Source organism: Blastococcus mobilis (genome assembly GCF_900188025.1).
GTDB lineage: Bacteria > Actinomycetota > Actinomycetes > Mycobacteriales > Geodermatophilaceae > Blastococcus_B > Blastococcus_B mobilis.
The window spans coordinates 113,034-211,094 of record NZ_FZNO01000004.1 but is presented as its reverse complement, the minus strand read 5'-3'; the positions used below and the strand labels follow the sequence as shown (position 1 = coordinate 211,094).

Sequence of the window (98,061 nt, the reverse complement as noted above, 5' to 3'; positions counted from 1 at the left end):
ACAAACGCGAGTTCGTCTTCCGAGGCACCATCGACGTCGCCTCGATCAAGATCTGGCTGCGGACCCCTGCCAGCCAAGATCCGCCAGACACGCCCTAGTGCGCGGGAGGGACACCCGGGGCAGGGCAGGTGCGCCGGCCGCGAAATCGCGTGCGTCCTGTCGTACCCGACGTCGATCATGGGGCCGACCACCACCGGAGGAGCCCCATGACCAGCCTGCCCAGGGCGCTGTCGCCCCTGCGGCATCCCCACTACCGCCTGCTGGCGGCGTCGATGGCGCTGTCACTGCTCGCGGCGGGGCTGTGGGCGGTCGCCCTCGTCTGGCAGGTGGTCGCGCTCCGCGGCGGTCCCGCGGCGCTGTCCATGGTGACCGCACTGGGGGCCGGCGGCATGCTCGCCACCACCCTCCTCGGCGGGGCCCTGGCCGACCGCATCCCGCAGCGGCGCATCCTGCTCGCGACCGAGCTGCTCCAGGGCGGCACGATGGCCGTGGTGGCCGCGCTGTCGCTCGCGTGCTCGAGCACTCTGTGGCAGCTGGCCGCGATGTCGCTCGTCAGCGGGCTGGCGATGGGTCTGTACTACCCGGCGTACTCAGCGCTGGTCCCCGCGCTCGTGCCCGACGGCGACCTCCTGGCGGCCAACGGTCTGGAGGGCATGGTCCGGCCGGTGCTGCAGAACGCGGCCGGCCCGGCCACCGCGGGTTTCCTGGTCGCCTCGTACTCGCCGGGGGCGGCCCTGGCCGCGACGGCGGTCGCCTCGCTGCTGGCCGCCTCGTGCCTCTGGGCGTTGCCGACGACACCGGTCCGCCGCGAGTTGCCGGTTGACGGCGAGAGCGCCGGTGGGCTGCTGGCCGACGTGCGCGAGGGCTTCGTCTACATGATCCGCACGCCGTGGCTGCTGGCCACGCTGGTGTTCGCGTCGCTGATGCTGCTGGTCTTCATCGGCCCGCTGGAGGTCCTGGTCCCGTTCGCCATCAAGGACGCGGGGGGCGGGCCCACCCAGCACGCCTACGTCCTGGCCGCGTTCGGGATCGGCGGGGCGATCGGCTCGTTCGTCGTCGCCTCGCTCCGGCTGCCCCGGCGCTACCTCACCGTCATGAACCTGCTGTGGGGCCTCGGGTGCGTCCCGTTGGTGGTGTTCGGCTTCGCCTCCGACCTGTGGGTCATGGTCGCCGCCGGCGCGGTCATGGGTGCGACCTTCCAGGCGGGGATGGTCATCTGGGGGACGCTGCTGCAGCGCCGGGTGCCCCCGGCCCTGCTCGGCCGCGTCGCCAGCCTCGACTTCTTCGTCTCGCTCAGCTTCATGCCGCTGTCGATGGCCCTGGCCGGGACGATCAGCCAGGTGATCGGCCTGACCACGACCTTCCTGGTCGCCGGGCTCGTGCCGCCACTGCTGGCCGTCGTGGCCATCGTGGCGGCGCGCCTGCCGGCCGACGAGATCGCCCATCCCCTCGACGTCGTCCCGCCCCCGGTCGCCCATCCTCGGGAGGAGGAGCTCGACCTCGTCTGAGCGGGCCCGGGCGGTCGCTGCTTGGATGGGTCCGACGCCGGGACAGCCCCGGCACGGAAGGGAGAACCGTGGCCGAGCTGAGCCGACCGGACGTCGAGCCCCCCACCGGGCCGGCACCGGAGGACCTCGTGATCGAGGACATCGTCGTCGGCGACGGACCCGAGGCCACCCCCGGCAGCCTGGTCAGCGCCCACTACGTCGGCGTCACCCACGACGGTGGCGAGCAGTTCGACGCCTCCTGGGACCGCGGCGACCCGCTGGAGTTCCGGCTGGGCGTCGGCATGGTCATCCAGGGCTGGGACGAGGGCATCGCCGGCATGAAGGTCGGCGGCCGCCGCCGGCTGACCATCCCCGCGCACAAGGCCTACGGCGAGCGCGGTGCCGGCGGGGTCATCAAGCCCGGCGAGACGCTCGTCTTCGTCGTCGACCTCGTCGGCGTGAGGTGAGGCTCTGACATTGCGGTCCTCCCGGACCGCGGTGACACCGCGTCCTCCGGACCGTACCGCGGCTTCCAGGAATGATTGAGGTCGCAACGACGTTGGTGCCCGATATGCAGGTAGAGGTCTGGTCCGACGTCGTGTGTCCCTGGTGCTACATCGGCAAGCGCCGCCTGGAGAGCGCCCTCGAGCAGTTCCCGCACCGGGATCAGGTCGAGGTCGTCTGGCGGTCCTTCCAGCTCGACCCCTCGGTCCCCGAGGGCGAGACGCACCCGACGCTCCCCGCACTGGCCGCCAAGTACGGCCGCCCCGTCGAGGAGATGCGCGGCATGATGGCGCACGTCGAGCAGGTCGCCGCCGACGAGGGTCTGGAGTACCACCTGGCCGACGCGACCAGCGGCAACACCCTGCTCGCGCACGAGCTGCTGCACCTGGCGGCCGAGCACGGCAAGCGCAACGAGCTCAAGGAGCTCCTGCTGCACGCCTACTTCGAGCAGGGGCGCTCCGTCTTCGACGTCGACTCGCTCGTGCCGTTCGCGGTCGAGGTCGGTCTGGACGAGGCCGAGGTCCGCGCTGCGCTGGCCGACCGGCGCTATCTGGCGGCCGTCCGCGAGGACGGCGCGACGGCGCAGGCGCTCGGCGCCACCGGCGTCCCGTTCTTCGTCGTCGACCGCAAGTACGGCGCCGCGGGTGCCCAGCCGGCCGAGCTGCTCCTGCAGATCCTGGAGCGGGCGTGGACCGAGTCCCACCCGCTGATCACGGTCCCGGCAGCCGACGGCTGCACCGACGACAGCTGCGTGGTCTAGGGGCAAGGGCAGGGATCAACCCAGTAGGCGCGGCACGGCGCGCAGCGCCTTCTCGGCCGCGGCGTCGATCTCCCGGATGACGTCGGCTGCCGATCGCTCCGCTGTCACCAGGCCCACGGCCTCCCCGGCATAGACCGGGGAGGCCTCCGGGTCCCAGGTGCGCCGTCCCTCGACCACACGCCGGCGTGCGGGGGCGTCGTCGAGCAGCTCGTCCTCCCGCCCGTGCCAGACGCGGGAGAACTCGTTGACCAGCGCGCGACCGGGCCAGCGCTCCGGCCAGGCGAGACCTTCCGCGACGTCGAACGCCCGGGTCAGCACGGTCTCCTCGCCCGAGGCGGCGCGCACGCGCTCCCGGGCGGCGGGGGAGTTGAGCCCTTCCGTGCACGCCAGCAGCGCCGTTCCGATCCAGACGCCGGCGGCACCCGCGACGAGGGCGGCGGCCATTCCCCGCCCCGTCGCGATGCCCCCGGCGGCGACCACCGGCCGGTCGGTGAGAGACAGGACCTCCTGCAGCAGCGGCAGGGTCGCGCGCTGCCCCGTGTGCCCACCGGCCTCGGTTCCCTGGGCGACGATCACGTCGACCCCCGCGTCCACGGCCCGGGAGACGTCCAGGACCGTGTTGACCTGCGCGGCGACGGCGATACCGCGGTCGTGCAGCGGACCGACGTAGGGCGCGGGATCCCCGAAGGACACCGAGACCAGAGCCGGCTGGGCGGCCATCGTCGCCTCGAGCAGATCCGGCCGGTCGGCGAGGGTCCAGGCCATCAGGCCGATCCCGAACGGCAGCTGGTCCGCGGCGGGGATGGCGGACTGCTCGGTGATGAACCCCGCGGGGTGCGCCCCGCTGACGCCGATCATCCCCAGGCCGCCGGCCTGCGAGACCGCACGCGCCAGCGCGCCCCCGCCCACGCCGGCCATCGGCGCACCGATGACCGGCGTCGTCAGGTCGAACCAGCGGGTCAGCGGCGTCTTGATCACGTGCCCATGGTGCCGCTGTCCCGCCGGTCCGGCCCAGTGGCCTGCCGCAGGGTCCCGCCGTGCCCGTCCCGGATCCCGCCCTGAGCGGGCGAGGGGTGGGGAGGACGGAGCCCTTTCACGGTGGGCGCAGGGGGTCCTCTTACTGCGTCGCCGGGCCTCCGTGATCGGTCCCCTGCAGCTTGCCGAGGAACTCGTGGCAGCGCTTCGCGCGGGCGGAGTCCTGGTCCATGACCTCGCGGAAGAAGCTCGCCACGTCGTCCAGGCCGGCGTTCTCGGCGTCCCGGACGTACTGGCCGTAGTCGTGCCCGGCCTTCAGCGAGTGGTACTGGACGGAGACGAGGTCGTAGAACACGTCGGCGAAGCCGGTCTCACCGGTGGCCATTGATCCTCCTCGGTCAGGAGCGGTTGGGGCCTGCGCCCTACCCGCCCCGGACCGATCCGTCACATGCAGGTCAGGACGGTGGAGCCTCGGAGAACGCGCCGCCGGTGACATCGCCACCGCCGGCCTCGTCGGGGAGGTTCTGGCTGGTCGCGAGCTCGTCCTCCCCAGCCGCCGCGGGGTCGTCCGCGGCCGAGGCGAGGTCGTCCCCCTGGCCGTAGGCGCCGGGATCGGCCTGCAGGGTGCGCGGGTCGTTGAGCGGATCGGGGACGTCGGGATCGGTGACGGTCATGCCCGCTCGCATGCCCCGGCCGTCCACGGGAGGAAACCTCTGGCGGAATGCGTAACGTTTGTGTTACGCATCCGCCGTGGACGCGCTCGCGGCCCTGGCCGATCCCGTGCGGCGCGAGCTGGTGGCCCTGCTGGCGCACGGCGAGGTGGCGGCGGGGGAGCTGGCCGACCGGTTCCCGGTCAGCCGGCCGGCGGTCAGCCGGCACCTGCGGGTGCTCCGTGAGGCCGGGCTGGTCACGGCCCGCGCCGAGGGCAAGCGGCGGCTCTACGCGCTGGACCCGCGACCCCTGCGGGAGCTCGACGACTGGCTGGAGCCCTACCGCGACCTGTGGGCCCGGCGGCTGGACGCACTGGACACCGAGATGGCCCGCGGCCGGCGGGAACGACGAACAGGAGACGGCGCATGACCGAGGACCTCGAGACCCGGCGGGGGATCGTCACCATCGAGGACGACGGCCGGCAGCGGCTGGAGTTCCGGTGCTCCTGGCCCGAGCCCATCGAGGACGTCTGGTCGGCGCTCACCGAGCCCGAACGGCTGGCCCGCTGGATCGGCGTCTACGACGGAGAGCGGGTGGTCGGTGGCCGGGGCACCTTCGCCATGACGCACGAGGAGGGAGAGCCGGTCGGCGAGCCGATGACCGTCGTCGAGTGCGACCCGCCCCGGCGGCTGGTGATCGAGTGGGTGCAGCAGGACACCGACGGCTGGCGGGTCGACCTGGACCTGTGGCGGGAGGGCGGCCGGACCGTGCTGCGTTTCGTCCAGTTCTTCGGGGCGGGCGCCGACGTCACCGACTTCGTGCTCGGCTGGCACTGGTACATGGACAGGGTCGACGCCGAGGTCGGGGGCCGGTCGGTGCCCGCGGACTGGGAGACCTTCCTCGCCGCGACCGGTCCCGCCCACGGTCGCTGAGGCGGGCCCGCCTGAGGCTCGCCGAGCTCCGGGGACGCAGGAAGAGGGCGCAGCGCCGCCTGGATCTCGGCGTCGCCGCCCCGGCGGGGACGCGGATCGCCTGTCACCAGGGTCTTCCGACCTGAGAACCAGACGTCCTAGACGTAACATCCCTCACGGTTACAGCGGGGCGAACCACCGGTAACCTCACCTGATCCGGTTCGTTGCACCAGCACCGACGCCGGGTCGACAGCACCAGCGCCGGTGCCGGACCTGCCCGGCTACCCAGAGGATGGAGACGCCGTGACTTCCGTGGCCACCCCCGGTCTCGACAATGCCCCCACCACGCATGCCCGACTGCTGGCATGGGTGCGGGAGATGGCCGAGCTGACGACGCCGGACCAGGTGGTCTGGGTGGACGGCAGCGACGAGGAGTGGGAGCGGCTCACGACCAAGCTGGTCGACGCCGGCACCTTCACCCGGCTCGAGGCCAAGCCCAACTCCTTCTGGTGCGCGTCGGACCCCAGCGACGTCGCCCGGGTCGAGGACCGCACCTACATCTGCTCGGTCGACGAGGCCGACGCCGGTCCCACCAACAACTGGATGGACCCCGGCGAGATGAAGTCGATCATGACCGAGCTGTACCGGGGGTGCATGCGCGGCCGGACGATGTACGTCATCCCCTTCTGCATGGGGCCGGTCGAGGCCGAGAACCCGATGTTCGGCGTCGAACTCACCGACTCCGAGTACGTCGTCGTCTCGATGCGGGTCATGGCGCGCATCGGCCAGTACGTCCTGGACGCGATGGGGGAGGACCGGCCCTTCGTGCCGGCCATGCACTCCCTGGGCGCCCCGCTCGACGAGGGCCAGCAGGACGTCCCGTGGCCCTGCAGCGACACCAAGTACATCGTGCACTTCCCCGAGGAGCGGGCCATCTGGTCCTACGGCTCGGGCTACGGCGGCAACGCCCTGCTGGGCAAGAAGTGCTACTCGCTGCGCATCGCCTCGGTGATGGCCCGCGACGAGGGCTGGCTCGCCGAGCACATGCTGATCCTCAAGCTGACCAGCCCGCAGCAGAAGACCTACTACATCGCCGCTGCCTTCCCCTCGGCCTGCGGGAAGACCAACCTGGCGATGCTGGAGCCGACCATCCCGGGGTGGAAGGTCGAGACCCTGGGCGACGACATCGCCTGGATGCGCTTCGGCGAGGACGGCCGGCTCTACGCCCTCAACCCCGAGTTCGGCCTGTTCGGCGTCGCCCCGGGCACCGGGTGGGACACCAACCCCAACGCCATGCGCACGATCGAGAAGGGCAACTCGGTCTTCACCAACGTCGCCCTGACCGACGACGGCGACATCTGGTGGGAGGGCATGACCGACGACGCTCCCGCCCACCTGACCGACTGGAAGGGCCGGGACTGGACGCCCGAGAGCACCGAGCCCTCCAGCCACCCGAACAGCCGCTTCTGCACGCCGATCGCCCAGTGCCCGATCCTCGCGCCGGAGTACGACGACCCCAAGGGCGTGCCGATCTCGGCGATCCTGTTCGGTGGTCGCCGCAAGACCACGATTCCCCTGGTCAGCGAGGCCCGGGACTGGAACCACGGCGTGTTCATGGGCGCGACGCTCTCCTCGGAGACCACCGCCGCCGCGACCGGTGCGGTCGGCGTCGTGCGCCGCGACCCGTTCGCCATGCTGCCGTTCATCGGCTACAACGCCGGTGACTACTTCCGCCACTGGGTCGAGACGGGCAAGGCCCACGACGCCTCGAAGCTGCCGCGGATCTTCTACGTGAACTGGTTCCGTCGCGACGAGGACGGCGGCTTCCTGTGGCCGGGCTTCGGCGAGAACAGCCGGGTCCTCAAGTGGGTCGTCGAGCGCCTCGAGGGGACGGCCGCCGCGGTCGAGACCCCCGTCGGCCACGTCCCGACGGTGGACTCGCTCGACGTCTCCGGCCTCGACCTGAGCCCGGAGCAGGTGGAGCAGGCCCTCGCCGTCAAGCCCGAGGAGTGGCGCGAGGAGATCCCGCAGATCACCGAGTGGTTCGAGAAGTTCGGCGACAAGCTGCCCAGCACGATGTGGGACGAGCTGGAGATCCTCAAGAGCCGGCTCGGCTGAAAGAGGACCCCCTGCCCCGCCCCCCCGAGCCAGGAGGCGGCCGGTCGAGGCCCGGGACCCCAGAGGGGGCCCGGGCCTCGGCCGTCCGCGGGGGAAGCCGGGCGCCACCGGGCCGAGGGAGTGCGCGGTGGGTAGCGTGGCGGTCACTGCACTGACGGCCGGCTCCAGGCCCCACCGCGAGCTTGCGACGGTGGGTGGGAGGCGGTCCTTCCTGGAGGCTCCCCGATCGTGGCCAATCCCTACCTGCAGGTGCTGCGGACCCCGCACGCCCTGCCGATGGTGCTCGCCGCGTTCGTCGGGCGGCTGCCGCTGTCGATGGTCGGTCTGGGCTGCGTGCTGCTGGTCGCTGCGGAGACCGGGTCGTACGGCCTGGGCGGCGCCGTCGCGGCGGCCGGTGCGGTCACCACGGCCCTCGCCGGGCCGGTGCTCGGCCGCTGGGCCGATTCCCACGGGCAGCGCCGGGTGCTGCTGCCCGTGCTGGCCGTCTTCGTCGTGTCCGGCGTCAGCTTCCTGTTCGCCGTGAAGCAGGACTGGGCGCTGTGGACCGTCTTCGTGTCGGCCGGGGCCGCCGGTGCCTGCATCCCGCCCGTGTCGTCGATGATCCGGGTGCGCTGGACCCACCTGCTGCGCGGCAGCCACCGCCTGCCGACGGCCCTGGCCATGGAGTCGGTGGTCGACGAGTTCGTCTTCATCGTCGGTCCGGTGCTGGTCACCTTCCTCTCCACCACCGGACATGCCACCAGCGGCGTGGTCACGGCCTTCACCCTGGCCGCCGTCGGCAGCCTGCTGTTCGCCGCGCAGGGGCGGACCGAGCCGCCGCCCGCGGCGCACGAACACCGCAACGGCCCGTCCGCCATGCGCACCCACGGCCTGCGGGTGCTGTTCGTTGTCGGTGCGGCGGTCGGCACGATCCTCGGTTGCCTGGAGATCGCCCTGGTCGCCTTCGCCGACGAGATGGGCGCCATGTCCCTGTCCGGCGTGCTCATCGCCGGGCTGGCGGTCGGCTCCATGGCCAGCGGCATCGGGTGGGGCGCGGTGCACTGGCGGTTGCCGCTGCGGCAACGGCTGACCGCGGTCCTGGTGCTGCTGACCGTGCTGAGCATCCCGCTCACGCTGGTGCGCGACGTCTGGCTCATGGTCCCGTTCGTGGTGGTCGCCGGGGTCGCCGTCTCGCCGTCGCTCATCAGCTCCTTCACCCTCGCCGAGGTCCTCGTGCCCCGGGCTGCCGTGACCGAGGCGTTCACCTGGATCGGCACCGCCCTCGGGCTGGGCGTGGCCATCGGGGCCTCCGTCGCGGGCAAGCTCGTCGACGTGCACGGCGCGAACACCGCCTTCCTCGTCGCCACCGTCGCCGCCGCGATCGCCGCGGTGGTCGTCGCACTGTTCCAGCGGCTGCTGCACATCCCGGCGGAACACGCCTCGACGCCGGCGCTGGTCCGCTGACCCGCGCCCGCCCCGCGGCCGGCGGCGGCCGCACGCTCGGGGTCGCCCCGGAGCGGCTCGGCCGATGGCTGGACGGCGTGGTCGAGCGGCACGGTGCCTTCCACGAGGTCGTCCTCGCCGACGACGGGGCCCTGCGCATCACCTGTGCCGACACCACGACGGTCGTCCTGAGGGCCCCCTTCCCGTGGGCGCCGGGGCCGGCGCTGCTGACCACGTTCACGGCCGCGGTGCGACAGCCGCACCGGGTGGCGGTGCTGCTGGTGCGCCGGGGGCGCTGGGCGGTCGGGGTGTTCGACGGGCCCGACCTGGTCGTGTCCAAGGTCGATGCCCGGCAGGTCCAGGGGCGGACGGCGGCCGGCGGCTGGTCGCAGCAGCGGTTCGCCCGTCGGCGCGGCCACCAGACCGACGCCGTCGTCGCGCACGCGGTGGAGACGGCGCTGCGGGTGCTGCTGCCGCACGCCGGGCCGGTCGACGCGCTCTTCACCGGCGGTGACCGCGGACTGGTCGACGACGTCCTGGCCGATCCCCGGCTCGCGCCGCTGGCCGGAAAGCGCCGTGAGCCCGCCCTGGACGTCGGCGAGCCGACCAGGGCCGTCCTGCTCGAGACGCCGAAGCAGTTCCGCGCCGTCCAGGTCCACATCGTGGAGCCGCCCGACCGCTCTCCGACCTGACCGTCGGACTTTCGGTACAGCAAGTCCCGGCCGCTCGTCGGACTTTCTGTGCCGAAAGTCCCGTGACGGGGCGCGGGGCGGCGAGTAACGTCCTCCGACCGTGTCTCACTCCGTTGACTCAGAGACCGCCGACCCCGTCCTGGTCGCCGAGCGCGCCCACCTCGCCCTCGCCGCCGAGCGCCTCACCGAGATGCGTACCGCCGCCGCCGCGGTCGTGGACGGCGGCGTCGACGCCTGGGCGTCCGAGCGACTGGGCGCCGCACGGGCCGAGCGGCTGCGGACGCTGGCCGCCGACCCCGGCGTCCCACCGTTCTTCGGCCGGACCGACACCCGGTCCGACGACCACGGAGCCGAGACCTTCCACATCGGCCGCCGCCACGTCCGGGACGCCGCCGGCGACCCGGTGGTCATCGACTGGCGGGCGCCGATGAGCCGGCCGTTCTACCAGGCCAGCGCGGCCGATCCGCAGGGCCTGGCGCGTCGTCGCCGCTTCGGCTTCTCGGGTGGGGAGCTCACCGGCTACGAGGACGAGGTCCTGGCGGTGTCGTCGCCCGCCCACCCGCAGGAACCGGGGAGCTTCCTCCGGGCGGAGATCGAGCGGCCGCGCAGCGGGCCGATGCGCGACATCGTCGCCACCATCCAGCCCGATCAGGACGACATCGTCCGGGCGCCGCTCGCCGAGTCGGTCTGCGTCCAGGGCGCCCCGGGCACGGGGAAGACGGCGGTCGGCCTGCACCGGGCGGCCTATCTGCTCTACACGCACGGCGGCCAGCTGTCCCGGACCGGCGTCCTCGTCGTCGGGCCCAACCGGGCGTTCCTGCGCTACATCGAGCAGGTGCTGCCGACCCTCGGCGAGGTCGACGTCGAGCAGACGACCGTCGCCGACCTCACCGCCCGGGTGCCGGTGCGCGCCGCGGACCGGCCGCAGGTCGCCGTCCTCAAGGGCGACGCCCGCATGGCCGAGGTCCTCCGCCGGGCGCTGTGGGGGGAGATCCGCAAGCCCGCGGACTCGGTGCAGGTGCCGCTGGCGGGACGGAAGTACCGCGTGCCGGTGGAGCGGCTGAAGCGGTACGTGGACGACCTGCGCCGGCGGTCGCGGGCCGACGACGACCAGCAGCTCCTGCACTACGCGGCCGGCCGAGAGCGCCTGATGATGCTCGTGGCCGAGGATGCCCGGCGGCAGAAGGAGGAGGCCGGCGGCAGCCCCAGCGACGCCGAGACCCGTCGGGCCGCCCGCAGCGCCGAGGTGCGCGCGCTGTGCGACGAGGTCTGGCCCGCGCGCGACGCGGCCGGGGTGCTCTGCCGGCTGTGGAGCGACCCCGAGCGGCTGGCCCGGGCGGCCCACGGCCTGCTGGACGACGACGAGCAGGCGCTGCTGGGGTGGCCGGTGCCGCCACGCTCGGTGCGCACCGCGCCGTGGACCGAGGCCGATGCCGTCCTCGTCGACGAGCTGGCCGGTCTCCTGGAACGTACGACCGGGTACGGCCACGTCGTCGTCGACGAGGCGCAGGACCTCTCGCCCATGCAGTGCCGTGCGGTGGCCCGCCGGCTGGCGGCGGGAACGCTCACGGTGCTCGGTGACCTCGCGCAGGCCACCAGCCCCTGGTCGCCGTCGGACTGGCGGGAGACGCTGGCCGGCCTGGGACGCCCCGGCACCGTCGTCCGCCCGCTGACCAGCGGCTACCGGGTGCCCGGTGAGGTGCTGGACTTCGCCAACCGGCTGCTGCCGCTGATCGCCCCGGACCTGCCGGCCGCGACGGCGGTCCGCGCGGAGCCCGGTGCGCTCCGGCTGCGTCCCGTGACCGCGTTCGCCGTTCCGCTCGTCCGCGTGGTCGAGGACCTGAGCTCCGCGCCGGGCTCGATCGGGATCGTGTGCCCGGACGCGGCGGTGGCCGAGGTGGCCGCACTCCTGACCGGAGCGGGGCTGCCCGCCAGGGTGCTGACCGACGACGCCGACGCCGCGCGGGTGGCCGTCGTCCCGGCCACGCTGGCGAAGGGGCTGGAGTTCGACGCCGTCGTGGTGGTGGACCCGGCGGCGATCGTCGCGGCCGAGCCGCGGGGGCTGCACCGGCTCTACGTCGTCCTCACGCGGGCGGTCAGCACCCTCGTCGTCCTCCACCGCGACGACCTCCCGGCGCCCCTGGCAGACCATCCGGCGCTCTGACCTCGCGATTCTCACCTGCCAGTCGCGTCGCGTCACGGCTCCGCCCCGGACGGCGCGGAGTGTTGTGGGACGCGGCGTTCTCTGTTGGGGTGATGCCCGCATCGACAGGGAGGAGGGGCCATGGACCAGCGCGCGGGGACGTTCCGCACGTTGTGCGCCATGGCCCTCGGCGCCGTCCTGGCCGGTGTGCTCCTTGCCGGGCTGCTCATGCCGTGGATCGGCGGCCCGGCCCTGGTCGCGCAACAGTCGACCAGCCTCCTCGGTGATCCGCCGGAGGAGCTGACCGACCAGCCCCCTGCCGGCAACACGACCATGCTGGCCGCCAACGGCGAGCTGATCACGTCCTTCTACCGGGAGAACCGGGCCCCCGTCCACGGCGAGCAGATCGCCGAGGTCATGCGGCAGGCGATGGTCGCCGTCGAGGACGCCCGCTTCTTCGAGCACGCTGGGCTCGACGTCCAGGGAACCCTGCGGGCGCTGCTGAAGAACATCGCGGCCGGCGAGGTCATGGAGGGCGGCTCGACGCTGACCCAGCAGCTGGTCAAGCAGACCCTGCTGCAGTCGACCGACGATCCGGCCGAGCGGGAAGCGGCCATCGAGGAGAGCGTGGGCCGCAAGCTCCGCGAGGCGCGCCTGGCCCTCGATCTGGAGGACCGGTACAGCAAGGACGAGCTGCTCACCCGCTACCTCAACATCGTGTACTTCGGGCAGAACGCCTACGGTGTCCAGCCCGCTGCCCGGGCGTTCTTCGGGGTGGACGCGGCCGCCCTGACCCTTCCCCAGGCCGCGCTCCTCGCCGGCCTCGTGCAGAGCCCGTCCGACGACGATCCCTTCGTCGACCCCGAGGGCGCCACCATCCGGCGCAACCAGGTGCTGGACCGGATGGCCGAGCAGGGGTACATCACCCCCGCCCAGGAGGCCGAGGCCGTACTCGCGCCCCTGAGCCTGTCGCCGGCCCCCGCCCCGCGCCGCGGTTGCGTCGAGGCCACCGTCGGGCCCTACGTCTGCGACTTCGTCCAGACCTACCTGACACAGATGCTCGGGATCAGCCAGCGCGAGCTGGAGCGCGGCGGCTACACCATCCAGACCACCCTGGACCCCGAGCTGCAGCGCTCCGGCGACGCCGCCGTCCTGCACACGATGCCGCTGGAGGACGAGCGGGTCGCGACGTTCAGCGCGGTGGAACCCGGCACCGGGCACCTGCTGGCGCTCAGCATGAACCGGACCTTCGGGTACGACCTCGACGACCCCACGCAGGAGTCCTACAACCTCACCGTGACTCCCAGCCCCGGGGCGGGATCCACCTACAAGGTCTTCGTGGCCGCCGCCGCGCTGGCCCGCGGCTATTCGAACCAGTACACGCTGACGGCGCCGAGCCCGTACAGGTCCCGCGTCTACACGGAGGACGGCGGGCCCTACACCGTCGAGAACGCCGGTACCTACCGGGCGACGCTGGACATGACGACGGCGCTCTACCAGTCGTCGAACACCTACTTCGTCGCTCTGGAGGACGCCCTCGGCAGCGTCGAGGAGCCGGTGCGGATGGCCGAGCGGATGGGGCTCTACCAGTTCGGTCCCGACGACCTCGCCCAGACGGTGATCGACGAGAACCGCGGGTCGTTCACCCTGGGGCCCGATGCGACGAGCCCGCTCGGCCTGGCCAGCGCCTACTCCACCCTGGCGGCCAGCGGCACCCAGTGCGACGTCGTGCCCGTCACCGGGATCCTCGACCGCGACGGTCAGCCGGTGCTCGACGACGACGGTGCGCCGCTGGTGCGCGGGGACAACTGCACACCCGAGGCCATCCCGCCCGGCGTCGCCACCACGCTCAACCAGATGCTGCGGAAGGACGTCGAGCCGGGCAACCGTGGGCAGACGGCGCCGCGTGCCCACGTGCCCGGTCACCAGATCGCGGGGAAGACGGGTACCACCCAGAACAACCACTCCGTCACCTTCGTGGGCTACACCCCGGAGATCGCCGCCAGCGTCATGGTGTTCAACCCCAAGAAGAACCAGGACGTCGGGGGCTTCGGCGGCGGCAAGGGCGCCGCCATCTGGCACGACGCGATGGCGCCGATCCTCCAGACGCGCGGCAGCAGCGACTTCCCGCCCGCCGACCCGACCGTCGCCAACGGCAACACCCGCCCGGTGCCCACCTGCACCGCGGCCCGCGAGTGCGCCAGGGCGCTGGCCGCCGCCGGCTTCCAGAGCAGCACCGTGAAAGTCGACAGCGCCAAGCGGGCGGGCGTCCTCGTGGGCACCAGCCCGGCGCAGGGCGGTCGCGCGGTACCGGGTCAGGTCGTGTCCATCCTGATCATCAACGGTGCCGATCACGTGGAGCCGGCACCGGCACCGCCTCCGACGCCGGCACCAGCACCGACACCGCCGCCGCCTCCGACGCCGGTGGCGCCACCCCCGGAGGACCCGGAGGACCCGGAGGACCCGGAGGACCCGGAGGACCCGGAGGACCCGGAGGACGAGGAGGATCCGGAGGATCCGGTGGCTGCGGCGGGGCCGATCCTCGCCGGACCGCGTGCCCGAGCCGCGTCACCGGGCGGCTGAGCGCCCCTGCAACAACTCGTCCAGCGACTGGGTCGCCAGCCAGCCGCAGATCACGACCAGGTGCAGCAGGAACAGCCACAGGCCCAGAGCGACGACGCCGCCGACCACATCGAGGCCGCCGAACGGCGCGCCGAGATCCAGCGGAAGGGCGAGGAAGAGCACGAAACCCTGCAGGAACCCCGACAGGCAGGCCGCGGTGAACAGGGCGCCGGCAGCGAGGGCCGACCAGCGCACCCGGCCGGCACCGACGACGCGGAACCCCCAGGCCAGCGGAACGGTGAGAGCCGCCAGGACGGCGTAGAAGCCGATGGCGATGCGACCGACCGTCGGACCGAACCCGCCGGTCTCGGCGAGGTCTGCCATCACCGGAACGGTGAGCAGCAACGGATAGAGCAGCAGCGGGGCGAGGAGCAGCACCGGGAGCGCCGCCAGCCGCCCCTTCCAGCCGGTCAGGCCCTCCCGCCGGCTGCTGAACCGCAGCAGTGCCCGGCGCAGGCCCTCCCCGTAGAGCGACATGGGCAGCAGGGCGAGCACGCCGTCGAGCAAGGACAGGCCCACGCCTGCCGCCACGAGCCGTTCGACGGCGTCAGGGGCGCCCACGGCGGCCGGCAGCAGTTCGGCCAGCCGGCTGCCGAGCTCCGAGACCCGGTCCGGCGAGGACAGCCGGGCCGTCATGGCGAAGGCCAGCACGAGCACCGGGACGACGGCGATGCCCGCGTAGAAGGTGAGCCCCGCGGCGATCAGCGCCAGGTCGCGGCCCACCAGCCGACGGCGGACGCCGGCCACGAGATCGGTGACGTGGCCCCGCGGGCCCGGGGACCGCTCGTCCACGGGCCGCGACGTCAGCGCGGGTCCAGCAGGTGGCGGGCCGCCGCGTAACCACCGAGGCCGCTGACCGCGCCGCCGCGGACGGTGCCGCCGGAGGAGGCGGCCACGATCCGCGGGTGCGAGGTCGCCACACCCCACGTGCCGACCTCGTCCGGGGCCGCGGCGACCGGCCAGGCGAGGTCACCGTGGAAGATGTGCCCGCCGGGCATGGCGAGGGACTCCTCGACGTCCAGCGGCGAGGCGGCCTGCAGGCAGGGCTCACCGGTGGCGTCGCGGGCCAGGCAGTCCAGCAGCGGTTCCTCGAGGTGCGCGTCGAGCTGGACGACGACCCGGCGGACCGCTTCTCGCCGGGTGCCCACCGGGTCCTCGCGGAACAGCTCGGCCGGCGTGTGGAGGCCGAACAGGGTGAGGGTGTGGAACCCGGTCGCCCGCTCGACCGGCCCGAGGATCGAGGGGTCGCTCAGCGAGTGGCAGTACACCTCGAACGGGATGACCTCGGGCAACCGGCCGGCGGCGGCCTGGGCATAGGCCGCGTCGATCTGACCGGCCGCCTCGTCGACGTGGAACGTGCCGGCGAAGGCGGCCGACGCGTCCGCGCCCGAGCGCAGCCGGGGGAGACGGGCCAGCACCATGTTGATCTTCACCTGCGACCCCGACGGACGAGGCCCGGGATCACTGCCGGTCAGCTCGGCCAGCACGGTCGGGGCAGCACCGCAGACGACGTGACCGGCCTCGACCGCAGCCGTCGAGCCCTCGTCGTCGGTCCAGTGCACGGTGACGCCGTCCGCCGTGGGCTCCAGCGCCGTGACGGTGGCCCGGGTGACGAGCTCCGCGCCCCCACGGCGCGCCGCGGTGGCCATGGCGCCGGTGACCGCCCCCATGCCGCCGACCGGTACCCGCCAGCGGCCGGTGCCGTTGCCGACCAGGTGGTAGAGGAAGCACCGGCCGGCGAGTCCGTCGTCGGCGTGCACGTCGGCGAAGGTGCCGATCAGCCCGTCGGTCAGGGCGATGCCACGGACGACGTCGTCGGTGAGATGGTCGGCCACGACGTCGGCGAGCGGCCGCTCCCGGAGGTCGTGCCAGAGCTCGGGATCCCGCAGCCGCCCGGCCAGCTCGTCGGGGGAGAGCAGCGGCTCGGTCAGGGTGGGGGCGAGGTCCTCGGCGAGCGTCGTCAGCCGGCCGTAGAACCGCTGCCACCCGGCGAACTCACGGTCGGAACCGGTCAGCTGTCGGAACGAGCTCGCGGTCGCGGGCCCCTCGTCCCGCTCGACGAGCAGTCCGGTCGGCCGGCCGTTCCGCGTGGTCGCCGTGTAGGACGCGACCGCGCGATCGGCCAGCCGGACCTCCAGACCGAGGTCGTCCACGATCCGGTCGGGGAGCAGGCTGACCAGGTAGGAGTAGGCGGACAGCCGGACGTCGACGCCCTCGAACACCTGCCGGCTGATCGCGGCGCCCCCCACCTGGGCGAGCCGTTCCAGCACGAGCACCGACCGGCCGGCACGGGCCAGGTAGGCAGCGGCCACCAGGCCGTTGTGGCCGCCGCCCACGACCACGACGTCGTACCTGCTGCGCGTCACCCGCGGACGGTATCGCCGGAGGCGGCCCGTCCGCGGGGTGGGTCAGTCGTCACCCTCGTCGTCGCCGTCGGGCGTACCGGTCTCCTGGCAGCTGGCGTCCTGCGGGTTCGACGCCTCCTCGCCCGCGGCGTCGCAGTTGGTCTCGCCCCGCTGGAAGTTGGTGTTGTCCCCGCCGCAGGCGACCAGGGAGCCGGCGAGGGCGAGCACGAGCAGGGGTCGCTTCAGATCCATGCCCTCCGTACTGACCGCGCGGCGTCGTCCGAAACCGAGCACCGGTCGGGTTCCGGGGCGGAACCGCGCGTTCCGGGCTGTGGCCACCGTGGTTGATGTGGCGGCTGGGACCAGGCGGACGGCCTTCCATGCCCCTGAACTGCAAGTTCAAACGAAATACATCTTTGTCATTGTCACGGCCACGTAACAGCGCTTACGGTCAGTGTGTTCGCCGGGGCGCTCAGTCACCTCCCGCACGCACCGCGGACGCCGTCGCGCCGGGCCAGTGTCGGCCCGAAGTCGCACGACCCGACGGATCGACCGCAGGACACGATGAAACGGAGCGCCGCCGCATCATGGCGACCCCCCTCAGCACTGCCCCCCACACGTCGGCCCGCCGTCCGGCCCTGGTCCGCCGCGGCACGCTCGCCCTCCTAGCCGTCGTCGGCACACTCTTCGTGGCGGCGCCCGCGCAGGCTGCTCCGACGACCTCGGGCGAGGCCGCCGAACTCGTCGCGGCCCGCGGGCACGAGCTCGAGATCATCACCGAGCGGTTCAACGAGGCGCGGGTGACCCTCGCGGCGCAGCAGGATGCGACCCGGGCGGCCGTCGCGACGATGGAGCAGGCCACGGCCGAGCTCGCCGCCGCCCAGCAGAACGTCCGGGGCCTGGCGCGGACCGCCTACACGGGTGAGGGTCTCTCGTCCTTCCAGGCGCTGCTGACCAGCGACTCCGCCGACGCGTTCGTCGACCGCATGGCGACGCTGCAGCTGGTCGCCGGTCACCAGAGCGGCATCCTCGAACGCGCCGCCTCGGCCAACGTCACCGCCGAACAGGCGCAGGCCGCCGCCCAGCAGGCTGCCGCGGAGGCGCAGGCCCAGTACGACGCCGTCGCCGCCCAGCAGGCAGCACTGCAGGCAGAGGTCGACCAGTACCAAGCCGCCTTCCGGCAGCTCAGCGCCGAAGAGCAGCAGGCCGCCATCGCCGGTCACCACGGCGAGGAGCGGCCCGCCGTCGACGGTCACGACGGCGAGGAGCGCGCCAGCCGTTCCCAGGAGCGCGCGGCCGTGCCCGCGGCCGCGCCCGTCGTGGCCGACAGCGAGGCCGCGCAGACCGCCATCGAGGTCGCGATGGCCCAGCGCGGGAAGCCCTACGTCTGGGCCGCGGGCGGTCCGAACTCGTACGACTGCTCGGGCCTGACGGCCTACGCCTTCCGCGCCGCCGGCATCAACCTGCCGCACTCCAGCCTCATGCAGTCGCGGATGGGCCAGCCGGTCTCCCGCGACGAGCTGCAGCCCGGTGACCTCGTCTTCTTCTACAGCCCGGTGAGCCACGTGGGCATCTACATCGGCAACGGGCAGATGGTCCACGCGCCGACGTCCGGCGACGTGGTCAAGGTGGCCCCGCTGATGAGCGGCTTCAGCGGCGCCCGCCGCATCGCGGCCTGAGAAAGGACCCCGTCCTCCCCACCCATCACACGTTCGGGGCGGTGCCCTGAACGGGGCCGTCGACCCGCTGGAGCAGCCCCCGCGCGAACGTGGCCCGCACGCCAGCGGGTGTGCGCCGCATGGGCCCCCCCCCGCGTCGCACCAGTACGGCAACACGTGGGGGGAAATGTGACACTTCGTCGCCGCTGTGTGATTTGATCTTGACGCTCGGTTAGGGCCACTCGTGCCCTCCGCGTTGGAGGTGCACGCAGTGGTCGCTCGCCGGTCTGTGCCTGCGCCCGCGTGCCCGGAGGGTCACGTGGGGGCGCAGATCCATGCTCGTCAGGCCCGGCAGTCCAAGCGGGGAGCGACACGGGTGTTCCGTTGCCGGTACGAGCAGGACGGCGAGGCGGGCGTCCACTACTTCACCGTGGTCACGCGACCGAAGGCCGACGCGCGCCTGCTCATCGACCAGGCGGTGGCCGCGCCGCCGTGTCCCCGGCCCGAGCACACCGGACGGCACGTGTGGCCGAACGGCACGTACAAGACCGCCGCCGGCGAGCGGCAGCGGTACCGCTGCGTGAACCGGGAGGACGACAGCGACTACCACAGCTTCTCCGCCGAGCTGCCGCGCGCGGTCGTGGAGGAGGAGACGTGCTGCCCGGACTGCGAGGTGCTCACCCCGCGGCACGCGGGCACCGAGGCGGCCAGCCGGCGGCTGAACGTGCCGACGCCGGTGGTCGTGTCGGTGCTGCGGGACCTCGCTGACGGCCACGCCTACACCGCGGTGTCGAAGCGAGCGTTGGAGCAGATGAAGCGCCCGACCGGTCGGGTGCGCACGGTGGGGGGCAAGACCCCCGACGAGCTGCACGAGGCCGGCCAGTTCGGGCCGCGCCGGGAGCTGAAGGCGCACTGGCACCTGTCGGCCGACATCCTCGAGCGGTTCGCGCCGTTCGTCACCGAGCCGGCGTTCGAGGCGATGCGGGTCGAGGAGGCGGCCTACCGGGCCGAGGGGCTGCCGGTGGTGTACTTCGCCGACGAGGTGTCGGTGAAGCGGGACTACGCCCGGTCGGCCACGCTGACCAGCGCCCCGGTCGTGTGGACGGCTCTGGTGGTCAGCCGCACCCGCTGGGAGCGCGATAAGGACGGCAGGGTCACCGGCCGGTCCAGCCGGTTGGTGCGGGTCCGCGCGCTGCCCAACGCCTCGGCCGAGGCGTGGCGGCTGGTCCTGGCCGAGCTCGACGCGCCGAACTTCCTCGTCGCCGACGGCGCGGCGGCGATCGAGAAGGCCGCGACCGCGGTGTGGGGGAAGAAGACGACGGTCGTGCCGTGCATGTTCCACGCGACCCGCAACATCGAGGCGAACCTGACGCCCACCCGGGGAGGGCTGGCCGACAAGGTGCGGGACCACATGTACGCCCTCAGCCGGGACCTGATGCGCGACGGCGGCCCGAAGGCGGTGAGCAGCTGGTTCGACGACCTCGAAGACGTCACGGCGGCCGCCGACCTGCCGGCGGACCTGGTGGCCGCGCAGCGCCGCCGCTACGAGCCGCTGCTGCGGCGCACCGCGCTGGTGGCGCAGCGGCACAACGACCCCGAGGTGCAAGTCAGCAACGCCGCGGTCGAGGCCCAGATCCGGCTGTGGGTGAAGCGGATGACCACCCGCCGCGGGGCGATGTTCTCCAACCTGGCGCGCACCAACTTGCTCGGGGACCTCATCGTCACGGGCGCGAATGGCGCGCTGCTTGACCAGCACGAGGTCGCCCGCGCCATCCGGCACGCATCCAAGACGCACCGAGGTTGGGCGCCGCCGCCGCGGGCTCTGACCGAGCCAGCCGGCGTGCTGGGTCTGCGTGACGCGTTCTCCGTCACCGAGCTGCTCGAACGGCACTCCTCATGAGCGCCCAGGAGAAGGGCGCGGCCTACCGGGAGCTGGTCGCCGGCCGCGAGTTCGTCGTGCTCGACATCGAGACCACCCGCACGAAGGCGACCAGGACCGCCGACGCCGCCTACCACCCGATCTCGGTCGGGGCGGTCGTGCTGCTCAACGGCACCCGCCGGGCGACCTTCCACCGGCTGGCCAACCCCGGCGTGCCGGTGGACAAGGACAGCAGCGCCTACAACGGCATCCGCACCGCCGACCTCACCGGCCAGCCCGAGGTCGCCACCGTGCTCGCCGAGCTGGACGCGTTCCTCGCCCGCTACCCGGACGCGTCGCTGGTCTGCCACAACGCCCTGTTCGACGTCGGGCACCTGGCCTCGGCCTACGCCCGCGCCGGGATGGCCCCGTTCGACCGGCTCGTGTTCGACACCGAGTTCCTCGGCGTGCGGCTGAAGCTGCCCGGCGTCGCCAACTTCGCCAAGCTCACCGACCTCGCCACCCGCTACGGCATCGACACCGCCCTCGCCGTCCCGCGCGCCCAGGCGCGGCTGCACAAGGCGCTCAAGGACGCCCAGGACACCGCCGAGGTCCTCGACTGCCTGCTGGCCGAGGCCGCGCTGGCGGGCATCACCAGCTGGGAGGAGTTCTGCCGCGTCGCCAAGCCCAAGCGCAGCGGCGACATCGCGGCCACCGTCCGCCGCCGGCGGCGGATGCGGGCGCCGCAGATCCCCGCCGGACACGTCCGCTCCTGCCACGGCCGAGGCCGGCTTCCGGCCCGCCCGAGCGAGGACGCCCTCGACGCCTGGACCGCGAAGGTCGCCGCCTGCGTGCGGCTGCACTGCCCGACCATCGCCGCGAAGGTGCTCTACGACGAGCGCCAGGCGCCCCGGCTGCTCGACCGGCTCACCGGGCTGCTGGCCACCTCCCGCGACCCCGGTGACATGGGCACTCTGCTTGTCGGGCTGGAACCCCTGCTCGAACGGCTCGACAGGCCCGCGGCACGGGCCTGGTACAAGGCCAACCACCGGCACATCCGCGACGCCAAGCCGTGCGAGCCGCACGCCGCCTGCCCGGCCTGCGTCGCCGGCGGGCCCTGTCCGCGCGACGTCATCTACCAGCTGCTCACCCGCCGCGCCCTCGACTACGGCACCACCGCCGCCGGCGTCCCGGTCAGTCTGCTGTCCAAGCAGGTGAAGAAGGACCTGTACTACGGCAAGAGCGCCCGCAAGATCGACACCTGGCCGGCGCAGGGCCTGTCCGACGTGGCCGCGCACATGCTGTGGGTCGTCGTCCAGGAGGCCCGCGCCAAGCACCAGCACACCACGGTCAGCAAGCTGCTCGCCTCGGCCGTCGAACGCGACCTGCAGCTGGCCGACCCGCACCTCGCCCTGGAAGTTGCCCGGCACTGGGCGCGCAGCCCCGACCGCGACGGCGACGTGGAGCAGCTCGTCACGGCTGTTCTCGCCGGGGCAACCTCCAACCCCGGATACGGCGACCTCGAGGCGTGGTTCCACGGCTCATTCCGCCGCGCCGCCGAGGCCCGCCACGCTGCGGCCCGGGTGCCGCGGCCGCGCAAGGCCGACCCGCGTCGCACGCCGGCCGACATCGAGCTCCGCCCGCCGGAGAGCAGCCACACCTACCGGTACCAGCTCCACCGTTTACCGCCCGCCGGCTGACGCCCGGTCACCGGCTCCTGCGGGAACGAGCCGAGGCCCTTCTCAAGCCGGCTCGACGTCGCCAACGGAGATGACGAAGATCGGGAAGTCGCTGACCACACCGTTCTCCGCGAGCGCCGCCTCGGCGCTCCCGGCCGCTTGGACAGCCTGGGACGACACGGTCACATCCACCCCGTCGCCAGCCGGCCGCGGCCCTGCCCCCTGGATGACCGGCGCGTGCTCACGGAGCAGCCGGTCCGCCTCGGCTCGCAGATCGCCGGGCAGGAACTCGGTGCCCTCGATGACGATCTCGAAGGGCACCTGCGGGGCGTAGTCGTCGATCACCTGCCGCAGCGCGTCGGGCACCTCGCCGTGCCACCGGATGGTCAAGCGGGTGTGGTCAGGGTTGACCGCGGTGCCCCCGTACTGCGGGAAGTCGCGGAACTCGGCGAGCGCCCGCTCCCTGAACCCGACCGTGGTGTCAGCTGGTGGGAGGTGCATCTGGCCGTCGTCGGAAGGAGCGTTGACGAAGCTGGGCGGCGCCTGCGGCGTGGCGGTCGCAGCACCGCCGCAGCCCGCCAGTACGCCGACAGCAACCAGCAGGGACGCCGCCAGCAGACGGCGCGACGCGCTCGGTCGTGGGGCCCTCATGGTCCGGATAGTGCCGGGCGGCCGCAGCTTGGGCCAGCAGCGATACCGGAACGTCACTCGACGGCGTCACCCCGCGCGCGCCTTCGTCGGCGGAGCCACTTACGACACCAGCGCGCCGCACCTCACGCCACAGCGACGACCTGGCGGCCAGCAGCGCCGTCATCGCAAGGCAGCAGCCGCACCCCGGCCGGGACCCGTTCACAGCGTGTCGCTACGACACCCGGCGGTCCCACGCGGCCAGGCTCAGAGGACCACCGCTGTCGTTGGTCGCATCTCGTCCCCGGGCCCGTCGGCTGACACTTCGACGGACGTCGAGGATCGTCCACCTCGCGCTCCCGAAGCCGGCGAGACGATGCGGCGTCTTCGTCACGTCAGGCCGTGGGCTGTTGCTGACGGCGGCGCCAGCCGACGACCACGATCCACGCGAGGCCCGACACGAAGCTCACTCCAGCCAGGACCGTGGGCCCCCATGCCGGTTCCTGGCGGACGACGTTGCCGTTGGTCGGGTTCGACCACGTGCAGGTGACCCCCAGCGGAAGCCAGGACTGATGGGCCTCCACCTGCCATGACTCGTAAGGCGGGGCGTAGGGCGCTCCGCGGTCGCGGCACACCTGACTGCGGTTATCCCCGAGCGCCGGCGCCCACGCGACCGCCAGGGTGCCGACGGCCATCACGACCGCCAACAGCAGGAGCACTACGCCGGGACCAGGCGGCAGACGGAGCCGACCCGGGTGGGGTTCCTTCATCTCGAGAAGCCGATGAGCCAGAGACGGTTTGCCGTCGTCATGCCAGGAGGATGCCGGGCGCCCGCGCCGCAGCACTGCACGGACGCGCCGGCCGCCGATCTGCCGTAGCGCCGGCTCACCTCTCCCGCGGATACGTGCGGCCGCGTGTCGCTGCGGCGCCCGGCGGCTGCACAGCGCCAGCCTCAGAACTCACCGCGCCGGGCGGCCTCCATCCGACGCTCGCGATTCCGCCGGTCAAGGCGGCGACGAAGTGTCACATTTCCCCCCACGTGTTGCCGTACTGGCGTCGCACCCAGGCGGGGGACCGCGTCTGCGACGAGATCGGGGCGGACGTCGGCCATCCGGCGCAGCAGCACCAGGCAGAACTCCCGCCGAGCCAGTCCCGCACGCGCCCGACCCTGTCACCCTCGCGCTCGTGCCGATCGGTCCGGCCACCGCCGCAGGGAGGGTGGACGGGTCCGTCACGCTCGGCTTCCGTCGCCGGGACCGACCGCGCATGCGCCCTCGAGGCCCTCGGGCCGACCCACGGCCTGCCCGCCGGGTAGGGAATGTCACCCCCGCAGGCGGGCCGACCGGGGGGAGGGCTCGGGGAGGATCGGGACGTGACCCGCCGCACCGCCGCCACCACGTTCCGCATCGTCGCCGTCGCCGAGGCCCTCTCCTGGATCGGCCTCCTGATCGGCATGTACGTCAAGTACGTCCCGGAGACCACGGAGCTCGGCGTGAAGATCTTCGGGCCGATCCACGGTGGGATCTTCATCGCCTACGTCGTCGTCGCGCTGGTGGCCGCCCGGGTGCTGCGCTGGTCGATCGGGACGACGATGCTCGCTCTCGTCGCCTCCATCCCACCCCTCACCAGCATCCTGTTCGAGCGGTGGGCGACGCGGTCCGGGCGGCTGCCGCAGGACGCGGCCGTCGCCGCCTGACCTGCGGTCCCCGGCCGCGGCTCGCTACGGTCGCCGACATGCCCGAACCCGTGCTGCCGACGACCGCCCGTCTCCTCCTGGCGCGGACGGCCCGTGCGCAGCGGGAGGGCCGGTCGCCCAGCCTGGTGGCCGGGGTGGTCCGCGACGGGGACCTGGCCTGGTCGGCCGGCCGGGGCGACGTGGCCGAGCCGCACAGCGACGTCCAGTACCGGCTCGGCTCGATCAGCAAAACCGTCACCGCGGTGGCCGTGATGCGGCTGCGTGACGAGGGCCGGCTGCACCTCGACGACCACCTCGACGGGCACCTGCCCGGCACGCCGTTCGGGAACCGCACGGTCGGGCAGCTCCTGTCGCACCTCGCCGGCGCCTCCGCGGAGAGCCCCGGTGGCTGGTGGGAGCGGACGCCGGGCGGCTCGCTGGAGGACCTCGGCCTGGCCCCCGAGGACGTCGTCCTCGGCGCGGCCCGCCGCTTCCACTACTCCAACCTGGGCTTCGGCCTGCTCGGCGAGCTGGTGGCACGCCTACGCGGCGCCTCGTGGGAGGACGCCGTCACCGCGGAGGTCCTGGCGCCCCTGGGCATGGACCGGACGACGCCCCGCCCCGTCGCCCCGGCCGCCCAGGGCACCGCCGTCCACCCGTGGGCCGACGTCGTCCTGCCCGAGCCGGAACACCACGCGGGCGTGATGGCCGCCGCCGGGCAGCTCTGGGCGACCCTCGAGGACCTCGCCCGCTTCGCCGCGTTCCTGATCGGCGACACCGGCGACGTCCTGGACCCGGCGACGCTCGAGGAGATGACCGTGCCGGCCGGCGTGGACTCCTCGGCGCCGGGCTGGTCGGCCTACGGGCTCGGCGTCCAGGTGGTCCGGATGGACGGGCGGACGCTGGTCGGCCACGGCGGGTCGATGCCGGGTTTCCTCGCCGGCGTCTTCGTCGACCGGGAGGAGGCGACCGGCGCGGTGTCTCTGGCCAACACGACCGCCGGCCTCGACGCGGTGGTGTTCGGCCTGCTGAGCGACCTGCGGGCAGCCGAGCCGCGGGTCGTGGAGCCGTGGCGCCCCTCGCCGTCGCCGGTCCCCCTGGAGCTGCTGGGCGTCTGGTTCTGGGGGCCCTCGCCGTACGTCCTGCGCGCGGTGGGCGCAGGGATGCTGCACCTCATGCCGCTGCCCGGCCGCAGCGGTCGCGCCAGCCGGTTCACCGCCCAGGACGACGGCATGTGGGTCGGGCTGGACGGCTACTTCGCCGGCGAGACGCTGCGCATCGCCGAGGACCACCTGGACCTGGACACGTTCGTCTTCACCCGGACGCCGTACGACACCGATGCCCCGGTGCCCGGCGGGGTCGACGAGGCCGGCTGGCGCTGATCCGCGGCGTGATCCGCACAGCCCACCAGGCGCTGACGGGGCCGAGATCGCCGATGTCGTGCACCACTCAGCCGGCCGTCGGATAGAGCCCGGCCGAGTACTGCTCGCCGTAGTAGCGCTCCAGGTCGGCCAGCGACTCCTCCGGCCGCTCGCGCTGCGCGATGACCGGCCGCGGGGCGATCGCGTCCGGCTGCCAGGTCGTCGGGTCCCACAGCGCGGAACGCAGGAAGGCCTTGGCGCAGGGGAAGTACACCTGCTCGATCTCCACGACCATCGCGAGCAGCGGACGATGCCCCGTGACGACCATCCGGTCGAGCAGGTCGGCGTCGCGCGCCAGGCGCGCCCGGCCGTTGATCCGCAGCGTGTCGCCCCGGCCGGGCAGGAGGTAGACCAACCCCACGTGAGGGTTGCTCAGGATGTTGCGGAAGCCGTCCGCCCGGCGGTTCCCCGCCCGCTCGGGCAGGGCGATCGTCGCGTCGTCCAGGACGAGCGTGAAACCGGGCGGGTCGCCCTTCGGGGAGACGTCGCAGCTGCCGTCGGCGGCGCTGGTGGCCACCAGGCAGAACGGCGAGGAGGCCAGCCACTGACGGCCGATCTCATCGAGGGCGGGCAGGTCCTTGTTCGCGATCCGCGGGGTCGGCTCGCCCAGCAGCTCCCGGAGCTCCGCCTCGGTCGTGATCTCGTCCACGCCGGGCAGTGTGCCCTACGGAACCGGCCGTTCTCGCCGGTCAGGGCCGATCGAAGGCGTCCATCGTCGTCGTGACGACGACGCCGTAGGCCAGGTGCGGGACCAGGTCGCTGAGCCAGTCGGTGCCCGACCAGGTGCGGGGGTCGGTGATCCCCAGTGCGGTCATGGGTCCGTTGGCGGCCACCAGCACACCCAGCGTCGTCACCACCGTCCCGACCGGCGTGCTCGAGCGGTACCCCGCCGCCCGAGCGAGGCCGCCCAGGACGCCGACCCCCACCCCGGCGACGAGCCCCAGCAGCGGACCGAGCCCCTGCACCCGGTTCCGCCGCGTGTCCCCCTCGCCCGGGATGGTCAGGTGCGCGGTCTCGGCCAGCTTCTCGACGGTGTCCTCCGGCGTGGAGCTGGTACCCCGGCCCCGGAGGGCCATGTCCAGGTAGGTGACGGCGTTCAGCGCGGTGCTGCCCGCCGCCCCCGCCGCGGCTCCGCGCAGCATCCAGCCGGCCGTGCTGATGCCGCGTGTGCCCTTGCCCAACGTGCCCATCGGGGTCGTCCTCGCCATGACTCCCGCCCTACCCGGGCGGACGACCAGCGGAACGGTGGCCCACGCGGCTCGGCACGGGGCAGCGGTATCGGACCCGGGCGTCCCGGGTGTAGCGGCCGCGCCGATCGCTCAGTCCGTGCCGCGCCCTTCCCCCGCGGCCCGCTCGAGCAGCGGCCCGAGCCGGTGGTCGACGAACCGCCGCATCGCCAGGGCGGTGTCGATCCGCTGGACGCCGGGAATGGCCAGGACCTGCTCGGTGAGGCGCCACAGGTCGTCGGCGTCCTTCGCGGCGACCTGCACGAGCAGGTCGGCCACACCGGACAGGCCGGTCACCTCGAGCACCTCGGGAATCTGTGCGAGTGCGGCGCTGACGTCGGCGAGGCCGCGCTGCGCCACCTGCACGGTCACGTACGCGCTCAGCCGGTAGCCGAGGGCCTCCGGGCGCACCCGCCGGTCCAGGGGGGCGAGCACGCCGTTGCTCTCCAGCCGGGCGAGCCGGGCCTGCACGGTGTTGCGGGCCAGCCCCAGGCGGTGCGACAGCGCCATCACACTCGCTCGGGGGTCCTCGCCCAGGGCCAGGAGCAACCGGGCGTCGGTGGCGTCGACCTCGGGCACGTTGCTCAGTCTGACATTGTCACCGCGTCGTGCACGATCGTTCTGCGCACTCAGTTCGGGCGATGTTGCGCAGATCGTTACAGGCGTGGGGTTGCTCACCTGCCGGGATGTCGTGTCAGGATGTGTGAAGGGCGCCACACCCGGGCGTCCCGGACACGTCCACGACCGCGGGCCGGTGACCCCGGCACCGGCGGCAGACGGCGAGGAGAGCCCCGTGACAGCGTTGCGCCAGGCCACCGAGGTGGTCGACCCCGTACCCGGGGCAGCGTCCCCGCATCTGCCGGAGCAGCCCGACCTCGTCCAGCTGCTCACGCCGGAGGGCGAGCGGGTCGAGCACCCGGACTACTCCCTCGACATCTCCGACGACGAGCTGCGCGGCCTGTACCGCGATCTCGCGCTGGTCCGCCGGTGGGACGTCGAGGCGACGGCCCTGCAGCGCCAGGGCGAGCTGGGCATCTGGGCCTCGCTCCTGGGTCAGGAGGCCGCGCAGGTCGGCGCCGGCCGCGCGCTGCAGCCCGACGACATGGCCTTCCCGACGTACCGCGAGCACGGCGTCGCGTGGACCCGGGGGGTCGACCCGCTGCAGGTCATGGGCCTGTTCCGCGGCGTGGACAACGGCGGCTGGGACCCGGCCGCGCTGGGCTTCAACCTGTACACGATCGTCATCGGCGCGCAGTGCCTGCACGCCACCGGCTACGCCATGGGCGTGCAGCGCGACGGCGCGGAGAGCGCGGTACTGGCGTTCCTCGGCGACGGCGCCACCAGCCAGGGCGAGGTCAACGAGGCGATGATCTTCGCCGCCAGCTTCTCCGCCCCGGTCGTCTTCTTCTGCCAGAACAACCAGTACGCGATCAGCGTGCCGCTGGAGCGGCAGTCCCGCGTGCCGCTGTTCCAGCGGGCCGCCGGCTTCGGGTTCCCCGGCGTGCGGGTGGACGGCAACGACGTGCTCGCCGTACTGGCCGTCACCCGGGCCGCGCTCGCCGCCGCCCGTGAGGGTCAGGGCCCCACGTTCATCGAGGCGTTCACCTACCGGATGGGCGCGCACACGACCTCCGACGACCCGACGCGCTACCGGCTGGCCAGCGAGCTCGAGGAGTGGAAGCTGCGCGACCCGATCGCCCGGCTGAAGGCCTACCTCTCGCGCAGCGGCGTCGCCGACGCCGCCTTCTTCGACTCCGTCGAGGCCGAGGCCGACGAGCTCGCCGCGCGGATCCGCAGCGGCACGGTGGACATGCCCGATCCGGACCCCACGGTGATGTTCGACCACGTCTACGCCGAGCAGACGCCACCGCTGGCCGCCCAGCGGGCCGAGTTCGTCGAGTACCACGCCTCGTTCGAGGGGGGCGAGCACTGATGAGCACTCAGACCCTGACCATCGGCAAGGCGCTCAACCTCGGGCTGCGCCGGGCGATGGAGGACGACGCCAAGGTCGTGCTCATGGGCGAGGACATCGGCAAGCTCGGCGGTGTCTTCCGGATCACCGACGGACTCCAGAAGGACTTCGGGGAGGACCGCGTCGTCGACACCCCGCTCGCCGAGGCCGGCATCCTGGGGACCGCCGTCGGCCTGGCCATGCGCGGCTACCGGCCGGTCTGCGAGATCCAGTTCGACGGGTTCGTCTTCCCCGCCTACAACCAGATCGTCACCCAGGTCGCCAAGATCCATGCCCGCTCGCAGGGCAGGGTCGCGATGCCCATCGTCATCCGCATCCCCATGGGCGGCGGCATCGGCGCGGTCGAGCACCACAGCGAGAGCCCCGAGGCCTACTTCGCGCACACCGCCGGGCTCAAAGTGGTCGCCGTCAGCAACCCCGTCGACGCCTACTGGGGCATCCAGCAGGCCATCGCCCACCCCGACCCGATCATCTTCCTGGAGCCCAAGCGGCGGTACTGGGAGAAGGCGGAGGTGGACACGTCCGCGACGCCCGAGCCGCTGTTCCGGTCCCGGGTGGTCCGCGGCGGCGACGACGTCACCGTGCTCGCCTACGGCCCGATGGTGAAGACCGCCCTGCAGGCCGCGGAGGCCGCCGCGGAGGAGGGCCGCTCTCTGGAGGTCGTCGACCTGCGGACGGTGTCCCCGCTGGATCTCGAGCCGGTCTACGAGTCCGTTCGCCGCACCGGCCGCTGCGTCGTCGCCCACGAGGCGCCGACCACGCTGGGCCTGGGCGCGGAGATCGCCGCCCGCGTGACCGAGACCTGCTTCCACTCCCTCGAGGCGCCGGTGCTGCGCGTCGGCGGCTACGACACCCCGTACCCGCCGTCGAAGCTGGAAGAGGAGTACCTGCCCGACCTGGACCGGGTGCTCGACGCCGTCGACCGTTCCATGGAGTTCTGAGGATGACCGCGCTGCGCCAGTTCAAGCTGCCCGATGTCGGTGAGGGCCTCACCGAGGGCGAGATCCTGCAGTGGCTGGTCGCCGTCGGAGACACGGTCACGGTGAACCAGCCGCTGTGCGAGGTGGAGACGGCGAAGGCCGCCGTCGAGCTGCCCTCGCCCTACGCCGGCACGGTCACCGAGCTGCTGTTCGACGCGGGCACGATGGTCGACGTCGGCACCCCGATCATCACCATCGACACCGGCGGGGAGGGTGGGGCCGCACCTGCCGGCGATGCGGCTCCCACCGCTCCAGCGGCCGACGCCGAGCCGGCCGCGGGCCTGATCGGCGGGCCCGCGCCGGGTGGGCGGACGTCGGTCCTGGTCGGCTACGGGCCACGCACCACCGACGCCCGACGCCGCCCGAGGCGGACGGGCGCCGCCGTCGCCGAGCGAGCCACGGCACGGCCCGGCGCCGACCACGCCACCGGCGGCACGGACCACCCGCCGCTGCTCACCACCGCCCCCGACGCCGACACCAAGCCCGTCCGGCACGGTGGCCTGGAGGTCGGCCGCCAGGCCGAGGCGGCCGCCCTGCGCGGCGAGGCCGCCACGGCGGCCGGGGCTACCCCGGGCCGGGGCCGGCTCCGCCCGCTGGCCAAGCCGCCGGTGCGCAAGTACGCCAAGGACCTCGGCGTCGACCTGGCCACCGTCTCCGGGAGCGGCGCCGGCGGCATCATCACCCGGGCCGACGTCGACGCCGCGGTCGCCCGGGCCGCGTCGGACGACACCGTCGTCCAGGGCGCCTTCGGCGGCGCGCTGCCCGCGGAGGGCCGCGAGCAGCGGATCCCGATCAAGGGCGTTCGCAAGCACACCGCGGCGGCGATGGTGGCCAGCGCGTTCACCGCGCCGCACGTCACCGAGTTCCTCACCGTCGACGTCACCCGGACCATGAAGCTGCGGAACCGGCTCGCCGCGCGCCCGGAGCTGGCCGGCGTCAAGGTCAGCCCCTTGCTCTTCGTGGCCAAGGCGCTGCTGCTCGCCGTCCGCCGGCACCCGATGGTGAACAGTTCCTGGGACGACGCGGCCCAGGAGATCGTGGTCAAGGACTACGTCAACCTCGGTATCGCGGCGGCCACCCCCCGCGGGCTGGTCGTCCCCAACATCAAGGACGCCGGGCGGCTCTCCCTGACCGAGCTGGCCGGGGCGCTCACCGAGTTGACGGCCACCGCCCGCGCGGGGCGGACGACACCGGCGGACATGACGGGCGGAACGATCACGATCACCAACGTGGGCGTCTTCGGCGTCGACACCGGGACACCGATCCTCAACCCGGGGGAGTCGGCGATCCTGGCCTTCGGTGCGGTCCGGGAGATGCCGTGGGTGCACAAGGGCAAGGTCGTGCCCCGGCAGGTGACCCAGCTGGCGCTGTCCTTCGACCACCGGATCATCGACGGGGAGCTGGGGTCGCGCTTCCTCGCCGACATCGGAGCGCTGCTGCACGACCCGGGGGCGGCGCTGGCCTTCTGAGCGGGCCGTCCTGCCCCCACCATGTGAGGACCCCGTCCTCCTCACCCCTCGCATGCTCGGGGTGAGCCTCGGGACGGGGCGGGCGGTGGGACCCTGCGCGAGGCCAGCGAGGAGGCGCACATGACGGACCTCGACCGGCTGCTGGACTTCGCCGCCCGGTCACGGCTGCCCGAGGGTGGCTTCGGCTATCTGGGCGCCGACGGGCGAGTGGTGCGGGGCCGGCCGGTCGAGACGTGGATCGTGGCGCGGATGACGCACGTCTTCGGGCTGGCCTCGCTCCCGGGCCGGCCGGGGGCGGACGAGCTGGCCCGGCACGGCGTCGCCGCGCTCACCGACGGGCCGCTGCACGACCGCGAGCACGGCGGGTGGCGGTCGAGCACCGCCGACGACCGCAAGGCGGCGTACGTGCACGCGTTCGTCGTCCTCGCCGGTGCCACGTCGACGTCGGCCGGCGTACCCGGCGGGCGGGCGCTGCTCGACGAGGCGCTGGCCGTCTGGCAGACCCGCTTCTGGGACGACGACGCCGGGCTCGCGGTCGAGGAGTGGGACCGGGGCTGGACGACGCTGGAGGCCTACCGGGGGGTCAACGCGAACATGCACGGCGTCGAGGCGTCCCTGGCGGCGGCCGACGCGGTGGCCGGGACCGATCCGGCGACGTCGGACCGGCTGCGCGCCCAGGCGCTGCGCACCACCGAGCGGGTCGTGCACGGCTGGGCGCGCGAGCGCGACTGGCGGCTGCCCGAGCACTTCACCGCGGACTGGACACCGCTGCCCGAGTACAACCGTGATCGCCCCGCCGACCCGTTCCGCCCCTACGGCGTGACCGTCGGCCACCAGTTCGAGTGGGCGCGGCTCGCGCTGCACCTCCGCGCGGCCCTCCAGGGCCGAAGTGGCCACGTCGGCCGGGACTGGTTGCTCGACGACGCCGTCGCGCTGTTCGGGGCGGCGGCGGAGCGCGGCTGGGCAGCGGACGGGCACGACGGCTTCCCGTACACGCTGGACTGGGACGACCGCCCGGTCGTGCAGGCTCGCATGCACTGGGTGCTGTGCGAGGCGATCGCGGCCGCGTGCGTGCTCGGCGAGGTCACCGGCGAACCGCACTACGGCGAGCTGGCCCGCCGGTGGCGCGAGCACGGTGAGCAGCGGTTCGCCGATCCCGCCACCGGCAGCTGGCACCACGAGCTGACCCCCACCGGTGACGTGGGCACGGGCACCTGGTCAGGGCAGCCGGACGCCTACCACCTGGCGCAGATGCTGCTGCTCGACGGCCGCCCGGTGCGCGGCAGCGTCGCCGCCGCGCTGCGCTGAGTGCTCGTACAGGTGTCCGACGACCGCCACCGGGGTAGGGGCGGGGCCAGACGCCACCGAGAGAACGAGGAGGTTCACCATGGCCAGCGTGCAGGAAGCCGTCGACGTCGACGTCCCGATCCGCGTCGCCTACGACCAGTGGACGCAGTTCGAGTCGTTCCCGCAGTTCATGGGCGGCGTGGAGCGCATCACGCAGCTCGACGCCACCCGCACCCACTGGGTGACCAACATCGATGGTGTGAAGCGCGAGTTCGACGCGGAGATCACCGAGCAGCACCCCGAGGAGCGCATCGCCTGGACCAGCACCAGCGGTGAGGCCAAGCACGCCGGGGTGGTCACGTTCCACCGCCTGGACGACGCCAGGACCCGGGTGATGATCCAGATCGACTGGGAGCCCGAGGGCCTGGTCGAGAAGGCCGGCGCCGCCCTGGGCTTCGACGACCGCCGGGTGAAGGCCGACGCCAAGAAGTTCAAGGAGTTCATCGAGAGCCGCGGCACCGAGACCGGCGCCTGGCGCGGGGACGTCCCGAGGCCCGACCAGCAGTGAGGTCGCGGGAGTCGGCCGACTCCCGGAGACGACGACGGCGCCCGCCCCCGTGACGGGGGGGCGGGCGCCGTCGCGTGTGCGGCTACTCGGCGTCGAGGTCCTGGGCGACGAGTCCGGCAATCTGGTCGAGCACGGCCTGGTCGTCGCTGCTGACCACGACCTCGGCGCCCTGCTTGGCGCCGAGCGTCATGATCATCAGTGGCGAGCCGGCGTCCACCGGTGCGCCCCCCGGCGTGGCGAGGGTGACCGGCACGCCGGCCTTTCCGACGGCCTCGGCGATGAGCGCTGCCGGCCGGGCGTGCAGCCCGACCCGGGAGCCGACGGTGACGGTCTGACTGGGCATCTGGCGTCTTCCTCGCTGCTGGGGACGGGTGGTGGTGAGCTTGCCGCTCAGGCGGTCGCCGCGCGCGCCGGGGCGTGGGCCGGGGCGTGCGCGTGCTCCAGGTCGACGGCGTCCTCCGGGGCGTCGTCGGCGTCGGTGCGGCCGATGCTCTTCGCGACGGTCACCGCGACGGCACCGACGACCGCCCCCGCGACCAGCGCGAGCACGAACATCAGCACTCCCTGCATCGCGAAGAACACGAAGATGCCGCCGTGCGGGGCCCGCAGCTCCACGCCGCTGGCCGCCACGATCGCGCCGGTGGTGGCGCCGCCGAGCATCATCGACGGGATGACCCGGAGCGGGTCGGCCGCGGCGAACGGGATGGCGCCCTCGGAGATGAAGGACAGACCCAGCAGCCAGGCGGCCTTGCCGTTGTCCCGCTCGGCGGGTGTGTAGAGCTTGGGGCGGACGGCCGTGCTCAGCGCCATCGCCAGCGGCGGCACCATGCCCGCGGCCATGACGGTCGCCATGATGACGAGCGGCGCGCCGGTGGCCGCGGCGGTCAGGCCGGTGGTGGCGAAGACGTAGGCCGCCTTGTTGACCGGGCCGCCCAGGTCGAAGCACATCATCAGGCCGAGGATGATCCCGAGCAGGATCGCCGACGTGCCGGTGAGGCCGTTGAGCCAGTTGCCCAGCCCCTCCAGGGCGGCGGCGAGCGGACGGCCGAGCAGGACGGCCATGATGCCGCTGGCGATGAGCGTGGCCAGCAGCGGGATGATCACGACCGGCTGAAGCCCGCGGACGCCGACGGGGAGCTTCCAGCGGCTGATCCACAGCGCGGCGAAGCCGGCGATGATGCCGCCGACGAGACCGCCGATGAAGCCGGCGCCGACGGTGACGGACACCGCGCCGACGACGAAGCCGGGGACGATGCCCGGGCGGTCGGCGATGGCGAAGGCGATGTACCCCGCGAGCGCAGGCACCAGGAAGCTGAAGGCCGCCTGCCCGAGGACGGTGCACACCGCTCCGAGGTAGCCGAGGAAGCCGTCGTTGAGGCCCTCGACGCCCGGGGCGCTGGGGAGGTCGAGGAACGAGTTGTTCAGCACCCAGCTCAGTGCGTAGCTCTGTCCCTCGACGTCGGGGTTGTCGTTGACGATCTGGTAACCGCCGAAGAGGAAGCCCAGCGCGATGAGCAGACCGCCCGCCGCGACGAACGGGATCATGTAGCTGACGCCGGTGAGCAGCCAGCGGCGGATCTCCGTGGCGGTGCCGGGCCGGCCTGCGGAGGAGGCGGTGGTCTCGGCCTCGGCGCCGCCGGTCACGCGGCGGGCGTTCGGGTCGTCGGCGGCGGCGAGGGCCTCGCGGATCATCACGTCGGGCTCGTTGATGGCGCGCTTCGTCCCGCTCTGGACGACCGGCTTGCCGGCGAACCGGCCCTGGTCCCGCACCCCCACGTCGACGGCGAAGATCACCGCGTCGGCCGACCGGATGAGGCCCGGCTCGAGCGGCGTCGCACCCGAGGAGCCCTGCGTCTCCACGTGGACGTCGACACCCGCCGCCTTGCCGGCGGCGGCCAGCTTGTCCGCTGCCATGTACGTGTGCGCGATGCCGGTCGGGCAGGCGCTGACGACGACGATGCTCTTCCGTCCCGCAGCGGCTCCGTCAGCGCCGGCTGCGCTGGCACCGGCAGCAGTGGCACCCGTGGCGGGGGCACCTGCCGGAGCGGCCGCGGCGGCCACCGGCGCGGGCGAGACGACCTCGTCCACCAGCCGGACGACCTCCTCCTCGGAGGTCGCCGAGCGCAGCGAGGCCACGAACTCCGGCCGGACGAGCGCGCGGGCCAGCGCGGTGAGCAGGGTGAGGTGGTCGGCGTCCCCGTGGGCCGGCGCGGCGATCAGGAACGCGAGGTCGGCCGGGCCGTCCGGTGCGCCGAAGTCCACCTTCGGCGAGAGGCGGGCGAAGGCGAGCGAGGCCTCGGTCACCGCCTCGGAGCGGCAGTGCGGGATGGCGATGCCGCCGGGCAGGCCCGTCGCCGCCTGTGCCTCGCGGGCGAGGACATCGGCGTGCAGGGCGTCGGCGTCGGTGGCCCGGCCGTCGGCGGCGACCATGTCGGCCAGCCGGCGCACGACCGTGCCCTTGTCGGCACCGAGGTCGGCGTCGAGCGCGACCAGATCGGTGGTGATCAGTGCGGGCATGGGACCTCTCCCGGGGGTCAGCGGGCGACCCGGCCGGCGGCCGGGTCGGTGTTCGGGCCGGCGGGTGGGACGGCGCTGGTGCTCGTTGCTTCGCTGCCGGGCATCCCGGCGAGGACCCGTACTGCGGAGCCGTCCACCTGGGCCGGGGTGGGAACGGCGGAGCCGGGGAGCGACGCGCTCGCCGATCCGTAGGCGACGGCGGTGCGCAGTCGCTCCGCCGGCGGCGCGCCGGCGAGGTCGGCGAGCAGGTAGCCGGCGAGGCTGCAGTCGCCGGCGCCGACGGTGCTCCGGACGGTGATCTCCGGGGGACGCGCGGACCAGAGGCCGCCGTCGGCGGTGGAGAGGACCGCGCCGTCGCCGCCCAGCGTGAGGAGCACCTCGGACACCCCCTGCTCGTGCAGCACCCGGACGGCCGCGAGGGCGACCGCAGGGTCGCCCAGCAGCTCGGCCTCGGGGACGCCGGCCAGCGACGCCAGCTCCTCGGAGTTGGGCTTGAGGAGGTCCGGGGCACCGGAGCGACCACCTGCGAGCAGCGCCCGCAACGGGTCGTCGGAGGTGTCGACGGCGATCCGGACGCCGGTGTCCCGCAGGAGGGCGACCAACTCGGCGTACCAGTCGGCCGGCGTGCCGGGCGGCAGCGAGCCCGAGAGCACCACCCAGCGGGAGCCGGAGGCGTGCAGCCGCACGGCCCGGGCGAGCGCCGCGCGCGTCTGCGCGGTCAGCGGGATGCCCGGCTCGTTCAGCTTGGTGGTCGTCCCGTCGGGGGCGGTGAGCGTGTAGTTGGTGCGCACCGGGGCGTCCACGGGGACCGTCACCGGCGGCAGGCCGCGCTCGGCCAGCGCCGCGACGATCGGGTCGTGCTCGGCAGCGGGCAGCACCGGGACGGCCTCGCCGCCGGCAGCGGCGACGGCCCGGGCGACGTTCACGCCCTTGCCGCCGGGTTCGGTCACGGCGTCCAGGAGGCGCACGACCCCGCCCTCCCGGAGCGGGCCCGGGAGGGAGAGGGTCCGGTCCAGGCTGGGGTTGGCCGTGAGAGTGACGACGCGGCCGGTGCTCATGCCTCGACTCCGGGCTCGTTCCGCTCCTCGCTCGCTGGCGCTCGCTGCGATGCTCGCTCGCCCGTCGTCCTCGCGGTGCTCATGCCTCGACTCCGGTCTCGTTCCGCTCCTCGCTCGCTGGCGCTCGCTGCGATGCTCACGCGAGCACGACCTCGACGCCGGCCTTCTCCAGCTCCGCGACCATCTCCGGATCGGCGCCGTCATCGGTGACCAGCACGTCCACCTCCTCGATCGCCGCGTAGCGGACCAGGTGCTCCCGCCCCAGCTTGCTGCTGTCGGCGAGCACGACCGTGCGCTGACCGGCCCGCACCATGGCCCGCTTGACCGCGGCCTCGGCGTCGTCCGGCGTGGTGAAACCGTGCCCGGGAGCGATGCCGTTGGCGCCCAGGAAGGCGACGTCGAACCGGAGCTCGGCCAGTGAGCGCACCGTGGTCTCGCCGACCGCGCACTGCGTCACTCCCCGAACCCGCCCGCCGAGCACGTGCAGGGTGATGGCGGGGGTCAGGGACAGGCGGGAAGCGATCGGGACCGAGGAGGTGACGGCGAGCAGCCGACGGTCGGCCGGCAGGATCTCCGCGAGGGCGGCCGTCGTGGTCCCGCCGTCCAGGGCGATGCTCCCGTCCGCCCCGGGGAGGAGCTGGAGGGCCGCCGCGGCGATCGCCCGCTTCTGCTCGCTGCGCGAGCGGTGGCGTTCGCTGAGACCCGGCTCGACCAGGGTCAGCGCGCCGGCCGGAACCGCGCCGCCGTGCACCCGGCGCAGCATCCCGGCCCGTTCCAGCACGGCCAGGTCGCGGCGCACCGTCTCGGTCGTGACCCCGAACTCCTCGGACAGGGCCGCGACGGCGATCCGGCCGCGGTCGGCCACCATCGCGGCCATCGCCTGCTGGCGCTCCTCGGGGTAGAGCACGCGGACCTCCGGTGGCTGGGCTGTGTCCGACTGTGTTGCTTTAGGTTTGTGTCTCTGTTGTTTTACGTCCGATCCGTTGACAAGTCAACACCTATTCGTGAGGCTGGTCACTACGCCGACCCGCTCCCATCGTCCGCCCTCCTCCTGCAGCGAGGTACCCATGTCGAGCACCCTGTCCTCGCCCGCGACCACCGGTCCCGCCGTCCTCACCGGGACGCCCGTGGTCCCCGGCGCCGCCGTCGGCCCTGTCGTGCGTCCGGCCGGGGCCGTGCAGCTGCCGGCCCAGCCCGGTGCCGCCGTGCCCGAGGGCGAGCGTGAGGCGGAGAAGGAGCGCTACCGGGCCGCGGCCGAGCTGGTCGCGGCGCGGCTGACGGCGCGCGCGGCGGCCGCCACGGGAGTCAGCGCGGAGGTGCTCAGCACCACGGCGGGTATCGCGGTGGACCGGGCCCTGCGCACGTCCGCCGAGCAGCGCATCGACCAGGGGTCGCCGGCACCGGTGGCTGCCGTGGAGGCGGCTCAGCAGTTCATGGACATGTTCGCCTCGCTCGGCGGCCTGATGGCCGAGCGCGTTCCGGACGTCCGCGACGTGCGCGACCGCATCGTCGCCGAGCTGACCGGCCAGGGCGAGCCCGGCGTCCCGGCGCCGGACGTGCCGTCCGTGCTGCTCGCCGACGACCTGGCGCCTGCGGACACCGCCGGCCTCGACCCCGCCCGCATCCTCGGGCTGGCCACCCGCCTGGGCGGCACGACCAGCCACACGGCGATCATCGCCCGCCAGCTCGGGCTGCCCTGTGTCGTCGGCGTGGGCGGGCTCGACGACGTGCCCGCAGGGGCGACGGTGCTGATCGACGGGGAGCAGGGGACGGTCACCGTGGATCCCGAACCCGAGGAGGCGCGCTCGCGGGTGGAGGATGCCCGGCTGGCCGCCGAGGCGCTCGCCGGCTACGCCGGTCCCGGGCGTACCCGCGACGGGCAGGTCGTCCAGATCCTGGCCAACGTCCAGGACGGTGCGGGAGCCCGCGCTGCGGCCGATGCCCATGCCGAAGGGGTCGGTCTCTTCCGCACCGAGCTGGCGTTCCTGGGACGTGCGCAGGAGCCGTCCGTCGAGGAGCAGGCGGTCGGCTATGCCGAGGTGCTGGCGGCCTTCCCCGGACGGAAGGTCGTCATCCGGACACTGGACGCCGGCTCGGACAAGCCGCTGGCCTTCGCCACCGCTCCCGACGAGGCCAATCCGGCGCTGGGCGTCCGCGGCCTGCGGGTCGCCCGCCGGGACCCCGGGCTCCTCGAGCGCCAGCTCGATGCCGTCGCCGAGGCCGCGTCGCGCACCGGCTCCACCCCCTGGGTCATGGCGCCGATGGTGGCCACCGTCCCCGAGGCGGCCGGCTTCGCGGCCGCCGTCCGCTCGCGCGGGCTCGTGCCCGGCGTGATGGTCGAGGTGCCGTCGGCCGCGCTGCACGCCGAGCGACTCCTCGCGCACGTGGACTTCCTGTCGATCGGCACCAACGACCTCTCCCAGTACGCCCTCGCCGCCGACCGGCTCTCCGCGGACCTGGCCGACCTCACCGACCCGTGGCAGCCGGCCCTGCTCGAGCTCGTGGCACTGACCGCCGCGGCCGGCCGGCGGGCCGGCAAGCCGGTGGGAGTCTGCGGCGAGGCCGCCGCCGACCCCCTGCTGGGCTGCGTGCTCGTCGGCCTCGGGATCACCTCGCTGTCGTGCGCCACTCCGGCCGTCGCCCGGGTCGGTGGCCGTCTCTCCACGGTCGACCTGGACACCTGCGAGCGGGCCGCCGAGGCCGCTGTGGCCGCGGACGAACCGCAGGCGGCCCGGGCGGCGGCGCGGGCCCTCCTGGCGAGGTGACCATTCTCACCCCGAAGAGTGAGACAACGTCGGTCATATTACAGATCTACCTAGGATTCGTCGGAATAGAGTGGCGTATGCCTGCATTGCTAAGGGTGTAGGCGATCGATCCCGATGAGAGGCACCACAGATGAGCAGCGTGACGACCCGTTGGCAGCAGCGTCGGCAGGCCGCGCGTACCCGGCGAGCGCTCAACCAGGCCCTCGCCCGTACGAGCAGCCCGGCGATGCGCGACGAGCTCCTGACCCTCGCCAACAGCCGCTGACGCGGCGGCGCCGGCACCGCGGCGCCCTCCGAGCGCGACCCCGACCTCCTGTGGAGGCCGGGGTCGTCTGCTGTCCGGGTTCGATGAGCCGCTCGGCGGCCCGCCCCGGCGGCGCGGTCCCGCACCGGCTCCCGGGATCCCCCGAACGGGTCATCGGGCTCCAGTCGGAGGCCTGACCTGCCGTTCGTCTCCTCGTGGACCTCTCAGGGACGTCGGTCGCCGCCGGTGGGACCGCCGGCCGGCGGTGGCGCCCGGCGACGCCCGCAGTCCTTCCCCCCGCCCGGCGCCGGCCATGACCGGGGTGGCGTCCGCCGAGGCGCGGGAGACATCCGGGGCGACGACCGGCGGGCTGCTCCGTTACGTCCGCGCGGCCGGCGGTGAGGACGCCGTCACCCGGGTCCTCGAGGCGGCGGGCGTTCCGTACGACGCCGAACAGCTGGAGGACCAGTCCCGCTGGTGGAGCTACGACACGCGGATCCGCCTGTTCCGTGCGGCCACCGACGTGCTCGGCGACAGCCGGCTGATGTACCGGGTCGGCGCCTCCGCCCTGCAGAGCGGGCTCGCCCACTCGATCGTCATCCTGCTGCGCGCCATGGGCACGCCCCGGCAGGTGTTCCGGGCGCTGCCGCGGGCGGTCGCGAAGTTCAGCACCACCTCGACCATGGAGATGCTGCAGGTCGGTGGGACGTCGGCGACGATCCGGTACACGCTCCATCCTGGCTACGAGCACTCCCGGCTGGACTGCATCTACGCGCAGGGCCTGCTGAGCACCGTGCCGGTGATCTTCGGGCTCGCCCCGGCGCAGATCGAGCACGGCGAGTGCGAATCCGACGGGCACCCGGCCTGCCTCTACCGCGTCACGTGGGACCGGCGCAGGCGCGGCTCACGCGGGCGTGGGCGGGACACGCGGGCCCTCGAGCCGGAGCTGCAGGCGCTGCGCGGGCAACTGCGCACCCTGCAGTCCGCGGCCACGGACCTCGTCGCCAGCGGCGACGTCGACACGGCCCTGGAGCGCATCGTGGCCAGGGCTGCCGAGGCGGTGCTGGCGCCCGCCTATCTGCTCGCCGTGGAGGCGCCCAGCGGTGGTGCGCCGCTGGTGCACAGTGCTGGGTTGCCCGTCGACGAGGTGCCCGCGATGGCTGCCACCCTGCTGGCCGGTGGTGACCTCGGGCCAGGCGCGGTCGCGGTCGAGGTGGCTTCCTTCCGGCGCCGGCACGGGCGGCTCGCGGCGATCTATCCGCCCGGCGAGGGCGCCCTGGGCGACGAGCGGTCGATGCTCACGGCGTACGCGGGGCACGCGGCCGGAGCGCTGGACCTCCTCATCGCCCTGGAGGGCGCGCGCCAGGAGGCGGACCGGGCCGGCGCGCTGCTCGAGCTGGCTCACGAACTCGCTGCGGCGTCCGACGCCGCAGCGGTGACCGAGGTCGTCGCCGAGGCGCTGCCGCGCATCGTGGGATGCACCCGGTCCAGCCTGTTGCTGTGGGATCCCGGGGCCGGCGTCCTCCGGGCGTCGGCGGCCTACGGGATGTCCGACGAGCAGCGCGCTCTGCTCCAGGGGGCGGAGATCCGCCCCGAGGACACCCCGGAGCTGGTCGGGATGCTCACCGACCGCACACCGCTGATCGTCGACGACGCGACGAGCAGTCCCGTCCTGCGCGGCCTGCTGCGGGGCATCAGCAGTGCCGACGTCGTGGCGGTCCCGCTGCTGGCGGGCACGACCTTCCTGGGCGTGGCGACAGCAGGCTGGGAGGCCGGTGCGGCACCGTCCTCGCTCGTGGGGGACGTCCTCGTGCGCCTCCGGGGTGTCGGGGACCAGGCATCCACGGCGCTGCAGAAGGCGCGGCTGCTGGAGACGGTGAGCCACCAGGCGACGCACGACGGGCTCACGGGGCTGCCGAACCGCGTGCTCTTCCTCGATCGGCTCGGCGCCGCACTGCCCGAGGCACGGCCGGGCGCTCACCTCGGCGTCCTCTTCAGCGACCTCGACCGGTTCAAGGAGGTCAACGACACCCTCGGCCATGCCGCCGGCGACGAGCTGCTGCGTCAGGTGGCTGCCCGGCTGCGCGCCGTCGTGCGCCCCGGGGACACCGTCGGCCGGCTCAGCGGCGACGAGTTCGCGATCATCGCGCCGGGTCTGGCAGACCCCGACGACGCGCACCGCCTGGCCGAACGGGTCGCCGGATGCTTCACCGAGTCCTTCCGGCTGGAGGGGGCCGACGTCACGGTCGGCACCAGCGTCGGGGTCGCGGTGCACCGGGGCGGTGACGGGGAACGGACGGCGGGGCAGTTGCTCCGCGAGGCCGACGCGGCGATGTACCGGCACAAGCAGCGCGACCGCCGCGGAGCTCGCACCGTCCGCTGAGCCGGCCCCCTTGCGGGGTCCCGCCGCGAGCCTGCGAGCGGTGCGGAGGACAGGGTCCTTCGGGGGTGTTCGTCAGTCCCGCAGCCGGGCGCGCAGCGCGGCCTGTTCGTCCGCGCCGAAGCCGTGCGTGTCCAGCCACCCGGCCGGGCCGCCGTGCCGCTCCTCGAGCAGGGTCAGCACCCGGTCCATGGTCTCCGCCCGCGGCGTGTGGCTCGCGACGTCCCGGGTGACCATGTCGTCGGCGTAGGTCGGTGAGGTGGCCAGCTTGGCCACCAGGGCGTCGATGACGTCGGCGGTCATCGCGTAGTCGGCCACGATCTCCTCGTGCGGCACCCCGGCGACGGCCAGGGCCAGCGCACAGACGACACCGGTGCGGTCCTTGCCCGCCGCGCAGTGCACGACCGCGGCCCCGTCCCCGGCCACGGTGATCGCACGCAGGGCGCCGACGACGTTGTCGGCGCGCTGACCGAGATATCCGAGGTAGGAGCGCACGGCCGGCGACTCGCCCGCGTCGTGGTCCGCGACCTGCCGAGGGAGCAGGGATTCCGCCCAGCCGGCCGGGAGGTCGATCTGGGGGTCGTCCTCCTCCACCGCGAAGACGTCGGTGTGGTGGCCGCGCTCGGGCAGCAGGCTGAAGTGCCGGTGGGTGACCTCCGGGACGTCGCGCAGCGGCCCCCGCCCCTCGAGCAGGATCTCCGCGGTCGTGCGCAGGTCGATCACCGAACGGAGACCGATCTCGCCGACCAGCCGCCGGACGTCGTTCGCGGTGAGGGTCTGCAGGTTGTCGCTGCGGAGGATCCGGCCGGGGACCGTGCGGCCGCCGTCGGTCGTGGGCAGCCCGCCCAGGTCGCGGGTGTTGGTGGTTCCGTCGAGCCGCACCCAGCGGCCGGTGCGGGTCGAGGTCACCCCTGCGACGGTACGGCGTGCCGGATCGGTGCGCCGCCGGGACAACGGGCCTGGTGAGTGGTGGTGTGCACCACATCACGCGGCGAGGGTGTGGGACACGCCCACATGGGCAGAAGATCATCACCTCCCTACGGTGTGGGCCAGGCCACTTGTGCAGCGACGCGCACCCCGAGGAGATCGCCATGCCCCGCACCCGTTCCCGGTCCCGGACCCTCACCCTCGCGGTGGCGGCGGCCGGCGCCCTCGCACTCGGCGCCTGCGGCAGTCCGAACGCCGCACCCTCCGGCGGTGGGGGCGATTCCGAGGGCGGCGCGCCGGTGCAGGTCGGCCTGGTCTACTCGAAGTCCGGCCCGCTGGCCACCTACGGCGCCCAGTACCTCCAGGGCTTCGAGGCGGGCCTGGACTACGCCACCGACGGCACCGGCGAGGTCGACGGCCGGAAGATCGAGGTCATCGAGCGCGACGACGCCGGCGACCCCGCCAAGGCCGTCGCGGAGGCCACCGACCTGATCGGGCAGGGAGTCAAGATCCTGGCCGGTTCCACCGCGTCCGGCGTCGGCACCCAGGTCGCGCCCCTCGCGGAGCAGAACGACGTGCTGTTCATCTCCGGCCCTGCCGCCACCGACGCGCTGACCGGGGTGAACGCCAACACCTTCCGGTCGGGGCGCCAGACCTACCAGGACATCCTCACCGCGCAGTCCTTCATCGGGGACCCCGCGGGCAAGCAGGTGCTCGTCGTGGCCCAGGACAGCGCCTTCGGGCAGGCCAACGTCGCGGCCGTCACCGCCGTCCTCGGCACCGAGGGCGGAGCCACCGTGAACCCGCTCCTGGTGCCGGCCACGGCCACCGACTTCACGCCGTTCGCCTCCCAGGCGCGGGACGCGGGCGCCGATCTCGTCTTCGTCGCCTGGGCCGGGGAGACCGCGCCGGCCATGTGGCAGGCGATGGGCCAGCAGGGCGTGCTCGAGTCCTCGACCGTCGTCACCGGCCTCGACATCCGCGCCTCCTACGCCACCTACGGCGCCTCGGCGACGGGCATCGACTACCTCTCGCACTTCTTCGCCGAGGCCGTGGACAACGACGTCAGCAAGGCCATGGCCGAGCGGGTCGAGGCCGACGGCGGCGAGGTCGATCTCTTCACGCCCGACGGCTTCACCGCGGCACAGATGATCGTCCGCGCCATCCAGGAGGGCGGCGACGACGTGGCGGCCATGATCGACGCGCTCGAGGGCTGGACGTTCGACGGCGTCAAGGGCGAGCTCACCATCCGCGAGGAGGACCACGCCCTCCTGCAGCCGATGTTCCAGGCCCGCCTGGAGGAGAAGAACGGCGAGCTGGTCCCGGTCCTCGTCGAGACGCTCGACGCTGAGGACACCGCTCCGCCCACCGCCGGCTCCTGACCGCGCCGATCGGGAGCCCGCACCGTGTCCACCCGGACTGATGCAGCACCGGGCGCCCGCCCCGCCGCGGGCGCGCCGGTGCTGCAGGTCGCCGGACTGACCTGCGCCATCGGCGGGGCGGTCATCGTGGACGACGTCAGCTTCGACGTCGCGCCCGGTGAGTTCGTCGCCGTCATCGGGCCCAACGGCGCCGGCAAGACCTCGCTGTTCAACCTGCTGTCGGGCCTGCTGCCCGTGACCGGGGGGACGGTGACCCTGGACGGCACCGACATCACCGGTGCCAGCCCCTCGGCACGCGCCCGCCGGGGGCTGGGGCGCACGTTCCAGGCGTCCTCGGTGTTCGCCGGGCTGACCGTGCGGGAGAACGTCCGGCTCGCCGCGCAGGCCAAGCTGGGCGGCAGCATGCGGCCCTGGCAGCGGGTGCGCCCGGACGACGCCGCGCACGACGTCGCGACCCGGTCCCTGGAGCGTGTCGGCCTCGCGCGGCGCGCCGAGGGCCTGGCCGGGGCGCTCTCCCACGGCGACAAGCGCAAGCTCGAGCTGGCGATCCTGCTGGCCACCGACCCGGCCGTCGTGCTGCTGGACGAGCCGATGGCCGGGGTGAGCATCGAGGACGTCGCGGGGCTGACCGAGGTGATCGCCGACGTGCACCGCGAGGAGGGCAAGACGGTGCTGATGGTCGAGCACCACATGGACGTGCTGCTGGGTCTGGCCGACCGGGTCGCCGTCATGCACCACGGCCGGCTCCTGGCGCTGGACACCCCGTCGCGGGTCACCAGCGACCCCGCCGTCCAGCAGGCCTACCTGGGGGAGGAGCTGTGAGCGCGCCCCTCCTCCGGATGACCGACGTCCACGTCCGGCTGTCGGGCAGCCACATCCTGCAGGGCGTGGACCTCACCGTCCGCCGCGGCGGGGTCACCGCCCTGCTGGGCCGCAACGGTGCGGGCAAGACCACCACGGTCAAGGCCGTGCTCGGCCTGGTGCCGTCGACCGGCGTCGTCGAGTTCACCGGCGACGACGGACGGACCCAGCGCCTCTCCGGTCGCCGGACCCACGAGATCGTCCGCCGCGGGATCGGCTACGCCCCGGAGGACCGTGAGGTCTTCGGCGGGCTGACCGTCGCCGAGAACCTCACCCTGGCCGAGCGCCGGGACGCACCAGCCCACCACGACCGGGTCTACGAGCTGTTCCCCGAGCTCAAGCAGCGCAGCCGCCAGCTGGCCGGGACGCTGTCGGGCGGGCAGCAGCAGATGGTGGCCATCGCGCGTCTGCTGCTCAACGACAACCAGCTGCTGCTGATCGACGAGCCGACGAAGGGGCTGGCCCCCCTCCTCGTCGCCGAGGTGGCCGACGTGCTGGCCCGCGCGGCCGAGGAGGTGACGATCCTGCTCGTCGAGCAGAACCTGACCGTCGTCCGCCGGATGGCGACCGACGCCGTCGTGGTCGACCAGGGACGGGTGGCCTGGAGCGGGTCCGCTCCGGACCTGCTGGCCGACGCCGACCGCACCCGGGAGCTGCTCGGGGTCGCGACGAGCGGGGGACACGCCTGATGGACACCGTCGTCCTGCTCGCGATCACCGGTCTGGGTCTGGCAGCCCTGTACTTCCTGGTCGCGTCCGGCCTCTCGCTGATCTTCGGCCTGATGGGCGTGCTGAACTTCGCCCACGGCGCCTTCCTCACCATCGGGGCCTACGGCACCTGGTGGGCGTCGGACCACCTGCCCGGCGCCGGGTCGACCGGCTGGGGCTTCGTCTCCGCGGTGGCCTTCGGCGTGGCGGTGGGCACGCTGGTCGCGGCGCTGATCGAGCTGGCGCTCATCCGGCCCCTCTACGAACGGCACATCGAGCAGGTGCTGGTCACGGTCGGGCTCAGCCTGGCCCTGGTGGCCCTGGTGCGCGCCGTCTGGGGTGCGGACCCGCACCCGTTCCCCCGGCCGGAATGGACCCAGCGGACCACCTCGGTCCTCGGCGCCAACGTGCCCAACGACCGGTTCCTGCTGATCGGGAGTGCGCTCGTCGTCCTGGTCGCCGTGCTGGCGTTCCTGCGGTTCACCCGCTTCGGGCTGATCATCCGGGCCGGCGTCGAGAACCGGGCGATGGTGACGGCGCTGGGCATCGACGTCCGCAAGGCGTTCACGCTGGTCTTCGCCATCGGCGGCGCGTTCGCTGCGCTGGCGGGCGCGCTGGGCGGGATCTACCTGGGCTCGATCTCGCCGGGGCAGGGCACCTCCCTGCTGATCTTCGCGTTCATCGTCGTCGTCATCGGCGGGATGAGCTCGATCACCGGCGCGGCCGTCGCCGCGGTGCTGGTCGGCCTCGTGCAGCAGTTCGCGAACTACTACGCGGCGAGCGGGGTGGGCGACCTGTCGGTCGTCCTGCTGCTGGCCGTGGTCCTGCTGACCCGCCCGAGCGGGCTGACGGCGAGGGTGGCATGAGGACGGGCGGGTTGAACGGAACAGCTCTGCGGCGGCTGCTGCCGCTGGTCGTGTTCGTCGTGCTCGCGGTGCTGCCGTACTCCACGCTGCAGCTGCCGGGGCTCTTCGACGGGGTGCTGAACAGCCCCGGCACGCTGCAGCTCCTCGCCCTGTGCCTCATCTTCGGCGGGGTCGCGCTCTCCTACGACCTGCTGTTCGGCTTCACCGGACTGCTCTCCTTCGGTCACGCGCTCTACTTCGCCGCCGGCACCTACGTCGCGAACCTGGCGCTGACCGAGCTCGGTTGGGGGCTCGCGCCGGCGCTCGCGCTCACCACGGTCGTGGGCATCGTGCTGCCCCTGCTCGTCGGCGGGGTGGCACTGCGGGTCTCGGGGATCGCGTTCTCGATGGTCACGCTGGCGACGGCGCAGGTCGGCTCGATCATCGTGCTCCAGGATCCGGGCGGTCTGACCGGCGGCGAGGAGGGCCTGGCGCTGGACCGCGATCAGGTGCCCGATGCGTTCGTCGGCGTGCTCAACACGGTGAACGTCTACTGGCTGGCGGTGGCGTACCTGGTGCTGGTCTACGCCGTCGTCAGCTGGGTGACCGGCTCGCGGGCCGGCCGGGTCTGGCAGGCCATCCGGGAGAACGAGCGCCGCGTCGAGGTGCTCGGCCTGCAGCCGTACGGCTTCAAGCTGCTGGTCTTCGTCCTGGCCGGACTGCTCGCGGCCCTCGGCGGCGTCGTCCACCTGCTGCTGCTCGGCGGGTCCACTCCCCGGACGACGACGGCGGACTTCACGCTCGGCCTGCTCGTCATGGTGGTGCTGGGTGGGGCGGGCAGCCGCTGGGGTGCGGTGCTCGGCGGTGTCCTCTACACCTACCTGGACAGCCGGCTCACCGATCTGGCCAACTCACCGGCCGTGCAGGACCTCCCGGCCTGGCTGCGGATCCCCCTGTCCGAGCCGCTGTTCCTGCTCGGGACGCTGTTCATCCTGGTCGTCTTCTTCGTGCCCGGCGGCATCGCCGGCCTGGTCTGCCGGCTCCGGGAACGCCGGGCGGGACGCCGGTCCGGCGACGGCGGGCCCACGCCGGGCCGTGTCGTCGAGCAGTTGCGCGACCAGGTGGGTGCGGGCATGGGGGGCGGTCAGCCCCGCGACGGCGTCTGACCGTCGGCTCGCGTCCGCCATTGATCGAAGCGGCGGGCCGGGATCGTCCTGGAGGTGGCTGGTGAGACGTGCCGCGCAGGGCCCGCCGAGACCGTGGCGGACACGTGACCGGGCTCGGCTGCTGTTCGTCGCCTGACCGCGCACCGCTGCCGGCGGTGGGACCTGGCTGCGCTGGGCGAAGCCGCCCGAGATTTCGCTGTGATCGACGAGAACTGGAGAAGTCGCGACGTTCACGGACTGTCGCGACCCTTGCCGCGTCTACCGGTGCGGCCGGTGAGCCTACGCCGAGGTGTGGCGTGGACAACACTTCGTGTGCGACGCGCCTTGGTGCTCGACTGATCCGGGGCGGGGACCCGTAAGGCCGAACCGGGGGCGGCTGGGCTCGAACGGGAAGCGTCGTCGAGTCGTGGTGACTCGGCCGACACCCTCTCGACAGGAGCATCATGATGCGCAATCGAGCACTGTTCACCGTTCTGGCCGGCGCAGCACTGCTGCCGGCCCTGGTCACCCCGGCGTTCGGATCGGACGGCCAGTACGACGATCGGTGGGACGCCGAGACCTACCACGCCCGCCTCGACCCCGTGCCGCATCACCCGCGGCCGACAGCGGGTCCGATGTGCATGGCTTCGCGCAGCTGGTCGAAGTCGACCGCGACCTGAAGGTGCAGGTGACGGCGTACGGGCTCAGTCCGCTGCTGCCCCACCTCATGCACATTCACGGCGAACTCGAGGCAGAGAACGAGTGCCCGGGCCCACGGTTCCGGGCCGGTGGGGTCAGTGAGCAGTTGATCGAAACCGCCGATGGGCTGCCCGCTTACGGCCCGATCCAGGTCACCTTCAGCACGGAGGGCGACACGAGCGCGGCCGCCGGCCTGAATCTCGACACGGCGCCCGTGGCCGGCCAGGACGGAACCTTGACCTACCAGCGCATCCTCCTCGACGTTCCGGAGGACGTCGTCGACGAACTCGACGACCTGCACATCGTGATCCACGGCGAGGACCTGGACGACGACGGGATGTACGACCCAGAGCCGATCACCGCGCTCGGCGCGCCGTTGGAGGCCGAGCTTCCGGTGGCCTGTGGTGAGCTGAACGGCGACCACGGGGCCGACCACGGCCACGGCCACGGCCACGGCCACGGCCACGGCCACGGCACGGGTCACGACCATGGCTGACCCGCTGAGCATCACCGGGTGCACGATGGCCGCGGCACACCGGTGGTAGCCGTGCCCTGCACGTTCTAGCCAGTGCTGGCCCGCGGTACTCCGGGCGAACGTTCCGGAGGTACCGCCGTCCTCGCGCATCGATCTCCGGGACACTCACTCGCCCCGCAGCGGCATCCCCGGTGTGTGCGGAGGCCAGCTGGTCAGGCGGCGCCGTCCCCTCAGGCTCGACGTCGCTGTCCCGGGCATCGTGGCGACCCGGCGAGCTCCAGGGAGCCCCGAACTCCTCCTGGGTGCGGGTGGAGCATCCCGACGCGCCGGTCCGCGCACCTTTCCTCAGCGATGCAAGGCTCCGCCGGTGAGTTGCTCGCAGACGTCGAGTAGTCGCTGTCGGAGGACGGCGCCGCGCTCGGCGAACCCGCGCTGGGCGGCCACGTACTCCGCCTTGCCCTCGGGTGTCTCGATGGCGACCGGCTCGTAGCCGTGCTCCCGCAGGTCGTACGGGGAGGCGCGCATGTCCAGCTCGCGGATCTCGACGGCCAGCTCGAAGCAGTCGGCGACCAGCTCACCGGGTGCGGCAGGGCTGAGCTTGTAGGCCCACTTGTAGAGGTCCATCCCGGCGTGCAGGCAGCCCGGCTGCTCGAGGTCGGGCTGTGTCTCGCGGGTGGGCCGCAGGCGGTTGCGAGTCACGGCCGGGGGCGTGAAGAACCGGAACGCGTCGAAGTGCGTGCACCGGATCTGGTGGGCCTCGACGACCGAGTCAGTGCCCTCGGGGCCGAGCCGCAGGGGAACGGAGTGCCGGGTGTCGCGGTCGCGGTAGACCATCGCCCACTCGTGCAGGCCGAAGCAGCCGCTGAACGCCGGCCGGGAGGCCGTCGCAGCCAGCAGCCGGTGGACGAAGCGGACGGTGTCCCCCCGGTCGGCCACGAAGGCATCGACGTCCAGGCGCACGGCCCCGTCCTCGAGGGCGTACCACCGCCAGGCAGCGTGCGGGGCGGGGGCGGCCAGCGCCACCCCCGGGCCCGGATGCCAGCGGCGCAGCCGGCCGGGCGTCTCGGAGTAGTAGGTGAAGAGGAAGTCCAGCACCGGGTGCGCCTGGCCGCGGCGGCGGCGCTCCTGGTGCGGGGCCGTCCACCGGTCGATCCGGACCTCGTGCGCGGCGGCCAGCGCCGTCCACTCGTCCCCCGCCAGGACCTGCACCGGGGGAGCCGAGGACGGACGCACCGCCCCAGGGTAGGAGGTGCTCAGTCCGGGACGGTCCCGGTCAGCCGGTGCAGCCGCAGCGCCAGCTGGACCTCCAACGCCCGCTCGGGCGAGGACCACTCCCTGCCGAGCAGCCGGCCCACCCGGTCCAGCCGCTGGGTGACCGTGTTGACGTGCACGCGCAGGGCCTCGGCAGCCCGCGCGGGCGAGTTGCCGGCGTCGAAGAAGGCCTGCAGGGTGCCCAGCAGGTCGGTGCCGCGCTTGGCGTCGTACTCCAGTACGGGGGCGAGGGTCGCGTCGACGAACCCCTGCACGTTCCGCCCCTCGCCCACGAGCAGGCCGAAGAACCCCAGCTCCTCCGCGCTGGCCGACCCACCCGCCCGGCCGAGCGCCACCAGGGTCGCCGCACAGCGGGCCGCCTCCGCGTGGGCCGCCGCCACGGCAGCGGGGCCGCGCACCGGGCCGGCGCCACCGACGGTCACCGGGCCCGCTCCGGCGCTGGTCAGGTCGCGGCACACCGTGCTCGCCGCCGCGCCCGGCGCGAGATCGGGCAGGCAGAGGACGACGCAGCCGTCCTGCGTCCCGGCCAGCCCGCCCCGGGTCGCCGCCAGGTGGGTCGCCGCCGCGAGTGCGCGCGGCCGGCAGCGCTCCTCGGCCCGCACCACGACGATCGCGTGCGGCCGGTCGAGGTCGGCCCCGAGCCGCCGCGCCCGCTCCCGGACGCCGTCGGGATCGCGCAGGGGTGAGCGGAGGAGCTCCTCCAGCAGCTCGCCCCGCACGCGGTTCTCCGCCTCGCCGGCCGTCCGGCGGATGAGCAGGAGCAGCGCGGTGACCAGCGCGGCCCGCTCGAGGATCCGCTGGTCGGCGTCGGAGAGCTCGTCGTCCCGGTGCAGCACCAGACCGCCGAGCAGCTCGCTGTCCACGGTCACCGCGGCGGTCCACCAGCTGCCGTCGCGCACCGTGCGGCCGGTCGAGCGGGCGAGGGTGAGCGCCCCGGCGGGGTCCGGGGGCAGCTCGGCGGCGGGGGAGGGGTCCGCCGGGACGATCCGGCCCTCCTCGTCCAGCACGATGATGCTGCCGCCCAGCGCCTCGGTCACCGCGGCCGCGACGCCCTCGACACCGCCCCCGCGCAGGACGACGTCGATGAACCGGTCGTGCGCCCCGGCCGCACGCTCCACCGAGGTCGTGTGGGCGCGCAGTTCCCGGCTGGCCGCCGAGAGCTCATCGAGGGCCGCCCGTGTCTCCTCGAGGAGCCGGGCGTTGTCCAGGGCGATCGCGGCGTGCGCGGCCAGGGAGCCCAGCAGGGACACCTGCGACCGGTCGAAGGTCCGCTCGGTGCGATCGGCGGCGAACAGCACGCCGATCACCTGGGAGCCGCGGATCAGGGGCACGCCGAGGATGGCGACCAGCCCCTCGTCGTGCACGCCGTCGTTGATTTGGTCGGTGTGCCGGAAGCGCGCGTCGGTGAAGTAGCTGGCCGTCGCGTAGGGCGCCGCGGTCTGCGCCACCAGCCCGCCCAGCCCGGCTCCCATCGGCAGCCGCAGCGCCTGGAAGCGGGCGGAGACCGAGCCGTCGGTGACCCGCATGTAGGTGTCGCCCTCGGCGGGGTCGTTGAGCGTCAGGTAGGAGACGTCGGTGCCGAGCAGCTGGCGGGCGCGCCGGACGATGGCGGTGAGGACGGAATCCACGCCGCGCAGGGCCGCGAGATCGTTGGCGGTGTCGAAGAGCGCGGAGAGCTCCGATTCCCGACGGCGGCGGGCGGCGAAGGCCTCCCGCACCTCCAGGGCCAGCAGCTTCACCCGTTCGAGCTCGGCCAGCTCGTCCCCGTCCGCCCCGGCCGCGCGGGCACGGACCAGCGGCCGCTCGTACTCGATCGCCCCGGCGTCCTCCAGCAGCAGCTCGAAGAACTCAGCCGCCCGTCCTGCGCCCGGCCGCGCACCGTCGCCGGCGGGAGGTGGGGCCGGGGACCGGGTCACGACCGGCATTCTCGCCGGTCGCGCGCTCAATGCGCGCTCCACCCGCCGTCCATGACCAGCGAGGTGCCGGTGACCGAGGCCGCGGACGGCGAGCACAGCCAGGCCACCGTCTCCGCGACCTCGTCGGGCTCGATCAACCGCTTGATCGCCGCCGGCGCGAGCATCACCTGCTCGACGACCTGGTCCTCGGACAGTCCGTGAGCCTTCGCCTGGTCGGCGATCTGGCCTTCGACGAGCGGCGTCCGGACGTAGGCGGGGTTCACGCAGTTCGAGGTGACCCCGTGCTCGGCCCCCTCGAGGGCGATCACCTTCGACAGGCCTTCCAGGCCGTGCTTCGCCGTCACGTAGGCGGACTTGTACGCCGAGGCCCGCAACCCGTGGATCGAGCTGATGTTGACCACCCGGCCCCAGCCCCGCTCGTACATGTGCGGCAGTGCCCCGCGGACGAGCCGGAAGGGCGCCTCCAGCATCAGCCGGAGGATGTAGGAGAACCGGTCGGCCGGGAACTCGTGCAGCGGCGCGACGTGCTGCAGGCCGGCGTTGTTGACCAGGATGTCGACGGCCAGGTCCAGGCGGTCCACGGCATCGAGGTCGGAGAGGTCGGCCGCCACAGCGGTGCCGCCCACCTCGGCGGCGGCCGCCAGCGCCGCGTCCGCATCGCGGTCCACGACGACGACGTCGGCACCGGCCTCCGCGAGGCGGACGGCGCAGGCGCGTCCGATGCCCGACGCGCCGCCGGTGATGAACGCGCGCCGTCCGACCAGGGAACCGTTGACCGCCATGGCCGGAACGCTAGGCGGCCGGTGCGACCTGCCCCACGGCCGCGACGCACACTCCGCTCGCCGTCGGCATGGTGCATCGCCACACCCTCCGGTGGGACGGTGGCGAGTCTCCGGTCGTGGCGACCGAGCGCTCGGCATGGGCGGACACCACATGGTGGGCGTCACATTCGGGTCGGTCCGGCACATGGCCCGGTCGCGGTCGTCTTCCTAGCGTCGTCGTCGACAGGTACCGCCCCTCGACGAGGAGATCTGCATGTCCGCACCCCCGGAGCAGTCCTCGACGCGCTTCGGCAGCGTCGTCGGCGCCAGCGTCATCGGCACCACCGTCGAGTGGTACGACTTCTTCCTCTACGGCTCCGCGGCGGCGCTGATCTTCCCCGCGCTGTTCTTCCCCGAGCAGTCGCAGTTCGCCGGCACGCTGCTGTCCTTCGGCACCTACGCCGTCGGTTTCGCGGCCCGGCCGATCGGGGCCCTGGTCTTCGGCCACTTCGGTGACCGGATCGGCCGCAAGAAGCTGCTGGTCATCTCGCTGCTGATGATGGGTGGCGCGACGTTCGCCATCGGCCTGCTGCCCACGTTCGGGACCGTCGGCGTGCTGGCCCCGCTCCTCCTGGTCACCCTCCGCCTCGTCCAGGGCTTCGCGCTCGGTGGCGAGTGGGGCGGTGCGGTGCTGCTGGTCTCCGAGCACGGCAAGCCCGAGAACCGGGGCTTCTGGTCGTCCTGGCCGCAGGCCGGAGCCCCTGCGGGCAACCTCCTGGCGACCGGCGTCCTCGCGCTGCTGGCGGCCTTCCAGTCCGACGCGGCGTTCGAGAGCTGGGGCTGGCGCATCCCGTTCCTGCTGTCGGCGGTGCTGATCGTCGTCGGGCTGTTCGTCCGGCTGGCCGTCAGCGAGTCGCCGGTGTTCCTCGAGGCGCAGCGGGTCGCGGCCGAGAAGGCGGCCACGACCGGCGTGGCCGAGAAGGCCCCGATCGTGACCGTGCTCGGGCACTACAAGCGCGAGGTCCTCGTCGCGATGGGCGCGCGGATCGCCGAGAACGTCTCCTTCTACGTGCTCACCGCCTTCAGCCTCTCCTACTTGATCAACGCCCAGGGGGCGGACCCCTCGTTCACCCTGAACGCCCTGGTCATCGCCTCGGCCGTCCACCTGGTGACCATCCCGCTGTGGGGGGCGCTGTCCGACCGGGTCGGCCGCAAGCCGGTCTACCTGTTCGGCGCCGTCGGCATCGGAGTCTGGGCCTTCGTGCTCTTCGGACTGCTCGACGCCGACAGCTTCGGGCTCAGCGTCTTCGCCATCACCGTGGGCCTGCTCTTCCACGGGGCGATGTACGGCCCCCAGGCCGCGTTCTTCGCCGAGCTGTTCGGGACGAAATCCCGCTACACGGGTGTCGGGATCGGCTCGCAGCTGGCCTCACTGGTGGCCGGTGCGCCGGCCCCGCTCATCGCGCTGGCGCTGCTGGGCAGCTTCGAGGATCCCCACCCCACTCGGGTCTCGCTGTACCTGCTCGCCTGCGCGGTCGTGACGGTCGTCGCCGTCCTCTCGTACCGCGAGACCCGCTCCCGCGACCTCGCTGCCGACCACGCCGTCGTGCCGAAGGTGGAGGACCACCCGGCCGAGCGGGTCTGAAGAAGGACCCCTCTGCCCCCCGCGCCTCGCAGGCTCGGCGCGGGACCCTGCAGCGGGGCCCTCCTCACGGGCTCCCCGCGACGATCGTCGCGGGGAGCCCGTTGCGTCTCAGTCGGGCGCGTTGCCCGGACGGACGATGCCGTCGTCCTCCTGTGCCTCGTCGTCGGTGGTGAGGGTGGCGTCGCCCTCCGGTGCGTCGTCGGTCTGGTCGTCCGCGACGGGCCCGTCGGTGGTGTCGGGCGACTCGCGGTAGCCGGTGGGGTCTGACTCGCTCATGGGGCTCCTCGGGCTCCTCGGGCTGTCGGGAGAGACGGGGCGCGGTCATGCCCCGCCGGGTGGGTCGGCACGCTCGGCGCGAGCCACGGCACCGTCGACCTTCGCGGGCAGGTCGTCGGGGGTGGCGGCGTCCCGGGCCACCGCGTCCTCCCGGGTCAGCGGCACGTCCTCGAACGAGGACCCGGTGTCGCTGTTGTCGCCGGTGCCTGATGCGGTCGGCACGTCCTGCTGGATCCGGTCACTGCCCGCCGGGTCGGTCATGGCTCCTCCTCCAGTTCCGCGGTGGTCCCGGGGGCATGCCCGTCGTCCGCGGCCGGAAACGGCGACGGCACCTCAGCCCGGCCGCCGTCCCCGGTGGGAACGGCGGCCCTCGACGTGAGCTGCTGGAACGGCCACCCGTCAGGGACCGACGCCGAGCCTGCGAGGCGTGGGGGGAAGGGTGGTCCTTTCTCAGAACGCGGCCTCGTCGACCTCCATGAGCGCGTTGTCGGTGTTCTCGACGATGACCCGCTCCGACGACAGCCGCGGCAGCACCTGGGTGGCGAAGAAGCGGGTGGCGGCGAGCTTGCCCTCGTAGAAGTGGCGGTCCCTCTCGCTGACCTCGCCGCCGAGCGCGGCCAGGGCCACCTCCGACTGGCGGACGAGCAGCCAGCCCGTGATCAGGTCACCGGTGGCCAGCAGCAGCCGGCTGGTGTTCTGGGCGACCTTGTACAGCGAGGTCATGTCCTCCTGCGCGGCGGTCAGGTGACCGAACATCGCGGTGAGCATGCCCTGGACGTCGGAGAGCGCGGTCGCCAGCAGAGCGCGCTCCTCCTTGAGCCGGCCGTTGCCCGCCTCGCCGTCGATCGTGGCCTGGATCTGCTCGGCCACCCAGGTCAGAGCGACGCCGCCGTCCTTCACGATCTTCCGGAAGAAGAAGTCCTGGCCCTGGATCGCCGTCGTGCCCTCGTAGAGGGTGTCGATCTTGGAGTCACGGATGTACTGCTCGATCGGGTAGTCCTGCAGGTACCCGGAGCCCCCGAGGGTCTGCAGGGACTCGGCGGTGAGCAGCTGCGTGGCCCGCTCGGAGCCGAACCCCTTCACGATCGGCAGCAGCAGGTCGTTGACCCGCCCGGCGAGCTCGGCCTTCTCGCCGTCGCCTTCGCCGGCGGCCTCGGCCTCGGTCACCTGGTCGCGGAAGCTCGCGGCGTAGAGGTACAGCGCGCGCATGCCCTCGGCGTAGGCCTTCTGCAGCATGAGCGACCGGCGCACGTCCGGGTGGTGGGTGATGGTCACCCGCGGGGCGTCCTTCGACGTCGCGGTGAGGTCGGCACCCTGGACACGGGTCTTCGCGTAGTCGAGCGCGACCTGGTAGCCGGCCGAGAGGGTCGCGATGGCCTTGGCGCCCACGAACATGCGGGCGTGCTCGATGACCTTGAACATCTGCGCGATGCCGTCGTGCACCTCGCCGACCAGCCAGCCCTTCGCCGGCACCGGGCCGTCGCCGAAGGTCAACTCGCAGGTCGTGGAGACCTTGAGCCCCATCTTCTTCTCGACGTTGGTGACGTAGGCACCGTTGCGCTCGCCGAGAGCACCGGTCTCCAGGTCGACGTGGAACTTGGGAACGACGAAGAGTGACAGCCCCTTGGTGCCGGCCTTCGCACCCTCGGGGCGGGCCAGCACCAGGTGGATGATGTTGTCCGACAGGTCGTGCTCGGCCGAGGTGATGAACCGCTTCACGCCGGTGATGTGCCACGAGCCGTCGGGCTGCTGCACGGCCTTGGTGGTGCCGGCGCCGACGTCCGAGCCGGCGTCGGGCTCGGTGAGGACCATCGTGGCGCCCCACTTGTGCTCGAGCATGAGCTCGGCCAGGCGCTTCTGGTCGGGGGTGCCCAGCTCGTCGAGGATCGCGGCGAAGGCGGCCCCGGAGCCGTACATGAAGACCGCCGGGTTGGCACCGAGGATCATCTCGAAGGCGGCCCAGGTGAGCACGTGCGGGGCGCCGAAGCCGCCGAGGTGCTCGGGCAGGTCGAGCCGGTACCACTCGCCGTCCTCGATGGCCTTGACCGACTTCTTGAAGGATTCAGGGAGCGTCACCGAGTTCGTCGCCGGGTCGAAGACGGGCGGATTGCGGTCGGCGTCGACGAACGACGCGGCGATCGGGCCCTCCGCCAGCTTGCGGATCTCGGAGAGGATCCCGCGGGCGGTGTCGGCGTCCATCTGCTCGAACGGCCCGGTGCCGAAGCGGTCCTTGGTGTCCAGGAACTCGAAGAGGTTGAACTCGAGGTCCCGGAGGTTGGCCGTGTAGTGGCTCATGTGCGTTGCGCTCCCGTGCTCCGTGCGGTGGACGGCGATCTCCTACTCGCCAGTAACAAACGGTATTACCCACGGGTAGCAACGAGCAAGTGCTCCATGAGTGACACGCCCCGACGGGGTGTGTCACTCACCGATCAGCGCCTCTTCCGGCGCCCGCGCGCCACCATGACGGCGTCGAACAACCCGACGATGGCCCCGCCCAGCGCGGCCGCCACCAGCAGCGCCACGACCAGGGGGGCGCGCACGTCGGTGAAGACCAGGCTGATGTCGACGGTCTGGGTGTTGAAGACGACGAACAGCACCAGGACGACCGTCACGAAGATGAGCAGCGAGAGTGCGAGCGTGCGACGGATCGTGCGACCGGTGCCCCGCGCCGGCTGCTGGGGCGCCGGGGCAGGAGTGGCCGGACCGGTGGACGTGGCCGGCGGCGGGCCCGCCGGCTCATTCCCACGCGAGCCGAGGGTGGGGTCGGTGCCGGGGGTGCCGGGGGGGCGTGGATCGGGAGTCGTCACGCCCTCAAGTGTGGTGCCCTGACCGGGTGGGCGCAGAGCACTCCGCGCTCACTGTGCGTCGGGCTCGGTCTCGGCCGGCGGGTAGCTCGGTCCGGCGACTCCGCTGGCGGGGCCGGGCTCCCCGCCCTGCGACTCCGGGTCCGCGGGAGGGGCGACCTCGCTGCCGATGGGGCGCGCGTGGCGGTCGGATCCGGCGTTGTCCTCATCAGGCATGGTCACGTGGACATCGTCGCCCTCGGGCGAGACCGTCGCCAATTCGCCCGCCCCGAGCCGCGAGAGCCGTTGCCCGCGTCGCTGCCGGCCGGGCGGACCCTCAGTCGGCGAGGGCGGGGCCCGCCTCGTGGCGGGGGTGCCCGGTGCTCCGTTCCCGCTGCTTCATGCGGGCCTCGTACACGTGCCGGTCGCCGTCGGCCAGCTCGGTCCGGGCCCGTCCGTCGAGGTCCCGGAACGTGGCCCAGTAGTTCGCGTCGTAGTCCTCGACGATCTGGAAGGTCCACCGGTCGGCGACGACGTTGCGGCCCACCAGATCGCGGTCCAGGTCGTCAGCGAGGGCGGTGTGCCCGGCCTGCCGGAGCAGATCGACGGCGTCCTGGAGCAGCAGGTCGGCCTTGCCGGTCAGCTGGTGGAAGCCGTAGAGCATGCCGCGTGCCTGCTCGACGGTCTCGAGCGCCTCGGAGAGCTTGCCGAGGCCCTCGACGGTGGTGTCGTCGAGGTCGGGCCGGGTCCGGTCGGTCGTCACCGGCTCATGGTGCCGGAGGAGCGGGAACGGCCACGCGTCAGGCCCGCACCGACGGCTCGGTCGGACGGCGCCGACGGCTGGATCAGACGGCGCCGACGGCGATGGCGATCAGGCGCTCGGCGAGCCGGCGGCCGTGCGCGGCCGGGCCGTCGGGCCCGAGCAGGCCCCCGGAGAGGTACATGCCGTCGATGATCAGGTGCATCTGGGCGGCGAGGTCCTCGCCGTTGCCCGGGGCGACCTCCTCGGCCAGCCGCTCCAGGCGCGTGTGCAACTCGAACTTGTAGTCCGCGGCGGCCGACCGCGCAGGGTGCTGCGGGTCGTCGTACTCGCTGCTGACGTTGGTGAAGGGGCAGCCGCGGAAGCCGGTGCGCGTCACGTCGCGCTCGACGGCGTCCACCACCGAGAGCAGGGCGGCGCGGGGGTCACCCTCCAGCCGGACCAGCTCGGCGTCGATGAAGGCGAGGACCGTGGCCGCCTTGCGGGAGAGGTAGGCCCCGACCAGGTCGTCCTTGCTCTTGAAGAGCCGGTACACCGTCATCTTGCCCAGGCCGGTCTCGCGGACGAGCTCGTCCATGCCGACACTGCGCGAACTCCGGCCGGCGAAGAGCCGCTCGGCGGTGTCCAGCACGATCGCCTGCCGCTCCGCGCGGCTGCGGCGAACCGGGGCGCCGCCGTCGGCGGCAGCGAAGGCGTCGTCGGCGGCGAGGGGCAGGGCGGCGGTCACGCAGCGATGGTGCATCACATGCGTGACGGATCAGTTCGCGGCGCGCCGGGGTTGATCGCTCTGAGTGATGAGGGGCATGCGTGTTCCGCGAGACGCCGGGGGCCGGTGGGGCCGGTGTGGCCACGGACGGTGACCAACGCCGGGTCGCCGCTGGGCGGCACCCCCGGCGCGGGGGTCAGCTCCGGCGGATGCGGCGCGGGTTGGCCAGCATGCGGGCGACCGTCACGGCCGCCGGCTCCGGCGTGCGGGACTCCTCGGTGTGGACCTCGGTGGAGTCGTCGGATACTCGTGCGTCGCGCTGGGTGTCCTCCATGCCGACCAGCCTGCCCTCACCCCGCGCCGGAGAAACAGCCTGGGGGTGGTGATCCTCCCCACGAGGGATGAGAGGTGAGTCACGTCCCCGCTGGTGGGGGCGGGTGCTCCTCTGCTGCGAGGCGCGGCTCCCAGCGGAGCGTTCGTCAGCGGAACGCTGCCATCAGGGGGTCCCAGAGCTCGATCGGTGCGGGGTAGGACGCGTAGACGCTGAACCTGTCGACCAGACCGTCGAACCGCTTCCGCGCGAGCGGGCCGATCTCGTCGGGGTCGCCGACGACCGCGAACGTCTCCAGCACCTCGTCGTCGACCAGGTCACGCATCGCCGTCCACTTGTCCTCGCGGCGGCCCACCGACAGCGCGTGCAGCTCGTCGGCCAGGGCGTCCCAGCCGTGCAGTTCGAGCACGGGCCGGTAGGCGGGCGTGCTGCCGTAGAAGGCGACGGTCGCCTTCACGGCCGCGGCGGCCGCGGCGCGCTCCGGCTCGGTGCGCCCGGTGACCACGAACCCGGGCAGGCTGATCGTCACCTCATCCCGCGCGCGACCGGACGCGGCGAGCCCCTCCTGGAGGGCGGGCAGGGTGCGCTCGCGCAGGTAGCGGGCGGTGGTGAAGCCGTGGGCGAGCAGTCCGTCGGCCACCTCGCCGGCGAGCCGGGTCATCCCCGGCCCGACGGCGGCCAGGTGCACCGGCGGCGCGCCCCACGGGTGGGCGGGCGGCGAGAACATCGGCGTCATCAACGTGTGGCGGTAGTGCTCGCCCTCGAACCGCAGCCGGGTGCCGTCCTGCCAGGCGCTCCAGATGGCCCGTAGTGCGGCCACGTACTCCCGCATGCGCTCGACCGGCGGGCTCCACGGCATGGAGAACCGGCGCTCCACGTGCGGCTTCACCTGGCTGCCCAGCCCCAGGACGAAGCGGCCGCGCGTGTAGCGCTGCAGATCGTGCGCGGTCATGGCCAGGGTCATCGGCGACCGGGCGAACGCGACCGCGATGGCCGTGCCCACCTGGAGCCGGCTGGTCGCCTGGCCAGCGGAGAGCAGCGGGAGGAACGGGTCGTGGTCGGCCTCCGAGGCCCAGACGCCGGCGTAGCCGCGGGCCTCCAGGTCGCGCGCGGTGGCCGCGACGTCGTCGATCCCGGTGGACAGCAGCGCGGCGTCGAGGAGCACGGTACGGGAGCCTGCACCACGCGACCCGGCGCTGGCCAGAGGGGACCGTCCGTCCGTACGGTCAGGGGGTGGTCGCCCGCCCCGTCGTCCCCGACGGCCCCGCCCCGCGCCGTGACAGCCGCCGCGCGGAGATCCTCGCGGCCTTCACCCGGGCGGTGGCCGAACGCGGCTACGACGGCACCAACTTCGGTGACCTCGCCGTGGAGCTCGGCATCAGCAAGGGCACGATCGTCCACCACTTCGGCACCAAGGACCGGATGCTGCGCGAGCTGCACGAGGGCTACATGCGCCGCCGGCTGGCCGAGGTGCAGCTCATCTGGGAGCGGCTGACGCGGCCGGCCGAGCGCCTGGCGGCCTTCGTGCAGTTGGGCGTCCACTACCAGGTGGTCGACCGGACCGCGACGATCGCGTTCCAGCGCGAGGTGGTCCGCTTCGCCTCCGCTCCAGGGATGGAGACGTCGCAGGCGCTGCGTCACGAGTACCGGGAACTGGTCGTCGGCGTCCTGGCCGAGGGGACGGCGGGCGGCGAGTTCCGGCCGGGCGACGACCGGCTGCGCACGCTCCAGCTCTTCGGAGCCGTGCACTGGATGTGGACCTGGTTCGACCCCGAAGGTCCCCGCAGCGCATCCGAGGTGGCCGCCTCGTTCGTCGACACCTTCCTCGGTGGCGTGCTGACCGATCCGGGTGCGGCCCAAGTCCTCGGTCATCCGGACGGCGAGGTCGCGAGGGTCGTGGCGGAGGTCGTCCGTGCGGCTCGCGCTCCGGGTCTTGACTGCGACGTGGATCACACCCCAAGCTGACCGTACGGGCGGTCAGTGGGATCGTCGGAGCGTGGAGGTGGCCGTGCCAGACCCCTCGGCGCTGCTGTACGAGCTGCTCGCCGATCTCGCCGCCGAGGGCGCCGCTCTCGACGACGTCGTGGCCGGCCTCGGGGACACCGCCTGGCTCGAGCCGACGCCGGCCGACGGCTGGACCGTCGCCCACCAGATCGCCCACCTCGCCTGGACCGACGACCAGGCCCTGTGCGCGGCGACCGATCCGGAAGGCTTCTCCGCAGCCGTCGCAGCCGCGGGTCCGCAGCTGACCGCGCTCGTCGACGACGCGGCCGCGGCGGGTGCCGCCGACCGACCGGAGCGCCTGCTCGCCCGCTGGCGGTCCGGCCGCGCAGAGCTGGCGGACCGGCTGGCCGCCCTGCCGCACGGAACGAAGCTGCCCTGGTTCGGTCCGCCGATGAGCGCCGCCTCGATGGCCACCGCACGCCTGATGGAGACCTGGGCGCACGGTCTCGACATCACCGACGCGCTCCGCCTGCCGCCGTCGGCAACCGCCCGGCTGCGGCACATCGCCCACCTCGGCGTCCGCACGCGCGACTTCGCCTTCATCCAGCACCGCCTGCCCGCTCCCGCCGAGCCGCTCCGGGTGGAACTGGCCGCGCCGGACGGGTCCACCTGGAGCTGGGGGCCCGAGGACGCCGCCCAGCGGGTCACCGGCCCGGCGCTGGACTTCTGCCTGCGGGTCACCCAGCGCCGGCACCGCGCCGACCTGGCGCTGCGTGCCGCGGGGCCGGACGCCGACCGCTGGCTGGACCTCGCGCAGGCGTTCGCCGGACCACCCGGTCCGGGTCGGCCGGCCTCGGGGGCGGAGGCGTGACCGCGCCGCTGCGGATCGGCAACGCCTCGGGTTTCTACGGCGACCGGCGGGCCGCGGTGCGGGAGATGCTCGAGGGCGGGCCGCTCGACGTTCTCACCGGCGACTACCTGGCCGAGCTCACCCTGCTGATCCTCGGGCGGGACCGCGCCAAGGACCCCTCCCGGGGATACGCCCGCACCTTCCTCGGCCAGATGGAGGAGTGCCTCGGGCTGGCCGTGGACCGTGGCGTGCGGATCGTGGTCAACGCCGGCGGGCTGAACCCGGCCGGCCTCGCCGGCGCGCTGCGCGAGCTGGCCGGCCGGCTTGGGGTCGGCGCCTCCGTCGCGCACATCGAGGGGGACGACCTGCTCCCGCGCGCCGCCGAGCTGGGCCTCGGCTCGCCGCTGACGGCGAACGCCTACCTGGGCGCCTTCGGGATCGCCGAGTGCCTGCGGGCCGGCGCCGACGTCGTGGTCACGGGGCGGGTCACCGACGCCTCGCTCGTGGTCGGCCCCGCGATCGCGCGCTTCGGCTGGGGCCGCGACGACCTCGACGCACTGGCGGGGGCGGTGGTCGCCGGGCACGTGCTCGAGTGCGGCGCCCAGGCGACCGGCGGCAACCTGTCGTGCTTCGACGAGCACCCGCTGGAGAAGCTGCTGCACCCCGGCTTCCCCCTGGCCGAGATCTCGGCCGACGGGTCGTGCGTCCTCACCAAGCACCCCGGCACCGGCGGCGTCGTCGACCGCGACACCGTCACCGCCCAGCTGCTGTACGAGATCGGTGGCCCGCGCTACGGCGGCCCCGACGTCGTCGCCCGGTTCGACACGATCGAGCTGCACGACGACGGCCCCGACCGCGTGCGCATCTCCGGTGTCCGGGGCGAGCGCCCGCCGCCCACCACGAAGGTCTGCCTCAACTCCCTCGGCGGCCACCGCAACGAGGTCACGTTCGTGCTCACCGGTGACCGCATCGACGCGAAACCCGCCTTCGTCCGGGCCCAGTTCGAGGCCGCGCTCCCGGCGCGGCCCGCGGAGCTGGTTTGGTCCCAGCTCGGGGACGGGCGGGCGGACGCCGACACCGAGGCCGGCGCCAGCGTGCTCCTCCGCTGCCAGGCGCTCGACCCCTCGCCGGACGTCGTCGGGCGGGCCTTCAGCGGGGCCGCCGTCGAGATGGCGCTCGCCGGCTACCCCGGCTTCCACCTGACCGCGCCACCCGGCAACGGCTCGCCCTACGGCGTCTACACCGCGGCCTACGTGCCGCAGACCGAGGTGCCGCACGTCGCCGTCCTCCCCGACGGCTCGCGGGTGGACGTCGCCCCGCCGGAGGGAACCCGACCCATTCAGGAGGTGTCCTCCGGAAGCTCGTGCGCTGAGTGCAGTGGCACTCGGAGCACGACCGTCGACGGACCCACCCGGTCGGCGCCGCTGGGCGCGGTGGCGCGGGCGCGCAGTGGCGACAAGGGCGGCACCGCGAACATCGGGATCTGGGCGCGCACGGACGGGGCCGCCGCCTGGCTCGCGGCCACGCTCACGCCCGACCGTGTGCGCGAGCTGCTCCCCGAGGCGGCCGGGCTGCCCGTCGACGTGCATCCGCTGCCGAACCTGCGCGCGGTCAACATCGTGATCGATGGGCTGCTCGGCCGGGGCGTGGCGGCCAGCACCCGCTTCGACCCGCAGGGGAAGGCGATCGGTGAGTGGTTGCTCAGCCGCACGCTGGAGATCCCGGAGGAGTTCCTGTGACGGTCGGGCGGCTGGCGGATCCCTGGACGACGCCGGAACGGTCGGCGCTGCGCGAGTCGGCGGCCGGCTTCGTCCGCCGGCACGTCGTGCCGGGGCTGGCGGCGTGGGAGGAGGCCGGCGAGATCCCCCGCTCGCTGCACCGCGAGGCGGCGGCGGCCGGGTTGCTCGGGATCGGGATGCCCGAGGAGGTCGGCGGGCAGGGCGGCGACCTGGTCGACGTCGTGACGATGATGGAGGCGATGGTCGAGGCCGGTGCCTCGTCCGGGCTGCTCGCAGCGCTGTTCACCCATGCGATCGCGCTGCCGCACATCGTCGCGTCGGGGAACGCCGACCTCATCGACCGCTTCGTGCGGCCCACCCGGGCCGGGGAGCTGATCGGGTCGCTGGCGGTGACCGAGCCCGATGCCGGCTCGGACGTCGCCGCGCTGCGCACCCGGGCCGTCCGTGACGGGGACGAGTACGTCGTCGACGGCGCCAAGACCTTCATCACCAGCGGCACGCGTGCCGACTTCGTCACCACCGCCGTGCGCACCGGTGGCCCGGGCACCCGCGGGGTCAGCCTGCTGGTCGTGGAGCGCGGGACACCGGGGTTCACCGTGAGCAGGCGGCTGGCCAAGATGGGCTGGCTCTGCTCCGACACCGCGGAGCTCTCCTACGCCGGCGCGCGGGTGCCGGCAGCCAACCTGGTCGGCCCCGAGGGCAGCGGGTTCGGCCAGATCATGCGGCAGTTCGTGACCGAGCGGCTGGCCCTGGCCGTGCACGCCTACGCCGTCGCCGCCCGGGCGCTGGCGCTCACCCGGCGATGGACGCAGGACCGGACGACGTTCGGTGTCCCGCTGGCCGGGCGGCAGGCCGTCGTCCACCGGCTGGTCGAGGCGCATCAACGGGTGGAACTGGCCCGCACGTACACCCGGTCGGTCGTCGTCCGGCATGCCGCGGGGGAGGACGTCACGGCCGACGCCTGCCTGGCGAAGAACGCAGCTGTGGCGGCCGGCGAGTGGGTCGTCGACCAGGCCGTCCAGCTGCACGGCGGCATGGGTTACCTGAGGGAGTCGGAAGTGGAACGGCACTACCGCGACGTGCGGATCCTGGGCATCGGCGGCGGTGCGACCGAGGTGCTCGCCGACCTGGCCGGCCGGCTGCTCGGCTATGCCGTGGACGTGCGAGCCGTGGACGTGCGGGCCGGGGACGGCCGGACCCGGGCGGCTCGGTGACCGTCCACCGGAGCACCCTCGATCCGGCCTCCGCGCAGTTCACCGCCAACCGCGCGGCCATGCTCCAGGCCCTGGCCGAGCTCGACGGCGAGCACGCACGGGCCCTGGCAGGCGGTGGCGAGAAGGCGATCGCCCGGCACCGGAAGCGGGGCAAGCTGCTGCCCCGCGAGCGGATCGAGCTGCTGATCGACCCGGACAGCCCCTTCCTCGAGCTCTCCCCGCTGGCCGCGTGGGGCTCCGACTTCGCCGTCGGCGCCAGCGTCGTGACCGGCGTGGGCGTCGTCGAGGACGTCGAGTGCGTGCTGATCGCCAACGACCCCACGGTCCGCGGCGGGGCCAGCAACCCCTGGACGCTCAAGAAGACCCTCCGCGCGATGCAGATCGCCCGGGAGAACCGGCTGCCCCTGATCAACCTCGTCGAGTCCGGCGGCGCCGACCTGCCCACCCAGAAGGAGATCTTCATCCCCGGCGGGCAGATCTTCCGCGACCTCACCCGCCTCTCCGCCGCCGGCATCCCCACGATCGCGCTGGTGTTCGGCAACTCCACCGCCGGCGGGGCCTACGTGCCCGGCATGAGTGATCACGTCGTGATGGTCGACGGCGGCGCGAAGGTCTTCCTCGGTGGACCCCCGCTGGTGCGGATGGCCACGGGCGAGATCGCCGACGAGGAGGAGCTGGGCGGTGCCGCGATGCACGGCCGGGTGAGCGGTCTGGCCGACCACGTGGCCGTCGACGAGAGGGACGCGATCCGGATCGGCCGGCGGATCGTCGCGCGGCTCAACTGGCGCAAGCGGGGTCCCGAGCCCAGCCCGTCCCTGCCGCCCCGGTACGACGAGGACCAGCTGCTCGGCATCGTCGGCGCCGATCTCGCCCAGCCCTTCGATCCCCGCGAGGTGCTGGCCCGGATCGTGGACGACTCCGATCTGGACGAGGTCAAGCCGCGGTACGGGTCCAGCCTGGTCACCGCCTGGGCGCGCATCCACGGCCGCCCGGTCGGGATCCTCGCCAACGCGCAGGGCGTGCTGTTCAGCCAGGAGGCGCAGAAGGCCGCCCAGTTCATCTAGCTGGCCAACCAGACCGACACCCCGCTGGTCTTCCTGCACAACACGACGGGCTACATGGTCGGCCGGGAGTACGAGCAGGCCGGGATCATCAAGCACGGCGCGATGATGATCAACGCCGTCGCGAACAGCCGGGTGCCGCACCTGTCGGTGCTGCTCGGCGCCTCCTACGGCGCCGGCCACTACGGCATGTGCGGCCGGGCGTTCGACCCCCGCTTCCTGTTCGCCTGGCCGTCGGCGAAGTCCGCGGTGATGGGCCCGGCCCAGCTCGCCGGCGTTCTGTCCATCGTGGCGCGTGCCGCCGCGGAGGCCAGGGGGACGGCGTTCGACGAGGAAGGCGACGCCGCCATGCGCGCGGCGGTCGAGGCGCAGATCGAGGCGGAGTCGCTGCCGGCCTTCCTCTCCGGACGGGTCTACGACGACGGGATCATCGACCCCCGCGACACCCGGACCGTGCTGGGCCTGTGCCTCTCGGCGATCGCCAGCGGCGAGGTCGAGGGCATCGGGTCGGGATCGGGCGGTCTGCGGCAATCAGCCGGTTTCGGCGTCTTCCGGATGTGAGTGGAGCAATGCCCTCCGAGAAGCGGTCCTCCGAGAAGCGGTCTGCCGAGAAGCCGATCACCAGAGTCCTGGTCGCCAACCGTGGCGAGATCGCCCGGCGGGTCTTCCGCACCTGCCGTGACCTGGGGATCGGCACCGTGGCGGTGTACTCCGATGCGGACGCCGACAGCCCGCACCGCGCCGACGCCGACCGCGCCGTCCGGCTTCCCGGGTCCGCTCCCGGCGACACCTATCTGCGCATCGACCTGCTGCTCGACGCCGCACGCAGCTCCGGCGCCGACGCAATCCACCCCGGCTACGGCTTCCTGTCGGAGAACGCCGGGTTCGCGCAGGCGGTGATCGACGCCGGACTCATCTGGATCGGTCCCCCGCCGGCCGCCATCGCCGCGATGGGCTCGAAGGTCGAGGCCAAGAAGCTGATGGCGGGCGCCGGTGTGCCCGTCCTGCCGGAACTGGACCCGGCCGAGGTGACCGAGGCCGACCTGCCGGTGCTGATCAAGGCGTCGGCAGGTGGTGGGGGCCGGGGGATGCGGGTGGTGCGCGCGCTCCCCGATCTCCCCGACGAGATCGCGACCGCCCGCGCCGAGGCGGCGTCGGCGTTCGGCGACCCCACCGTGTTCTGCGAGCCCTACGTCGAGGCCGGCCGGCACCTGGAGGTCCAGGTCCTCGCCGATGCCCACGGCACCGTGTGGTCGCTCGGGGAGCGGGAGTGCTCGCTGCAGCGCCGGCACCAGAAGGTCGTGGAGGAGACGCCGTCCCCCATGGTGGACGACGACCTGCGCGCCGAGCTGTCGGCCGCGGCCGTGGCCGCCGCGAAGGCGATCGACTACGTCGGGGCCGGCACCGTGGAGTTCCTGGCGCGCACTCCGCGACCGGGCGAGCCGGCGGCCTTCTGGTTCCTGGAGACCAACACCCGGTTGCAGGTCGAGCACCCCGTCACCGAGTGCGTCACGGGGCTGGACCTCGTCGGCTGGCAGCTGCGGATCGCCGCAGGGGAGCGGCTGCCCGCCGAACCGCCGCGGTCCAACGGTGCCGCGATCGAGGTCCGCCTCTATGCCGAGGACCCGGCCCAGGGGTGGCGCCCGTCCAGCGGCACGATCAGCCGCTTCGCCGTGCCGGGCGTGCGGACGGAGTTCGACGTCCCCGACCGGCCGGGCATCCGGCTCGACGCCGGCGTCGTCGACGGCACCCCGGTCGGCGTGGCCTACGACCCGATGCTGGCCAAGGTCGTGTCCTGGGCGCCGACGCGGGCGGAGGCCGCGGGGCGGCTCGCCGCCGCGCTCGCCGGGGCGCGGGTGCACGGCGTCACCACCAACAGGGACCTGCTGGTGCGCACCCTCCGCCACCCGGACTTCCTGGCCGGCCGCATCGACACGGCGTTCTTCGACCGCATCGGGCTGGACGCGCTCGCCGCCCCGCTGGCCGGGCCGGACGAGGTGGACCTCGCCGTCCTCGCCGCCCCGCTCGCCGCGGCCGCCGCCCGGCGACGCGACGCCCGGGTGCTGGGGGAGCTGCCGAGCGGGTGGCGGAACGTCCCGTCACAGCCGCAGTCGGCCGCGTTCGAGGTCGCGGGCACGACCGTCGAGGTCGGTTACCGGCGCACGCGTGCCGGGCTGGTCGTCGAGGGCCGCGACGACGTCGTCCTGATCTCCGCGACGCCGGACGAGGTGGTGCTCGAGGTCGCCGGCGTGGAGCGCCGGCTCGCGGTGCATGCCGTCGGCGACGCCGTGGACGTCGACGGCGACGGCTGGTCCCTGCGGCTGCGGACGCTGCCCCGCTTCCCCGACGCCGCGGCGACCGTGGCCGAGGGGTCGCTGGTCGCGCCGATGCCCGGCACCGTCACCGCCGTCCGCGTCGCGGTCGGGGACGCGGTCACGGCCGGGCAGCAGCTGCTCGTGCTCGAGGCGATGAAGATGCAGCACCCCGTCGTGGCACCGGCCACGGGTGTGGTGCGCTCCCTGGACGTCGTCCTGGGGGCTCAGGTGGACGCGGGCGCCGTGCTCGCCGTGATCGAGGCGGAAGGAGAAGGGTGAGCCTGGACTTCGACGAGGGCGAGGAGCTGCGGGCGCTGCGGGCAGCGGTGGCCCACCTCGGCTCCCGCTACGGCCAGTCCTACTTCCTGGAACAGGCCCGCTCCGGCGGCCGCACCGACGCGCTGTGGGCGGAGGCGGGCAAGGCCGGCTTCCTCGGGGTGACCCTGCCCGAGGAGTACGGCGGCGGGGGCGGTGGCCTGGTCGAGCTGTCGATCGTCCTCGAGGAGCTCGGCGCCGCGGGCTGTCCGCTGCTCATGATGGTGGTCTCGCCGGCGATCTGCGGCACCGTGATCAGCCGCTTCGGCACGCCGGAGCAGAAGGAGCGCTGGCTCCCGGCGCTCGCCGACGGCTCGCAGACCATGGGTTTCGCGATCACCGAGCCCGACGCCGGGTCCAACTCGCACGAGATCAGCACCGTCGCCCGCCGGGACGGCGACGAATGGGTGCTCACCGGCCGGAAGGTGTGGATCAGCGGCGTCGACCAGGCCGACGCGCTGCTCGTCGTGGGCAGGCTGGCCGACGGCCGGGCGGGAACCTCCGGGAAGAGACTGCGCCCGGCGTTGTTCGTCGTCCCCACCGATGCCCCTGGCGTGACCGCGCACCCGATCCCGATGGAGCTGGTCAGCCCGGAACGGCAGTTCCAGGTCTTCCTCGACGACGTCCGGCTGCCCGGCGACGCCCTCGTGGGCCACCCCGACCAGGGCATCGCGCAGCTGTTCGCCGGGCTCAACCCCGAGCGGGTGATGGCCGCGGCCTACTCCCTCGGCGTCGCCCGGCTGGCCATGCGCAAGGCGACGGAGTACGCGCGGCAGCGGCAGGTCTGGGGGACGCCGATCGGCGCCCACCAGGGCCTGGCGCACCCGCTGGCCGCCTGCCAGATCGAGATCGAGCTGGCCCGGCTCATGACCCAGAAGGCCGCCTGGCTCATCGACTCCGGCCAGGACGCGGGGACGGCCGCCAACAGCGCGAAGTACGCCGCCGCCGAGGCCGCCGCCCGCACCGTCGACCAGGCGATCCAGACCCACGGCGGCAACGGCCTCTCGCAGGAGTACGGCGTCGCCGCCCTCCTCGCGATCTCCCGCGTGAGCCGGATCGCGCCGGTCAGCCGCGAGATGATCCTGAGCTTCGTCGCCCAGCACGACCTGCAGTTGCCCCGCTCCTACTGACCACTTCGGCCCCCCGAACGGAAGGACGACGATGTCCGCACCGCGTATCCACACCAGCGAGTACCCGCCGGTGGACACCCCGACGACGCCGATCTGGCAGACGGTGCTGGCGGATGCCGCCGACCGGGGGGACCATCCCGCGCTGATCGACGGCGTCAGCGGCCAGACGATCACCTACGCCCAGCTCGCCCGGATGGTCGAGCGGATGGCGGCCGGCTTCGCCGAGATCGGGGTGCGGCCCGGCGACGTCGTCGCGCTGCACAGCCCGAACACCGTGCTCTATCCGGTCGTCTTCTACGCGGCCAGCCGCGCCGGGGCCACGGTCACCACGCTCTCGGCCCTGGCCACGGCGAAGGACATGGCCAACCAGCTCGAGGACAGCAATGCCTCGATGGTGATCACGGTCGGCGCGCTGCTGCCGGTCGCGGTGGAGGCGGCCGGCGACCGGCCGGTGTGGACCTGTGACACGGTCGAGGGGCACCGCAGCGTGCAGGAGCTGCTCGCCTCAACGGGTCCGGTACCGGAGGTGGCCGTGGACGCCGCCGAGGACGTCGCCGTGCTGCCCTACTCCTCGGGCACCACCAGCCTGCCGAAGGGCGTGATGCTCACCCACGCGAGCATCGGCGTGAACCTGGCGCAGATCGACGCCGTCCACACCATGACCAGCGAGGACCGCATCGTCGCCGTCCTGCCGTTCTTCCACATCTACGGGATGACCGTGCTGATGAACGTCGCGCTGCGGAAGGGCGCGACGGTCGTCGTGCTGCCGCGCTTCGAGCTCGACCGGTTCATCGACGTCCTCGAGCAGCACCGGATCACCCGCGCCTACGTGGCGCCGCCGGTGGTGCTCGCGATGGCCAAGCACCCCGCGTTCGAGGGGCGCGACTTCTCCGCGCTCGAGTTCATCCTGTCCGCCGCCGCGCCGCTGGACGCCGAGCTCGGCGCGCTGGCCTCCCGCCGCATGGGCGCCGAACTAGGCCAGGCCTACGGGATGACCGAGCTGTCACCCGGCACCCACCTCGTCCCCGACGGCACCGCGCACGACGCGCCGCCCGGCACCATCGGCAAGCTCTTCCCCTCCACCGAGGCGCGGCTGGTGTCGGTCGAGACCGGCGAGGACGTGGGGTTCGGTGAGGAGGGCGAGATCTGGATCCGCGGCCCGCAGCGGATGAAGGGCCACTTCGGCCGCCAGGAGGAGACCGACACCCTCATCGACGCCGACGGCTGGCTGCACACCGGCGACATCGGGACCGTCGACGAGAACGGCTGGTGGCACGTCGTCGACCGGGTCAAGGAGCTGATCAAGTACAAGGGCTACCAGGTGGCGCCGGCCGAGCTCGAGGCCGTGCTGCTGGCCTCACCCGACGTCGCGGACGCCGCGGTGATCGGCGTGTACGACGATCGCGGTGACGAGGTGCCCAAGGCCTTCGTCGTCCGCGCGCCGGGCAGCAGCGCGACCGAGGACGACGTCCTGGCGTTCGTCGCCGAGCGGTCCGCCCCGTACAAGCGGGTGCGCCAGGTCGAGTTCATCGAGGCGGTGCCGAAGTCGGCCAGCGGCAAGATCCTGCGCCGCGAACTCCGGGTGAAGGAGAAGGCGACCGCCGGGAACTGACGCCGCGGTGGGGCCGGGATCGCCGTCCCGCCCCACCCGCGGACTCAGGCGTCCGGGGTGTCCGCCCCGCCGGGGCCGCCCTCCGCACCCTCGGCGGGCTGGTCGGGGTGGGGGGTCCGGCCGCCGGGCTGGTCGCCGGGCTCCTCCGAGCCCTCGGCCGGCTCAGCGGTGTGCGCGGGGCGGTCCGGGTCGGTCATCGCGGGTCCTCCTCGATCCGTCGGGTCCGCTCGCCCAGTGCCCGCACGTCCGCCGGCTGAACCGCAGCCCCCTGACGGTGGAAGTGAGATGCAGGGCCTCGCCAGGGTCGGGCTACGAGGCGCTGGACGGCCTGGCGAGCCAGGCAGCCCACACGTCTCGCGCGATGTCCTCGTAGCGGTCTGCGGGGCCGGCGATGTCCTCGTCGAACCAATACACGAACTCCTCGTGCACCAGCGCGAGGACATCGTCGACGGACCGTGCTCGCGGGAGGCGCGCGACGATGCTCTCCGCCTCGGGGCGGTACTCGTCCGGGTTGTCGCCGAAGTTGATGCCCACCGGGTCGTGGCGGTACAGCAACGCCTCTACCTCGGCGATCAGCGACAGCGCCATCACACCGTCACCGTAAGGGGGACCGCAGCTCAGGTCACTCCGGTCGCCTCGGGCACCTGCGGCAGCAGTCCCCGGACGGCGTCCACGCCGGGAAGGGCGCCGCGGGCGCCGGGCCCGGTGGTGGACAGCGCCGCGGCGGTCACGGCGAACCGCACCGCGGCCGGCAGGTCGGGGTCGGTGGCCAGGGCCTGCGCGAGGGCGCCGCAGAAGCAGTCGCCCGCGCCGGTGGTGTCCACGGCCGTCACCGGCGGTGGGGCCTGCAGCAGCGGCTGTCCCTCCGGCGGCACGATCAGCGCTCCGCGCGCCCCGAGCGTCACCACGACCGCGCACGAGACCACCGACCGGGCCAGTGCGGCCACCTCAGCCGGTGCCCGCTCGCCCGGCTCGACCCCGGCCAGGTGGGCGAGCTCGTGCTCGTTGGGCACCAGGACGTCGACGTGCTCCCGGAGCTCCGCGGGCAGCGGCTGCGGGGGAGCGGGGGTCAGGACGACGGTGCCGCTCGCGGCCCGGGCGGCGGCCGTCACCGTCTCCAGCGGGGTCTCCAGCTGCAGCAGCACGACCCGCGCCCGGCGCACGGACTCGACGTCGGCGTCCTCCGGCGTCAGTGCGGCGTTGGCCCCCGGTACGACGACGATCAGGTTCTCGCCGCTGCCCTCCTCCACCGGGATGGTCGCCGAGCCGGTCGGGACCCCGGGGGTGCGGTGCACGCGGCTGACGTTCACCCGGGAGCCCGCCAGCGCCGCCAGCTGCCGGTCGCCGGCCGGGTCCTGGCCCACGCGCCCGACCATGTGCACGCCCGGGCCCAGCTCCCCGGCGGCGGCGGCCTGGTTGGCGCCCTTGCCCCCCGGCGCGAGCACGGCGGACCGGCCGATCACGGTCTCGCCCCGCCCCGGCAGCCGGCCGACGGCGACGAGCACGTCCTCGTTGAGGCTGCCGACGACGGTGACGGACACGCGGGTACCTCCGGTGGTGGGGGTGCGGTGGGCGGCGGGGACCGGCGATCATGGCCCGGTGACCACGCTCCCGCCCTCGACCGTGGTCATCGCGCCATGATGTCGGAAGGGTTGCGGCGCAACGATCCGGCCCAGTACGACCAGCTCGCCGACCAGTGGTGGGACGGTGCCGGTGGGTTCGCGATGCTCCACTGGCTGGCCGCGTCGCGTGCGGAGCACATCCCCCCGGCCTCCTCCGCGGACGCGCTCCTCGTCGACCTGGCGTGCGGCGGCGGCCTGATGGCCCCGCACGCCGCCCGCCTGGGATACCGGCACGTCGGCGTCGATCTCGGCCTGCCCGGACTGAGGTTGGCTGGCGCCCACGGAGTCCTGCCCCTGCGCGGTTCGGTGCTGGCGGTGCCCTTGACCGACGAGTGTGCCGACGTCGTCGTCGCCGGGGAGATCCTGGAGCACGTCGACGACGACGTGGCGGTGCTGGCCGAGGCCGCCCGGCTCCTCCGGCCCGGGGGCACGCTCATCATCGACGCGATCGCCGACACCTGGCTGGCCGATCTCATCGCGGTGCGGATCCTCGAACGCGTGCCCGGCGGGCCGCCACCGGGCATCCACGACCCGGCGCTGTTCGTCGACCGCCGGCGGCTGCTGGCCGCGGCGCCCGGCCTCGGTCTCGACCTGGAGCTGGTCGGACTGCGGCCCTCGGTGCGGGACATCGTCCGCTGGCGACTGGGGCGCCGGGCCGGAGTCAGGATGAAGACCCTGCCCACCACAGCGGTCCTCTTCGCCGGGTACGGCCGCAAAAGGTGAGGCAGCGGGCGAGAAGGCGGTTGTGTTGGGTGCGACGTACCGTCGGGACATGACGCCAGGCCCGTGCGCCCCGGAGTGCCCGTGACCGCCGCTGTCGTCACCGGTCTGGGCTCCGCGCTCCCGGCGACCTTCGACCAGGACGCCGTCTGGGACGGCTTCTTCGCCCGGCACTACGACGGCGTGCGGGCGGCCGGGCGGATCTTCGCGAGCGCCGGGGTCCGGCGACGGCACGCGGTCGCCAGCCCCATGGACGAGGACATCAGCGGGTGGGGGACCGGCGCCCGCATGGAGCGCTACGTCCAGGAGGCGCTGCCGCTGGGCAAGCAGGCCGTCGCCGGTGCGCTGGACGCGGCGGGTCTGGCGGCGGACGAGGTGGGGCTGTTCGCCGTCGCCACGTGCACCGGGTACGCCACTCCGGGGCTGGACATCCGGCTGGCCGGTGACCTCGGCATGCCCCCGGGCCTGGAGCGACTCCTGGTGGGGCACATGGGCTGCTACGCCGCGATCCCGGGCCTGGCCGCGGTGAGCGACTTCGTGACCGCCCGGGCCCGGCCGGCCGTGCTGCTCTGCTGCGAGCTGACCAGCCTGCACGTCCAGCCGGCGCAACGGGACCTCGAGCAGGTGGTGGCCCACGCGCTGTTCTCCGACGCGGCGGCCGCCGTCGTCCTGGAGCCCGGGGCCTTCCGCGGACGCCGGCTGGCCGGGATCGTGGCCCGCACGGACGCCTCCACCGCCGACCACATGACCTGGGACGTCACCGATCTGGGCTTCCGCATGGGGCTGTCCCCCCGGGTCCCGGACGTGCTGTCCCGCCACGTCGGCGGGGTGGTCGAGGAGCTCCTCGACGGTGCCGGTCTGCGCATCGAGGACGTCGCCGGATGGGCGGTGCACCCGGGCGGCCCACGGATCCTCGACGTCGTCCGCGACGAGCTCGGGCTCACCGAGGACGAGATCGCCGCCTCGCGCCGCGTGCTCGCCGAACACGGCAACTGCTCCTCGGCGACGGTCCTGCTGGTGCTCGAGGAGATGGCCGACGTCGACGGGCCGGTCGTCGTCATGGCCTTCGGGCCGGGCCTCACCCTCTATGCGGCACTCCTTCTCCCAGCGTGACCGAATCCGTTCCGGAGACGCGCCCGACGCCCTAGGCTCGCCGCCTGGTGCCATCGGGAGGGGGCGGTTCGGTGCAGACTCAGTCGGCGCCGGTCCGCGTCTTCCTCGTCGACGACCACGAGGTCGTCCGACGCGGTGTGGCCGAGGTGCTCGAGGACGACCCGGGCATCTCCGTCGTCGGTGAGGCCGGATCGGTCGCGGAGGCGCTGGTACGGGTGCCCGCCGTCCGACCGGACGTGGTCCTCATCGACATGCGGCTGCCCGATGGCGACGGGGCGGCCCTCTGGCGGCGGCTGCACGGTCAGGTGCCCGGCCTGCGGTGCCTGGTCCTGACCAGCTATGCCGAGCAAGAGGCGCTCGACGCCGCGGTGCAGGCGGGCGCGTCGGGCTTCCTGCTCAAGCAGGTGCGCGGTCCGGCCCTGGCGTCGGCGGTGCGCACGGTCGCCGGCGGTGGCGTGCTGTTCGACGAGGTCGCGCCCGCGGTGTCCCGTGCCCGGGGGGTGGGAGCGGCGGGCAGCGACCGGCTGGCGCTGCTCACCGATCAGGAGCGCACCGTCCTGCGGCTGATCGGCGAGGGGCTCACCAACCGCCAGATCGGCGCCCGGATGGGGCTGGCGGAGAAGACGGTCAAGAACTACACCAGCCATCTGCTCGCCAAGCTCGGCCTCGAGCGGCGCACCCAGGCGGCGATCCTCGCGACGGAGCTCCGCGACCGCGCGAGCGGCTGAGGCTCAGGACGGGAGCGGCGCGGTCCAGCAGATCTCGGTTCCCGAGCCCGACGACATCGTGGTCAGTCGCCCGCCTCGCCGCTCGGCCCGGTCGGCCAGGTTGGCCAGCCCGCTGCGGACCGTGACCGGTGGCAGCCCGCACCCGTCGTCGGTCACCACCACGCGGGCCGCGTCGGTGATGTCCACGGCCACGGTCACCCGCCGGGCCCGCGCGTGCCGGACCACGTTGGTCACCAGCTCCCGCACCACCGCCACCAGGTCCAGCACCAGGTCGGGCGTCAGGTCGTCGTGCTCGCTCCGGATCCGCAGGTCCGGCCGCACGTCGTGACCCTCGGTCACCGAGCGGAGCACCTCGGCCAGCCGCTGCCGGACGGCGGCCGCCGACGCGTCCCCCGCCTCGTGGAGCTCGAAGATGGACGTGCGGATCCGCGCGATCGTGCCGTGCAGGTCGTCGACACTGCGCGAGAGCCCGGCCGCCAGTTCGGGACGCTCCTGTTCCACGGATCGGCCGAGCCGGTCCAGGGAGAGCGCCGTGGCGAAGATGCGCTGGACGACGTGGTCGTGCAGGTCGCGGGCGATGCGGTCGCGGTCGGCCTGGACCTGGAGCCGATGGGCCCGCTGCTGGGAGCGGGCGAGCTCCAGCACCACCGTGGCCTGCGCCGCGAAGGTCGACAGGAGCTCCAGCTCGTCGGGGCAGAAGGGCGCCCGCCCGGCCCGTCGCATGATCACGAGCAGCCCGCGATGGGCGGCGCTGCCCACCGGCACCAGCAGGGCGGGACCGTAGCCCGCGGTCAGCTCGACCTCCACCGCCGAGAGCGTGCCGACCACCGGCATCGCGTCGATGTCGTCGATGAGGCGTGGCACGCCCGCCTGCTGGGTCTCACCCACCAGGGTGCCCCCCAGGGGCACGCGCACCCCCTCGGCGAACTCGGCGGCATACCCCACGGCGGCGACGATGGTCATCGTCCCGGGATCATCGGCACTCGGGGCCAGGACACCGGCCACGTCGGCGTCGGCAAGGGCGGAGACGCGGGTGGACACCGTCCGGAGCACATGGTCGGGATCGGCCCCCGACAGCAGCGCCGCAGCCATCTCCGTGGCCGCCTGCCCCCACTTGCGTCGGATCTCGGCCCGCTCTGCCAACCGGGCGTTCTCGATCGCCACGCCCGCGACGGCGGCCAGGGCCTGCGCCACCTCGGTGTCGGCGGGGGTGAAGGGACCTCCGGTGCGCTTCTCCGTGAGGTAGAGGTTGCCGAATCTCGCCTCGCCCACGTGCACCGGGACGCCGAGGAACGAGCGCATCGGCGGGTGCCCCTCCGGGAAACCGAGCGACGCCGGATGCTCGGCCAGGTCGTCGAGCCGGAGCATCGAGGGCTCGTCCACGAGCAGTCCGAGGACGCCGTGTCCCTGGGGGAGGCGCCCGATGCGCTCGCGCTCCTCCTCCCCCATGCCGACGATGACGAACCGGTCCAGCCGCCGGCCGTCGGGCGTCAGGACCCCGAGGGCCCCGTAGCGGGCATCCACGTGCTGGACCGCCGCGTGCACGATGTCGTGCAGGGTGGCCTCCAGCTGGCTGCTGGAGGCGACTGCCCGCAGTGCCGCGGTGACCACCGGCACGGCACGGACGTCGCCCTCGGACGGCGGGGCCAGGGGATCGGGCGGGGGCACGGCCCGACGGTAGGAGTCCTGGCCGGGCTCGGGAACCGGTCCCTGAGCGGGAGGACCGGTCCCTGGTCCGGAGGGAGAGTCGCCGCGTTCAGGCGCCACGTGCGAGCCGGTGGGTGGGAGGTCGGGGGACCGCCTGGCGGAGCAGGGTCTTCCCGTGGGTGCCGACGACGACGAGATCGGCTCCGCGGGTGGCGGCGGTCAGCGCCTCGAACACCGGCCGGTCGAGGACCGCGGTGCGGGTCCGCCCGTGCACCCCGGTCTCCCCGATCGCCCGGAGGACCTGCGCCTCCAGTCGCTCCTGCGCGGAGAGCCGCGCGCGGAGGAGCAGCCGGCCCGAGCCCTCCAGAGGATCACCGGCGGGCTCGTCGAGCACGAGCACGGCGACGACGGTCGCCTCTCGCCGTGCGGCCTCACGCAGTGCCCAGACCAACGGTCCGTGTGCGGCCGCCGACCCGTCGACCTCGACGATGAGCCACGGGTTCTGCCTGCGGGGCAGCAGCGGGGGGAGATGCAACGGCCCGACCGCTGGGGCGGCGTCTGCCGAACCGTCACCCGGCCACGCCGACGGGACGGTGGGCCGCAGCTCTGTCTCCGGGCTCGGCTCAGGTTCCCGGGGGGACGGCATCTCGCTCATGGGGCGATCGTTATGGCACGTCCAGCGGTCTCCCAGGGACCAAAGGCCCGACCGTCACACGGAGAAGGCGATCAACACCATTCCGGAACGGTGTTCGTGCGTGTCCGTACCCTGGGTGAAACCCCCGCTGCTGTCGGGTAGCGGCATCGACGCGTGCGGCTCGTCCGGCGGGAGCGGTCGGCCATGGCCACGGCCGCCCTCACCCCGATGAGGGGGTGTGACAGCCCCTGTTCAAGAACTGTCGCGCGCGGCCCGATCGTCAGGGCATGAGTCTTCTCCGCCGGCTGCGGGGCACCAGTCTCCTGATCCGCTTCGGCGCGACCAGCCTGGTGCTCACGTTCCTGGTGGGCGCGGTGCTCTCCTCGGTGCTCAGCTCGGCCATCGAGGACCGCGCTCGCCAGCAGGCGGAGGACGCGGCCCTGATGGCGGTGCGCCTCGGTCTCCAGCCGCACTTCACCCCCGCGGACCTGGCGGACGGTTTCCGCCCGTACCGCCTGGCGGACGTGGAGGAAGCCGTCGACGACGCCGCCGAGCAGTTCGGCACGGCGGGCCACGAGCTGGCCGCCTTCGACCCGATCGAGCTGAAGATCTTCGACCGCGACCGGACGATCCTCTACCACTCCGAGAACCCCGAGCTCGTCGGCCAGACCTCGCAGTCGGGAGAGCTCGGCACCGCGCTCGACGGTCACGTCGTCTCGAGCTTCACGCACTCCGCCGACGACAGCGTCGACAGCGACGACGGCGCGCACCAGCTGCTCGAGGTCTACGTGCCGCTGCAGTACGCCGGTGCCACCCGGCCGGAGGGCGTCATCGAGCTGTATCTGCCGTACGCGCCGGTGGCCGTCGCGGTGCGCGAGGACGTGCGCACGATGACGGTCGCGCTCGTGGCCAGCCTGACCGTCTTCTACGTCGTCGTCTTCCGGCTCATCGCATCGGCATCGAGGAAGCTGCGCCGGCAGAGGGCGGCCCTGCAGGCCTCCGCCGAGCGTGACCGTCACCAGGCCACCCACGACGCACTCACCGGCCTGCCGAACTGGGAGCTGCTGCGTGACCGGCTCGAGCAGGCCCTGGCGGCGGCGAGCCGGTCGGCCGGAGAGGTCGCGATGCTGCTGATCGACCTGGACCGCTTCAAGGAGATCAACGACACCCTGGGACACACCCACGGCGACAAGCTGCTCCGCCAGGTGGGTCCCCGCCTGCGGTCGGTCCTCCGCGAGGGGGACACGGTGGCGCGCCTCGGTGGCGACGAGTTCGCCGTCCTGCTGCCGTCCGTGGAGGGGATCGCCGAGGCCGAGGCCGTCGCCGCCCGGCTGCGCGAGGCGCTGCACCGCCCCTTCGACGTCGACGGCGTGGCCCTCGACATCGAGGCCAGCATCGGCATCGTCGTCTCCCCGTGGCACGGGACCGACACCGAGGCGCTCCTGCGCCACGCGGACATCGCGATGTACGCCGCGAAGGAGGTCAAGGCGGGAGCCGTGGTCTTCCAGCCCGAGCAACACGTCACCGCGCCGGCGCGGCTGACCGTTCTCGGCGACCTCCGCCGCGCCCTGGACGGCACCGACGAGTTGTTCCTGCACTACCAGCCCAAGTACACCCTGGACGGCGAGCGGATCGAGGGCGCCGAGGCGCTGCTGCGTTGGCAGCACCCCACCGAGGGGTTGATCCCACCCGGCGACTTCATCCCGGCCGCGGAGGGGACCGGGATCATCCTGCGGCTCACCGAGCGCGTGCTCGACATGGCGCTCGTGCAGATGCGGGCCTGGATCGACGCCGGACATCCTGTCCCGGTCGCGGTCAACCTCTCCACCCGCTGCCTGCTCGACGCGGGCCTGCCCGACCTCGTCCAGCGGCTGCTGGCCGAGCGTCGCGTCCCGGCGGAGCTCCTGCGCCTGGAGGTCACCGAGAGTGCGGTCATGGGCGACTCCGCCCGCTGCATGGAGGTCCTGCAACGTCTGCACGTCCTCGGTGTCCGGCTCTCGATCGACGACTTCGGCACCGGCTACAGCTCCATGTCGCACTTGCGGCGGCTGCCGGTCGACGAACTCAAGATCGACCGTTCGTTCGTGATGGGCATGACCACCACGCAGCACGACGCCGTCCTGGTCCGCACCGCGATCGACCTCGGCCACAACCTGGGGCTCACGGTCGTGGCAGAGGGTGTCGAGGGCACGGAGCACGTCACCGCGCTGCGCGCCCTGGGCTGCGACATCGCGCAGGGCTACCACTACGCCCGGCCGATGGGCGGCGAGCGGATGAGCGAGCTGCTCGATCGTGTCGGCACCATCCACGACCCACGCGGCTCGGCGGCCACCGCGTCCTGACCCGCGGCGTGCCGACGGTCACGGTCCCCCGTGCCCTGCCTCGTCCGGCGGCCGCCAGCGGCTCGCGGCGATGGGGAAGATCCATCGGCGACCGGGCCACTCGGACACGCACCAGAGCTCATCCCCGGGGCGGGACCAGCCGAGGTCCTCCGGCCCGGTCGGCAACACCCCCCGGTGGCGGTGCAGCGCCCCCGGCGCGCCGACGTACAGGTCTCCGGGCGATCCTTCGCCGGCGCTGGCCGTGACGAACCACGCGGACTCGTGCACGGCCGCTCCCTGCATCCGGCTCGGCTGACCCTCGTAGACCTCGAGCGGGGTGCACCGGCCGTGCTCGTCGGCAGCCGGGAGACCCGTCCGAGGATCGAGCGGGTAGCGCGCGAGTCGGGGAGCCCCCTTCCCCGTGCGGCGGTACTCGCCCACGACCAGGTTCGGCCGGCCCGCCACCTGTCCGGTGGACAGGAACGAGTAACGCAACCGACGTGCGCCCGAGCGCAGCGGAACCCGGTATGCCATGAGCTGAGGGAGTACGTAGTCGTACCCGTGGGCGCCGGAGCGGCCGGTGGGTCGCCGGAGCCGGTCGATCCGGCCGCGGAGTGTCGCTCCCTCCCCGCCGGACGGTCGCCGGGGGACACGCAGAACGTCTCCGAGGTGGAAGACGCGCACCCCGAAGAGGGTGTCGGCGACGTGCAGGACGTCGCCGTGGACGGCGATGCCGCCCGCGTGCACCGGGACGGTGCCCATGGTCAGGACCCCGAGACGGCGGTGTGGCGCGACGAGCAGGACGTGTCGGTAGCGGGCGCGCTCCGGGTCGGTCCGGTCGATCACCGAGATCCGCGACCCGGGCGTGCGGAGGAGCCCGCGACGTCTGGCGTACCAGCTCACGAGCAGTACGCGACCCGAACGGATGCTCGCCACGCCCTGCGGCCACCACGCCGGGTCGTCGCGGTCCAGGGGATCCCAGGTGTAGCCCTCACCCGCGGCCTTCCCCGGCACCAGGCACCGCTCGGCGGCACGGTCGAGGTCGTCGAGGACGCCGTCGAGCGCCACCCTCGGCAGCCTGCTGCTCACCCGGTCGACGAGGCCCGACCGAGGCCGCGTCGCCGTCAGTGCATACCGCGGTGCTGCACCCATGGACGTCATTCTGGATGCGCCGCTGCTCTCGGGGCGTGGCGTCCGCCCGAGCTCGGAGCGGCCGGAATCCGGCCACCCCGTGCCGTGCCCTGTGGCGCGCCGCCACGGTCCCGTGCCTGATGGGCGGGACGATGGAAAGCGGCCGCAGCACGCGGGCGGACGGTGACGGGCCGGTCTCAGCCAGCGGTTTTCCCCGTCCACGGCCATGCTGGTGACTGACGGATGATCGGGTGGGCCGGCTCCGTCGCGACCGGTGACGGCACCGGTAGCCATGGGAGGCGGTGACATGAGGGCCACGTCCGGCGCGTCGGGCGCTGCCGCGGACAGGCAGATCTCGGCTCGGAGTTCCGCGGCGTGGGCCCTCGTCGAGGCGCTCCGCGTGCGGCAGTTGCCCCGGAACGGGCTCGTGGTCGCGGCGCCGCTCGCCGTCCGGAGGCTTCCCGCGTTCGGCCCGCTCCCCGGCTGGTCATGAGCGCTCTGCGGCAGACCGTGGCGGCCGTCTTCCGCCGCCTGTCGCTGTGACCACGCGGACCGTGGCGCAGCGGCAACGCGGTCGGGCCCTCGGGAGAGAGGCCTCGGGATTCGCGGCGGTGGGCGTCTTCGGCCTGGCCGTCGACATCGGGGGCTACAACGCGCTCGTGCACCTGGGCGGGGACGGCTGGCTGGGTGAGCAGCCGCTCGTCGCCAAGACGGTCTCGCTCATCGCGGGAACCACCGTCGCCTACGTCGGCAACCGGTTCTGGACCTATCGGGACCGTCCACGTGGCCGCCTCGCCCGGGAGTACACGCTGTACCTGGCCCTGAGCGGCGTCGCCCTCGGGATCGCGCTCGGCTGCCTCGCGTTCTCGCGCTACGTCCTGGGTCTCACGAGCCCGGTGGCCGACAACGTCGCGGCCAACGGCGTCGGCCTCGCGCTCGGCAGCCTCTTCCGCTTCATGTCCTACCGGCGCTTCGTCTTCCGCGAGGAGCTGCCGCCCTGACCTCGGCACGGTGGCAGCGCCACAGACGTCATGGAGCGGACGGCGACTCCTGAGGGTGACGCCGAGGGCCCTCGGCAGGCGGCCCGATCCAGGCACGGCCATCCGTGGGGTCCTCTCGCCGGGATGCCTCCGGACCCTGGAACTGGCCCGTTCCCCACCCCGCGAGCAGGACGGCTCCTCCACCGATCGCCAGCCCGGCGATGTCGTCCACGATGTAGTGCCAGCCGAAGTAGATGGTCGCCGTCACGGTGAGGGCGAAGAAGGCCCACAGCAGCGCGCGCACCGCGATCGACCGGAGCGTGAGCTGCGCGATGAGCGCCGCGGTGAAGATGATCGACACGTGCAGCGACGCGAAGGCGGCGATGCTCTGGATGCGCTCGGTCCCCTGCGGATCGGTGAGGACGAGCCAGCGTGAGATGAGCAGGCTGTTCTGGAGCTGGGACGTGCCGGTCTCGGGAAGGCTCCAGAACAGCTCGGGCTGGGCGTACACCGGGCCCCGCGACGGGAGGACGTAGTAGCTGGCGGTACCCAGCGACCAGTTCAGGCACAGGGCCGTCACGTACCAGCTGGCCTCGCGGGACCGACCTCTGGACACGAGGGCGAGGGCGAGGGATGCCGGGACGAACATGAGGAACGCGAGGTAGACCCAGGACAGCACGTGCGCAGCGGCGCCGGTGCCGAGGACGTCGTGGACCACCTGAGCGGGCGCGACCCCGCCCGCCATCCACCGGTCGAGCTGCAGCAGCTCGTCGTCGACCAGGTCCGGCCGGAGCAGAGGGAGGAAGTGCTTGAGATTGCGGTACGACACGTAGGTGCCGTAGAAGGCGGCCAGCCCGATCAGTGCCGGACGAAGGCGCCGCCAGGGCCAGCGTTCGCGGGCGACGAGGAGCATCTGCCTCGGTACGGCGCGGACCGAGCGCACCCCCATCAGGGCACGGGGGGCCACGTCGGCCGCGAGCATCAGTGTCACGAGCAGCGGCAGGCGGATGTAGGTCGGCCCGAGGAACCCGTCCGGGTCGCGGAGCGGAAGGCCGAGGTACACGGCGCAGACCACGGCGACGGTGCCCGTGGCGAGGGCGACGGCCACGGCCATCCCGTAGGCGCTATCGCGGACAGCACGAACGGCAGGGACATCCATATACGGCTAGTTTCTCTGAACTGTCGGCTAACACACGTCGTCATCGTCCCGACCCGCCGTCGAATTACAGGAAACGGAGCGCCGTGAGGACGATCACCCTACCGGCCGCGGCGACGCCACCCCGGAGGGGGCTCTCCCGCCCGTCGCCGGCGACGCTCGGCTGGGCCGTCGTCGGGTTCTCCGCCCTCATCCACCTGGCGCTGTGCTGGTCGTTGCGCGGCTTCCTGACCGACGACGCCTGGATCTCGGTTCGCTACGCGGAGAACCTCGCGGTCGGGGAAGGCTTCGTCTGGAACCCCGACGGTCCTCGCGTCGAGGGCTTCAGCAATCCGTTGCTCGTGGCGATCGAGGCCCTGGCCCACGCGGTCGGCTGGTCCGCGCCGGGAGCCGCTCGCCTGCTCGGTGTGGCCAGTGGCCTCGCGTGCGTGGTCCTCGTCTACGTCCAGGGGCGAGCCGTCGTGGGCGAATCCGCGGCGCGGATCGCCTCGGTGCTGACCGCCTGCAGTGCACCCTTCGCCCTCTGGGGTGTCGGCGGCCTCGAGACCCTTCCGGTCGCCCTGGCTGCCACCGCCGGCACGCTCGAAGTCGCCCGACGTGACGGAGGCAGGGTTCTGCGCGCCGCCGCGGCGTTCGCCGTGCTGCCGTGGCTGCGCCCGGAAGGGCTCGCCATCGCCGCGGCCGTAGTGGCAGCCGGCGAGATCCCGGGCCTCTTCCGAGCAGCGACACGCCGACGCGCGCTGATCCGTGCCGTGCTGCTCGGGGGTATCCCGCTCTGCTCCCAGATCCTGCTCGAGGCCGTCCGGTTCGGTGTGTACGGGCACCTGCTGCCCAACTCCGTGCTCTACAAGTCCGGCGCCGGCGACGGGTTCACCGTGCTCGACAAGTTCCTCGACCAGGCGCTGTTCCCGATCATGCTGGCGGTCGTCGGCGCGGTGATCCTGACCGGCCGGGCCCGGTTGCTCGCGGTCCCACCGGTCGTCTACGCGCTGGGGTCCATCGGCACGCTGGACAGCGCGAACGCCTACAGCCGCTTCTTCATGCCGGTCTGGCCGCTGATCGCGCTGCTGGCGGCGGTCGTCGTCGGACACGGCGTCCGGATGCTCCGGCAGCGCCACGGCGCGGTGTGGGGGGCCGGTCTCGCGGCCGCCGCTGGACTCGTGGTCCTCGCGCTCCCTCCCGGCGACGTCTGGAGCGTGCACGGCACGCAGCAGCGGTACATGGACTGCCGGGTCGGTGCTCGGGAGTCTGCCCTGGACTGGTTGCGCACGACGCCACCGGAGACCTCCTTCGCCATCTCCGACGCCGGGCTCGTACCGGCTCGCGCCGAGGGGCGATACGTCATCGACAACTTCTTCCTGAACGAGCCGCTCATCCAGGAGACCGGCCGGATGTCGCCCCGCGAGCGCGCGGACCTCGTCCATCGCCGCGCCCCCGACGTCCTGGTGCTGTCGAGCCGGGACGCCCGGCGGTTCGTCGGCTACTACCCGACCGAGCAGGCGATCCACGACCATCGGGGCATGTCCGAGTACCGCCTCGCGCACGTCGCCGAGGGGCGAGGAGCCACCTGCGGTTACCACCTGATGGTGTTCCAGCGATGAACCGCACGGTGTTCCGGCGATGAGCGCGACGATGTGGACGCTGCCGAACGTCCTCACCGGCCTGCGCCTGCTCGCCGTCCCCTTCCTCGGCGCGACGCTCGCCGTCGCGGGGGACAGCCCCCGGGGCCGGATGGCGGCTCTTGCGCTGTTCGTGGCTGCATCGGTGACGGACTTCGCCGACGGCTGGGTCGCCCGACGCCGGGGCCAGTGCACCGACCTGGGCGCTCTCGTCGATCCGATCGCCGACAAGGCCCTCGTCGGCACCGCGCTCATCTGCCTGTCCGGGCACGACGTCGTCCCGTGGTGGGCGACCCTGGTGGTGCTGGCCCGTGAGGTGGCCGTCACAGGTCTGCGGCTGACCGTTCTGCGGCACGGTGTGATCCCGGCGAGTCGCGGCGGCAAGGTGAAGACCGTGACGCAGACGGCCCTGATCCTGCTCGCGCTCGCGCAGCCCGGGTGGACCGAGGCGCTGATGGTCGTCGTCGTGGTGACCGTCGCCTGGACGCTGATCACCGGCCTCGACTACGCCGTGAAGGCGACGGCGCTCACGCGGGCCGTGGACTCGCCTCGTCGGCCGTGGCAGAGGAGGGTCGCCGGCGACCACGTGGACGGTGGAGGACCGTTGTTCCCGAACTCCGGTCGTCAGCAGGGCGGTGGGACGGGCAGCTCCCGGGTCAGGTCCTGACGCAGCCACACCCGGTGGCCGCAGATCTCCGCCACGACCCGGTACCGGTCGTGGATCAGCTCCCGGAGCCTCGACCCGGCGTCGATGTCCCAGGCGTTCAGTCCGGTGACCTGGACGATCCACGACGGTGCCCGAGGCCCGGCCAGCGTTTCCCGGAGGCGGGCCTGCGCAGGGTCGAACGTGCGCATCGGCACGCTCCACAGGTGCGGGTACGGCGAGGACATGTCCGCGGTCTCCAGGACGGAGGGGAGGCCGTACGCCACGAACGCCGTGTCGCCCACCGCCTCGGAGCCGGCCAGCCACTCGCCGATCCGCTGGCTGTACCAGATCGACGGCACGGTCGCGTGGACCACCAGCGTCACGAGGGTCCCCAGAGCCGCCGCCGACACGACCATCGTGCCGGCTCCTCTCATCCAGGAGCCGGCCCGGGAGGCCATGGGGGCCATCGCCCCGACGGCGAGTACCGACGCCGGCGCCAGTTGCAGCAGGTAGGGGGGCCAGTAGCTGCCACCTGCCGTGATGGCCGCGAGACCGAACAGCATCAGCGTGCTGATCGTCCTGCCTTCGGGTGAGCCGCACGGCACACAGCGACGTACCCGGAGGAACCACGCGATCGCGATGGGGATCAGCCCCGTCACGAGGCCCAGGACCACCAGCAGCGCCCCCCTGCGGATGGAGGCGTCCGGACTGCTCGACCAGATGGTTTCCAGGGCCGCACCGCGGAAGGCGACGAGGTCCCGCCATGCGTGGCCCGGCTCGATCCGCGCCCAGGTCAGCCACAGCCAGACCGACGCACACACGAGCAGTCCGCCGAGCAGGGCCGCCGGCGCCATGACGACCGCGCGGCGGCGGGTCGTCGCATCCTGCCCCCAGGACCCGAACACGACGAGGCCGGCGAGGAAGAGCGCGCCCTCCAGCAGGTTCTGCTTGATGAGTGGTGCCGCAGCGGCGACGACGCCGGCGGCGCCGGCCAACCGGAGCCGGCGCGTCAGCGAGTCGGCGTTCCAGGCCGACAGGGCCAGGGCGATGGCTCCCATCACGAACGCAGCACCGAACAGCTCGCCATCGGCCTGCTCGGTGGCCAGGCCCGGGGAGCACATCAGGCCCGCGGCCACCAGCGCGGACCAACGGCCTCCGGCCCGGCCGCCGAGAAGGCTGCCCGCACGCCAGCCGGCAAGGACGAACAGGAGGACGAACGGGATCGCCACCACCCGGATGGCCTGGTCCCAGTCCGTGAGGGACGCGACCTTGAAGATGAGCATGAGCAGCGGCGGGCGGTCGACGAAGTAGTCGCCGTAGAGGAACTCGCCGCCCGTATGCCACTGCCGCGCGATGAGCAGGTATCCGCCTTCGTCGTTTCGCAGTGGCCGCGGCACGTAGGTCGCGCGGACGACCACCACGCCGAGGCACAGCAGCACGAGGAAACGCGTCGTCGTCGGGACGCGCCCGCCGTGCTCGTCCCTCGTCGACAACAAGGTCACGCGGACATTGAACCGGCACTCGCGTGCCGAAGGGCCCTTCCCGTCCGCACGCCCCGCTGTTCCCGCCCCGCTGTTCCTGCGCCGGTGTCGAGCGCTCCTTCGCGGCGAGGCCCGAGGCGCTCTCACCGATCAGGTCGGTGGATCGCAAGGACTCGTTCCCGCAAGGACTCGTTCCGGTTTCCGGTCGTATAGTCCGCTCGTGGCAGCCCTGGTGGCCGCGGCACTCGTCGCGACCGTGCACATGGCCTATCTGGTCTACATGGTGTTCGGCGGCTTCCTCGCGCTGCACCGGTTCGCCTGGATCTGGCCGCACATCGTGTCGACGGTCTATTCGATCTACGTCACGACCACGTCCTTCACCTGCCCCGTCACCACTGTCGAGAAGTGGCTGCTGGGCATGGGCGGGAGGGCACCGTACGAGGGCAGCTTCATCGCCCACTACCTGCGCGGCGTCCTCTACCCCGCGCAGTACGAGACGGCCCTCTGGCTGAGCGGGATGGCCCTGGCAGTCGTCTCGTACGTCGTCGTCCTGATGCGACGCCGGCGGACCGCTCTCGTGCCGGTCGACATCTCGTGGTCCTGAGGTCCGCGTAGCGTCCAGCGGGCGTCGGGAGGATCGTGCTCGGAGCCGACCGTTCGGGCGTTTCCGCCGGTCGGGCGATGAGAGCGGGTGACGAGAATCGAACTCGCACTGTCAGCTTGGGAAGCTGATGTTCTACCATTGAACTACACCCGCGGTGCCCGCCACAGTACCTGGCGGTCCTCCCGCGCGGGAGCGCACCCCCTGATCAGCGGCGCATCTCGGCCAGGAAGCCCGTCGCCTCCGACCGCAGCCGCTCGGCCATCTGCGACAGCCCGTGATGTGTGAATCAGCCCGTCGGCGCCGTGCGCGCCGTGGGCACGTGGCGAACGTCGCCGGACGCACGAGGCGTACGCCCGCCGGGCCGGGCGTACGACCGGCGCACTGCGTCTTCCCGCACGTCTCGGGCCGGTCCGGGACGGCGGCCGAGCGGCCCCTGCCCGGGTTCGCCCGGAGGGGCGGGCGGGGCGGTCCCTAGACTCCGCGCCATGCTGCTGAGCGACCGCGACATCACGGCCGCGATCGCCGAGGGTCGCCTCGGCATCGAGCCCTACGACAAGGGGCTGGTGCAGCCGTCCAGCATCGACGTCCGGCTGGACCGGTTCTTCCGGGTGTTCAACAACGCGCGGTACACCCACATCGACCCGGCCCAGCAGCAGGACGACCTCACGACGTTGGTCGAGCCCGAGGGCGACGAGCCCTTCGTGCTGCACCCCGGCGAGTTCGTGCTCGGCTCGACGCTCGAGGTCGTGACCATCCCCGACGACCTCGCCGCCCGGCTCGAGGGCAAGTCCTCACTGGGCCGGCTGGGCCTGCTCACCCACTCGACGGCCGGCTTCGTCGACCCGGGTTTCACCGGGCACATCACGCTGGAGCTGTCCAACGTGGCGAACCTGCCGATCACACTGTGGCCCGGCATGAAGATCGGCCAGCTGTGCCTGTTCCGGCTGACCACCCCGTCGGAGCACCCGTACGGCTCGGCGGTCTACGGCTCCCGCTACCAGGACCAGCGTGGCCCGACGCCGTCGCGGTCCTACCGGAACTTCACCCGCACGGAGACCCGGCGTCCCTAGTCGCGGGGAGGCGCGGCGGCGCGCCGTCCCTGGTCGCGCGGTGGCGCGGTGTCGGCGATGTGTGCGCTGGCCGGCGCTTCGGCGCCCGCGCTCTCCAGCACGTCGGTGCAGCGCCCGGCCGGTGACCAGCCGGGAACGGACCGTTCCACCTCATCGTCGACGAAGACCTGCCGCGTGGCGATCCACCCGGCGACGCCGAGCACGGCGACGCCCACGAGCACGATGACGAACATGCCGTCGTAGCTGCCGGTCGCCCCACGCAGCACGCCCACCAGGAGCGGGCCGGCTCCGGCGATCACGTACCCCCAGCCCTGGGTGACGGTCGAGAGCGCGGAGACGGTCTCGGGCGTCCGGGCCCGCAGGCCGATGAGGGTGAGCACCATCGAGAAGGTGCCCATGCCGACGGCGATGAGCGTCATCCAGAGCCACGGCGCGGCGGTCGGGGCGATCCAGAGCCCCACCCAGCCGATGACGTAGTTGGCGAGGAAGACGAGCAGCAGCGGGCGCTGCATCCGCGGTCGGACGGTGAGGGACGGGATGACGGCGCTCAGCGGCAGACCGACGACGGAGTTGAGGCCGAGCAACAGCCCCGCGGTCGCGGCGGTCAGACCCGAGTCGCGCAGGTACTGGGCCGACCAGCCGATGACGACGTAGGCCTGCAGCGCCTGGACGCCGAAGAAGGCGGTGAGCGCCATCGCCGTCGGGCTGTGCACCAGCGCCCGCATGCGGACGGCGGCATGACCCTCGCGCGAGACGCCGGGCGAGGCCGGGACGGCCAGCCACACGGCCGCCGCGACGAGCGCGGGCACCGCCCACACGACGAGCGCCCAGCGCCAGCCCTCGTCCCCGGCGGCGTCGGCCACCGGCTGCGCGGCGACGGCGGCGAGGGTCGCGCCCAGGCCCATGGCGGTGCTGTACGCGCCGACGAGCGGGCCGGTCCGCGCCGGGAAGTGCCGCTTCACCAGGCTGGGGAGCATGACGTTGCCGAGGGCCCCGCCGGCCATGGCCAGTGCCGTGCCGGCGAGGAAGACCGGGAAGGCGTCGGCCAGGCTGCGCAGCGCGAGGCCGCCGCTCATGGCGATCAGGGCGCCGGCGAGCACGTGCGAGTCGCGGTAGCGGGCCGAGAGGGCCGGGCCGGTGAAGCCGATGAGCGCGAAGCAGAGCACCGGCATGGTGGTGATGACGCCGGCCAGGCCGCTGGAGATGCCCAGGCCGCGCTCGATCTCCTCCAGCACGGGGCCGACGCTGGTGACCGCCGTCCGGAGGTTGAGCGCCGTGAGCACGATCGCGACGGCGATGAGCGCGAGGCCCCGACGGCGATCGGTGCCGGCGCCGAGGTCGGTGGGGGCGGTGCGGGCGGTGCGGGTCACCCACGGATCGTCCTCTGCGCCTGCGGTGGCCGAGGTGCCGGGGTGGGCGGCCGGACGCGTCGGGTCCGCACCGCGGAGTCGTCTCCCGGGACGGCCCGCGCCGGGAACGCCTGCGCCCGGAACGACGACGGCGCGCGCCACCCCGTCGAAGGTGACGCGCGCCGTCGTCCTCACTGCGATGCTCCCGAAGCTGTCGTCAGGCCATTTCTCTGGCCTGACTCAGCGCTCCGGTCCGCTCCTCGCTCGTTCCTCGCTGCGATGCTCCCGAAGCTGTCGTCAGGCCATGTCTCTGGCCTGACTCCGCGCTCCGGTCCGCTCCTCGCTCGTTCCTCGCTGCGATGCTCCCGAAGCTGTCGTCAGGCGGTCGGGCCGTGCTCCGTGGCCGCCGAACCGGTGCCGGCGACGTCGTCGGCCTTCGTGCCGACGTCCGCTCCGGACTCCGCCCCCGGGGCGCTGACGCCGACCGGCGTCAGCGAGCGCAGCAGGATCTGGCTGACGTCGAGCACCTCGACGTGCTCACCGGCCTCGCCGTTCTGCTTCTTCGACGTCAGCGCGTCGGAGAGCATCGTGATGCAGAACGGGCAGGCCGTGGAGATCACGTCGGGGTCGAGCTCCAGGGCCTCCTCGGTGCGCTCCATGTTGATGCGCTTGCCGATCTTCTCCTCCATCCACATGCGGGCGCCGCCGGCGCCGCAGCAGAAGCCGCGGTCCTTGCAGCGGTGCATCTCCTGCGTGGACAAGCCCTGGACGGAGTCGAGGATCTCCCGCGGGGGCGTGTAGACCTTGTTGTGCCGGCCCAGGAAGCACGGGTCGTGGTAGGTCACCTTGCGGTCGATCGGCGTGACCGGGGTGAGCCGGCCCTCCTCGACGAGCTGACCGAGCAGCTGGGTGTGGTGCACGACCTCGTAGTGGCCGCCGAGCTGCGGGTACTCCTTGCCCAGCGAGTTGAAGCAGTGCGGGCAGGTCGCCACGATCTTGCGCATGCCGGGGACGCGCCCCTCGAAGGCGGCGTCGAGCGTGGCCACGTTCTCCTGCGCCAGCATCTGGAAGAGGAACTCGTTGCCCATCCGGCGGGCGGGGTCGCCAGAGCAGGTCTCCCCGTTGCCCAGGACTGCGAACTCGACGCCCGCGGTGTGCAGCAGCTCGGCGACGGCCTTGGTGACCTTCTTCGCGCGGTCGTCGATGGCACCGGCGCAGCCGACCCAGAACAGGTACTCGATGTCGTAGTCGAGCGGGCCGTCGGCCACCTTGACCTCGAAGTCGAGCTCCTTCATCCAGTCCTCGCGGACGTTGCCGCCCATGCCCCACGGGTTCCCGCGGTTCTCCAGGTTCTTCATCATCACGCCGGCCTCCGAGGGGAAGCTGGACTCGATGAGCACCTGGTAGCGGCGCATGTCGTTGATGTGGTCGACGTGCTCGATGTCCACCGGGCACTGCTCCACGCAGGCGCCGCAGTTGGTGCAGCTCCACAGGACGTCGGGGTCGATGACCCCGCCCTCCTCGAGGGTGCCGACCAGCGGGCGGTGCGCCTGGGCGTCGTTGGTGCCCTCGATGCGGGCGTACCCGGAGGCCCAGACCTGCTCGTCGCTCGGCTTCAGGATGTCGTAGTCGGGCATGGTCTCCGACGCGGTCTTCTCACCGATCAGGTACGGGGCCTTGGCGTAGAGGTGGTCCCGCAGGTCCATGATCACCATCTTCGGCGACAGGGGCTTGCCGGTGTTCCAGGCCGGGCACTGGCTCTGGCACCGCCCGCACTCGGTGCAGGTGGTGAAGTCCAGCATCCCCTTCCAGGTGAAGTCCTCGATCTTGCCGCGGCCGAAGATGTCGTCCTCGCCCGGATCCTCGAAGTCGATGGGCTTGCCGCCCGACGTCATCGGCGGCAGCGGGCCGAGCGCGGGTGCGCCGTCGGCGTTGCGCTTGAAGTAGATGTTGAAGAAGGCGCTGAACCGGTGCCAGGCCACGCCCATGTTCAGGATGCGGCTGATCACGACCAGCCAGGTCAGGCTGACCACGATCTTGACGAAGGCGACGATCGTGAGCAGGTCGGGGCTGTCGGGCAGCAGGGTCGCGACGGCGCCGGAGATCGGGTGCGACCAGGCGGGGGCGTCGGTCAGGTCGCTGGAGACCTTGAGCGCACGGATCAGCAGGATGCAGATGCCGACGGTGAGGACGACGGCCTCGACGAAGTAGCCGCGGCCCTCGTTCGTGCCGGCGAAGCGGCTCGTGCGGCCCTGACGGCGCGGGTGGTCCTTCTGCCGCCGGTAGATCAGGTAGACGATCCCGAGGATCGTGCCCGTGCCGATGATGTCGGCGAACAGGTTCCACAGGCTCCACTCGCCGATGAGCGGCAGGTGGAAGGCCGGGTCCCAGACCTCGCCGAAGGCCTCGACCAGCGTCAGGAACAGGCCGTAGAAGCCGACGAACACGAACCAGTGGGCGACGCCGATCGTCGACCACTTGAGCATCCGGGTGTGGCCCAGGGACTCGATGGCCAGCGTCTTGAGCCGGGTCTTCACCGGCCCGAACCGGGTGCCGTCGGGCTGACCGGTGCAGATGATGCGCACCATCGCCCGGACCGCCCGATAGGCCATCACGGAGGCGACGATCAGGAACAGGACGCTGATCGTGCCCAGGACGATCTGCAACGGGCCCGTCATTTTCTTCCTCCCGCGTACGCCTCGCGGCGTCGGCCGACTCCCGTCGTCATTGCGGCGACGGGGGCACTTGGTGGTGCGCGAACCGTCGTCCGCACCGGCCGGGACCGGGGCGCGGATCGCAGGCGGGCATCACTGTCCGCATGCCCGCACGATAGCGGGCGCGCCGCGAGGCTACTCATCGGTAACCCCCGGTTGCCGGCCATGGCCCGCCGGCCCTCGGCCGGGCCGGCCCGACCCGGTCCCGGCCACGACACGCCGGTCCTCGACCACCCGCACTACTCCGCACCGTGCACTACTGTCCGCAGCGCCACAGTGGCGGAAGGTGAGGTGGGTCAGTGGACGCCAGTCAGCTGCTCAAGGGAGTGCTCGACGTCGCGGTGCTCGCTGTGGTGCGCGACGCAGACGGCTACGGCTACGACGTGGTGCGCCGCCTGCGCACCGCGGGACTCGAGGAAGTCGGTGACGCATCGGTCTACGGCACGCTGCGCCGCCTCTACCAGGCCGGTGCGCTGACGTCCTACGTCGTGCCGAGCGACGAGGGGCCGCACCGCAAGTACTACGCGATCAACGACAGGGGGCGTTCGGTGCTGGAGGACTCGACCAAGACGTGGAGGACGTTCGCCGACACCGTCGACGGGCTCCTGACCCGGCCGGAGGTGGCGGCGTGACCGCGGCAACGGACTCGACGACCCGCCAGGCGCAGGACTACCTGGCCGCCGTCGAGCACGAACTGGCAGACCTCCCCACCGAGGACCGCAGCGCCCTGCTCGAGGACCTCGCCCAGCACCTCGACGCGCTCGCGGCGGAGGACGACGACCGCCCGGTCGCCGTCCGCCTCGGCCCGCCGGCCGCCTACGCCGCCGACCTCCGCTCGGCCGCCGGCCTCCCGGCCCGGGGCGGTGTGGCGCGGGCGGCGAGCCTCGGCATGCGGGAGCGGCTGGACGCCGTCCTGGCCACGCCCGCCGGGCGCCGCATCGTGCCCGCCGCCCGCGAGGTCGGGCGCCTGCTGGGCGAACTGCGTCCGGCGTGGTGGGTGCTGCGCGGCTACCTGGTGGTCCTGCTGCCCTGCCTGCACGAGCTGGACGGGGTGAGCGACTTCCCGGTGCCGGCCCCGCTGGACAACCACCTGCTCGGTGCCGTGCTCGTCGTCGCGGCGGTGGCCGGGTCCGTGGCGCTGGGCCGCCGCCGGATGCCCCGGCCGCTGGGCCTGCTCGTCGCGGCGTCCGGCGTCGTCGTCCTCCTCTTCACCTTCGTGGCGTGGGACAGGTCCGAGGTCTCCCGCGGGACGTACCTGGGCGCGGCCGGGACCTCCCCGCCCGAGCACGCGATCGGTGAGTACCCACTGCTGTCGCGGTACGGGCCCGTGACCGACGTCCTGCCGTACGCCGCGGACGGCACGCCGTTGGAGGGTGCGCTGCTCTACGACCAGGACGGCCGCCCGCTGCAGGTGGGCTTCCAGGAGTGGTGGGCCGACCGTTGCGTCCGGGTCCTGGAGCAGCCCCTGGCCGCGGACGGCGTGCCCGTGCCGCACTCCTTCCCGCAGTCCTACGAGCTCCTCGGCCTCGACGTGGACATCCACTCGGTCCCCGTGTCCCCGGGCCAGTGCGCGACCGACCTGCCGCGCCCCCACGTCCCCCTCCCGGTCTTCCCGGCCGAGTCGGCCACCGACTGACCCCCGCTCCAGCCACGTGGTCGTCACCTGAGCCCTGTACGGCTCGGGTGGCGACCACAGGGCCGGGGTGATCAGCCGCTGCGCTGCCGACCTCGGGCCCGGGCTGTCGTGTCGAAGCGCCGGATCGCCGGTCCCGGCGACGCGAGCAGCGCTTGCAGCCGGCGCTCGGCGCGGGGCCATCTGGCCCCCAGGTCCGCGTCCGCGATGCGCACGACGCCGATGTCGAGAGCGCGGAGCTCGTCCTCGCGCCGCTTCTCCTCCCAGAGCACCCGCTCGGGGGAACGTTCCCGCCACGGGTCGGTGTACTCGACCCGCCCGTCGAACTCCACCGCGACCGCGGCCTCGTCGAACCAGGCGTCGACGACCGCGATCAGGCGTCCGCCGGTCCGGATCTCCACCTGGAGCTCCGGCGCGGGCAGACCAGCGCTCACGATCCGCAGGCGACCCCGCGTCTCCAGCGGTGACTCGGCACGCCCGTCGGTCAGGGAGAGCGCACGCGCCGCCCGAGGTCCGCCCGGCCATCGGCGGGCCCGAGCGGCTGCCTCGACGAGCTGCTCGGGTCCGACCTTCCTGGCGAGAAGACCGGCGTCCATCGCCACGACGGCGCCTTCCAGTGGACCCTCGCGCGCCCAGTCGATCAGCGTGCGAGCCGGCGTCGTGAGCCGGAACGCCCCGAGCGTGCGGATCTCAGTCGCGTCGAGCGGCGCTCGCGTCACACGGAAGCCGCGGCCACGACGGTTGTGCTCCGGATCGGTGAGCCGTACGTCCGCGTCCGATGTCCCCCGCCACAGGAGGCCCGAGAGGCGGGCGGCCGACAGGTGGCTCAGCGCTGCGGCCGGGCGATCGAGCGCCACCAGGATCGCCAGGCACTCGAGCTGGTAGCGCCGGCCCTCCTCCTCGGCGCGGGCGAGGTCGTGGCTGGTGACGTAGATGCCGCGTCGCAGCCGGCGCCAGCGTCCGGACGCGCACAGGTGCCGGACTCGGGGTGGGCGTAGCCGGCGCGTCGGGCGTCGACGGCGGTGAAGACCCCATGGCGGCGATCGGCGGCAGCGCGCAGGAGTGGATGCGCCCGCGAAGTGTGCGAGCTGTCGGGACATGGGGAAGGTCGCCTGTGGACGACGCGGAGGAGAACCGCACCGTGGTGGCGACTACCGCGCTGCGGTGCGGTCGTCGCCACCACACCGCGGTACTCGCCAGATGAACGCCCGAGGCGACGCGACCGGCAGAAATTTGGGGGCCCCTGGAACAGCGGTCCGATCCCTGCCGTTAGGGTGGGCAAGAAAGTTGAGTGGACCTCGCGCAAGTCGCTGAGGCCCTCGGCTACCGGGAGCAGCACCACCCAGACCAGCACCACGGAAGAGAGGTCATCACCATGGCTCGAGCGGTCGGAATCGACCTCGGCACCACCAACTCCGTCGTCACCGTCCTGGAGGGCGGCGAGCCGACGGTCATCGCGAACTCCGAGGGCTCGCGCACCACGCCGTCGGTCGTCGCCTTCGCGAAGAACGGCGAGGTCCTCGTCGGCCAGTCGGCCAAGAACCAGGCGGTCACCAACGTCGACCGCACCATCCGCAGCGTCAAGCGCGAGATGGGCACGAACTGGAAGTCGCCCGAGATCGACGGCAAGCAGTACACGCCGCAGGAGATCAGCGCCCGCGTGCTGCAGAAGCTCAAGCGGGACGCCGAGACCTACCTGGGCGAGCCGGTCACCGACGCCGTCATCACGGTGCCGGCCTACTTCGAGGACGCCCAGCGCCAGGCCACCAAGGAGGCCGGTGAGATCGCGGGCCTCAACGTCCTGCGCATCGTCAACGAGCCGACCGCGGCCGCGCTGGCCTACGGCCTGGACAAGGGCGAGACCGAGCAGACGATCCTCGTCTTCGACCTCGGTGGCGGCACCTTCGACGTCTCCCTGCTCGAGATCGGCGACGGCGTCATCGAGGTGAAGGCCACCGCCGGTGACAACCACCTCGGTGGGGACGACTGGGACGAGCGCGTCGTGAAGCACCTGGTGCAGACGTTCAACGCCTCCAACGGCATCGACCTGTCCAAGGACAAGCTGGCCATGCAGCGCCTCCGCGAGGCCGCCGAGAAGGCCAAGATCGAGCTGTCGGGCGCGCAGTCGACCAACATCAACCTGCCCTACATCACGGCCGGCGCCGAGGGTCCGCTGCACCTCGACGTCACGATCACCCGTGCCGAGTTCCAGCGGCTGACCCAGGATCTGCTCGACCGGGCCCGCGCGCCGTTCAACCAGGCGATCCGCGACGCCGGCATCTCGGTCGGCCAGATCGACCACGTCGTCCTCGTCGGTGGCTCGACCCGCATGCCGGCGGTGTCCGACCTGGTCAAGGAGCTGACCGGCGGCAAGGAGCCCAACAAGGGCGTCAACCCCGACGAGGTCGTCGCCGTCGGCGCCGCGCTGCAGGCCGGTGTCCTCCGCGGCGAGGTGAAGGACGTCCTGCTGCTCGACGTCACCCCGCTGTCCCTGGGCATCGAGACCAAGGGCGGGATCATGACCAAGCTCATCGAGCGCAACACCACGATCCCGACCAAGCGGTCCGAGATCTTCACGACGGCCGACGACAACCAGCCGTCCGTGCAGATCCAGGTCTTCCAGGGCGAGCGCGAGATGGCGGCCTACAACAAGAAGCTCGGCATGTTCGAGCTGACCGGGCTGCCCCCGGCGCCCCGCGGCGTCCCGCAGATCGAGGTCGCCTTCGACATCGACGCCAACGGCATCGTCCACGTCCACGCCAAGGACCTCGGGACGGGGAAGGAGCAGTCGATGACCATCACCGGTGGCTCGGCCCTGCCCAAGGACGACATCGAGCGGATGATGAAGGACGCCGAGGCGCACGCCGAGGAGGACAAGAAGCGCCGCGAGGAGGCCGAGACCCGCAACCTGGCCGAGTCGCTGCAGTACCAGACCGAGAAGTTCCTCGCGGAGAACGGCGACAAGATCCCGGCCGAGAAGAAGGACGAGCTCGGCGAGGCGCTGACCGACCTGCGCTCGGCCCTCGGTGGGTCGGACATCGACGCCATCAAGTCCGCGCAGGAGAAGGTGGCCCGGGTCTCCCAGGAGGTCGGCGGCGCGCTGTACGCGCAGAACGCGGAGGCCGCTGCGGGCGGCGAGGCGGGCGCGGCGTCCGGTGGGGCCGGTGGATCCGCGCCGACTGCTGACGACGACGTCGTCGACGCCGAG

90 protein-coding genes, 1 tRNA gene and 1 pseudogene (1 of these 92 cut by a window edge) are annotated in these 98,061 nt (G+C 73.1%); 52 read left to right on the top strand and 40 right to left on the bottom strand.

Features of this window, described 5'->3' with window-relative positions; all coding sequences use genetic code 11:
• Positions 1-206 precede the first annotated feature (206 nt).
• From CHB94_RS05665 to CHB94_RS05655, 3 genes are all read left to right on the top strand, one after another.
• On the top strand, positions 207-1,508 hold the full coding sequence (locus CHB94_RS05665) for an MFS transporter (RefSeq protein WP_089335585.1): 1,302 nt from the start codon (positions 207-209) through the stop codon (positions 1,506-1,508).
• Positions 1,509-1,576: 68 nt separating this feature from the next.
• Complete coding sequence (locus tag CHB94_RS05660; RefSeq protein ID WP_089335584.1) at positions 1,577-1,954, top strand: FKBP-type peptidyl-prolyl cis-trans isomerase; 378 nt, start codon at positions 1,577-1,579, stop codon at positions 1,952-1,954.
• Positions 1,955-2,058: 104 nt separating this feature from the next.
• Positions 2,059-2,751: a DsbA family oxidoreductase gene (locus CHB94_RS05655; RefSeq protein WP_089335583.1), complete on the top strand. Its 693-nt coding sequence runs from the start codon at positions 2,059-2,061 to the stop codon at positions 2,749-2,751.
• A 15-nt stretch (positions 2,752-2,766) separates the two neighbouring features.
• On the opposite strand, the gene CHB94_RS05650 is transcribed toward CHB94_RS05655, so the two are convergent.
• The 3 genes from CHB94_RS05650 to CHB94_RS05640 all read right to left on the bottom strand — a co-directional run bounded on the left by CHB94_RS05650 (position 2,767) and on the right by CHB94_RS05640 (position 4,400).
• Positions 2,767-3,729, bottom strand: coding sequence for an NAD(P)H-dependent flavin oxidoreductase (locus CHB94_RS05650; RefSeq protein WP_089335582.1), 963 nt, complete (start codon positions 3,727-3,729; stop codon positions 2,767-2,769).
• Positions 3,730-3,868: 139 nt separating this feature from the next.
• Positions 3,869-4,111 (bottom strand): acyl carrier protein, encoded by a 243-nt coding sequence (locus CHB94_RS05645; RefSeq protein WP_089335581.1) that lies wholly within the window; start codon positions 4,109-4,111, stop codon positions 3,869-3,871.
• Positions 4,112-4,181: 70 nt separating this feature from the next.
• Positions 4,182-4,400 carry a hypothetical protein gene (locus CHB94_RS05640; RefSeq protein ID WP_089335580.1) on the bottom strand — a complete coding sequence of 73 codons (219 nt, stop codon included), beginning with the start codon at positions 4,398-4,400 and terminating at the stop codon, positions 4,182-4,184.
• A gap of 76 nt (positions 4,401-4,476) precedes the next feature.
• On the opposite strand from CHB94_RS05640, the gene CHB94_RS05635 reads away from it, so the two are divergent.
• The 7 genes from CHB94_RS05635 to CHB94_RS05605 all read left to right on the top strand — a co-directional run bounded on the left by CHB94_RS05635 (position 4,477) and on the right by CHB94_RS05605 (position 14,246).
• The gene (locus CHB94_RS05635; protein WP_089335579.1) at positions 4,477-4,806 is read left to right on the top strand and encodes an ArsR/SmtB family transcription factor; all 330 of its coding nucleotides are present in this window, start codon (positions 4,477-4,479) and stop codon (positions 4,804-4,806) included.
• Positions 4,803-5,309 (top strand): SRPBCC domain-containing protein, encoded by a 507-nt coding sequence (locus tag CHB94_RS05630; RefSeq protein WP_089335578.1) that lies wholly within the window; start codon positions 4,803-4,805, stop codon positions 5,307-5,309. Before CHB94_RS05635 ends, CHB94_RS05630 begins: the two co-directional genes overlap by 4 nt.
• Positions 5,310-5,591: 282 nt before the next feature.
• Positions 5,592-7,406: a phosphoenolpyruvate carboxykinase (GTP) gene (locus CHB94_RS05625; protein ID WP_089335577.1), complete on the top strand. Its 1,815-nt coding sequence runs from the start codon at positions 5,592-5,594 to the stop codon at positions 7,404-7,406.
• Positions 7,407-7,634: 228 nt separating this feature from the next.
• Positions 7,635-8,849, top strand: coding sequence for an MFS transporter (locus CHB94_RS05620; protein ID WP_089335576.1), 1,215 nt, complete (start codon positions 7,635-7,637; stop codon positions 8,847-8,849).
• Entirely contained in the window at positions 8,846-9,520 is a 675-nt protein-coding gene (locus CHB94_RS05615) for an acVLRF1 family peptidyl-tRNA hydrolase (protein WP_089335622.1), read from the top strand. Before CHB94_RS05620 ends, CHB94_RS05615 begins: the two co-directional genes overlap by 4 nt.
• Positions 9,521-9,620: 100 nt before the next feature.
• Positions 9,621-11,684 carry a HelD family protein gene (locus tag CHB94_RS05610; protein WP_254920421.1) on the top strand — a complete coding sequence of 688 codons (2,064 nt, stop codon included), beginning with the start codon at positions 9,621-9,623 and terminating at the stop codon, positions 11,682-11,684.
• 120 nt (positions 11,685-11,804) lie between these two features.
• Positions 11,805-14,246 carry a transglycosylase domain-containing protein gene (locus tag CHB94_RS05605; RefSeq protein WP_089335575.1) on the top strand — a complete coding sequence of 814 codons (2,442 nt, stop codon included), beginning with the start codon at positions 11,805-11,807 and terminating at the stop codon, positions 14,244-14,246.
• On the opposite strand, the gene CHB94_RS05600 is transcribed toward CHB94_RS05605, so the two are convergent.
• The 3 genes from CHB94_RS05600 to CHB94_RS05590 are packed head-to-tail and all read right to left on the bottom strand — an operon-like array spanning position 14,232 to position 16,882.
• Positions 14,232-15,077 carry a YhjD/YihY/BrkB family envelope integrity protein gene (locus CHB94_RS05600; protein WP_176445432.1) on the bottom strand — a complete coding sequence of 282 codons (846 nt, stop codon included), beginning with the start codon at positions 15,075-15,077 and terminating at the stop codon, positions 14,232-14,234. The two genes, CHB94_RS05605 and CHB94_RS05600, sit on opposite strands and share 15 nt — an antisense overlap.
• A gap of 11 nt (positions 15,078-15,088) precedes the next feature.
• Entirely contained in the window at positions 15,089-16,651 is a 1,563-nt protein-coding gene (locus CHB94_RS05595) for a phytoene desaturase family protein (RefSeq protein ID WP_089335574.1), read from the bottom strand.
• A gap of 42 nt (positions 16,652-16,693) precedes the next feature.
• Positions 16,694-16,882, bottom strand: a complete 189-nt coding sequence (locus CHB94_RS05590) for a hypothetical protein (protein ID WP_089335573.1) — start codon at positions 16,880-16,882, stop codon at positions 16,694-16,696.
• 335 nt (positions 16,883-17,217) lie between these two features.
• On the opposite strand from CHB94_RS05590, the gene CHB94_RS05585 reads away from it, so the two are divergent.
• From CHB94_RS05585 to CHB94_RS05575, 3 genes are all read left to right on the top strand, one after another.
• Positions 17,218-18,309 carry a C40 family peptidase gene (locus CHB94_RS05585; protein WP_089335572.1) on the top strand — a complete coding sequence of 364 codons (1,092 nt, stop codon included), beginning with the start codon at positions 17,218-17,220 and terminating at the stop codon, positions 18,307-18,309.
• Between the two features lie 355 nt (positions 18,310-18,664).
• Positions 18,665-20,188, top strand: coding sequence for a hypothetical protein (locus tag CHB94_RS05580; RefSeq protein ID WP_089335571.1), 1,524 nt, complete (start codon positions 18,665-18,667; stop codon positions 20,186-20,188).
• Positions 20,185-21,846 (top strand): 3'-5' exonuclease, encoded by a 1,662-nt coding sequence (locus tag CHB94_RS05575; RefSeq protein ID WP_089335570.1) that lies wholly within the window; start codon positions 20,185-20,187, stop codon positions 21,844-21,846. Before CHB94_RS05580 ends, CHB94_RS05575 begins: the two co-directional genes overlap by 4 nt.
• Positions 21,847-21,888: 42 nt before the next feature.
• On the opposite strand, the gene CHB94_RS05570 is transcribed toward CHB94_RS05575, so the two are convergent.
• Positions 21,889-22,476, bottom strand: coding sequence for a hypothetical protein (locus CHB94_RS05570; RefSeq protein ID WP_141137426.1), 588 nt, complete (start codon positions 22,474-22,476; stop codon positions 21,889-21,891).
• A gap of 371 nt (positions 22,477-22,847) precedes the next feature.
• Positions 22,848-23,171 (bottom strand): zinc metalloprotease, encoded by a 324-nt coding sequence (locus CHB94_RS05565; RefSeq protein ID WP_089335568.1) that lies wholly within the window; start codon positions 23,169-23,171, stop codon positions 22,848-22,850.
• Between the two features lie 653 nt (positions 23,172-23,824).
• Here CHB94_RS05565 and CHB94_RS05560 point away from each other — a divergent pair.
• Both CHB94_RS05560 and CHB94_RS05555 read left to right on the top strand, forming a co-directional pair.
• Positions 23,825-24,148, top strand: coding sequence for a DUF3817 domain-containing protein (locus tag CHB94_RS05560; RefSeq protein WP_254920420.1), 324 nt, complete (start codon positions 23,825-23,827; stop codon positions 24,146-24,148).
• A gap of 38 nt (positions 24,149-24,186) precedes the next feature.
• A complete protein-coding gene (locus tag CHB94_RS05555; RefSeq protein ID WP_089335619.1) occupies positions 24,187-25,509 on the top strand; it encodes a serine hydrolase domain-containing protein in 1,323 nt (440 codons plus the stop codon).
• Positions 25,510-25,576: 67 nt separating this feature from the next.
• Here the strand turns inward: CHB94_RS05555 and CHB94_RS05550 are convergent, their stop codons facing one another.
• The 3 genes from CHB94_RS05550 to CHB94_RS05540 form a co-directional block, all read right to left on the bottom strand.
• Positions 25,577-26,197: an MSMEG_1061 family FMN-dependent PPOX-type flavoprotein gene (locus CHB94_RS05550; RefSeq protein WP_089335566.1), complete on the bottom strand. Its 621-nt coding sequence runs from the start codon at positions 26,195-26,197 to the stop codon at positions 25,577-25,579.
• A 40-nt stretch (positions 26,198-26,237) separates the two neighbouring features.
• Positions 26,238-26,756 (bottom strand): hypothetical protein, encoded by a 519-nt coding sequence (locus tag CHB94_RS05545; RefSeq protein WP_089335565.1) that lies wholly within the window; start codon positions 26,754-26,756, stop codon positions 26,238-26,240.
• A 111-nt stretch (positions 26,757-26,867) separates the two neighbouring features.
• A complete protein-coding gene (locus CHB94_RS05540) occupies positions 26,868-27,353 on the bottom strand; it encodes an Lrp/AsnC family transcriptional regulator (protein WP_217899184.1) in 486 nt (161 codons plus the stop codon).
• Positions 27,354-27,567: 214 nt separating this feature from the next.
• Between CHB94_RS05540 and pdhA the strand changes: the two genes are divergently transcribed.
• The 5 genes from pdhA to CHB94_RS05515 all read left to right on the top strand — a co-directional run bounded on the left by pdhA (position 27,568) and on the right by CHB94_RS05515 (position 33,050).
• Complete coding sequence (gene pdhA, locus CHB94_RS05535; protein WP_089335564.1) at positions 27,568-28,707, top strand: pyruvate dehydrogenase (acetyl-transferring) E1 component subunit alpha; 1,140 nt, start codon at positions 27,568-27,570, stop codon at positions 28,705-28,707.
• Complete coding sequence (locus tag CHB94_RS05530; RefSeq protein WP_089335563.1) at positions 28,707-29,687, top strand: alpha-ketoacid dehydrogenase subunit beta; 981 nt, start codon at positions 28,707-28,709, stop codon at positions 29,685-29,687. The genes pdhA and CHB94_RS05530 overlap by 1 nt, the downstream gene beginning before the upstream one ends.
• A gap of 2 nt (positions 29,688-29,689) precedes the next feature.
• Positions 29,690-31,195 (top strand): dihydrolipoamide acetyltransferase family protein, encoded by a 1,506-nt coding sequence (locus CHB94_RS05525; protein WP_089335562.1) that lies wholly within the window; start codon positions 29,690-29,692, stop codon positions 31,193-31,195.
• Positions 31,196-31,315: 120 nt separating this feature from the next.
• Complete coding sequence (locus tag CHB94_RS05520) at positions 31,316-32,503, top strand: AGE family epimerase/isomerase (protein WP_089335561.1); 1,188 nt, start codon at positions 31,316-31,318, stop codon at positions 32,501-32,503.
• Positions 32,504-32,582: 79 nt separating this feature from the next.
• Positions 32,583-33,050 (top strand): SRPBCC family protein, encoded by a 468-nt coding sequence (locus CHB94_RS05515; RefSeq protein ID WP_089335560.1) that lies wholly within the window; start codon positions 32,583-32,585, stop codon positions 33,048-33,050.
• 82 nt (positions 33,051-33,132) lie between these two features.
• On the opposite strand, the gene CHB94_RS05510 is transcribed toward CHB94_RS05515, so the two are convergent.
• From CHB94_RS05510 to CHB94_RS05495, 4 genes are all read right to left on the bottom strand, one after another.
• Positions 33,133-33,393, bottom strand: a complete 261-nt coding sequence (locus CHB94_RS05510) for an HPr family phosphocarrier protein (RefSeq protein WP_089335559.1) — start codon at positions 33,391-33,393, stop codon at positions 33,133-33,135.
• Positions 33,394-33,440: 47 nt separating this feature from the next.
• Entirely contained in the window at positions 33,441-35,567 is a 2,127-nt protein-coding gene (locus CHB94_RS05505; RefSeq protein WP_089335558.1) for a PTS fructose transporter subunit IIABC, read from the bottom strand.
• Between the two features lie 17 nt (positions 35,568-35,584).
• Positions 35,585-36,625, bottom strand: coding sequence for a 1-phosphofructokinase family hexose kinase (locus tag CHB94_RS05500; protein WP_089335557.1), 1,041 nt, complete (start codon positions 36,623-36,625; stop codon positions 35,585-35,587).
• Positions 36,626-36,761: 136 nt separating this feature from the next.
• Positions 36,762-37,532 carry a DeoR/GlpR family DNA-binding transcription regulator gene (locus CHB94_RS05495; protein WP_254920419.1) on the bottom strand — a complete coding sequence of 257 codons (771 nt, stop codon included), beginning with the start codon at positions 37,530-37,532 and terminating at the stop codon, positions 36,762-36,764.
• Between the two features lie 160 nt (positions 37,533-37,692).
• On the opposite strand from CHB94_RS05495, the gene CHB94_RS05490 reads away from it, so the two are divergent.
• From CHB94_RS05490 to CHB94_RS05485, 3 genes are all read left to right on the top strand, one after another.
• Positions 37,693-39,390 carry a phosphoenolpyruvate--protein phosphotransferase gene (locus CHB94_RS05490; RefSeq protein WP_089335556.1) on the top strand — a complete coding sequence of 566 codons (1,698 nt, stop codon included), beginning with the start codon at positions 37,693-37,695 and terminating at the stop codon, positions 39,388-39,390.
• A gap of 130 nt (positions 39,391-39,520) precedes the next feature.
• Positions 39,521-39,655 (top strand): hypothetical protein, encoded by a 135-nt coding sequence (locus tag CHB94_RS26030; protein ID WP_254920418.1) that lies wholly within the window; start codon positions 39,521-39,523, stop codon positions 39,653-39,655.
• 292 nt (positions 39,656-39,947) lie between these two features.
• Positions 39,948-42,017: a sensor domain-containing diguanylate cyclase gene (locus tag CHB94_RS05485; protein ID WP_089335555.1), complete on the top strand. Its 2,070-nt coding sequence runs from the start codon at positions 39,948-39,950 to the stop codon at positions 42,015-42,017.
• 72 nt (positions 42,018-42,089) lie between these two features.
• On the opposite strand, the gene CHB94_RS05480 is transcribed toward CHB94_RS05485, so the two are convergent.
• A complete protein-coding gene (locus CHB94_RS05480; protein WP_089335554.1) occupies positions 42,090-42,923 on the bottom strand; it encodes a tyrosine-protein phosphatase in 834 nt (277 codons plus the stop codon).
• 182 nt (positions 42,924-43,105) lie between these two features.
• On the opposite strand from CHB94_RS05480, the gene CHB94_RS05475 reads away from it, so the two are divergent.
• The 7 genes from CHB94_RS05475 (at position 43,106) to CHB94_RS05445 (ending at position 49,076) form a co-directional block, all read left to right on the top strand.
• Positions 43,106-44,323, top strand: coding sequence for a substrate-binding domain-containing protein (locus CHB94_RS05475; RefSeq protein WP_089335553.1), 1,218 nt, complete (start codon positions 43,106-43,108; stop codon positions 44,321-44,323).
• Between the two features lie 24 nt (positions 44,324-44,347).
• Positions 44,348-45,145: an ABC transporter ATP-binding protein gene (locus CHB94_RS05470; RefSeq protein WP_217899183.1), complete on the top strand. Its 798-nt coding sequence runs from the start codon at positions 44,348-44,350 to the stop codon at positions 45,143-45,145.
• A complete protein-coding gene (locus CHB94_RS05465; protein ID WP_217899182.1) occupies positions 45,142-45,873 on the top strand; it encodes an ABC transporter ATP-binding protein in 732 nt (243 codons plus the stop codon). The genes CHB94_RS05470 and CHB94_RS05465 overlap by 4 nt, the downstream gene beginning before the upstream one ends.
• Positions 45,873-46,757, top strand: a complete 885-nt coding sequence (locus CHB94_RS05460) for a branched-chain amino acid ABC transporter permease (RefSeq protein ID WP_089335552.1) — start codon at positions 45,873-45,875, stop codon at positions 46,755-46,757. Before CHB94_RS05465 ends, CHB94_RS05460 begins: the two co-directional genes overlap by 1 nt.
• Positions 46,758-46,768: 11 nt before the next feature.
• Entirely contained in the window at positions 46,769-47,902 is a 1,134-nt protein-coding gene (locus CHB94_RS05455; protein WP_217899181.1) for a branched-chain amino acid ABC transporter permease, read from the top strand.
• 443 nt (positions 47,903-48,345) lie between these two features.
• Entirely contained in the window at positions 48,346-48,561 is a 216-nt protein-coding gene (locus CHB94_RS05450) for a hypothetical protein (protein WP_089335550.1), read from the top strand.
• A gap of 8 nt (positions 48,562-48,569) precedes the next feature.
• Positions 48,570-49,076 carry a hypothetical protein gene (locus CHB94_RS05445; RefSeq protein WP_141137425.1) on the top strand — a complete coding sequence of 169 codons (507 nt, stop codon included), beginning with the start codon at positions 48,570-48,572 and terminating at the stop codon, positions 49,074-49,076.
• A gap of 324 nt (positions 49,077-49,400) precedes the next feature.
• Here CHB94_RS05445 and CHB94_RS05440 read toward each other — a convergent pair whose 3' ends face one another.
• From CHB94_RS05440 to CHB94_RS05430, 3 genes are read right to left on the bottom strand one after another with little or no spacing between them, the layout of a single operon-like run.
• Positions 49,401-50,288 (bottom strand): 3-methyladenine DNA glycosylase, encoded by an 888-nt coding sequence (locus tag CHB94_RS05440; protein WP_217899180.1) that lies wholly within the window; start codon positions 50,286-50,288, stop codon positions 49,401-49,403.
• Positions 50,289-50,308: 20 nt separating this feature from the next.
• Positions 50,309-52,252: a helix-turn-helix domain-containing protein gene (locus CHB94_RS05435; RefSeq protein ID WP_089335547.1), complete on the bottom strand. Its 1,944-nt coding sequence runs from the start codon at positions 52,250-52,252 to the stop codon at positions 50,309-50,311.
• A gap of 17 nt (positions 52,253-52,269) precedes the next feature.
• A complete protein-coding gene (locus CHB94_RS05430) occupies positions 52,270-53,025 on the bottom strand; it encodes a 3-hydroxybutyrate dehydrogenase (protein WP_089335546.1) in 756 nt (251 codons plus the stop codon).
• A 253-nt stretch (positions 53,026-53,278) separates the two neighbouring features.
• On the opposite strand from CHB94_RS05430, the gene CHB94_RS05425 reads away from it, so the two are divergent.
• Complete coding sequence (locus tag CHB94_RS05425) at positions 53,279-54,649, top strand: MFS transporter (RefSeq protein WP_089335545.1); 1,371 nt, start codon at positions 53,279-53,281, stop codon at positions 54,647-54,649.
• 108 nt (positions 54,650-54,757) lie between these two features.
• Here CHB94_RS05425 and CHB94_RS25015 read toward each other — a convergent pair whose 3' ends face one another.
• The 9 genes from CHB94_RS25015 to CHB94_RS05395 all read right to left on the bottom strand — a co-directional run bounded on the left by CHB94_RS25015 (position 54,758) and on the right by CHB94_RS05395 (position 60,670).
• Positions 54,758-54,925: a hypothetical protein gene (locus tag CHB94_RS25015; RefSeq protein ID WP_176445431.1), complete on the bottom strand. Its 168-nt coding sequence runs from the start codon at positions 54,923-54,925 to the stop codon at positions 54,758-54,760.
• A 45-nt stretch (positions 54,926-54,970) separates the two neighbouring features.
• Entirely contained in the window at positions 54,971-55,186 is a 216-nt protein-coding gene (locus CHB94_RS05420) for a hypothetical protein (RefSeq protein ID WP_089335544.1), read from the bottom strand.
• A gap of 189 nt (positions 55,187-55,375) precedes the next feature.
• Positions 55,376-57,220: an acyl-CoA dehydrogenase gene (locus tag CHB94_RS05415; protein ID WP_089335543.1), complete on the bottom strand. Its 1,845-nt coding sequence runs from the start codon at positions 57,218-57,220 to the stop codon at positions 55,376-55,378.
• Between the two features lie 134 nt (positions 57,221-57,354).
• The gene (locus CHB94_RS05410; RefSeq protein ID WP_089335542.1) at positions 57,355-57,732 is read right to left on the bottom strand and encodes a lipopolysaccharide assembly protein LapA domain-containing protein; all 378 of its coding nucleotides are present in this window, start codon (positions 57,730-57,732) and stop codon (positions 57,355-57,357) included.
• 48 nt (positions 57,733-57,780) lie between these two features.
• A complete protein-coding gene (locus CHB94_RS25010; RefSeq protein WP_176445418.1) occupies positions 57,781-57,951 on the bottom strand; it encodes a hypothetical protein in 171 nt (56 codons plus the stop codon).
• A gap of 94 nt (positions 57,952-58,045) precedes the next feature.
• On the bottom strand, positions 58,046-58,471 hold the full coding sequence (locus CHB94_RS05405) for a hypothetical protein (protein ID WP_089335541.1): 426 nt from the start codon (positions 58,469-58,471) through the stop codon (positions 58,046-58,048).
• Positions 58,472-58,553: 82 nt separating this feature from the next.
• On the bottom strand, positions 58,554-59,195 hold the full coding sequence (locus CHB94_RS05400; RefSeq protein ID WP_254920417.1) for a TetR/AcrR family transcriptional regulator: 642 nt from the start codon (positions 59,193-59,195) through the stop codon (positions 58,554-58,556).
• A 175-nt stretch (positions 59,196-59,370) separates the two neighbouring features.
• Positions 59,371-59,508 (bottom strand): hypothetical protein, encoded by a 138-nt coding sequence (locus CHB94_RS25005; RefSeq protein WP_176445430.1) that lies wholly within the window; start codon positions 59,506-59,508, stop codon positions 59,371-59,373.
• 145 nt (positions 59,509-59,653) lie between these two features.
• Positions 59,654-60,670: a TIGR03617 family F420-dependent LLM class oxidoreductase gene (locus tag CHB94_RS05395; protein ID WP_089335540.1), complete on the bottom strand. Its 1,017-nt coding sequence runs from the start codon at positions 60,668-60,670 to the stop codon at positions 59,654-59,656.
• A 68-nt stretch (positions 60,671-60,738) separates the two neighbouring features.
• Between CHB94_RS05395 and CHB94_RS05390 the strand changes: the two genes are divergently transcribed.
• The 8 genes and pseudogenes from CHB94_RS05390 (at position 60,739) to CHB94_RS05355 (ending at position 71,685) form a co-directional block, all read left to right on the top strand.
• On the top strand, positions 60,739-61,470 hold the full coding sequence (locus CHB94_RS05390; RefSeq protein ID WP_089335539.1) for a TetR/AcrR family transcriptional regulator: 732 nt from the start codon (positions 60,739-60,741) through the stop codon (positions 61,468-61,470).
• Positions 61,471-61,513: 43 nt separating this feature from the next.
• A complete protein-coding gene (locus CHB94_RS05385) occupies positions 61,514-62,320 on the top strand; it encodes a TIGR03084 family metal-binding protein (RefSeq protein ID WP_089335613.1) in 807 nt (268 codons plus the stop codon).
• Positions 62,317-64,038, top strand: a complete 1,722-nt coding sequence (locus tag CHB94_RS05380) for an acyclic terpene utilization AtuA family protein (protein WP_089335538.1) — start codon at positions 62,317-62,319, stop codon at positions 64,036-64,038. Before CHB94_RS05385 ends, CHB94_RS05380 begins: the two co-directional genes overlap by 4 nt.
• Positions 64,035-65,252, top strand: coding sequence for an acyl-CoA dehydrogenase family protein (locus CHB94_RS05375; protein WP_217899179.1), 1,218 nt, complete (start codon positions 64,035-64,037; stop codon positions 65,250-65,252). The genes CHB94_RS05380 and CHB94_RS05375 overlap by 4 nt, the downstream gene beginning before the upstream one ends.
• 59 nt (positions 65,253-65,311) lie before the next feature.
• Positions 65,312-66,874: pseudogene (locus tag CHB94_RS05370) on the top strand (acyl-CoA carboxylase subunit beta).
• 8 nt (positions 66,875-66,882) lie between these two features.
• Positions 66,883-68,907 carry an ATP-binding protein gene (locus tag CHB94_RS05365; protein ID WP_089335537.1) on the top strand — a complete coding sequence of 675 codons (2,025 nt, stop codon included), beginning with the start codon at positions 66,883-66,885 and terminating at the stop codon, positions 68,905-68,907.
• Positions 68,904-70,073 carry an acyl-CoA dehydrogenase family protein gene (locus tag CHB94_RS05360; protein ID WP_254920416.1) on the top strand — a complete coding sequence of 390 codons (1,170 nt, stop codon included), beginning with the start codon at positions 68,904-68,906 and terminating at the stop codon, positions 70,071-70,073. Before CHB94_RS05365 ends, CHB94_RS05360 begins: the two co-directional genes overlap by 4 nt.
• 31 nt (positions 70,074-70,104) lie before the next feature.
• Entirely contained in the window at positions 70,105-71,685 is a 1,581-nt protein-coding gene (locus tag CHB94_RS05355) for an AMP-binding protein (RefSeq protein WP_089335536.1), read from the top strand.
• Positions 71,686-71,729: 44 nt separating this feature from the next.
• On the opposite strand, the gene CHB94_RS25000 is transcribed toward CHB94_RS05355, so the two are convergent.
• From CHB94_RS25000 to CHB94_RS05345, 3 genes are all read right to left on the bottom strand, one after another.
• Entirely contained in the window at positions 71,730-71,882 is a 153-nt protein-coding gene (locus CHB94_RS25000; RefSeq protein WP_176445429.1) for a hypothetical protein, read from the bottom strand.
• Positions 71,883-71,994: 112 nt separating this feature from the next.
• Positions 71,995-72,273, bottom strand: a complete 279-nt coding sequence (locus CHB94_RS05350) for a hypothetical protein (RefSeq protein WP_089335610.1) — start codon at positions 72,271-72,273, stop codon at positions 71,995-71,997.
• A gap of 29 nt (positions 72,274-72,302) precedes the next feature.
• Entirely contained in the window at positions 72,303-73,226 is a 924-nt protein-coding gene (locus tag CHB94_RS05345) for a ribokinase (protein ID WP_089335535.1), read from the bottom strand.
• A gap of 96 nt (positions 73,227-73,322) precedes the next feature.
• On the opposite strand from CHB94_RS05345, the gene CHB94_RS05340 reads away from it, so the two are divergent.
• The 3 genes from CHB94_RS05340 (at position 73,323) to CHB94_RS05330 (ending at position 75,868) form a co-directional block, all read left to right on the top strand.
• Positions 73,323-74,030 (top strand): methyltransferase domain-containing protein, encoded by a 708-nt coding sequence (locus CHB94_RS05340; RefSeq protein ID WP_254920415.1) that lies wholly within the window; start codon positions 73,323-73,325, stop codon positions 74,028-74,030.
• An 81-nt stretch (positions 74,031-74,111) separates the two neighbouring features.
• Entirely contained in the window at positions 74,112-75,140 is a 1,029-nt protein-coding gene (locus CHB94_RS05335) for a type III polyketide synthase (protein ID WP_089335534.1), read from the top strand.
• Positions 75,141-75,211: 71 nt separating this feature from the next.
• A complete protein-coding gene (locus CHB94_RS05330) occupies positions 75,212-75,868 on the top strand; it encodes a response regulator (RefSeq protein WP_089335533.1) in 657 nt (218 codons plus the stop codon).
• 3 nt (positions 75,869-75,871) lie between these two features.
• Here CHB94_RS05330 and CHB94_RS05325 read toward each other — a convergent pair whose 3' ends face one another.
• Together CHB94_RS05325 and CHB94_RS05320 are read right to left on the bottom strand one after the other, a co-directional pair.
• Positions 75,872-77,536 (bottom strand): GAF domain-containing sensor histidine kinase, encoded by a 1,665-nt coding sequence (locus tag CHB94_RS05325; RefSeq protein WP_254920414.1) that lies wholly within the window; start codon positions 77,534-77,536, stop codon positions 75,872-75,874.
• 88 nt (positions 77,537-77,624) lie between these two features.
• Positions 77,625-78,170, bottom strand: a complete 546-nt coding sequence (locus tag CHB94_RS05320) for a universal stress protein (RefSeq protein ID WP_089335532.1) — start codon at positions 78,168-78,170, stop codon at positions 77,625-77,627.
• A gap of 266 nt (positions 78,171-78,436) precedes the next feature.
• Here CHB94_RS05320 and CHB94_RS05315 point away from each other — a divergent pair, with 266 nt between their 5' ends.
• Positions 78,437-80,491 (top strand): putative bifunctional diguanylate cyclase/phosphodiesterase, encoded by a 2,055-nt coding sequence (locus tag CHB94_RS05315; protein WP_089335531.1) that lies wholly within the window; start codon positions 78,437-78,439, stop codon positions 80,489-80,491.
• A gap of 18 nt (positions 80,492-80,509) precedes the next feature.
• On the opposite strand, the gene CHB94_RS05310 is transcribed toward CHB94_RS05315, so the two are convergent.
• Positions 80,510-81,559, bottom strand: a complete 1,050-nt coding sequence (locus CHB94_RS05310; RefSeq protein WP_141137424.1) for a hypothetical protein — start codon at positions 81,557-81,559, stop codon at positions 80,510-80,512.
• Between the two features lie 349 nt (positions 81,560-81,908).
• On the opposite strand from CHB94_RS05310, the gene CHB94_RS05305 reads away from it, so the two are divergent.
• Both CHB94_RS05305 and CHB94_RS05300 read left to right on the top strand, forming a co-directional pair.
• On the top strand, positions 81,909-82,094 hold the full coding sequence (locus CHB94_RS05305; protein ID WP_089335529.1) for a hypothetical protein: 186 nt from the start codon (positions 81,909-81,911) through the stop codon (positions 82,092-82,094).
• Between the two features lie 46 nt (positions 82,095-82,140).
• Positions 82,141-82,602: a GtrA family protein gene (locus CHB94_RS05300; RefSeq protein ID WP_089335528.1), complete on the top strand. Its 462-nt coding sequence runs from the start codon at positions 82,141-82,143 to the stop codon at positions 82,600-82,602.
• Positions 82,603-82,630: 28 nt separating this feature from the next.
• Here the strand turns inward: CHB94_RS05300 and CHB94_RS05295 are convergent, their stop codons facing one another.
• Complete coding sequence (locus CHB94_RS05295; RefSeq protein WP_176445427.1) at positions 82,631-83,695, bottom strand: phosphatase PAP2 family protein; 1,065 nt, start codon at positions 83,693-83,695, stop codon at positions 82,631-82,633.
• A 128-nt stretch (positions 83,696-83,823) separates the two neighbouring features.
• On the opposite strand from CHB94_RS05295, the gene CHB94_RS05290 reads away from it, so the two are divergent.
• Together CHB94_RS05290 and pgsA are read left to right on the top strand one after the other, a co-directional pair.
• Positions 83,824-85,338 (top strand): DUF8728 domain-containing protein, encoded by a 1,515-nt coding sequence (locus CHB94_RS05290; RefSeq protein ID WP_089335526.1) that lies wholly within the window; start codon positions 83,824-83,826, stop codon positions 85,336-85,338.
• 19 nt (positions 85,339-85,357) lie between these two features.
• A complete protein-coding gene (gene pgsA, locus CHB94_RS05285) occupies positions 85,358-86,023 on the top strand; it encodes a CDP-diacylglycerol--glycerol-3-phosphate 3-phosphatidyltransferase (RefSeq protein WP_089335525.1) in 666 nt (221 codons plus the stop codon).
• Here the strand turns inward: pgsA and CHB94_RS05280 are convergent.
• A complete protein-coding gene (locus tag CHB94_RS05280; RefSeq protein WP_141137423.1) occupies positions 85,981-87,504 on the bottom strand; it encodes a glycosyltransferase family protein in 1,524 nt (507 codons plus the stop codon). The genes pgsA and CHB94_RS05280 overlap by 43 nt on opposite strands.
• A 199-nt stretch (positions 87,505-87,703) precedes the next feature.
• On the opposite strand from CHB94_RS05280, the gene CHB94_RS05275 reads away from it, so the two are divergent.
• Positions 87,704-88,087 (top strand): DUF2784 domain-containing protein, encoded by a 384-nt coding sequence (locus CHB94_RS05275; RefSeq protein WP_089335523.1) that lies wholly within the window; start codon positions 87,704-87,706, stop codon positions 88,085-88,087.
• An 82-nt stretch (positions 88,088-88,169) separates the two neighbouring features.
• Here CHB94_RS05275 and CHB94_RS05270 read toward each other — a convergent pair.
• A tRNA-Gly gene (locus CHB94_RS05270) sits at positions 88,170-88,240 on the bottom strand.
• Between the two features lie 332 nt (positions 88,241-88,572).
• On the opposite strand from CHB94_RS05270, the gene dcd reads away from it, so the two are divergent.
• On the top strand, positions 88,573-89,157 hold the full coding sequence (dcd, locus tag CHB94_RS05265) for a dCTP deaminase (RefSeq protein ID WP_089335522.1): 585 nt from the start codon (positions 88,573-88,575) through the stop codon (positions 89,155-89,157).
• Here dcd and CHB94_RS05260 read toward each other — a convergent pair.
• Together CHB94_RS05260 and CHB94_RS05255 are read right to left on the bottom strand one after the other, a co-directional pair.
• The gene (locus CHB94_RS05260; RefSeq protein ID WP_089335607.1) at positions 89,154-90,527 is read right to left on the bottom strand and encodes an MFS transporter; all 1,374 of its coding nucleotides are present in this window, start codon (positions 90,525-90,527) and stop codon (positions 89,154-89,156) included. The genes dcd and CHB94_RS05260 overlap by 4 nt on opposite strands.
• 356 nt (positions 90,528-90,883) lie before the next feature.
• Positions 90,884-93,184: a (Fe-S)-binding protein gene (locus CHB94_RS05255; protein ID WP_089335521.1), complete on the bottom strand. Its 2,301-nt coding sequence runs from the start codon at positions 93,182-93,184 to the stop codon at positions 90,884-90,886.
• A 335-nt stretch (positions 93,185-93,519) separates the two neighbouring features.
• Here CHB94_RS05255 and CHB94_RS05250 point away from each other — a divergent pair, with 335 nt between their 5' ends.
• The gene (locus CHB94_RS05250; protein ID WP_089335520.1) at positions 93,520-93,852 is read left to right on the top strand and encodes a PadR family transcriptional regulator; all 333 of its coding nucleotides are present in this window, start codon (positions 93,520-93,522) and stop codon (positions 93,850-93,852) included.
• Complete coding sequence (locus tag CHB94_RS05245; RefSeq protein ID WP_089335519.1) at positions 93,849-94,856, top strand: HAAS signaling domain-containing protein; 1,008 nt, start codon at positions 93,849-93,851, stop codon at positions 94,854-94,856. The genes CHB94_RS05250 and CHB94_RS05245 overlap by 4 nt, the downstream gene beginning before the upstream one ends.
• Positions 94,857-94,927: 71 nt before the next feature.
• Here CHB94_RS05245 and CHB94_RS05240 read toward each other — a convergent pair whose 3' ends face one another.
• Complete coding sequence (locus tag CHB94_RS05240; protein ID WP_254920413.1) at positions 94,928-95,953, bottom strand: hypothetical protein; 1,026 nt, start codon at positions 95,951-95,953, stop codon at positions 94,928-94,930.
• A gap of 275 nt (positions 95,954-96,228) precedes the next feature.
• On the opposite strand from CHB94_RS05240, the gene dnaK reads away from it, so the two are divergent.
• On the top strand, positions 96,229-98,061 hold the 5' portion of the coding sequence (gene dnaK, locus CHB94_RS05235) for a molecular chaperone DnaK (RefSeq protein ID WP_089335606.1). The gene runs 33 nt beyond the window's last position; 1,833 of the gene's 1,866 nt are visible here — the first part of the coding sequence; its start codon is at positions 96,229-96,231; its stop codon lies beyond the right edge, outside the window.

Bases quoted from the DNA above. Each gene is read 5' to 3' on its own strand.
- CHB94_RS05355 (WP_089335536.1), top strand. From the start codon at position 70,105: ATGTCCGCACCGCGTATCCACACCAGCGAGTACCCGCCGGTGGACACC.
- CHB94_RS05505 (WP_089335558.1), bottom strand. From the start codon at position 35,567: ATGCCCGCACTGATCACCACCGATCTGGTCGCGCTCGACGCCGACCTC.
- CHB94_RS25000 (WP_176445429.1), bottom strand. From the start codon at position 71,882: ATGACCGACCCGGACCGCCCCGCGCACACCGCTGAGCCGGCCGAGGGC.
- CHB94_RS05515 (WP_089335560.1), top strand. From the start codon at position 32,583: ATGGCCAGCGTGCAGGAAGCCGTCGACGTCGACGTCCCGATCCGCGTC.
- CHB94_RS05510 (WP_089335559.1), bottom strand. From the start codon at position 33,393: ATGCCCAGTCAGACCGTCACCGTCGGCTCCCGGGTCGGGCTGCACGCC.
- CHB94_RS05490 (WP_089335556.1), top strand. From the start codon at position 37,693: ATGTCGAGCACCCTGTCCTCGCCCGCGACCACCGGTCCCGCCGTCCTC.
- CHB94_RS05415 (WP_089335543.1), bottom strand. From the start codon at position 57,220: ATGAGCCACTACACGGCCAACCTCCGGGACCTCGAGTTCAACCTCTTC.
- CHB94_RS05475 (WP_089335553.1), top strand. From the start codon at position 43,106: ATGCCCCGCACCCGTTCCCGGTCCCGGACCCTCACCCTCGCGGTGGCG.
- CHB94_RS05305 (WP_089335529.1), top strand. From the start codon at position 81,909: ATGAGGGCCACGTCCGGCGCGTCGGGCGCTGCCGCGGACAGGCAGATC.
- CHB94_RS05460 (WP_089335552.1), top strand. From the start codon at position 45,873: ATGGACACCGTCGTCCTGCTCGCGATCACCGGTCTGGGTCTGGCAGCC.
- CHB94_RS05590 (WP_089335573.1), bottom strand. From the start codon at position 16,882: ATGGATCTGAAGCGACCCCTGCTCGTGCTCGCCCTCGCCGGCTCCCTG.
- CHB94_RS05645 (WP_089335581.1), bottom strand. From the start codon at position 4,111: ATGGCCACCGGTGAGACCGGCTTCGCCGACGTGTTCTACGACCTCGTC.
- CHB94_RS25005 (WP_176445430.1), bottom strand. From the start codon at position 59,508: ATGGAGGACACCCAGCGCGACGCACGAGTATCCGACGACTCCACCGAG.
- CHB94_RS05340 (WP_254920415.1), top strand. From the start codon at position 73,323: ATGATGTCGGAAGGGTTGCGGCGCAACGATCCGGCCCAGTACGACCAG.
- CHB94_RS05640 (WP_089335580.1), bottom strand. From the start codon at position 4,400: ATGACCGTCACCGATCCCGACGTCCCCGATCCGCTCAACGACCCGCGC.
- pgsA (WP_089335525.1), top strand. From the start codon at position 85,358: ATGAGCGCGACGATGTGGACGCTGCCGAACGTCCTCACCGGCCTGCGC.
- CHB94_RS05450 (WP_089335550.1), top strand. From the start codon at position 48,346: ATGATGCGCAATCGAGCACTGTTCACCGTTCTGGCCGGCGCAGCACTG.
- CHB94_RS05435 (WP_089335547.1), bottom strand. From the start codon at position 52,252: ATGCCGGTCGTGACCCGGTCCCCGGCCCCACCTCCCGCCGGCGACGGT.
- CHB94_RS05320 (WP_089335532.1), bottom strand. From the start codon at position 78,170: ATGAGCGAGATGCCGTCCCCCCGGGAACCTGAGCCGAGCCCGGAGACA.
- CHB94_RS05295 (WP_176445427.1), bottom strand. From the start codon at position 83,695: ATGGCCGTGGCCGTCGCCCTCGCCACGGGCACCGTCGCCGTGGTCTGC.
- CHB94_RS05240 (WP_254920413.1), bottom strand. From the start codon at position 95,953: ATGTCCCGACAGCTCGCACACTTCGCGGGCGCATCCACTCCTGCGCGC.
- CHB94_RS05575 (WP_089335570.1), top strand. From the start codon at position 20,185: ATGAGCGCCCAGGAGAAGGGCGCGGCCTACCGGGAGCTGGTCGCCGGC.
- CHB94_RS05555 (WP_089335619.1), top strand. From the start codon at position 24,187: ATGCCCGAACCCGTGCTGCCGACGACCGCCCGTCTCCTCCTGGCGCGG.
- CHB94_RS05485 (WP_089335555.1), top strand. From the start codon at position 39,948: ATGACCGGGGTGGCGTCCGCCGAGGCGCGGGAGACATCCGGGGCGACG.
- CHB94_RS25015 (WP_176445431.1), bottom strand. From the start codon at position 54,925: ATGAGCGAGTCAGACCCCACCGGCTACCGCGAGTCGCCCGACACCACC.
- dcd (WP_089335522.1), top strand. From the start codon at position 88,573: ATGCTGCTGAGCGACCGCGACATCACGGCCGCGATCGCCGAGGGTCGC.
- CHB94_RS05665 (WP_089335585.1), top strand. From the start codon at position 207: ATGACCAGCCTGCCCAGGGCGCTGTCGCCCCTGCGGCATCCCCACTAC.
- CHB94_RS05570 (WP_141137426.1), bottom strand. From the start codon at position 22,476: ATGAGGGCCCCACGACCGAGCGCGTCGCGCCGTCTGCTGGCGGCGTCC.
- CHB94_RS26030 (WP_254920418.1), top strand. From the start codon at position 39,521: ATGAGCAGCGTGACGACCCGTTGGCAGCAGCGTCGGCAGGCCGCGCGT.
- CHB94_RS05500 (WP_089335557.1), bottom strand. From the start codon at position 36,625: ATGAGCACCGGCCGCGTCGTCACTCTCACGGCCAACCCCAGCCTGGAC.
- CHB94_RS05350 (WP_089335610.1), bottom strand. From the start codon at position 72,273: ATGGCGCTGTCGCTGATCGCCGAGGTAGAGGCGTTGCTGTACCGCCAC.
- CHB94_RS05255 (WP_089335521.1), bottom strand. From the start codon at position 93,184: ATGACGGGCCCGTTGCAGATCGTCCTGGGCACGATCAGCGTCCTGTTC.
- CHB94_RS05585 (WP_089335572.1), top strand. From the start codon at position 17,218: ATGGCGACCCCCCTCAGCACTGCCCCCCACACGTCGGCCCGCCGTCCG.
- CHB94_RS05525 (WP_089335562.1), top strand. From the start codon at position 29,690: ATGACCGCGCTGCGCCAGTTCAAGCTGCCCGATGTCGGTGAGGGCCTC.
- CHB94_RS05365 (WP_089335537.1), top strand. From the start codon at position 66,883: ATGCCCTCCGAGAAGCGGTCCTCCGAGAAGCGGTCTGCCGAGAAGCCG.
- CHB94_RS05425 (WP_089335545.1), top strand. From the start codon at position 53,279: ATGTCCGCACCCCCGGAGCAGTCCTCGACGCGCTTCGGCAGCGTCGTC.
- CHB94_RS05605 (WP_089335575.1), top strand. From the start codon at position 11,805: ATGGACCAGCGCGCGGGGACGTTCCGCACGTTGTGCGCCATGGCCCTC.
- CHB94_RS05430 (WP_089335546.1), bottom strand. From the start codon at position 53,025: ATGGCGGTCAACGGTTCCCTGGTCGGACGGCGCGCGTTCATCACCGGC.
- CHB94_RS05520 (WP_089335561.1), top strand. From the start codon at position 31,316: ATGACGGACCTCGACCGGCTGCTGGACTTCGCCGCCCGGTCACGGCTG.
- CHB94_RS05530 (WP_089335563.1), top strand. From the start codon at position 28,707: ATGAGCACTCAGACCCTGACCATCGGCAAGGCGCTCAACCTCGGGCTG.
- CHB94_RS05420 (WP_089335544.1), bottom strand. From the start codon at position 55,186: ATGACCGACCCGGCGGGCAGTGACCGGATCCAGCAGGACGTGCCGACC.
- CHB94_RS05315 (WP_089335531.1), top strand. From the start codon at position 78,437: ATGAGTCTTCTCCGCCGGCTGCGGGGCACCAGTCTCCTGATCCGCTTC.
- CHB94_RS05545 (WP_089335565.1), bottom strand. From the start codon at position 26,756: ATGGCGAGGACGACCCCGATGGGCACGTTGGGCAAGGGCACACGCGGC.
- CHB94_RS05655 (WP_089335583.1), top strand. From the start codon at position 2,059: ATGCAGGTAGAGGTCTGGTCCGACGTCGTGTGTCCCTGGTGCTACATC.
- CHB94_RS05630 (WP_089335578.1), top strand. From the start codon at position 4,803: ATGACCGAGGACCTCGAGACCCGGCGGGGGATCGTCACCATCGAGGAC.